Annotated in this window: 111 protein-coding genes and 2 pseudogenes (1 of these 113 cut by a window edge); 63 read left to right on the top strand and 50 right to left on the bottom strand. The window is 68.7% G+C overall.

Annotation, left to right across the window (positions count from 1 at the left end):
- Both recD and A5767_RS19155 read left to right on the top strand, forming a co-directional pair.
- On the top strand, nt 1-1,099 hold the 3' portion of the coding sequence (gene recD, locus A5767_RS19160) for an exodeoxyribonuclease V subunit alpha (RefSeq protein ID WP_064852948.1). Its footprint begins 779 nt before the window's first position; the window shows 1,099 of its 1,878 coding nt (coding positions 780-1,878); the start codon falls outside the window, past its left edge; its stop codon occupies nt 1,097-1,099.
- A gap of 139 nt (nt 1,100-1,238) precedes the next feature.
- Nucleotides 1,239-2,666, top strand: coding sequence for a lipase maturation factor family protein (locus A5767_RS19155; protein ID WP_064852927.1), 1,428 nt, complete (start codon nt 1,239-1,241; stop codon nt 2,664-2,666).
- Nucleotides 2,667-2,691: 25 nt separating this feature from the next.
- On the opposite strand, the gene A5767_RS19150 is transcribed toward A5767_RS19155, so the two are convergent.
- The 7 genes from A5767_RS19150 to A5767_RS19120 all read right to left on the bottom strand — a co-directional run bounded on the left by A5767_RS19150 (nt 2,692) and on the right by A5767_RS19120 (nt 9,321).
- Complete coding sequence (locus A5767_RS19150) at nt 2,692-3,276, bottom strand: hypothetical protein (protein ID WP_231913231.1); 585 nt, start codon at nt 3,274-3,276, stop codon at nt 2,692-2,694.
- A 76-nt stretch (nt 3,277-3,352) separates the two neighbouring features.
- Nucleotides 3,353-3,907: a sugar O-acetyltransferase gene (locus A5767_RS19145; protein ID WP_033097265.1), complete on the bottom strand. Its 555-nt coding sequence runs from the start codon at nt 3,905-3,907 to the stop codon at nt 3,353-3,355.
- Nucleotides 3,908-3,929: 22 nt separating this feature from the next.
- Nucleotides 3,930-5,009: an ABC transporter ATP-binding protein gene (locus A5767_RS19140; RefSeq protein WP_064852925.1), complete on the bottom strand. Its 1,080-nt coding sequence runs from the start codon at nt 5,007-5,009 to the stop codon at nt 3,930-3,932.
- Between the two features lie 33 nt (nt 5,010-5,042).
- Nucleotides 5,043-5,933, bottom strand: a complete 891-nt coding sequence (locus A5767_RS19135; RefSeq protein WP_006550641.1) for a carbohydrate ABC transporter permease — start codon at nt 5,931-5,933, stop codon at nt 5,043-5,045.
- Nucleotides 5,930-6,895 (bottom strand): carbohydrate ABC transporter permease, encoded by a 966-nt coding sequence (locus A5767_RS19130; protein ID WP_006550640.1) that lies wholly within the window; start codon nt 6,893-6,895, stop codon nt 5,930-5,932. Before A5767_RS19130 ends, A5767_RS19135 begins: the two co-directional genes overlap by 4 nt.
- Nucleotides 6,892-8,247 (bottom strand): ABC transporter substrate-binding protein, encoded by a 1,356-nt coding sequence (locus A5767_RS19125; protein ID WP_231913230.1) that lies wholly within the window; start codon nt 8,245-8,247, stop codon nt 6,892-6,894. Before A5767_RS19125 ends, A5767_RS19130 begins: the two co-directional genes overlap by 4 nt.
- 6 nt (nt 8,248-8,253) lie before the next feature.
- Nucleotides 8,254-9,321 (bottom strand): sugar-binding transcriptional regulator, encoded by a 1,068-nt coding sequence (locus A5767_RS19120; RefSeq protein WP_064852924.1) that lies wholly within the window; start codon nt 9,319-9,321, stop codon nt 8,254-8,256.
- A 128-nt stretch (nt 9,322-9,449) separates the two neighbouring features.
- Here A5767_RS19120 and A5767_RS19115 point away from each other — a divergent pair, with 128 nt between their 5' ends.
- From A5767_RS19115 to A5767_RS19100, 4 genes are read left to right on the top strand one after another with little or no spacing between them, the layout of a single operon-like run.
- On the top strand, nt 9,450-10,469 hold the full coding sequence (locus A5767_RS19115) for an NAD(P)-dependent alcohol dehydrogenase (protein WP_064852923.1): 1,020 nt from the start codon (nt 9,450-9,452) through the stop codon (nt 10,467-10,469).
- 6 nt (nt 10,470-10,475) lie between these two features.
- Nucleotides 10,476-11,948 carry a mannitol dehydrogenase family protein gene (locus A5767_RS19110; protein ID WP_064852922.1) on the top strand — a complete coding sequence of 491 codons (1,473 nt, stop codon included), beginning with the start codon at nt 10,476-10,478 and terminating at the stop codon, nt 11,946-11,948.
- Nucleotides 11,945-12,877, top strand: a complete 933-nt coding sequence (locus A5767_RS19105) for a carbohydrate kinase family protein (RefSeq protein WP_064852921.1) — start codon at nt 11,945-11,947, stop codon at nt 12,875-12,877. Before A5767_RS19110 ends, A5767_RS19105 begins: the two co-directional genes overlap by 4 nt.
- Nucleotides 12,874-14,268, top strand: coding sequence for a xylulokinase (locus A5767_RS19100; RefSeq protein ID WP_064852920.1), 1,395 nt, complete (start codon nt 12,874-12,876; stop codon nt 14,266-14,268). Before A5767_RS19105 ends, A5767_RS19100 begins: the two co-directional genes overlap by 4 nt.
- 10 nt (nt 14,269-14,278) lie before the next feature.
- Here the strand turns inward: A5767_RS19100 and A5767_RS19095 are convergent, their stop codons facing one another.
- The 6 genes from A5767_RS19095 to A5767_RS19070 all read right to left on the bottom strand — a co-directional run bounded on the left by A5767_RS19095 (nt 14,279) and on the right by A5767_RS19070 (nt 20,914).
- Nucleotides 14,279-14,947 (bottom strand): pentapeptide repeat-containing protein, encoded by a 669-nt coding sequence (locus A5767_RS19095; protein ID WP_064852919.1) that lies wholly within the window; start codon nt 14,945-14,947, stop codon nt 14,279-14,281.
- A gap of 111 nt (nt 14,948-15,058) precedes the next feature.
- The gene (locus tag A5767_RS19090; protein ID WP_064852918.1) at nt 15,059-15,610 is read right to left on the bottom strand and encodes a CGNR zinc finger domain-containing protein; all 552 of its coding nucleotides are present in this window, start codon (nt 15,608-15,610) and stop codon (nt 15,059-15,061) included.
- A gap of 275 nt (nt 15,611-15,885) precedes the next feature.
- The gene (locus A5767_RS19085) at nt 15,886-16,404 is read right to left on the bottom strand and encodes a phosphatase domain-containing protein (protein ID WP_039586356.1); all 519 of its coding nucleotides are present in this window, start codon (nt 16,402-16,404) and stop codon (nt 15,886-15,888) included.
- A gap of 25 nt (nt 16,405-16,429) precedes the next feature.
- A complete protein-coding gene (locus A5767_RS19080) occupies nt 16,430-17,872 on the bottom strand; it encodes an FAD-dependent oxidoreductase (RefSeq protein WP_231913229.1) in 1,443 nt (480 codons plus the stop codon).
- 67 nt (nt 17,873-17,939) lie between these two features.
- Entirely contained in the window at nt 17,940-20,009 is a 2,070-nt protein-coding gene (locus tag A5767_RS19075; protein WP_064852916.1) for an ATP-binding protein, read from the bottom strand.
- Between the two features lie 32 nt (nt 20,010-20,041).
- Nucleotides 20,042-20,914, bottom strand: coding sequence for an SDR family NAD(P)-dependent oxidoreductase (locus A5767_RS19070; RefSeq protein ID WP_064852915.1), 873 nt, complete (start codon nt 20,912-20,914; stop codon nt 20,042-20,044).
- A gap of 140 nt (nt 20,915-21,054) precedes the next feature.
- Here A5767_RS19070 and A5767_RS19065 point away from each other — a divergent pair, with 140 nt between their 5' ends.
- Nucleotides 21,055-21,543, top strand: coding sequence for a VOC family protein (locus A5767_RS19065; protein WP_019288011.1), 489 nt, complete (start codon nt 21,055-21,057; stop codon nt 21,541-21,543).
- 33 nt (nt 21,544-21,576) lie between these two features.
- Nucleotides 21,577-22,902: an MFS transporter gene (locus A5767_RS19060; protein ID WP_064852914.1), complete on the top strand. Its 1,326-nt coding sequence runs from the start codon at nt 21,577-21,579 to the stop codon at nt 22,900-22,902.
- A gap of 25 nt (nt 22,903-22,927) precedes the next feature.
- Here A5767_RS19060 and A5767_RS19055 read toward each other — a convergent pair whose 3' ends face one another.
- Nucleotides 22,928-24,454 (bottom strand): acyl--CoA ligase family protein, encoded by a 1,527-nt coding sequence (locus tag A5767_RS19055; protein WP_006550623.1) that lies wholly within the window; start codon nt 24,452-24,454, stop codon nt 22,928-22,930.
- 684 nt (nt 24,455-25,138) lie between these two features.
- Between A5767_RS19055 and A5767_RS19050 the strand changes: the two genes are divergently transcribed.
- From A5767_RS19050 to A5767_RS19040, 3 genes are all read left to right on the top strand, one after another.
- Nucleotides 25,139-25,492, top strand: a complete 354-nt coding sequence (locus A5767_RS19050) for a hypothetical protein (RefSeq protein WP_006550622.1) — start codon at nt 25,139-25,141, stop codon at nt 25,490-25,492.
- Nucleotides 25,493-25,569: 77 nt separating this feature from the next.
- Nucleotides 25,570-26,178, top strand: a complete 609-nt coding sequence (locus A5767_RS19045; RefSeq protein ID WP_006550621.1) for a ClpP family protease — start codon at nt 25,570-25,572, stop codon at nt 26,176-26,178.
- On the top strand, nt 26,175-26,768 hold the full coding sequence (locus tag A5767_RS19040; protein ID WP_006550620.1) for an ATP-dependent Clp protease proteolytic subunit: 594 nt from the start codon (nt 26,175-26,177) through the stop codon (nt 26,766-26,768). The genes A5767_RS19045 and A5767_RS19040 overlap by 4 nt, the downstream gene beginning before the upstream one ends.
- 44 nt (nt 26,769-26,812) lie before the next feature.
- Here the strand turns inward: A5767_RS19040 and A5767_RS19035 are convergent, their stop codons facing one another.
- Complete coding sequence (locus tag A5767_RS19035) at nt 26,813-27,253, bottom strand: helix-turn-helix domain-containing protein (RefSeq protein ID WP_231913228.1); 441 nt, start codon at nt 27,251-27,253, stop codon at nt 26,813-26,815.
- Nucleotides 27,254-27,428: 175 nt separating this feature from the next.
- Here A5767_RS19035 and A5767_RS19030 point away from each other — a divergent pair, with 175 nt between their 5' ends.
- From A5767_RS19030 to A5767_RS19005, 6 genes are all read left to right on the top strand, one after another.
- On the top strand, nt 27,429-28,703 hold the full coding sequence (locus tag A5767_RS19030) for a DUF6986 family protein (RefSeq protein ID WP_064852912.1): 1,275 nt from the start codon (nt 27,429-27,431) through the stop codon (nt 28,701-28,703).
- Nucleotides 28,700-30,052 (top strand): allantoinase AllB, encoded by a 1,353-nt coding sequence (gene allB / locus A5767_RS19025; protein ID WP_064852911.1) that lies wholly within the window; start codon nt 28,700-28,702, stop codon nt 30,050-30,052. Before A5767_RS19030 ends, allB begins: the two co-directional genes overlap by 4 nt.
- Nucleotides 30,049-31,017 carry an allantoicase gene (gene alc / locus A5767_RS19020; protein WP_039586345.1) on the top strand — a complete coding sequence of 323 codons (969 nt, stop codon included), beginning with the start codon at nt 30,049-30,051 and terminating at the stop codon, nt 31,015-31,017. The genes allB and alc overlap by 4 nt, the downstream gene beginning before the upstream one ends.
- Before the next feature lie 127 nt (nt 31,018-31,144).
- The gene (locus tag A5767_RS19015) at nt 31,145-32,539 is read left to right on the top strand and encodes a uracil-xanthine permease family protein (RefSeq protein WP_006550615.1); all 1,395 of its coding nucleotides are present in this window, start codon (nt 31,145-31,147) and stop codon (nt 32,537-32,539) included.
- Nucleotides 32,520-33,575 (top strand): isopenicillin N synthase family dioxygenase, encoded by a 1,056-nt coding sequence (locus tag A5767_RS19010; RefSeq protein ID WP_006550614.1) that lies wholly within the window; start codon nt 32,520-32,522, stop codon nt 33,573-33,575. Before A5767_RS19015 ends, A5767_RS19010 begins: the two co-directional genes overlap by 20 nt.
- On the top strand, nt 33,572-34,309 hold the full coding sequence (locus A5767_RS19005) for an alpha/beta fold hydrolase (protein ID WP_064852910.1): 738 nt from the start codon (nt 33,572-33,574) through the stop codon (nt 34,307-34,309). The genes A5767_RS19010 and A5767_RS19005 overlap by 4 nt, the downstream gene beginning before the upstream one ends.
- 113 nt (nt 34,310-34,422) lie before the next feature.
- On the opposite strand, the gene A5767_RS19000 is transcribed toward A5767_RS19005, so the two are convergent.
- The 5 genes and pseudogenes from A5767_RS19000 to A5767_RS24215 all read right to left on the bottom strand — a co-directional run.
- On the bottom strand, nt 34,423-35,445 hold the full coding sequence (locus tag A5767_RS19000; protein WP_231913227.1) for a BMP family protein: 1,023 nt from the start codon (nt 35,443-35,445) through the stop codon (nt 34,423-34,425).
- 70 nt (nt 35,446-35,515) lie between these two features.
- A complete protein-coding gene (locus A5767_RS18995; protein ID WP_039586341.1) occupies nt 35,516-36,478 on the bottom strand; it encodes an ABC transporter permease in 963 nt (320 codons plus the stop codon).
- Entirely contained in the window at nt 36,475-37,548 is a 1,074-nt protein-coding gene (locus A5767_RS18990) for an ABC transporter permease (protein ID WP_064852908.1), read from the bottom strand. Before A5767_RS18990 ends, A5767_RS18995 begins: the two co-directional genes overlap by 4 nt.
- Nucleotides 37,545-38,588: an ATP-binding cassette domain-containing protein gene (locus tag A5767_RS18985; protein ID WP_415649082.1), complete on the bottom strand. Its 1,044-nt coding sequence runs from the start codon at nt 38,586-38,588 to the stop codon at nt 37,545-37,547. The genes A5767_RS18990 and A5767_RS18985 overlap by 4 nt, the downstream gene beginning before the upstream one ends.
- Nucleotides 38,577-38,987: pseudogene (locus tag A5767_RS24215) on the bottom strand (ATP-binding cassette domain-containing protein); the annotation flags it as partial. The pseudogene A5767_RS24215 and the gene A5767_RS18985, both read right to left, overlap by 12 nt.
- A 457-nt stretch (nt 38,988-39,444) precedes the next feature.
- On the opposite strand from A5767_RS24215, the gene A5767_RS18980 reads away from it, so the two are divergent.
- Entirely contained in the window at nt 39,445-40,437 is a 993-nt protein-coding gene (locus tag A5767_RS18980) for an isopenicillin N synthase family dioxygenase (RefSeq protein ID WP_006550608.1), read from the top strand.
- A gap of 55 nt (nt 40,438-40,492) precedes the next feature.
- Here the strand turns inward: A5767_RS18980 and A5767_RS22815 are convergent.
- The 4 genes and pseudogenes from A5767_RS22815 to A5767_RS18965 all read right to left on the bottom strand — a co-directional run.
- Nucleotides 40,493-40,672, bottom strand: a pseudogene (locus tag A5767_RS22815) (GMC oxidoreductase); the annotation flags it as partial.
- A gap of 134 nt (nt 40,673-40,806) precedes the next feature.
- Complete coding sequence (locus A5767_RS18975; RefSeq protein WP_064852907.1) at nt 40,807-43,503, bottom strand: molybdopterin-dependent oxidoreductase; 2,697 nt, start codon at nt 43,501-43,503, stop codon at nt 40,807-40,809.
- Entirely contained in the window at nt 43,500-44,342 is an 843-nt protein-coding gene (locus A5767_RS18970) for an FAD binding domain-containing protein (RefSeq protein WP_024103403.1), read from the bottom strand. Before A5767_RS18970 ends, A5767_RS18975 begins: the two co-directional genes overlap by 4 nt.
- 5 nt (nt 44,343-44,347) lie before the next feature.
- Nucleotides 44,348-45,721, bottom strand: coding sequence for an 8-oxoguanine deaminase (locus A5767_RS18965; RefSeq protein ID WP_033097281.1), 1,374 nt, complete (start codon nt 45,719-45,721; stop codon nt 44,348-44,350).
- A 141-nt stretch (nt 45,722-45,862) separates the two neighbouring features.
- Between A5767_RS18965 and A5767_RS18960 the strand changes: the two genes are divergently transcribed.
- Nucleotides 45,863-47,326, top strand: coding sequence for a PucR family transcriptional regulator (locus tag A5767_RS18960; RefSeq protein WP_231913226.1), 1,464 nt, complete (start codon nt 45,863-45,865; stop codon nt 47,324-47,326).
- A 30-nt stretch (nt 47,327-47,356) separates the two neighbouring features.
- Here the strand turns inward: A5767_RS18960 and pucL are convergent, their stop codons facing one another.
- Genes pucL through uraD form a run of 3 tightly spaced genes read right to left on the bottom strand, consistent with a single transcriptional unit; the run spans nt 47,357 to nt 49,109 of the window.
- A complete protein-coding gene (gene pucL, locus A5767_RS18955) occupies nt 47,357-48,277 on the bottom strand; it encodes a factor-independent urate hydroxylase (protein ID WP_006550604.1) in 921 nt (306 codons plus the stop codon).
- Between the two features lie 5 nt (nt 48,278-48,282).
- Nucleotides 48,283-48,606 (bottom strand): hydroxyisourate hydrolase, encoded by a 324-nt coding sequence (uraH, locus tag A5767_RS18950; RefSeq protein ID WP_019288025.1) that lies wholly within the window; start codon nt 48,604-48,606, stop codon nt 48,283-48,285.
- Nucleotides 48,603-49,109: a 2-oxo-4-hydroxy-4-carboxy-5-ureidoimidazoline decarboxylase gene (uraD, locus tag A5767_RS18945; protein ID WP_082937744.1), complete on the bottom strand. Its 507-nt coding sequence runs from the start codon at nt 49,107-49,109 to the stop codon at nt 48,603-48,605. Before uraD ends, uraH begins: the two co-directional genes overlap by 4 nt.
- Nucleotides 49,110-49,330: 221 nt before the next feature.
- Between uraD and A5767_RS18940 the strand changes: the two genes are divergently transcribed.
- Complete coding sequence (locus A5767_RS18940; RefSeq protein WP_006550601.1) at nt 49,331-49,723, top strand: hypothetical protein; 393 nt, start codon at nt 49,331-49,333, stop codon at nt 49,721-49,723.
- A 147-nt stretch (nt 49,724-49,870) separates the two neighbouring features.
- Here A5767_RS18940 and A5767_RS18935 read toward each other — a convergent pair whose 3' ends face one another.
- Nucleotides 49,871-51,568: a fumarate hydratase gene (locus A5767_RS18935; protein WP_019288028.1), complete on the bottom strand. Its 1,698-nt coding sequence runs from the start codon at nt 51,566-51,568 to the stop codon at nt 49,871-49,873.
- Between the two features lie 281 nt (nt 51,569-51,849).
- Between A5767_RS18935 and A5767_RS18930 the strand changes: the two genes are divergently transcribed.
- Complete coding sequence (locus A5767_RS18930; RefSeq protein ID WP_228045102.1) at nt 51,850-52,599, top strand: CPBP family intramembrane glutamic endopeptidase; 750 nt, start codon at nt 51,850-51,852, stop codon at nt 52,597-52,599.
- A complete protein-coding gene (locus tag A5767_RS18925; protein ID WP_039586329.1) occupies nt 52,599-53,123 on the top strand; it encodes a 2'-5' RNA ligase family protein in 525 nt (174 codons plus the stop codon). Before A5767_RS18930 ends, A5767_RS18925 begins: the two co-directional genes overlap by 1 nt.
- Nucleotides 53,124-53,130: 7 nt before the next feature.
- Here the strand turns inward: A5767_RS18925 and A5767_RS18920 are convergent, their stop codons facing one another.
- The gene (locus A5767_RS18920) at nt 53,131-53,346 is read right to left on the bottom strand and encodes a hypothetical protein (RefSeq protein ID WP_026061451.1); all 216 of its coding nucleotides are present in this window, start codon (nt 53,344-53,346) and stop codon (nt 53,131-53,133) included.
- A gap of 85 nt (nt 53,347-53,431) precedes the next feature.
- Nucleotides 53,432-54,211 carry a helix-turn-helix domain-containing protein gene (locus A5767_RS18915; RefSeq protein ID WP_006550596.1) on the bottom strand — a complete coding sequence of 260 codons (780 nt, stop codon included), beginning with the start codon at nt 54,209-54,211 and terminating at the stop codon, nt 53,432-53,434.
- 87 nt (nt 54,212-54,298) lie between these two features.
- Here A5767_RS18915 and A5767_RS18910 point away from each other — a divergent pair, with 87 nt between their 5' ends.
- Nucleotides 54,299-54,640, top strand: coding sequence for a DUF1330 domain-containing protein (locus A5767_RS18910; RefSeq protein WP_064852906.1), 342 nt, complete (start codon nt 54,299-54,301; stop codon nt 54,638-54,640).
- A gap of 1 nt (nt 54,641) precedes the next feature.
- On the opposite strand, the gene mug is transcribed toward A5767_RS18910, so the two are convergent.
- Both mug and A5767_RS18900 read right to left on the bottom strand, forming a co-directional pair.
- The gene (gene mug, locus A5767_RS18905) at nt 54,642-55,208 is read right to left on the bottom strand and encodes a G/U mismatch-specific DNA glycosylase (protein ID WP_006550594.1); all 567 of its coding nucleotides are present in this window, start codon (nt 55,206-55,208) and stop codon (nt 54,642-54,644) included.
- 25 nt (nt 55,209-55,233) lie between these two features.
- Nucleotides 55,234-56,619 (bottom strand): carotenoid oxygenase family protein, encoded by a 1,386-nt coding sequence (locus A5767_RS18900; RefSeq protein ID WP_037215772.1) that lies wholly within the window; start codon nt 56,617-56,619, stop codon nt 55,234-55,236.
- A 183-nt stretch (nt 56,620-56,802) separates the two neighbouring features.
- Between A5767_RS18900 and A5767_RS18895 the strand changes: the two genes are divergently transcribed.
- Complete coding sequence (locus A5767_RS18895; RefSeq protein WP_019288036.1) at nt 56,803-57,741, top strand: winged helix-turn-helix domain-containing protein; 939 nt, start codon at nt 56,803-56,805, stop codon at nt 57,739-57,741.
- A 126-nt stretch (nt 57,742-57,867) separates the two neighbouring features.
- Nucleotides 57,868-58,626 carry a DUF1906 domain-containing protein gene (locus A5767_RS18890; RefSeq protein ID WP_006550591.1) on the top strand — a complete coding sequence of 253 codons (759 nt, stop codon included), beginning with the start codon at nt 57,868-57,870 and terminating at the stop codon, nt 58,624-58,626.
- Here A5767_RS18890 and A5767_RS18885 read toward each other — a convergent pair.
- The 3 genes from A5767_RS18885 to A5767_RS18875 form a co-directional block, all read right to left on the bottom strand.
- Nucleotides 58,623-60,065: an MFS transporter gene (locus tag A5767_RS18885; RefSeq protein WP_064852905.1), complete on the bottom strand. Its 1,443-nt coding sequence runs from the start codon at nt 60,063-60,065 to the stop codon at nt 58,623-58,625. The genes A5767_RS18890 and A5767_RS18885 overlap by 4 nt on opposite strands.
- Nucleotides 60,066-60,222: 157 nt before the next feature.
- A complete protein-coding gene (locus tag A5767_RS18880) occupies nt 60,223-60,606 on the bottom strand; it encodes a hypothetical protein (protein WP_006550589.1) in 384 nt (127 codons plus the stop codon).
- A gap of 87 nt (nt 60,607-60,693) precedes the next feature.
- Nucleotides 60,694-61,536, bottom strand: coding sequence for an Rv1157c family protein (locus tag A5767_RS18875; RefSeq protein ID WP_006550588.1), 843 nt, complete (start codon nt 61,534-61,536; stop codon nt 60,694-60,696).
- Nucleotides 61,537-61,914: 378 nt separating this feature from the next.
- Between A5767_RS18875 and A5767_RS18870 the strand changes: the two genes are divergently transcribed.
- Nucleotides 61,915-63,168, top strand: a complete 1,254-nt coding sequence (locus tag A5767_RS18870) for a mannosyltransferase (RefSeq protein WP_033097288.1) — start codon at nt 61,915-61,917, stop codon at nt 63,166-63,168.
- On the opposite strand, the gene A5767_RS18865 is transcribed toward A5767_RS18870, so the two are convergent.
- Entirely contained in the window at nt 63,104-63,400 is a 297-nt protein-coding gene (locus A5767_RS18865; RefSeq protein WP_006550586.1) for a 4a-hydroxytetrahydrobiopterin dehydratase, read from the bottom strand. The two genes, A5767_RS18870 and A5767_RS18865, sit on opposite strands and share 65 nt — an antisense overlap.
- Nucleotides 63,401-63,425: 25 nt before the next feature.
- Between A5767_RS18865 and A5767_RS18860 the strand changes: the two genes are divergently transcribed.
- The gene (locus A5767_RS18860) at nt 63,426-63,848 is read left to right on the top strand and encodes a (deoxy)nucleoside triphosphate pyrophosphohydrolase (protein WP_024103420.1); all 423 of its coding nucleotides are present in this window, start codon (nt 63,426-63,428) and stop codon (nt 63,846-63,848) included.
- A gap of 24 nt (nt 63,849-63,872) precedes the next feature.
- Here A5767_RS18860 and A5767_RS23455 read toward each other — a convergent pair whose 3' ends face one another.
- The gene (locus tag A5767_RS23455) at nt 63,873-64,049 is read right to left on the bottom strand and encodes a hypothetical protein (RefSeq protein WP_006550584.1); all 177 of its coding nucleotides are present in this window, start codon (nt 64,047-64,049) and stop codon (nt 63,873-63,875) included.
- Between the two features lie 360 nt (nt 64,050-64,409).
- Here A5767_RS23455 and typA point away from each other — a divergent pair, with 360 nt between their 5' ends.
- The 5 genes from typA (at nt 64,410) to A5767_RS18840 (ending at nt 70,059) form a co-directional block, all read left to right on the top strand.
- On the top strand, nt 64,410-66,296 hold the full coding sequence (typA, locus tag A5767_RS18855; protein ID WP_064852945.1) for a translational GTPase TypA: 1,887 nt from the start codon (nt 64,410-64,412) through the stop codon (nt 66,294-66,296).
- A 79-nt stretch (nt 66,297-66,375) separates the two neighbouring features.
- Nucleotides 66,376-68,394, top strand: coding sequence for an ABC transporter family substrate-binding protein (locus tag A5767_RS18850; protein ID WP_064852904.1), 2,019 nt, complete (start codon nt 66,376-66,378; stop codon nt 68,392-68,394).
- Complete coding sequence (mshB, locus tag A5767_RS18845) at nt 68,373-69,296, top strand: N-acetyl-1-D-myo-inositol-2-amino-2-deoxy-alpha-D-glucopyranoside deacetylase (protein ID WP_050993397.1); 924 nt, start codon at nt 68,373-68,375, stop codon at nt 69,294-69,296. The genes A5767_RS18850 and mshB overlap by 22 nt, the downstream gene beginning before the upstream one ends.
- A gap of 86 nt (nt 69,297-69,382) precedes the next feature.
- A complete protein-coding gene (locus tag A5767_RS23450; protein ID WP_006550580.1) occupies nt 69,383-69,541 on the top strand; it encodes a hypothetical protein in 159 nt (52 codons plus the stop codon).
- 77 nt (nt 69,542-69,618) lie between these two features.
- Entirely contained in the window at nt 69,619-70,059 is a 441-nt protein-coding gene (locus tag A5767_RS18840) for a hypothetical protein (RefSeq protein ID WP_006550579.1), read from the top strand.
- Here the strand turns inward: A5767_RS18840 and A5767_RS18835 are convergent.
- Genes A5767_RS18835 through A5767_RS18825 form a run of 3 tightly spaced genes read right to left on the bottom strand, consistent with a single transcriptional unit; the run spans nt 70,016 to nt 72,830 of the window.
- Nucleotides 70,016-70,774 (bottom strand): uracil-DNA glycosylase, encoded by a 759-nt coding sequence (locus A5767_RS18835; protein ID WP_019288045.1) that lies wholly within the window; start codon nt 70,772-70,774, stop codon nt 70,016-70,018. The genes A5767_RS18840 and A5767_RS18835 overlap by 44 nt on opposite strands.
- A complete protein-coding gene (locus tag A5767_RS18830; protein WP_006550577.1) occupies nt 70,771-72,276 on the bottom strand; it encodes a PH domain-containing protein in 1,506 nt (501 codons plus the stop codon). The genes A5767_RS18835 and A5767_RS18830 overlap by 4 nt, the downstream gene beginning before the upstream one ends.
- Nucleotides 72,273-72,830, bottom strand: a complete 558-nt coding sequence (locus A5767_RS18825) for a PH domain-containing protein (RefSeq protein WP_006550576.1) — start codon at nt 72,828-72,830, stop codon at nt 72,273-72,275. Before A5767_RS18825 ends, A5767_RS18830 begins: the two co-directional genes overlap by 4 nt.
- Before the next feature lie 101 nt (nt 72,831-72,931).
- Between A5767_RS18825 and A5767_RS18820 the strand changes: the two genes are divergently transcribed.
- The 8 genes from A5767_RS18820 to A5767_RS18785 all read left to right on the top strand — a co-directional run bounded on the left by A5767_RS18820 (nt 72,932) and on the right by A5767_RS18785 (nt 82,822).
- Nucleotides 72,932-73,129 carry a hypothetical protein gene (locus A5767_RS18820; protein ID WP_006550575.1) on the top strand — a complete coding sequence of 66 codons (198 nt, stop codon included), beginning with the start codon at nt 72,932-72,934 and terminating at the stop codon, nt 73,127-73,129.
- A gap of 45 nt (nt 73,130-73,174) precedes the next feature.
- Nucleotides 73,175-75,772 (top strand): bifunctional FO biosynthesis protein CofGH, encoded by a 2,598-nt coding sequence (locus A5767_RS18815; protein WP_064852944.1) that lies wholly within the window; start codon nt 73,175-73,177, stop codon nt 75,770-75,772.
- Nucleotides 75,773-75,926: 154 nt separating this feature from the next.
- The gene (fdxA, locus tag A5767_RS18810) at nt 75,927-76,250 is read left to right on the top strand and encodes a ferredoxin (RefSeq protein WP_006550573.1); all 324 of its coding nucleotides are present in this window, start codon (nt 75,927-75,929) and stop codon (nt 76,248-76,250) included.
- A 22-nt stretch (nt 76,251-76,272) separates the two neighbouring features.
- On the top strand, nt 76,273-77,385 hold the full coding sequence (dapC, locus tag A5767_RS18805) for a succinyldiaminopimelate transaminase (RefSeq protein WP_217636625.1): 1,113 nt from the start codon (nt 76,273-76,275) through the stop codon (nt 77,383-77,385).
- Between the two features lie 49 nt (nt 77,386-77,434).
- Nucleotides 77,435-78,139 (top strand): hypothetical protein, encoded by a 705-nt coding sequence (locus A5767_RS18800; protein ID WP_006550571.1) that lies wholly within the window; start codon nt 77,435-77,437, stop codon nt 78,137-78,139.
- A gap of 57 nt (nt 78,140-78,196) precedes the next feature.
- Nucleotides 78,197-79,627: an acyl-CoA synthetase gene (locus A5767_RS18795; RefSeq protein ID WP_064852943.1), complete on the top strand. Its 1,431-nt coding sequence runs from the start codon at nt 78,197-78,199 to the stop codon at nt 79,625-79,627.
- 171 nt (nt 79,628-79,798) lie between these two features.
- The gene (locus tag A5767_RS18790) at nt 79,799-81,052 is read left to right on the top strand and encodes a PucR family transcriptional regulator (RefSeq protein WP_006550569.1); all 1,254 of its coding nucleotides are present in this window, start codon (nt 79,799-79,801) and stop codon (nt 81,050-81,052) included.
- Between the two features lie 153 nt (nt 81,053-81,205).
- A complete protein-coding gene (locus A5767_RS18785; RefSeq protein WP_231913225.1) occupies nt 81,206-82,822 on the top strand; it encodes a substrate-binding domain-containing protein in 1,617 nt (538 codons plus the stop codon).
- On the opposite strand, the gene A5767_RS18780 is transcribed toward A5767_RS18785, so the two are convergent.
- Complete coding sequence (locus A5767_RS18780) at nt 82,791-84,128, bottom strand: amino acid permease (protein ID WP_220577881.1); 1,338 nt, start codon at nt 84,126-84,128, stop codon at nt 82,791-82,793. The genes A5767_RS18785 and A5767_RS18780 overlap by 32 nt on opposite strands.
- Nucleotides 84,129-84,235: 107 nt before the next feature.
- Complete coding sequence (gene dapD, locus A5767_RS18775) at nt 84,236-85,189, bottom strand: 2,3,4,5-tetrahydropyridine-2,6-dicarboxylate N-succinyltransferase (protein WP_006550566.1); 954 nt, start codon at nt 85,187-85,189, stop codon at nt 84,236-84,238.
- A gap of 98 nt (nt 85,190-85,287) precedes the next feature.
- On the opposite strand from dapD, the gene dapE reads away from it, so the two are divergent.
- The 10 genes from dapE (at nt 85,288) to A5767_RS18725 (ending at nt 93,921) form a co-directional block, all read left to right on the top strand.
- On the top strand, nt 85,288-86,364 hold the full coding sequence (gene dapE, locus A5767_RS18770) for a succinyl-diaminopimelate desuccinylase (protein ID WP_006550565.1): 1,077 nt from the start codon (nt 85,288-85,290) through the stop codon (nt 86,362-86,364).
- Nucleotides 86,365-86,374: 10 nt separating this feature from the next.
- Entirely contained in the window at nt 86,375-87,178 is an 804-nt protein-coding gene (locus A5767_RS18765; protein WP_006550564.1) for a TIGR00730 family Rossman fold protein, read from the top strand.
- Nucleotides 87,172-87,732, top strand: coding sequence for a TIGR00730 family Rossman fold protein (locus A5767_RS18760; RefSeq protein ID WP_019288053.1), 561 nt, complete (start codon nt 87,172-87,174; stop codon nt 87,730-87,732). The genes A5767_RS18765 and A5767_RS18760 overlap by 7 nt, the downstream gene beginning before the upstream one ends.
- Nucleotides 87,733-87,880: 148 nt before the next feature.
- Entirely contained in the window at nt 87,881-89,632 is a 1,752-nt protein-coding gene (locus tag A5767_RS18755) for a long-chain-acyl-CoA synthetase (RefSeq protein WP_064852902.1), read from the top strand.
- Between the two features lie 18 nt (nt 89,633-89,650).
- Nucleotides 89,651-90,571 carry a dihydropteroate synthase gene (gene folP / locus A5767_RS18750; RefSeq protein ID WP_019288055.1) on the top strand — a complete coding sequence of 307 codons (921 nt, stop codon included), beginning with the start codon at nt 89,651-89,653 and terminating at the stop codon, nt 90,569-90,571.
- The gene (locus tag A5767_RS18745; protein ID WP_006550560.1) at nt 90,568-91,485 is read left to right on the top strand and encodes a glucosyl-3-phosphoglycerate synthase; all 918 of its coding nucleotides are present in this window, start codon (nt 90,568-90,570) and stop codon (nt 91,483-91,485) included. The genes folP and A5767_RS18745 overlap by 4 nt, the downstream gene beginning before the upstream one ends.
- Nucleotides 91,486-91,542: 57 nt before the next feature.
- Complete coding sequence (locus A5767_RS18740) at nt 91,543-92,004, top strand: DivIVA domain-containing protein (protein WP_064852901.1); 462 nt, start codon at nt 91,543-91,545, stop codon at nt 92,002-92,004.
- A complete protein-coding gene (locus A5767_RS18735; RefSeq protein ID WP_197483279.1) occupies nt 92,001-92,624 on the top strand; it encodes a DNA-3-methyladenine glycosylase I in 624 nt (207 codons plus the stop codon). The genes A5767_RS18740 and A5767_RS18735 overlap by 4 nt, the downstream gene beginning before the upstream one ends.
- Before the next feature lie 151 nt (nt 92,625-92,775).
- On the top strand, nt 92,776-92,943 hold the full coding sequence (locus A5767_RS18730; RefSeq protein ID WP_006554284.1) for a DUF3117 domain-containing protein: 168 nt from the start codon (nt 92,776-92,778) through the stop codon (nt 92,941-92,943).
- Between the two features lie 84 nt (nt 92,944-93,027).
- On the top strand, nt 93,028-93,921 hold the full coding sequence (locus A5767_RS18725) for a putative RNA methyltransferase (protein ID WP_064852900.1): 894 nt from the start codon (nt 93,028-93,030) through the stop codon (nt 93,919-93,921).
- On the opposite strand, the gene glgA is transcribed toward A5767_RS18725, so the two are convergent.
- Nucleotides 93,908-95,080 (bottom strand): glycogen synthase, encoded by a 1,173-nt coding sequence (gene glgA, locus A5767_RS18720; RefSeq protein ID WP_039586422.1) that lies wholly within the window; start codon nt 95,078-95,080, stop codon nt 93,908-93,910. The two genes, A5767_RS18725 and glgA, sit on opposite strands and share 14 nt — an antisense overlap.
- A 113-nt stretch (nt 95,081-95,193) precedes the next feature.
- Between glgA and glgC the strand changes: the two genes are divergently transcribed.
- Nucleotides 95,194-96,408: a glucose-1-phosphate adenylyltransferase gene (gene glgC / locus A5767_RS18715; RefSeq protein WP_006554287.1), complete on the top strand. Its 1,215-nt coding sequence runs from the start codon at nt 95,194-95,196 to the stop codon at nt 96,406-96,408.
- Between the two features lie 34 nt (nt 96,409-96,442).
- On the opposite strand, the gene A5767_RS18710 is transcribed toward glgC, so the two are convergent.
- Nucleotides 96,443-97,078: an O-methyltransferase gene (locus tag A5767_RS18710; RefSeq protein WP_006554288.1), complete on the bottom strand. Its 636-nt coding sequence runs from the start codon at nt 97,076-97,078 to the stop codon at nt 96,443-96,445.
- Between the two features lie 317 nt (nt 97,079-97,395).
- On the opposite strand from A5767_RS18710, the gene sigE reads away from it, so the two are divergent.
- The 4 genes from sigE (at nt 97,396) to tatB (ending at nt 100,594) form a co-directional block, all read left to right on the top strand.
- Nucleotides 97,396-98,049 (top strand): RNA polymerase sigma factor SigE, encoded by a 654-nt coding sequence (sigE, locus tag A5767_RS18705; RefSeq protein ID WP_006554289.1) that lies wholly within the window; start codon nt 97,396-97,398, stop codon nt 98,047-98,049.
- Between the two features lie 16 nt (nt 98,050-98,065).
- Nucleotides 98,066-98,398: an anti-sigma factor family protein gene (locus A5767_RS18700; protein ID WP_019288062.1), complete on the top strand. Its 333-nt coding sequence runs from the start codon at nt 98,066-98,068 to the stop codon at nt 98,396-98,398.
- A gap of 82 nt (nt 98,399-98,480) precedes the next feature.
- Nucleotides 98,481-100,097, top strand: coding sequence for a trypsin-like peptidase domain-containing protein (locus A5767_RS18695; RefSeq protein WP_156665174.1), 1,617 nt, complete (start codon nt 98,481-98,483; stop codon nt 100,095-100,097).
- Between the two features lie 92 nt (nt 100,098-100,189).
- On the top strand, nt 100,190-100,594 hold the full coding sequence (gene tatB, locus A5767_RS18690; protein WP_006554292.1) for a Sec-independent protein translocase protein TatB: 405 nt from the start codon (nt 100,190-100,192) through the stop codon (nt 100,592-100,594).
- A 63-nt stretch (nt 100,595-100,657) separates the two neighbouring features.
- Here the strand turns inward: tatB and A5767_RS18685 are convergent, their stop codons facing one another.
- The 5 genes from A5767_RS18685 to A5767_RS18665 form a co-directional block, all read right to left on the bottom strand.
- Nucleotides 100,658-101,791: an Mrp/NBP35 family ATP-binding protein gene (locus A5767_RS18685; protein ID WP_024103442.1), complete on the bottom strand. Its 1,134-nt coding sequence runs from the start codon at nt 101,789-101,791 to the stop codon at nt 100,658-100,660.
- Nucleotides 101,792-101,949: 158 nt separating this feature from the next.
- Nucleotides 101,950-102,816 (bottom strand): lytic transglycosylase domain-containing protein, encoded by an 867-nt coding sequence (locus A5767_RS18680; RefSeq protein ID WP_006554294.1) that lies wholly within the window; start codon nt 102,814-102,816, stop codon nt 101,950-101,952.
- Between the two features lie 222 nt (nt 102,817-103,038).
- Complete coding sequence (locus A5767_RS18675) at nt 103,039-103,968, bottom strand: hypothetical protein (RefSeq protein WP_064852899.1); 930 nt, start codon at nt 103,966-103,968, stop codon at nt 103,039-103,041.
- A gap of 104 nt (nt 103,969-104,072) precedes the next feature.
- Nucleotides 104,073-104,594 (bottom strand): DUF1003 domain-containing protein, encoded by a 522-nt coding sequence (locus tag A5767_RS18670; protein WP_024103444.1) that lies wholly within the window; start codon nt 104,592-104,594, stop codon nt 104,073-104,075.
- A complete protein-coding gene (locus A5767_RS18665) occupies nt 104,587-105,861 on the bottom strand; it encodes a magnesium transporter MgtE N-terminal domain-containing protein (protein WP_006554297.1) in 1,275 nt (424 codons plus the stop codon). Before A5767_RS18665 ends, A5767_RS18670 begins: the two co-directional genes overlap by 8 nt.
- A 58-nt stretch (nt 105,862-105,919) precedes the next feature.
- Here A5767_RS18665 and A5767_RS18660 point away from each other — a divergent pair, with 58 nt between their 5' ends.
- The 3 genes from A5767_RS18660 to A5767_RS18650 all read left to right on the top strand — a co-directional run bounded on the left by A5767_RS18660 (nt 105,920) and on the right by A5767_RS18650 (nt 108,437).
- Complete coding sequence (locus A5767_RS18660) at nt 105,920-106,879, top strand: HpcH/HpaI aldolase/citrate lyase family protein (RefSeq protein WP_064852898.1); 960 nt, start codon at nt 105,920-105,922, stop codon at nt 106,877-106,879.
- Between the two features lie 121 nt (nt 106,880-107,000).
- Nucleotides 107,001-107,486 (top strand): general stress protein, encoded by a 486-nt coding sequence (locus A5767_RS18655; protein ID WP_006554299.1) that lies wholly within the window; start codon nt 107,001-107,003, stop codon nt 107,484-107,486.
- A gap of 72 nt (nt 107,487-107,558) precedes the next feature.
- Nucleotides 107,559-108,437 carry a hypothetical protein gene (locus A5767_RS18650; protein ID WP_064852897.1) on the top strand — a complete coding sequence of 293 codons (879 nt, stop codon included), beginning with the start codon at nt 107,559-107,561 and terminating at the stop codon, nt 108,435-108,437.
- Nucleotides 108,438-108,441: 4 nt separating this feature from the next.
- Here the strand turns inward: A5767_RS18650 and A5767_RS18645 are convergent, their stop codons facing one another.
- A complete protein-coding gene (locus A5767_RS18645; protein ID WP_019288067.1) occupies nt 108,442-108,882 on the bottom strand; it encodes a protein-tyrosine phosphatase family protein in 441 nt (146 codons plus the stop codon).
- Nucleotides 108,883-108,969: 87 nt separating this feature from the next.
- Here A5767_RS18645 and A5767_RS18640 point away from each other — a divergent pair, with 87 nt between their 5' ends.
- The 5 genes from A5767_RS18640 to A5767_RS18620 all read left to right on the top strand — a co-directional run bounded on the left by A5767_RS18640 (nt 108,970) and on the right by A5767_RS18620 (nt 114,621).
- On the top strand, nt 108,970-110,199 hold the full coding sequence (locus A5767_RS18640) for a GNAT family N-acetyltransferase (protein ID WP_019288068.1): 1,230 nt from the start codon (nt 108,970-108,972) through the stop codon (nt 110,197-110,199).
- A gap of 114 nt (nt 110,200-110,313) precedes the next feature.
- Entirely contained in the window at nt 110,314-111,672 is a 1,359-nt protein-coding gene (locus A5767_RS18635; protein WP_052040065.1) for an ABC transporter substrate-binding protein, read from the top strand.
- Nucleotides 111,673-111,737: 65 nt separating this feature from the next.
- Nucleotides 111,738-112,619: a carbohydrate ABC transporter permease gene (locus A5767_RS18630; RefSeq protein ID WP_156665176.1), complete on the top strand. Its 882-nt coding sequence runs from the start codon at nt 111,738-111,740 to the stop codon at nt 112,617-112,619.
- Nucleotides 112,619-113,449, top strand: a complete 831-nt coding sequence (locus A5767_RS18625) for a carbohydrate ABC transporter permease (protein ID WP_006554305.1) — start codon at nt 112,619-112,621, stop codon at nt 113,447-113,449. Before A5767_RS18630 ends, A5767_RS18625 begins: the two co-directional genes overlap by 1 nt.
- A 5-nt stretch (nt 113,450-113,454) precedes the next feature.
- On the top strand, nt 113,455-114,621 hold the full coding sequence (locus A5767_RS18620; protein WP_024103451.1) for an ABC transporter ATP-binding protein: 1,167 nt from the start codon (nt 113,455-113,457) through the stop codon (nt 114,619-114,621).
- Nucleotides 114,622-114,742 lie beyond the last annotated feature (121 nt).

Raw genomic sequence — 114,742 nt, 5'->3', positions numbered from 1 at the left:
GACCGTGCACCGGATGCTCGGCTGGCAGCGCGGCCGCACCCGCTTCCGCTACCACGCGGGCAACCACCTGCCGTACGACGTGATCGTCGTCGACGAGACGTCGATGGTGTCGCTGACGATGATGTGCCGCCTGCTCGAGGCGGTGCGGCCCGACACCCGGCTCGTCCTCGTGGGCGACCCCGACCAGCTCGCCTCGGTCGACGCCGGTGCGGTGCTTGCCGACCTCGTGGGGCGCCCGGTCAGCGGCACCCTCGATCCGGTCTTCGAACGGGTCGTCGCCCGCGATGTGGCGGCCGCCGACGACCCCGCCGAGGCGGCCTTCACTCCGGCCCAACGCGCCCGGCTCGGTGGCGGTGTCGTGCGGCTGAGCCGCGGCCGCCGCTTCGGTGGTGCGATCGCCGAGCTGGCGGTGGCCGTCCGCAAGGGCGCCGACGACGAGGTGCTCGACATCCTGCGCAGGGGCGACCCGGAGGTCTCGTTCGTGGCCCCCTCCGACCTCGACGCCCTGCGCGACGACATCGTCCGCTCCGCCGCCGAGGTCACCAAGTCCGCCGAGACGGGGGACGTCGAGACGGCGCTGAAGCGGTTCGAGGAACATCGGTTGCTGTGCGCGCACCGTGACGGCCCGGCCGGTGTGCAGTGGTGGGCGCGGCAGGCCGCCGAGTGGATCGGGGAGGCCGCGGGGCAGCGACTCGATCCCGAGAGCTGGTATCCGGGCCGACCGTTGCTCGTCACCGCGAACGACCACGACATGCAGATCTACAACGGCGACACCGGCGTGGTCGTGCGGCGCGGCGACGAACTCGTCGCGGCGTTCGCACGCGGCGAGACGCCGTTCGAACTGCGCCCGAGTCAGCTCCCGGCGGTGAGCACCGTCTACGCGATGACGATCCACCGCAGCCAGGGCAGTCAGTACGGCACCGTCTCGGTGGTGCTGCCCGATTCCGGATCGGCGCTGCTCACCCGCGAACTGCTGTACACCGCGATCACGCGTGCGCGGTCGCACGTGCGGATCATCGGGACCGAGGATGCGGTACGCGCGGGCGTGGCACGGCAGGTGCTCCGAGCGAGTGGGCTGCGGCGGGAGATCCGCGTGTAGCCGGTCGGTCTCCGCACCCGTATCGAGTGAGGACGAGGCCCGATCCCGTCGACCCATCGTCGCAACACTGTCTCCGTCGGCGAACCGGACGTGGCATGCTCGAGATGGCGCGCACGACAGACGACGAACGAGCCGAGCGATGGACTGGTTGGACGCGGACGGGTACACGATCGGGCGGCTGCTGGTCACCCGTGGACTCGCGGTGCTGTACGCCGTGGCTTTCCTCGCGGCCCTGCTGCAGTTCCGGGCGCTGATCGGCGAACGCGGCATCCTTCCCGCCCCGGGCTTCCTGGCGCTCACATCGTTCCGGCAGTCGCCGAGCCTGTTCCACTGGAGATACTCCGACGCTCTGTTCACCGCGGTTGCCGCGGTGGGTCTCGTGTTGTCGGTGGTGACGGTGCTCGGTGTCACCGAGCAGTTGCCGCTCGTGGTCTGCATGCTCGTGTGGTTCGTGATGTGGCTGCTGTACCTGTCGATCGTCAACGTCGGCCAGGTCTGGTACTCGTTCGGCTGGGAGTCGCTGCTGCTCGAGGGCGGTGTGCTCGCGATCTTCCTGGGCAACGCCGATACCGCGCCCCCGCTGCTCGTGCTGATCCTGCTGCGCTGGTTGCTGTTTCGCCTGGAGTTCGGTGCCGGACTGATCAAGATGCGTGGCGACCGGTGCTGGCGCGATCTGACGTGCCTGTACTACCACCACGAAACCCAGCCGATGCCCGGCCCGCTCAGCCGCTACTTCCACCTGATCCCGCGGCCGCTGCACAAGGTGGAGGTGGCGGGTAACCACTTCACCCAGCTCGTCGTGCCGTTCGGATTGTTCCTGCCGCAACCGGTCGCCGGGATCGCCGCACTGATCATGATCGTCACGCAGTTGTGGCTGGTGACGAGCGGCAATTTCGCGTGGCTCAACTGGATCACCATCGTCATCGCGCTGTCGGTGGTGCCCGACAGCTTCTACGGGTTGCTGATCGACTCCACCACGACCTACGGTCCGACACCGATCGCGTTCACCGTCGCCGTGGTGGCGCTGACCGTGCTGGTCGCGGTGCTCAGCTACTGGCCGGTGTCGAATCTGATGTCGCATCGGCAGGCGATGAACGCCTCGTTCAACAAGTGGCACTTCGTGAACACCTACGGCGCGTTCGGCACCGTCACACGCACCCGGCGGGAAGTGATCGTCGAAGGCACCACCGATGCGGTGGTGACACCGGCGACGGAGTGGCGCGAGTACGAGTTCAAGGGCAAACCGGGCGACGTGTATCGCAGGCCTCGTCAGTACGCGCCGTACCACCTGCGTCTGGACTGGTTGATGTGGTTCGCGGGGATCTCGCGCGACTACGCCGCGGGGTGGTTCCCGCGGTTCGCGGGAAAACTGCTGGAGAACGATCCGGCCACCGTGAAGTTGCTCCGGCACAACCCGTTCCCGGACGAACCGCCCCGTCTGGTGCGGGCCCGCCTGTTCCGCTACCGCTTCGCCACGCGCGCCGAACGACGCGCGACGCGCCAGTGGTGGATGCGGGACGAGATCGGCGATTTCATGATGCCGATGGCGCGGGACGACCTGCCCTGACCGCGCTCCTTGATCGCCGATGCGGTCACCACACCTCGCCACCGGTCTCCGACACGGTGAAGCCATGGGTGTCCGTCTCGCACGTGACAGCGGTCTTCTCGTCGACGGTGCACGTGAACGGATCAACGGTGAGAGTGCTGCCGTGGGGCAGCGTATTCGGGGCACCTCCGAGATCCGTGAACGCGATGTCGCCGATGCTGACCCACTCTCCGGGGCCGTCCCCTTCGAGCATCAGGGCGTTCGCGGGCACCAGCACGTCGGGCGCGCCGCTGCCGGGGACCCGGGGTGCACTCGCCGGCATCGTGCCCTGGCAGCCCGTCAGGGGGGCGGTGTGGACGAGGATCGCGCATCCGAACTGCCCGCCCGGCGAGGCGAAGTAGTACACGCCCTCGCTGGTCGCCGCGTAGTCGTCGGGGTCGACCGGCTTCGCTGCGGCCGTGGTGGTCGCGGTCGTGGTCGGCGCCGGCGAGGTCGCCGTGGTGCTCGACGGCTCGGGGGGTGCTTCGGATGCGGTGGCCTCACCCTCCACGCTGCGCGAACACCCTGCCGCGACGAGTGCCGCACCCGCGACGACGACGAAGCTGACGAGGCGTGCGCGGCGACTGATCATGCGGGGCAGCATAGCGAGCGTCGGGATCGACGCAAGTTCCGCTCCGATCGACTCGGAGGCGGTGGCTTCGATCGGCTCAGAGCCGGCGCGTCACCCGAGCAGGTACGCCCGTCGCCACGACGTTCGGCGGCAGGTCGCGGGTGACCACCGCGCCGGCTCCCACGACCGTGTTCTCGCCGATCGTGACGCCCGGTCCGACGATTGCGCCACCGCCGAGCCACACGTTGTCGCCGATCGTGATGGGTTGCGCCGATTCCCACTTCGCGCGGCGGAGATCGGGATCGAGGGGATGAGTGGGGGTGAGGAGTTGCACGTTCGGGCCGATCTGCACGTCCGAGCCGATCGTGATCGGCGCGACGTCGAGCATGATCGCGCCGAAGTTGACGAATGTCCCGTCCCCCACGGTGATCCGATACCCGTAGTCCACCTGCAGTGGCGGCCGGATCTCCACGTCGTCACCGATCGAGTCGAACAACTCCTCGAGGAGTGCGCGACGCGCATCCGTATCCGCTGCACTCGACGCGTTGTACTTCTCGGTCAGCAGCGCTGCCCGCAGCGCGTCGGCGGCGAGTTCGGGGTCGTCGGCGATGTAGAGTTCGCCGGCCAGCATCCGTTCCTTCTGCTCGCCCACTGAGGATCCTTCCGTCGCCGGGTCAGTCGCCCACTCGCTCTCCGGTGTCGACGTGGAACAGGTGCACCGTACCTTCGCGCTTGCGCAGGTGCACGGTGTCGGCGAGGCGTGCGGGGGTGCGGACGAGGGCCCGCGCGACCACCTGATTGCCGGTGCCGGGCACCCGCGTGTACAGGTACGACTCGCTGCCGAGTTCCTCGACGAGTTCGACGACGGCTTCGACGCCCTCGTCGGCGATCTCGAAGTCCTCCGGCCGGATCCCGGCGGTGACCTCCTCGATGCCTGCGGAGTGCAGTCGCGCCATGCGGTCGCGTTCGACGGGGATGACGGTGCTGCCCACGACGACTCCGTCGTCGACGACCTTCGCGCGGAGCAGGTTCATCGACGGTGAGCCGATGAAACCGGCGACGAACGCGTTGGCGGGACGGTCGTAGAGTTCGGTGGGGCTGGAGAACTGCTGCAGCACTCCGTTCTTCAGGACGGCGACGCGATCGCCCATCGTCATCGCCTCGACCTGGTCGTGGGTGACGTAGACGGTGGTGGTGCCGAGACGGCGTTGCAGCGCCGCGATCTCGGTGCGAGTCTGCACGCGCAGCTTCGCATCGAGGTTCGACAACGGCTCGTCCATGCAGAACACCTGTGGCTCGCGCACGATCGCGCGTCCCATCGCGACGCGCTGGCGCTGACCACCGGACAGCTTGGCGGGCTTGCGGTCGAGGAACTGGGTCAGGTCCAGGATCTTCGCCGCTTCCTCGACCTTGCGGCGCCGCTCGTCAGCGCTCACACCGCGCATCTTCAGAGCGAAGCCCATGTTCTCGGCGACCGTCTTGTTCGGGTACAGCGCGTAGTTCTGGAAGACCATCGCGATGTCGCGGTCCTTCGACGGCACACCGGTCATGTCCTTGCCGCCGATGGAGATCGACCCCTCGTCGATGTCCTCGAGCCCGGCGAGCATGCGCAGCGCGGTGCTCTTGCCGGATCCGGACGGTCCGACGAGGACCACGAACTCACCGTTCTCGATGTCGAGGTTCAACGAATCGACCGCGAAGGTGTCGGAGTTCTCGTAGATGCACGAGGCGTTGCGGTAGGTGATGTCGGCCATGATGGAAGTCCTTGCTGGTAAAAGGAATCGGGTCTACTTGATGGCGCCGAACGACAGGCCGCGCACGAGCTTGTTCTGGGCGAGCCAGCCCGCGAGCACGACGGGCAGCGCCGCCATCGTCGCGGCGGCGGACAGCCGGGCCCAGTACAGGCCCTCACCGGTGATGAAGCCGACGAGGAAGACGGGAATTGTCTGCGCCTGAACAGCGGTCAGGTTGACGGCGAAGAAGAACTCGTTCCACGAGAAGATCACGCAGATCAGGGCGGTCGCAGCGATGCCGGGGGAGACGAGCGGCAGGATCAGCTCGCGCACCGCCGTCCACAGGCTCGCGCCGTCCATGCTCGCCGCCTCGAGCAGCTCGCCCGGGACCTCGAGGAAGAACGACCGCATCATCCACACCGCGATGGGCAGGTTCATCGCCGTGTACAGGATGATCAGGGCCCAGATGTTGTCGAGCAGGCCGACGTTCGCGACGATCACGTACAGCGGGATGATCGCCGCGACGATGGGCAGCATCTTCGTGCTGATGAAGAAGAACAGCACGTCCTTGGTCTTCTTCACCGGCCGCAGCGACAGCGCGAAGGCCGCCGGCACGCCGAGCAGCAGGACCAGCACCGTCGAGACGATCGTGGCGAAGGCCGAGTTGAGCAGGGCCGTGCCCACTCCGGTCTCGAACACCGCCCGGAACTGGTCGAGGGTGGGCGTGAAGAAGAACTTCGGTGGGTCGGAGTAGGCGTCGGCCTCCTGCTTGAAGGCGGTGAGCACCATCCAGAAGACCGGGAAGAAGAATCCGATGGCGGCGATCCACGCGACCACACCCCAGGGATTGAACTTGCGGTTCTTGCGCTTCCGGGCCGTGCGCATGACACGGCCGGTGGGTGCCGTGGTGTCCGAAGCCTGCGGCTGCGTGGCCGTGGTGCTCATGCCGCTTCCTCCTTGCCGGTGAACGATGTGAAGATCAGGCGCAGCGCGAAGGTGGCGATGACGATCGTGCCGATGACGACCACGACACCCATTGCCGCGGCCTGGCCGATGTCGAAGCCGAGGAACGCGCGCTGGTAGATGTAGAACGGCAGGTTGGAGCTGGCCGTGCCGGGTCCGCCCTGGGTCATCATGTAGATCGCGTCGAACGTGTTCACCAGGTAGATCGCGCCGAGAACGGTGCCGAGTTCGATGAACCGGCGCAGATGCGGCAGCGTCAGTTCGCGGAACAGTGCGAAGGCTCCGGCGCCGTCGACGCGGCCGGCCTCGAGGATGTCGCGGGGCATCGACTGCAGGCCGGCGAGGATGAGCAGCATCATGAACGGCGTCCACTGCCACACCAGCGCGACCATCACGGCCGGGAGCGGGAACCGGCTGATCCAGTCCACCTCTCCCAATCCGAAGGGGGAGAGAACGAAGTTGACGATGCCGAAAACGGGATCGAACATCGACGTCTTCCAGATCAGTGCACTGGCGACCGGGGTGACGAGGAACGGCGTGATGAGCAGGGTCCGTGCGATACCGCGGCCGAGGAACGCCCGGTCGAGCAGGAGCGCAAGAAGCAGCCCGAGTATCACGGAGATCAGGACCGTGCCGACGATGAGGATCACCGTGTTCAGGGTGACCTGCCAGAACTGGCTGTCCTGGAAGACGTCGACGTAGTTCTGGAGTCCGACGAACCGGCGGGAGCCGGGGCTGACGAGGTTCCAGGACTGGGTCGAGTAATACAGCGTGAACAGGAACGGGATCTGTGTGACAACGATCGTGAAGATCAGGGCCGGGAGCAGGGGGCCGCGCCGGCGCCATCCCTCGGCGCGGGAGATCTGCTCCTCCTTCGCTTCCCGTACGGCGCGGATGCGCTCGTCGGCGTCCGGTGCGGGACGCTGCGCTGCAGGTGCGGTCATGACGTCTTCTCCCGGTAGGTCGCGCCGACGGCCTCGGCGTACTTCTGTGCCTGGTCGAGGGCGTCCTCGACGCTCTGCCGTCCGGCGATGGCGGCGCTGATCTGCTGGCTGACCCGGGTGCCGAGATCCTGGAACTCGGGGATGGCCACGAACTGGATGCCCGTGTACGGGACGGGGTCGACCGTGGGGTTCTGCTGGTCGGCTCCCTCGATGGATTCGAGGGTGATCGGGCCGTAGGCCGCGGCGGCCTCGGCGTATTCGGGGATCTCGTAGGTCGACAGTCGGCTGCCCGGCGGCACCCGCTCCCAGCCGAGTTGCTCGCCGACGGTGCGCAGGTACTGCTGGTCGGTCATCCACGAGATGAACTTCCAAGCGTCCTCGGTGTGTTCGCTGCTCGCGGGGATGCCGAGCGACCAGGTGTAGAGCCAGCCCGAGGGGTCCTTCTCCTGGACGGGCGCGGCCGCGTAGCCGATCTTCCCGACGACGTTGCTCGACGCGGGATCCTCGAGGGTCGAGACGGCGGAGGTGGAGTCGTACCACATGGCGACCCGGCCCTGCGCGAGTTGCGTGGCGCACTCGCTGAATCCGCTCGTCGCGGCACCGGGCTGACCGTACTCGCGGACGAGGTCGACATAGAACTGCACCGCTTCGCGTACCTCGGGACTGTTCAGCTGTGCGTTCCAGTTCTCGTCGAACCACCGTCCGCCGAAGGTGTTGATGACGGTGTCGAGCGGTGCGAGCAGCTCACCCCAGCCGGGCTTGCCGCGCAGGCAGATACCGTTGATGTCGGGGCTGTCGAGTTGCGCTGCGGCCTCGGCGACCTCGGTCCAGGTCGGCGGGTCGGACAGCGTGATGCCGGCCTGTTCGAACAGGTCCTTGCGATACATGAGGAACGACGATTCGCCGTAGAAGGGCACCGAGTACAGATCGCTCTCGTACGAGAGTGCTTCGCGCAGCGAGGGAATGATGTCGTCGGCGTCGTAGCTGTCGGTCCGCTCGATGTACGGTGACAGATTCGTGAGCCAGCCGTACTCCGCCCACTGGGGAGTCTCGTAGTTGCTGATCATCACGACGTCGAACTCGCCACCGCCCATCGCCGTGGACGCGGTGATCTTGGCGCGGGCCTGGTTCTCGGAGAGGGTGACGAACTTCAGGTCGATCTCCGGGTTCTCGGCCTCGAACTGCGACGCGAGTTGCTGTGCGTCCTGCATCTGGGAGTTCGACACCATCGCGATGGTGACGGTGCGGCCGGACGTACCGATTGATCCTGCACCGGCACAACCGGTCAGTGCGACGCTCAGGGCCACGGCTCCTGCCGCGGCCGCGCGGATGGATCTTCTTGCTGTAGGCACGATGGTCTACCTCATTTCGGTGGTGCCTCGTCCTTCGGGGTGCCGTTCTCGAGGGCGTTGGTCGGGATGGTCGAGCAGGTACTGGGCGCACGCGATGTCGCAGACGAGCATGTTCGCGAGACCGCCTCGGAGAGCACCGAGTACAGCGCGGTGCTTGGACTGTCCGCCGGTGACGAGAATCGTGGCGGGGCAGTCGCGGACGTCGTCGAGAGGTACCGACATGGTGCGGCTTTCGAGTTCGCCGTGCACGGCGGTGCCGTCGGCACGGAAGAACCGGCCGCCGATCTCACCGACCGCACCGAGGCCGTCGAGTTCGTGGAGCATCGTGGTGTCGAGGAAGCTGCCCTCGAACAGGGTGGTCGAGGTCGACACGGCGCCCACACCGAAGATCATCGCCTCCGCGCGGCGCCCGACCTCGAGCGTGCGGGAGATCAACGAGTCGGCGCGCATCGACGCGACCGTGGACGGATCGGCGTACAGCGGTGTGGGAAGCCGGAGCGGTTGCGCCCGAAGCTGTTCGGCGCAGCGGCCGAGGACGAACTCGGTGCCGGTCTGGTAGGCGCTCGTGGAGAGGGAGCCGTCGAGCTGGACGATCGTGGCGCAACTGGCGACACCCGACGGGATGGCCTGTGCCACGGCGACGGTCTCCGGACCCCACGTGAATCCGAGGGTGTCGGAGGGGCGGAGACGGCGGGTGAGCAGGCCGGCGGCGGCGCGCCCGAGGGCGGTGAAGCTTGCGGAGTCCTCGATCGGACCCGCGTCGTCGACCCGGCGCCCGACCACCACGGCCTCGACGAGCCCGTAGCGCTCCTCGAGTGCCCGTTCGGTCTCGGCGTGCAGGTCGTCGCGCCAGGCGGGTGGCACGGTGACCTCGATGCGCACCAGGCCCTGGGCGCGAGCGCGCGCGACGAGCCGGCCGGCGGTGGGACGGGAGACGCCGAGACGCTGCGCCACCTCGGCCTGCGTGAGTCCGTCGAGGTAGTAGAGCGTCGCGGCCCGCACGGCGAGACGGAGATCGTCGGTGGATACCGGGCTCTCCGTGTCCGGGATGTTGGTGGGGCCGGGGCCGGTCACGAGCTCTCCTTGGTGTGAGCAGTATTCGGACGCACCGTGAGCATCTGCTCAGGGGTGCGTGCATCTGCTCAGTACGTTAACATCACAGTGTGACCCACACAACAGTTCGCCCGCCGCTCCCGGACACGATGCGTGCCGCCGTACTTCTCGAACCGGGCCGCATCGAGATGCAGGAAAGGCCACTACCTGCGCCGGAGCCCGGCGACGTCCTCGTCCGGGTGACCACCGTAGGGGTGTGCGGTTCGGACGCGCACTACTACCGCGAAGGACGTATCGGCGAGTTCGTCGTGACCGATCCGATCGTGCTCGGCCACGAGGCGTCCGGGGTCGTGGTCGCGGTCGGGGACGGTGTTCCGCAGAGCCGGATCGGCGAGCGGGTCTCGATCGAACCGCAACGCCCTGACCCGCTCACCGAGGAGACGCGCCGCGGCGACTACAACCTGTGCCCGCACATGCGCTTCTTCGCCACACCGCCCGTCGACGGCGCGCTGTGCGAGTACGTCACCATCGGGGCGGCCTTCGCGCATCCCGTTCCGGACACCGTGTCCGACGATGCCGCCGCCCTGTGCGAGCCGCTGTCGGTCGGTATCGCGGCCGTCCGGAAGGCCCGTGTCACCGCCGGCTCACGAGTCCTCGTCACCGGTGCCGGGCCCGTCGGCATCGTCGTCGCACAGGTCGCGCGCGCCTTCGGTGCGGTCGAGGTCGTCGTCACCGACCTCGACGAGCGACGACGCGAGACCGCACTGTCGTTCGGGGCGAGCGCTGCGCTCGATCCCCGCGTCGACGACCCGTCGGCCCTGCGTGTGGACGCCTACGTCGACGCGTCCGGCGCCCCCTCCGCCGTCGATTCGGGCATCCGCGCGGTCCGTCCCGGCGGCACCGTCGTCCTCGTCGGATCCGGCGCCGAGACGATGACCCTGCCGGTGCAGTGGGTCCAGAACCGCGAACTGATCCTGACCGGCGTGTTCCGTTACGCGAACACGTGGCCGACCGCGCTCGCGCTCCTCGGAGCGGGACGGGTCGATCTCGACTCGATGGTCACCGCCCGGTTCCCCCTCGACAAGACCGCCGACGCACTCGAATCCGATCGGACACCCGGAAACATCAAGGCCGTCGTGGACGTGACCGATCCGGCGGGAAAGGACTGAAGATCCATGCACGTGAACGAGCAGACGCTTCCCGAGTTGGGTGTGCCCGTCCCGACCTACCGTCGGGACGACGTCTCCGTCGGCATCGTGCACTTCGGTGTGGGCGGATTCCACCGCGCGCACCAGGCGATGTACGTAGACCGGCTCCTCGAACAGGGGAAGGCGAAGGAATGGGGTATCTGCGGCGTCGGGGTGCTCCCCGGTGATCGCCGTATGCAGGAGGCGCTCGCCGTCCAGGACCACCTGTACACGCTGGTGCTCACCCACCCCGACGGCACCTGGGAGCCGCGGGTGATCGGCTCCATCGTCGACTATCGTTACGCCCCAGACGATCCCGAGGCGGTCATCGAGCTCCTCGCGGCCCCGACCACCCGGATCATCTCGCTGACCGTCACCGAGGGCGGTTACAACATCCGTCACGACACCGGTGAGTTCGACGTCGACGATCCGGCCGTGCAACACGATCTGCGGTCCGGCGAACCCCCGGCCACCGTCTTCGGTCTCGTCACCGAGGCTCTCGCCCGGCGCCGGGAGCGGGGGCTGCGCGCTCCGACGGTGATGTCGTGCGACAACATCGAGGGCAACGGAACCGTCGCGCGTCGCGTCTTCACCGAATACGCGCGCCTTCTGAATCCCGATCTCGCAGAATGGATCACCGAGCACGTCCGTTTCCCCAACTCGATGGTCGACCGGATCACCCCGGTGACCACCGACGAGGTGATCTCGGCGCTCTCCGAACGCTTCGACGTGCAGGACCGCTGGCCGGTCGCCGCCGAACCCTTCACCTCCTGGGTGCTCGAGGAGGACTTCGCCGACGGACGACCGCCCTTCGAGGATGCGGGAGTCCAGATCGTCGACGACGTCGCTCCCTACGAGCTGATGAAGTTGCGTCTGCTCAACGCCGGTCACCAGGGACTCTGCTATTTCGCGTATCTCATGGGATACCGCCTCGTCCACGAGGCCGCGCAGGATCCGCTCCTCGCCGGATTCGTCCGTGCGTACATGGACACCGAAGCGACACCGACCCTGAAACCGGTGCCGGGCATCGATCTCGACGAGTACAAGACCACCCTGATCGAGAGGTTCGCGAACCCCGAGATCCGGGACACGATCGCACGCCTGTGCGCCGAGTCGTCCGATCGCATTCCGAAGTGGCTGGTGCCCGTGATCCGGGAGAACCTTGCCGCCAATGGGCACGTGCGGTTGTCCGCGGCGATCGTCGCTTCGTGGGCGCGCTACGCCGAAGGTATCGACGAACAGGGACAACCGATCGAGGTGGTCGACCGGCTCGCCGACACGCTCGTCCCGATCGCGCGAGGACAACTCACGCATCCCACCGCCTTCATCGAGAACGCCGAGGTCTTCGGTGATCTCGCGCAGAACCACCGTTTCGTCGACGCCTACACCTGGGCGCTCAACGCCCTGCACAGCGACGGCGCACGCGCCACCCTGAAGGAACTTCCGGGGGAGCCGGAATGAACGGCCACGCCCTCATCGTCGGAGAAGCCCTCGTCGACATCGTCCACCGCGGCGGCGCCGAACCCGTCGAGCACGTGGGCGGGAGTCCGCTCAACGTCGCGCTCGGTCTGGGCCGGCTCGGCCGGCCCGTGCAGTTCACGACACGCGTCGGCACCGACGCCCGCGGACGGCGGATCGTCGATCACCTCGCGGCCTCCGGGGTGTCGCTGACGCCGGGGAGCGCAGCAGCCGAGCGCACGGCGACCGCGCAGGCGGAGATCGACGAGAAGGGTTCCGCGACGTACGAATTCGACATTCTCTGGGATCCTGTCGAGCCGCCGCCGTCGGTGGATGCCGTGCTCGTGCACACCGGGTCCATCGCGACGGTGCTCGAACCCGGCTGCGATCTCGTCGCCGAACTCGTTGCGCAGCAGGCGGGAACATCCACGGTGAGCTTCGATCCGAACGTCCGACCGGCGCTGATCGACGACCCGGCGCGCGGACGGGAACGGATCGAACGTCTGGTCTCGCTCGCCGACGTGGTCAAGGCCAGCGACGAGGACCTGACGTGGTTCGCGCCCGATCGTGATCCCCTCGACACCGCGCGGGATTGGCTCTCGCGAGGGCCGGCGATCGTTGCGGTGACCCGTGGAGAACAGGGTGCGGTGGCGCTGTGCGCGGCCGGGACCGTCGAGGTACCCGCCGTGCGGGTCGAGGTGGTCGACACGGTCGGCGCCGGCGACGCCTTCACCACCGGTCTGCTCGACGGATTGTGGACCTGCGGTCTCCTCGGGGCCGACCGTCGGGAACGGCTGCGTGGCATTGGGATCGACGATGTGCGCGATGTGTTCGACATCGCCGCGTGGACGTCCGGTCTGACGGTGGCCCGCGCCGGTGCCGACCTGCCCACGCTGGCCGACCGCACCGCGGCCCGGGAGGCGGCGCGATGACGCTCGTCGCCGGGATCGATTCGTCCACCCAGTCCTGCAAGGTCGTCGTGTGCGACGCCGACACCGGGGCCGTCGTGCGCGAGGGTCGCGCTCCCCATCCGTCCGGCACCGCGGTCGACCCGCTGGAGTGGCGTGCTGCCTTCGAGCGGGCGTGTTCGGAAGCGGGCGGACTCGACGACGTCTCGGCGATCTCGGTGGGAGCGCAGCAGCACGGCATGGTGTGCCTCGACGAGCGCGGCGACGTGGTCCGCGACGCGTTGTTGTGGAACGACACGAGATCCGCAGCGGCAGCGACCGATCTCGTCGACGAGGCCGGTGGCGCGGGCGCGTGGGCCGAGGCCGTGGGGGTGGTCCCGCTCGCCGCGATCACCGTCGCGAAGGCGCGCTGGCTCGCCGACCACGAACCCGGCAATGCCGACCGCACGGCGGCGTTGTGCCTGCCGCACGACTGGCTGACGTGGACGATGCGCACCGACCGCGACCTCGACCGGCTCGCCACCGATCGCAGTGACGCGAGCGGCACCGGCTACTTCGACGCATCCACCGACACCTACCGACACGATCTGCTCGAACAGGCCCTGCGCCGGCCGAGCCCATTCCTCCCTCGGGTCGCCGGGCCGGCCGAGAGTGTCGGGGAGACGGTCGCCGGTGCCCTGCTCGGTCCGGGAGCCGGCGACAATGCGGCGAGTGCGCTGGCCCTCGACGTCCGTGAGGGCGATGTGGTCGTCTCGATCGGCACGTCGGGCGTGGTGTGCGCGGTGTCCACGACACCGGCCCGCGACGCAGACGGTTACGTCGCGGGATTCGCCGACGCGACCGGCAGGCACCTGCCGCTGGTGTGCACGCTCAACGGTGCTCGCGTGCTGGACGCCACGGCGACGATGCTCGGCGTCGACCATGCCGAACTCACCAGCCTCGCGCTCTCGGCACCGCCCGGGAGTGAGGGGCTGGTGCTGATCCCGTATCTCGAAGGGGAGCGCACCCCGAACCGTCCCGGAGCGACGGGTGCCCTGCACGGGCTGCGGCTCGGAACGGCGACGCCCGCGCATGTCGCCCGCGCGGCGTTCGAGGGCCTGCTGTGTTCGCTGGCCGACGGCATCGACCACATCCGGGCGCAGGGCACCGAGGTCCGGCGGGTGCTGCTCGTCGGCGGTGGGGCGCGCTCGCAGGCGGTGTGCGAGATGGCGCCGGCGGTGCTGGGCATGCCTGTCGACGTTCCCGAACCGGGGGAGTATGTGGCGCGGGGCGCCGCCAGGCAGGCGGCGTGGGTGCTGCGCGGAGGCGACGAGCCCCCCGCGTGGGAATCCGGCGCGACACGCCGCTACGAGGCCGACCCGACCCCGCACGTGCGGGAGCGCTACGCGGAGGTGCGGGATCTGACGGACCGCTGAGACGCAGTGCTCAGGGGAGGTCCTCGATGCGCAGACACAGGTGGGAGGCGAACTGCCCTGCCAGGGCTACGGCCTGGTGGGCGTCGATCGTCGCGCCCTTCATCCCGCCCATGTTGCGGATCGTGTCGATGCGCAGGCCACGCAGATCGACCTGGTCGAGGGTCGCGCGGTCGACGTCGAGAACGCCGACGGAGCAGTCCTCGAAGGCGACGCGGGTGAAGGTGCCCCCGCCCAGGTCCAGTTCGTCGACGATGCAGCCGCGGAAGAGCACGTCGCGTCCCGCGGCGGCCCGCAGATTGACCAGGCCGAGTTTCGAATCCGCGATCGTGACACTGCGCAGATCCGCGTCGAAGAGGTCCAGCGCACCGATCCGGCTGTCCCGGATGTGCACGCGGTGCAGGCTGCTGCGCGGCGCGAACAGATTCGGTGCCTGCATGCGCTCGACCAGGGTGTCGCGCAGGCGTGCGCTCGTGAGGTCGCTGTCGGCGACGATCGGTGTGACGAGCGAACATTCGGACAGGACGATCCCCGTCAGATCACGGCCCGTCAGGTCCGTGTCGGTGTAGCGCACGCTCTCGAAGATCCCGTGCGCGAGCAGCTCGTCGCCGTCCGCGTCGGTGAGGACACCGAGGTCCGGAGCGTCGATCCTCGGCGGGTGGGTGGTGGAACGAGCAGCCATGGTTCTCGGGGCCTCCGGATCGGTCGGGTGTCTGCCGTTCAGCTTCCCAACCCGTCGGGTTCGGGGGAACGTGGGGGACAAGCCCGTCCCCGAGTGCGATGTGCTACTCGGTTATGCGGGTCGACGCTGCTGGGCTGCCCGCGCTCGGTGCCTGCGCACAGCGGCGCGGTTCGCGCAGCGCACGGAGCAGTACTGCTGGCGACCGTTGCGGGTGATGTCGACGACCACGGCCGAGCACGGGTTGGTGGGAATGTCCGCTGCGGCGCACCGGTGGAGGCGGTGCATTCCGCGCGTGGTGAGGTGCAGTGCCGTGCCGACGCTGATCACCGCGCGCAGTACGTCGGGAAGCGGTTGGACCTCGTCGCGGTAGTGCAGGTGCCATCCCTCGCCGTCGTGATCGGTCAGCCGGGGATAGGCCGCTGCGGTAGCCATCTGCGCGTTGAGCAGGCGCGCACGTTCCCTGGGGTCGGACGCGTCGACGATGGCGAGCCAGTCGTCGATGACCTCGCGGGTGCGTGGATGGTCGTCGGGCGCGGTCGGGAAGTCCATGGTCATCCCCACCTCGCGCGTACGGGCCACGATGCCGTCCCGATCGTCGGGCCAGTCGCCGGCCAGTGACGCCGCGAGAAGGACCGCATACTCGCCGTAAGGGTTGAGATGCATAAGGCCATTACATCATGGTGGTGGACATGACCGCTATCGAAGCTCGGAACCCACAGGAATGCCCCCTCCGGACTCCCGCTCACGAACACGCGTGGAGCGTGGAGTCGAGTCACGCCACGTCGATCGGACAGGTGCTGTACGTGCGGTGCGTCGGGTGCGGGGCCCGACGCGTCGATCTCGGCGGGGCGCCGTTCGTTCCGCCGACTGCGCTGAGTACCGAAGTGTCCCAGAATGATTGAGTCACCGGTCGAGTATCGGACGTGTGCAGATCCCCCTCAGAAATCGCCCTCTGCGACCTGGAAACACACGAGTCCCATCCGACGCCACATGCGCACCACCTGATCGCGATCGTCGAGCACCGCGATGATGCGATAGCGGTGCCGGATGTGACGGTCGAACAACTCGGCCTTGACAATCGAATCCTTCCGATTGTCGCCTGCCGGACGCATGTACAGCTCGTCGTAGGGGATGTCGTGCCTGACGAGCCACTCCTCGGTTTCCGGCCGGCACACGCCGTCGCGTCCCGAGAGCAGCACGATCGCCGCCCTGTCGGGTGCGGCGGCGAACGCTCGCACCGCGGCCTCGACCGCCGGGGAGACGGTGTCCTCGCCCACCCTGTGCCAGTGGAAGGGACTCCGGTCGCTCATGTGCGCGAGCGTCCCGTCGATGTCGACCAGCCAGGCCGCCGGTAGCGTCGGATCCTCGACATATCGCGCCGGTGGTGCGGGCGCGGTGCTCGGCGGCCGGTGCCGTTGCCGCCCCGGTTTCCCGCGATCGCGCGTCTTCTTCGTCACGGACGATGTATACCCACTCCGGCGACTACGTGTGCATAGGCCTGGTCTGCGAGAGGGACGAAGGTCGTGCCGCCGGACCCGCGGGTCCCGGAGACGACCGGCGAGGCGGCATCCCGGATCCGTCGGCTCGGCGCCACGGCCACACGGCAGAATGTGAAATATTCTGCCGGACAACACGTGCCATGATTCCCGGGTGCATCAATGCCGACGGGGGATCCAGCAGTCCGGACACCCGGGCGAACGCTGTGCCCACCCTGGTGTCGTATGCGGCTGCCGCGTGCACCATCGGTACGTATGCATTGCCGATCCTCGTCTTCGGATCCCGCCGGCCCTCGACACCGGGGAACGCGAGATCGCCACCGGTGGACATCGCCCAGGCATCGTCGACGACACGCGCGAGCTTCCGCTGCACGGCAGCGGACGGCCCGTGGTCGTCGAGGAGGCGGCCCATTGCGGTGGCTTCGAGGGCGGCGACCGTCATCCCCTGGGCATAGATCGGATCGAAACTGCAGAACGCGTCGCCGAGGACGAGGAATCCGTCGGGAAATCGGTCGAGAAGGTCGTAGCGATGCCATGTGCTCGCCCGGAAGCGATACCGGACGACGTCCTCGACCCATTCGGCATCCGCGATCGCGTCGTACACGTCCGGGTGCCTCAGGGACCGTGCGAATTCGAGATAGTCCCTCCGGGTCGCCGGCACGGTTTCGCCGCGGACCCCGATCAGGGCCACCATGCACCGATCTGATTCGAGGGTGAGCAGGGCAGCGCCGCGTGGGTGTTCGGGTGTGGGCGCCATGACGATGCCCCGGTCGCCGCCGAGCGCAACCGACGAAGCGCGGAACACCGCGGTGGCGTAGCCCACATCGAGTTCGACGGTGTCGACCCGGGGCCGCGGGCAGCCCTGTCTCCCGAGCCATTCGGAGGCGCGAGATCCGCGCCCGGTCGCATCGACGACGAGGTCGGCATCGAGCACCTGCTCGGCACTTCCGTCGGCATGGCGGATGATCCGCGCACCGACCACCCGGCTGCGGTCCGCGGTCGTGACGAGACCTGCGGCATCACACCGTTCGACGATCTCGACGTTCGCCAACGCCGCCACACGGTCACGAATGCGGCGCTCCAGCAGCGGCCGACCGGCCGCCAGCACTCGAAGTCCGCTCGGCGCCCGACGAATCCGGTGACCACTGAGAATCCACCGTACGTCGCCCAGGTGGTCGAGGGTGGGAACACCTGCAGCGGTCAGCTCCTGTGACAACCCGGGGAACATCTCGTCGACGAGCTGCTGTCCCCGTGAGATCAGCACGTGGATGTGCCGTCCCTGGGGCACCCCACGGCGTGGTTCGTCCGTGGACGGCAACCGGTCACGATCGATCACCGTCACCTCGGCGAACCTGTCCGACAGGACACGGGCCGCCGACAATCCGCTCATGCTCGCGCCGAGAACCACGGCGCGCTCTCCGATCGACATGATCACACCTCCTCCGCGGAATCGATCGTCGCTGCGGAAGGTGCTCGGGCGACAGGCCGGAATCTGCTCACATGTGCTCACTGGCGGACGGTGCCTCGCCGTACACCTCCAGATCCCACAGCCATCCGACGACGCGGGTGACGCCGCGGGTCAGATGTCGGCGGTAGGTACTGAACGGCAGCCCGAGTCTGGCTGCCGCTGCTTCCTGTGTTGCAGCACCGCGCACGTACGTGCGGTCCACCGCACGGAAGAGCTTGTCGTCCCGAGGGTCGCTCGCCAAGGAGTCGATCGCCTCACGAAGGAGCGCGCGCAGCACCGCCGGATCGGGATCGTCGGGAGAGGACCGTTTGTGGAGGACCCTCGTATGCAACAAGGGATTACGAGAGAGGAGATCGGGCCGATGGAGGTCATGTAACGCACTTCGGACCGCCTCCGCGAATTCTCTCTCCGACAGGGTGAGAGGTGGGGACATCGTGGGTTCGGGACCGCTGTGCCCCTGAGCCAGAGCACGATCGGTGACGACGGTGAGCCACTCGTCGACATCCCGTCGGCGGAAGTCGTGGGCGAACAGTCCGTAGTGACGATCGCCGACCGTGAAATCCGCTCCTTCGGCACGGGGGAGATCTGCGACCGCGAAGTACTCGTTCCACCGGTCGGGCTCCGCCAGCGTCAGGAAGTCCCACGACAGACGGGGCAGGGTGAGATAGCGCTGGAAGGTGAGCACCGGAACCGAGTTCATTGTCGGAGAAGGATTCTGGTACTCAGCGCGGTCGATGACGACGCGTGTGATCGTGACACACTCGCCGGGACGGGGAGGCGCTGTCCGCCGGGCGAAATCCCACGCGGCGCGCGTCGCGGGATCGGCACCGACATCCTCGGGTGACGCTCGCGAGAGTTCCAGGAGACCGATCACACCACGTATCGATCCGTCGGTGTCGCGCAGCACGAAGAACCCCTCGGGTTGTCGCTCGAGCCAGCGTCGCGCGTGCACCGCGGATTCGTTTCCCTCCGATGTCCGCACGAGTTCGACGATCGCGGAGTGATCGGCCTGCTCCGCACGTTCGGGTTGCGCGCTTCCCCACGACTGCCAATCCACCGGCGACAGCACACCGGGGAGATTGCGGAACACGAACTTCAAGTCCACGATGGCCTGCTGCTGTTCGCGTTCTCCTGCAGAATCGAGACCGCGGCGAATGCCCTTCCACACGCGGTGGAAGGTGTACCGGTAGGCATCGGGATCGCGCCAGCGCAGATCAGCGTCGAGGACATCGCGTGCCAGATCGTGGGGAAACAATCCGTCCGGCCCTGCTTCGACGAACGCCAGCTCACGGAGCCATTCGAACTCGGCGTGTGCATCGGTGAGCTCGAGGGCGTCACGCAGCAGGGCTTCGGTGGTCACCCGGGCGAGCGCACACACTTCCAGGGCGCGGCGATGTGCGATCCCCGGCTCGGTATCGAGAAACCGTCGGAGCAACATCCCGACGAGATCCGGAGGCCACGGCACACGTACATCGCCTCCTCGGGCGAAGACATCCGTGAGCAGACCGAGCCCGAGCGGATGTCCGTGCGTTGCCCCGATGATCTCGTCGTGCAGTTCCTCGGGAACCCGCGCAGCGGTGAGGTAGGCAGCGCTCGTAGCGGGGTCGAAATTCCTGAGAGACACGATCCGGAGCAGATCACCCCAACCCGGATCGGTGCGCCATCCCGCGGAGGGCGGTGACCTGTCGGCGATCACCGTCAGCGTCGTCGCAGGAAGGCCGGGAAGAAAATCGGTTCGGATCCAGTCGTCGAGCACGCGTAGCCGCTCGTACGAGTCCAGGAGGAGCACCCTCGGCCGGTCGCCGATGTGGCGATCCACCGACGCGAGGACCGAGCCGGGCGACGCATCCGTGTTGCGCCCGTCGATCACAGTCACCGCGCGATGGCTCCGTTCCGCAAGATCGGAGATCGCGCCGAGCAAGCAGGTCTTGCCGATGCCTCCCGGACCGTACAGGTACAGCACGGCGATCGAGGGTTCGGGGGAGTCCAGTGCGGAGCGAACGATCTCGAGTTCGGCATCGCGACCGACGAACACACGTCGCGCCCGTGCGGCGAGACGATCGCTGAGAGGCCGTGAGGACCGCGAGGCGCTCCCCATGCCACCCGATACTACGCCCGGGGGACCTACACCTAACGGTCGGGCAGTCCGACGAGCCGTGCGCTCTCGCGCCACGACCGTTCGGCCTGCTCGTCGCTGCGAGCGAGCACCGACGGTTCGCCGCGGCGCAGTGCGAGATAACCCCGGCTGTCCGGAACGTCGATGTCACCGAGAACGAGGTCTGCGAGCGTGTTCCCGGCTTCGGTCTGCGTGTTGAAGGTGTCCTGCACGATGCGGAGGAACATGCCGGCCCGCGTCCCGAGGCCGCGCCACGCCAGTCGCATCGGAGTGGGAAGTGCTCGTGCCAGACCGGTTCCGAAGACCTGGCCGGGATCGAAGGCGACCGCGGTGATCCGTCCGGCTCGAACCGTGTCGTTCTTCGACAACCTCCGCATCGTGAGGACGGTGCACAGTTTCGAGGCGGTGTAGGCGTGCTGTCCGGCCTTGCGGGGATGCGTATCGAGGTCGGGATCCCGTTCAGGGTGGGCGAGCAACCCGGCGTCGCCATGTCGTGGCGGTACCAGTCCCGCACCGGTCGCGGGGTCGCGTGTGCCGCTGCTGGTCGCAACGACGACGGCCCGGTCCGCCAGAGCCGGAAGCAACTGGCGCAGCAGCAGGTAGTGGGCGAGATGGTTGACGACGAAGGTCGTCTCGAAACCGTCGACGGTCCGCGCGGCGACGTCGCTCCGGATCATCCCGGCGTTCAGCACGAGCCCGTCGATCCGGTCGCTCCGCTCGCGAACCGTCGCCGCGAAGGTACGAACGGAATCGAGGGAGGACAGATCGAGCGGTAGTGCCTCTCCGGTGGATGCGGCGTGCCGGGCACTGTGGACGAGGCGAATCCCGTCTGCGCCCGGGATCCGTTCGGCGGCGATCGCCCCGAAACCCGACGTGCCTCCGGTCATAACCGTTGGGGCATGCGTTCCCCCTACGAGCACGGGAGCCCTGCGGCTCGGCCTGCGAGTGCGCACGGCGATGAGAATCCGGGCCGGACAGGGTCTGCCTTCGTGACAGTGGAACACATTCGACGACACGAGGAGTCACGATGCCCAGGATCACTCCGTGGTTGTGGTTCGACATGAACGCCGAGGAGGCCGCGAACTTCTACATCGGCATCTTCCCCAACTCCGAGATCGGTGAGATCACCCGCTACACCGAAGAGTCCACCGGAGGCGACATCCCGGTCCCGCCCGGGACCCCGATGACGGTCGAGTTCTTCCTCGACGGTCAGGTCTTCTACGGACTCAACGGGGGACCGCAGTTCCGGTTCTCCGAAGCGGTGTCCCTCCAGATCGACTGCGCCGATCAGGAGGAGGCCGACCACTACTGGTACGCGCTGACCGCCGACGGCGGCGAGGAATCCGCCTGCGGATGGTTGAAGGACAAGTACGGCCTGTCGTGGCAGGTGGTACCGAAACGGCTGAACGAACTGCTCGCCGACCCCGATCCGGAGGTCGCGAAGCGCGTGACCGCCGCGATGATGAAGATGCGCCGGATCGACGTGTCGGCGCTGGAGGCCGCCGCGCGCGGCTGATCGGCGCCCGAGCGCTGCGGTACGTTTCGGTGCATGACCACTCGCACCCAGCGGCTCGACGACCTGCCGTTCACCGGCAGACATCGCCGCCTGCTGACCGGCTCCGGCGTGGGCTGGGCCCTCGACGCCATGGACGTCGGGTTGATCTCGTTCGTCATGGCAGCCCTCGCCGTGCAGTGGGATCTGTCGTCGACGCAGCTCTCGTGGATCGGATCCATCGGCTTCGTCGGCATGGCGATCGGTGCGTCCCTCGGTGGTCTGCTCGCCGACCGCATCGGACGCCGGCAGGTCTTCGCCGCGACGCTGCTCGTCTACGGTCTCGCGACCGGCGCGGCGGCGCTGTCGACCTCGGTGGCGATGCTCATCGTCCTGCGGTTCGTCGTCGGACTCGGTCTCGGCGCCGAACTGCCGGTCGCGTCGACGCTGGTCAGTGAGTTCGCGCCCCGCAAGGTGCGAGGACGCGTGGTCGTGGCCCTCGAGGCGTTCTGGGCGGTCGGCTGGCTCCTGGCCGCTCTCATCGGTTATTTCGTCGTTCCCACCGGCGACGACGGGTGGCGGTGGGCGCTCGCCGTCGGGCTCGTCCCGGCTGCCTACGCCCTCGTCGTCCGGTTCGGCCTACCCGAATCGGTGCGCTATCTCGAGAGTCGCGGACGGCACGCGGAAGCCGAGGCGATCGTGCGCGACTACGAGCGCTCGGCCGGGGTCACCTCCGTGCCGGACGATGACGAACAACCCGGCCGACCTGTCGCCCAAGTCGAGCGTGTACCCCGGGGATCGGTATGGGCGCCGAACCTACGCCGCCGCACCGCGGCGCTGTGGATCGTGTGGTTCGGCATCAACTTCTCGTACTACGGCGCGTTCATCTGGCTGCCGAGCCTGCTCGTCGCGCAGGGCTTCGACCTGGTCACCTCGTTCGGCTACACGCTGCTCATCACGCTCGCCCAGCTACCGGGCTACGGGGTCGCGGCGTGGCTGATCGAGGTGTGGGGACGTCGCCTGACGCTGGGGGTATTCCTCGTAGGGTCGGCAGTCTCGGCGGGATTGTTCGGGCTCGCCGAGACTCCGGGAACGATCGTCGCGGCGGGTATGGCGCTGTCGTTCTTCAACCTGGGCGCATGGGGTGCCCTGTACGCGATCGGACCCGAGTTGTATCCCACGCCGGTGCGGGGCGCCGGCACCGGTTCGGCAGCGGCCTTCGGGCGGCTCGCGTCGATCATCGCACCGCTGCTGGTGCCGGTGCTGCTGGGCGCCGGTGGCAACGGTCTCGTCTTCGGTGCGTTCGCGGTGTCGTTCGTCGTTGCCGCGCTCGCGGCATTCACGCTGCCCGAGCGGGCCGGGACGGTTCTCGACGAGAGGTGACGTCGGGAACCGCCCAGGCCGGTGCTCAGAGACGCTCGCGCAGTTCGACCTTGCGGATCTTGCCCGAGGCGGTCTTCGGCAGGGCACCGAAGACGATGCTGTCGGGAACCTTGAAACCGGCGAGCTGCGAACGCACATGCGCGCGCAGTTCCGCTTCGTCGGCACTCGCGCCGCTGCGCAGTGCCACGTAGGCGACGGGACGTTCGCCCCACTTCTCGCTCGGCGCCGCGACGACGGCGGCCTCGAGAACGGCCGGATGGCTGATGAGCGCCGCTTCGACCTCGACGGACGAGATGTTCTCGCCACCGGAGATGATGACGTCCTTCGCGCGGTCGCGGATCTCGATGTAGCCGTCCGGATGCATGACGCCGATGTCGCCGGTGCGGAACCAGCCGTCCGGCACGGCGCGGGCGGTCGCGTCCGGGTTGTTGTAGTAACCGAGCATCACGTTGTTGCCGCGCAGCGCGATCTCACCGGTCGTCTCACCGTCGGCGGGAACGTCGGATCCCATCGGGTCGACGATGCGGAGTTCGCCGGCCACGACGTTGCCCACGCCCTGCCGCGAGCGCAGCCGTGCCTTCTCGTCCTCGGGGAGGACGTCCCATTCCGAACGCCACTCGCAGATCGCCGCCGGGCCGTACGTCTCGGTGAGCCCGTACAGGTGCGTGATGTCGAGTCCGAGCGCGGTGCACCGCTCGATGAGGGCGGGCGCCGGCGGTGCGCCACCGATCGCCGCGACGACACGATGGTCGATTCCGCCCGCATTCGGGGCGTCGACCAGCGACGCGAGAACGGTCGGCGCGCCGCACAGGTGCGTGACGTTCTCGGTGCGCACGAGATCCCAGATCCGCTCGGGGTCGACCTTGGGCAGGCACACGTGCGTGCCACCGGCTGCTGTGACGGCCCAGGTGAACGTCCAGCCGTTGCAGTGGAACATAGGCAGCGTCCACAGATAGGTGGATCCGCTGTCGAGCCCGAAGTGCGCGACCATCGCCAGGGCCTGCAGGTAGGCGCCGCGCGCGTGGTACATCACGCCCTTCGGATCACCCGTCGTGCCGGACGTGTAGTTCAGGGCGATCATGGTGCGCTCGTCGGCGAGCGGCACGCACCGATGACGGGCGGCGGCGAGCTTGTCCTCGTAGTCGTCGCCGACGACCGTGATCGACGGCAGATCGGCCGTGGCCTCGCGGGCCAGGTCGGCCAGCGACTCCTCGACGAGCAGGACCCGGCTGCCCGAGTGCTCGAGAATGAACCGCAGTTCCGGCGCGGTGAGGCGCGTGTTGAGCGAGACGAGCACGGCGCCCGCGTAGAGCACACCGTAGTGCGCCTCGAGCATCAGCGAGGTGTTCGGCGCGAGTACTGCGACACGGTCGCCGGGCTCGACACCGAGAGCGTGCAGCATGCCCGACTGTCGCAGGCACCGATCGCGCAATTCGGCATAGGTGCGACGGATGTCGCCGTCCACCACTGCGAGGTCGTCACGGAAGACCCGGGCGGAGCGGTCGAGAAATGCCGTGGGCGTGAGTGTTTCGAAACTGAATTGCTCGGTCACGTCTGTCGGTGCTCCTTCGGATTACGTCGCGCGCGCACTGCCCATCGCGAACGATGATGCGCACACCTCCCCGTGTGCTGTGAGGGCGATGACCATTCTTCCAAGAGCCGTTACCGATCTTGAACAGGGTCCACCCCTTTTCCGTACCGGCTGAACGCTCCGTCTGCCGTTGACCGGACCCGGAATCCGGCGTTCACTGAGAGGCACCGTGCTCGTCCACGAGAGAAGGCGAGTGGTATGAGTGCTCGGCAGAACGAAGCCCGCCGAACCTCCCGTCCGGCGCGGCGGCCGACCGCGACGCGCGCGAGGGCCACGGAGACGGAGACTCCCGTCGAGCCTGTGCGGCCGCGCAGCCGTCGACCTCGCGAGCCCGAGCCCACCGCGCGGCGTCGCACCCGCGAACCCGAACCCGCTGCACGGCGTCGGGACCGCGACCCCGGAACCGGCTCGCGGCGCACCTCGACCCGAACCTCATCCCGATCGACCACTCGGACATCGACCCGTTCGGACGCCACGCCCCGCTCTCGTGTGAAGCCGGCGCCTCCGAAGGAGAGACGACGACCGCGTCCGCCGGCGAACGACGCCCGGGCAGGGAAACCCACCCGCCCCGGACGTGAGCGGACACGATCCGAGCAGACCCGACCCGAGCAGGCACAGCCGGAACCCACATCGCTCCTCGAGAGGTTGAAGGATGCGCTGCGGGCCGGTGTCCGCAGCGCACTGGCCGAACTCCGGGGACTCGGGGCGAGACTGATCCGGAAGATCCGCGGATGGGTGGACTCGCTCCTCGGCGAGGTCACCAGCGGCGGCGTGGGATTGCAGGCGGTCCTCGCCGGCATCCGAGCCGCGCTGGAGGGTCGCAATCCGGCCCTCGCCGCGCTGGGCGGGCTGATTTCCGGACTCAGCACCAAGGCGAAGATCGGCCTGGCCGTCGTGATCACGCTGGTGCTGCTGCTCGGACCGGTCCTGCTCGTGCTCCTTCTGCTGGCCGTCCTCGTCGCGGTGGTGATCAGCGCCGTCCGGTCCGCGGGGGACTGATCTGCCGGAACGACCGGTCCGTCTGCCGTGAGCAGACGAACCGCCGGTTCGCACCCATCGGGGGTCAGGCTGGCTGCATGACGACCACCGAACCATTCTCGTACCGGGACCAACTGGCCGACAGGCTCTTCCGTCAGCGCATCCTGCGACTGACCGGAGAGGTGGACGACGAGATGGCCGAGCGCGTCTGCTCGGAACTCGTCCTGCTCGCCTCCGCCGACGACCGGCGCGACATCGTCCTGCACATCAACTCACCCGGCGGATCCGTCTTCGCCGGCCTCGCCATCTACGACACGATGCAACTCGTTCCCAACGACATCGTCACGGTGGCAGCGGGATTCGCCGCCAGTATGGGGCAGGTCCTGCTCGCGGCGGGCACCAAGGGCAAACGCGCGAGCCTTGCCCACAGCCGGATCATGATGCACCAACCGTCGGCCGGATTCTCGGGGACGGCCGTCGACATCGCGATCCAGGCCGAGAATCTCGAATACATGAAACTGCAGTCGCAGCAGATCCTCTCGGACGCCACCGGGCATTCACTCGAGGAGATCGAACGCGACAGTGACCGCGACCGGTGGTTCACCGCCGAACAGGCGCGCGAGTACGGCATCGTCGACACCGTCGTCGGGTCGCTCGCCGAACTGGCGCCGTTCGCCGCAGGACGGCAGATGGGACTGGGACGATGAGCACCTACACGATCCCCAACGTCATCGAACGCACACCGGCGGGGGAGCGGTCGTTCGACGTCTTCAGCCGGTTGCTCAACGAACGCATCGTCTTCCTCGGCACCGAGATCGACGACGGGGTCGCCAACGTCGTCATGGCTCAGATGTTGCACCTCGAGGCCGAATCCCCCGATCGGGAGATCGGGCTCTACATCAACTCGCCCGGCGGATCGTCCACCGCGATGCTCGCGATCTACGACACCATGCAGTTCCTGCGCCCGAAGGTCGCGACCTACTGCATGGGACAGGCCGCCTCGGCGGCCGCCGTGCTGCTCGCGGCCGGAGCGCCCGGCCGTCGGCACGTGCTCGCCCATTCGCGGGTGCTGCTGCACCAGCCGTCGGCGCAGGGGCAGGGCACCATCTCGGATCTGGCCCTGCAGGCAGCGGAGGTGATGAGGGTACGGGCCCAGACCGAGGAGATCCTCGCCGCGCACACCGGACGTGACATCGACCGACTGCGCCGCGACACCGACCGGGACCGGATCTTCTCACCGACGGAGGCGGTGGCCTACGGCCTGGCCGATCACGTCGTCGTCGATCGGGACGGATGACCCGTCACGCAGTCACGTGGTCACACTGTGACGCAGTCATACCGTCATGCCGCGCACAACTCGACGCCGGCGTGACCCGTGGTCCGAAGTGTGCGATGCGCGGTCATCCGGCGGATCCCGCGCGCGAGCAGTTGCTCCATCGGAAGTTCCAGCGCATCGCACACGGACCGCAGCATCTCGGAGGAGGCCTCCTTGCGCCCACGTTCGACCTCCGACAGATATTGCTTCGACATCCCGACCGTGCGGGCGACGTCCTCGAGGCTGCGGTCCTGATCGCGACGCTCGTCGCGCAGGATCTCGCCGTAGATCTGGCGGAGCAGCCGGGGCTCGGTGCTGTCGGCTCCCCGCACGGGAGTCCGTGCCGACTTCGCGGCGGTCACACGTGCCGCCTTCGCGGCAGTCACACGTGCCGCCTTCGCGGCAGTCACACGTGCCGCCTTCGCGGCAGTGGCGAAATCGATCACGCGACCCTGCTCCGGCTCCATGCCGACCATTGTGCCGTCGATCCGGCGGCATCGGGCCGGGTTCTGCCGAGGACGAACACCGCCCCGGCAGATGTGTAACGGGCCCGTAACCGCAGTTAACCGAACACATGACCTGGCGCCGATAACGTCGGCGCACCACGACGTATACAGCCGTGGATACAGGACAGGAGTTCGGGTGCCGACAGGATTGCACAGGCTTGCGGCTGCGCTCGACGCGCAGCTCGCGGACACCGACGCGGCCTACGCCGCGACCTATCCCGGGACCGACGGTGCCCGCCAACCGGTACACACCGTCTACGTCCCGGCCGACTGCTACGATGCCGGGATCGTGGCGGGGTGGGGAGCCGACGCGCTCGACGTCCTCGACACCCACATCGACGGACCCGCGGACCTCGCCGCGGTCACCGGCATCGAACCCGAACTGGCCGAGACGGTCCTCCCGCTCGTGGAGGCCAAACTGCACACCGAACCGATCGAGGATCTGCGCATCGACTTCGAGGACGGGTTCACCCGCCCCGGCATTCCCGAGCACGAACGCGACGCCGACGAGGACGCCCACGTCGTCCGCGCCGCCGCCGCGCTCGCGACCGATCCCACCGCGGCACCCTTCGTCGGCATCCGGTTCAAGTCCTTCGAAGCCGCCACCCGGCGCCGCGGCCTCCGTACGCTCGACACCTTCGTCGCAGAACTCACCGGAAAGTGTGCTCTCCCCGACGGATTCGTCGTGACGCTGCCCAAGGTCACCGCGCCCGAACAGGTGGCCGCCATGGTGACGGTCTGCGAACACCTCGAGGCCACCTACCCCCTCGCCGCACCCCTGCGGTTCGAGATCCAGATCGAGACGCCACAGGCGATCTGCGGACCCGACGGCACCGCGGCCGTCGCCACGATGATCCGAGCGGCCCGCGGACGCTGTTCGGGGTTGCACTACGGCACCTACGACTACTCGGCCGCGTGCGACATCGCCGCGGAGTACCAGGCGATGGACCACCCCGTCGCCGACCACGCCAAGGCCACGATGCAGGTCGCGGCAGCGGGCACCGGGGTGCGGTTGTCCGACGGGTCCACCAACCGCCTTCCCGTCGGCACCCGCGACGAGATCCGTGCGGCATGGGGACTGCACGCCCGCCTGATCGACCGGTCGCTGCGCCGCGGCTTCTACCAGGGCTGGGATCTGCACCCGGCGCAGTTGCCCACCCGCTACGCCGCGACCTTCGCGTTCTACCGCCGGTCGCTGTCCACCGCCGCGGGACGCGTCGCGGCCTACCTCGACCCGGCCCTGTCGTCGGGATATCTCGACGAACCCGCCACCGCCCGTGCTCTCGCCGACTTCCTCCTGCGGGGAACGAGCTGCGGAGCCCTCACCGAGAAGGAAGTATGCGATCGCACCGGCACGAATCTCGACCACCTGGCCCGGCTCGCGAGTCGACCGACGGCGGTGACGCGATGACCACCGTGATCCGCGCGCGACGCGCTGTGGTGGGGGACGAGGAACGCAGCTGCGCCGTCCATGTGCGCGACGGCCGCATCGTCGCGATCGAGGAATACGACGGTGCCGCTCCGGCCGGTGCGCGGGAGATCGTCCTCACCGACGGCGAGGTGCTGCTCCCCGGCCTGGTGGACACGCACGTCCACGTCAACGAACCCGGCCGCACCGAATGGGAGGGCTTCGCGACGGCGACACGTGCCGCCGCGGCCGGGGGAGTGACGACGATCGTCGACATGCCCCTCAACTCCATCCCGTCCACCGTCGACGTGGCGGCCCTCGAGGTGAAGCAGAAGGTCGCGGCCGAGCAGGTCACCGTCGACGTCGGATTCTGGGGCGGTGCGATCCCCGGCAACCTCGCCGATCTCGAACCGCTCTGGGACGCAGGAGTGTACGGCTTCAAGTGCTTCCTCGCGTATTCGGGTCTCGACGAGTACCCACCGCTGGACCGGGAGCAGATGATCGAGGCGATGCGCGTGATCGCCGGCTTCGGCGGCCTGCTCATCGTGCACGCCGAGGACGAGCCGACCCTCGACGCTCAGGACCCGCCGGCCGGACGCCGGTACGACGACTTCCTGTACTCGCGACCACCGGTCGCCGAGTCCCGCGCTGTCGCCCAGGTGATCGACGGCGCGCGGCAGACCGGATGCCGCGTGCACATCCTGCACCTGTCGGATGCGGGAAGCCTTCCGCTCGTCGCCGCGGCGAAGGCCGAGGGGCTACACGTCACCGCGGAGACCTGCCCACACTATCTGTCGTTGTTCAGCGAGGAGATACTCGACGGCTCCACACATTTCAAGTGCTGCCCGCCGATCCGCGAGGCCCGTAACCGGGAAGCGCTGTGGCGCGGCCTGGCCGACGGCACACTCGACTGCATCGTCTCCGATCACTCGCCGTGCCTGCCGGAGTTGAAGAAGTTCGTCACCGGCGACTTCGGCGAGGCGTGGGGCGGAATCTCGTCGCTGCAACTCGGACTGCCCATCGTGTGGTCGGAGGCGCGCAAGCGCGGGCACACACTCGTCGACGTGGTGCGCTGGATGGCCGGTCGCACCGCCGACCTCGTGGGCCTGGCCGACCGCGGTGCCATCGCCGTGGGCAACAGTGCCGACCTGTGCGTCTTCGCGCCCGACGACGCCTTCGTGGTCTTCCCGGAGCGACTGCACCACCGCAACGCGGTGACGCCCTACGCCGAACGTGCACTGGCCGGGGTCGTGCGGCAGACCTGGCTCGCCGGTGAACCACTCACCGTCACCCTCGGCGCCACCGACCCCGCACCGCGTGGTGCGCTGCTCTCCCGAAAGGAAAACCGTTGACCGAAGCAGATTTCCTGCAACTGCCCGATCTCGCCGCGCGATCGCTGGGCGGAGCCGTCGTGTACGCGAACGACGAGTTCTTCGCGAGTCGCGAGAACCTGATCTCGCCGGGCGCACCCGATTTCGATCCTTCCGAGTTCGGGCACAAGGGAAAGGTCTACGACGGGTGGGAGACCCGGCGTCGCCGCGAACCCGGGCACGACTTCGCGGTGGTCCGGCTAGGCGTTCCCGGTGTCGTCGAGGGTGTCGTGATCGACACCGCCTGGTTCACGGGCAACTACCCGCCCTTCGCGTCCGTCGACGGGGTGAACCTCGACGGCTACCCGACCGATCAGGAGTTGCTGGACGCGCCGTGGGAACCGGTCCTCGAGCGCGTGGCCCTGAAGGGCGACACCGCGAACGCCTTCGCGGTGGAAGACGACCGGCGCTGGACGCACCTGCGCCTGAACATCTTTCCTGACGGCGGTGTGGCCCGCTTCCGGGTGCACGGATATGCACGCCCGGACCCGGCCTTCCTCACGGGCACGATCGATCTCGCGGCCCTCGAGAACGGTGGCGACGTCGTCGCGTGCTCGAACCGCTTCTATTCGTCGCCGCGCAACATCATCGGCCTCGGTCGCTCGCGGCACATGGGGGAGGGCTGGGAGAACGCCCGGCGCCGCGACGACGGCAACGACTACGTGGTGATCCGTCTCGCCGGGCAGGGATGCGTCGACCACGTCGAGGTCGACACCTCCTATTTCGTCGGCAACGCACCGGGAGCGGCGCGCCTGAGCGGAATCCCCAGCGGGGACGCGATGTCCGACGAATCGTCCTGGGTCGAACTCGTCCCGCGGACCGCACTGCTGCCGGACTGCCGGCACCGTTTCCGCGTCGATTCGCCGACGCCGGTGGAGTTCGTGCGGCTCGACGTCTATCCCGACGGTGGCATCGCCCGTCTGCGCGTGAACGGACGACTGACCTAGCTCCGATGCGGGTGCGGTGAGCGGTTTCTTACCCGCGCGAAACACGATGACTCGAGCCCGAAAACTTCGGCCCCCAAGCTGTATCCGGCACCGTATACAGCACTGCATCCGAAATGGGAGCGATCACATGACCTCACCGCACCCCGTCGACGCGCGACTACCGTTCCTCCGGCAGTTCGCGTTCGGCCTCCAGCATGTCCTGATCATGTACACCGGATGCATCACCGTCCCGTTGGTCTTCGGCGCGGCCGTCGGACTCGACCGCGACACCATCGCGATGCTCATCAGCGCCGACCTGCTGATCGCCGGCCTGATCACCATCGTCCAGAGCCTCGGCGTCGGCAAACTCGTCGGCGTCCGCCTGCCCATCGTCTGCGGTGCGACCTTCGCCGGCCTGACGCCGATGATCCTCATCGCGAAGGAATACGGCCTGCAGGCCGTCTACGGCTCCATGCTGATCGGCGGCATCGTCGGTCTCGCCCTGGCCTGGCCCTTCGCCAGGATCATCCGGTTCTTCCCGCCGCTCGTCACCGGTGCCGTCCTCACCGTCGTCGGGATCTCGCTCATCGGCGTGGCAGGCGGGCTGATCGTCGGCACCGACCCGTCGTCGCCCACCTTCGCCTCGCCCACCAACATCGCCCTGGCCGTGCTCGTGATCGTCGTCGCCGTCGCCTTCCTGTGCCTCGGTCGCGGCATCTGGGCGCAGCTCGGAGTGTTGATCGCCCTTGCCATCGGCACGGTCGTCGCGGTTCCGCTCGGCCTGATCGACCTCGGCGGCGTGGCCGGCTCGTCGTGGGTGGGTCTGCCCGCCCCCTTCCACTTCGGTGCACCGGAATTCCCCATCACCGCGGTCGTCGCCATGAGCATCGTCATGGCAGTGGTCTTCGCCGAATCCACCGCGAGCATGCTCGCCGTCGCCGAGATCACCGGCAAGCGCGTCAGCAAGGGCGACATCGCCCGCGGACTCGCCGGCGACGGAGCGTCCGCCGTGCTCGCGGGTGTCTTCAACGCCTTCGTCGACACCGTCTTCACCCAGAACGTCGGTGCGGTCGCCACCACCCGCGTCTACAGCCGCTACGTCACCGCCACATCGGGTGCGATCCTCGTGGTCCTCGGCGCGTTGCCCAAGGTGAGCTCGGTGGTCGCGGCGCTGCCGAAGCCGGTGGTCGGCGGTGTCGGCCTGATCCTGTTCGCCACCGTCGCCCTCGTGGGCATCAACACGCTGCGCTCGGTGGACCTGTCCGACCGCATCAACTCGACGATCGCCGCCGTCGCGGTGGGTGTGGGTCTGCTGCCCGAACTCGCCGAGGGCATGTTCGAGCGCTTCCCGTCCGCTGCGCAGATCCTGCTCGGCAGCGGCATCACGCTCGCCGCGATCGCGGCGTTCTCGTTGAACCTGCTGTTGAACCACACTCGTCTCGGGACACTGGCTCGCGCGTCCCGGTCCGGCACGCCGGCCCCCGTCACCTCGGCCGGTACCATCTCTCCCAACGGAGTTGCCCATGAACCAGTCGCCGTCTGACGCCTTCGTCGTTCCCGCCGTCGACATCGGCCCGTACGTTCGGGCCGGCGACGAGGCCGAACGAGCTCGTGTCGCCCGTGAGATCGACGAAGCCTGCAGCCGTGTGGGATTCGTTCAGATTCTCGGACACGGCATTTCCGATCCGGTGGTCGACGGCCTCGCCGATGCCCTCGACGACTTCTTCGGTCTGCCGATGGACGACAAGCAGCAGTATCGGGTGGTGGGTGCGAACCGCGGGTACAGCCCGCCGAAGAGCGAGTCGCTGAGCCTGAGCCTCGGCGTCGAATCCGCCAGCCGCATGAACGATTTCTTCGAGGCGTACAACGTCGGCGTGGAGGCCCGGTCGTTCGCCCACCTGGACCTGTCGGAGGACGACTACGGAATCAACGTCTGGCCCGACGTCCCCGGCTTCGAGGACCGTGTGCAGACCTATTTCACCGAGGCTTCGCGGGTCGCGCGGACCCTCACCCGGATCTTCGCCGACGCCCTCGGGCAGGCCCCCGACTACTTCGAACGGCTCACCGACCACTCGATCGACGTGTTGCGGATGAACAACTACGCGCTGCCCGAGGGCACCGTCGACCTCGACGGCGATCTCACCGGCATGGGTGAGCACACCGACTTCGGGATCGTCACCGTGCTGTGGGCCGATCGGGTCGCGGGGCTGCAGGTGCTCGGCTCCGACGGTGTCTGGCACGACGTCGAACCGCTGCCCGGCGCCCTGCTGGTCAATCTCGGCGATCTCACCGCCCGCATCACCGACGACCGGTGGATGTCGACGCTGCACCGCGTCAAGCCGCCGATCGTCGACGGGAGGATCCGGCGCCGTCGTTCGGTGGCGTTCTTCCACGACGGCAACGTCGACGCGGTGGTCTCCACGTTGCCCGAATATGCGGGCCTGGAACCCTATGAACCCATCCTGATCCGCGATCACATCAAAGCGAAGCTCGCCGGGTCGCGGCACGGCAAGGCCAACACCGCTGCTGTGCGGGAAGCCGCCCGGGTGCTGGCGGCGACGGGGGAGAACCGCGAGTGAGTCATGTCGTGCTCGTGCACGGCGCGTGGGCCGGAAGTTGGGTGTGGGACACACTGCTCGAACCGCTCCGTCGGGCCGGGCACGTCCCACATCCGCTCGAGCTTCCCGGTGTCGGATCGTGGGGTGCCGACGACGTGACGCTCGACGACGTCGCCGCGGTCGTGGCCGACCACGTTGCCGGACTCGACGGTCCGGTGATCCTCGTCGGCCATTCCGGTGGCGGCATCGTCGTCACGCAGGTCGCGGAGATGCTACCCGAGCGTGTCGCCGGGGTCGCCTATGTGGCGGGGATGATGCTTCCGTCCGGGGTCGACTTCGGGATGTTCTGCGACGGAATCGGTCTCGAATCGCCGGTGGGCATCTCGCGATGGCTCGAACCCACCGAGGACGGTCGCGGGACGATCGTGCCCCCGGAGGCCGGTGCGGCGGTGTTCTTCCACGAGGCGGATTCGGCCGACGCGATCGGTGCCGCGCGCCGACTCGTGCCGCAACTCGAGACCACCCGGCTCATGGCGCCCAGCTGGACACCGGAACGATTCGGGCGCCTGCCACGCCTGTACGTCGAAGCGACACTGGATCGTTCGGTTCCCCTCGTCACCCAACGGGGGATGCAACGCCTCACCCCGGGTGCGCAGGTCGTGTCGCTCGAGTCCGACCATGCGCCACAGCTGTCCGCCCGCGACGACCTCGCGGCGGCGCTGGTGGAGTGGTGCGCGGAGCGCGTCCGAACATAGGTCGGATCTTCACAAAGGTCGAAGCTACGGAACGAGACCGACGTTGTGTGCGAAATCCGGTGGGAGATCGCGCACAAGGTCGGTCTCGTTCGTTCTACAGGAGGTGCTCCGGGTCAGTCGCCGCCCTTGTACTCGACCTCGAACTCGCCGGCCATGATCCTCTCGCGGTACTCCTCGAACAGCGCCATCGCCTCGGGCGAGATCTTGTCGGCGAAGGCCGGATTGATGACGACGTCCAGGCCGCCTTCGGTGATGTCCACCTCGTAGTACTTCGCCGGGTCGACGTTGCCGGCCTCGACGTCGGCGATCATCGCGCGGAGGACCTCGTCGAGATTCCACACGACGGAGGAGACGACGTTCTGGGGTGCCAGCGGGGTCTGATCCATCGTGTAGCCGGCGACGCCGACACCGCGCTGCTTGGCGCCCTCGATGGTGGCCGCGTCGACACCGCACGTGGAGAACTGGTCGGCGCCCTGGTCGACGAGGGCGTTGACGGCCTCGATGGTCTGGGCCGCCGCGTCGGACCATCCGCCGATGTAGGACGGACGCAACTGGATCTCACCGGGGCCCTTGTAGGTCAGGCGCGCGCCGTCGGCGAACGCCTCGATCTGGGCCTTGCACACCGGGATCTCGAAACCGGCGGTGCCGGCGAGGATGCCGGTCTCCGTCAGGTCGCCGGCGAGGATGCCGGTGAGGAACGAACCCTGATAGAACGGCTGGCTGTAGTCGGCGAGGTTGGCGGTGATGTCGCCGAAGCCGCCGGGATAGGCGAACAGCACGTCGGGGTAGTCGGCGATGATGCCCTTGATGGGTTCGCCGTAATTGAACGAGTGGCCGACGATGAGCTGGTTGCCGTCCTCCGCGAGGTCGGTGACGATCTGGGCGATCTGCTCCGAGGTCGCGCCCGAATCCTGCTGCACCACGGTCAGGTCGATAAGACCTTCCGCTTCGAGTTTCTCGGCGCCGTCGACCATGCCCTGGTTCCAGCCGACGTCGTTGACCGGACCCGAGGTGATGATCGCGGCCTTGACGACCCCGTCGGCCGAGCCGCTCCCACCGGGGTCGGAACTCGAACACCCGGTCACGGCGGCTCCGACGACGGCGGCGGCCGCCACAGCGGTACCCAATTTCTTCACGTGGTTCTCCTCGGGGAAGGGAGGGCTCGCGACTGCGAACCCCAGGACTGACGGGAAAGCTGACGGAAAGCTATTTCGCGGGCACGAACGGGATGCCGAGCGCCTTCGGGGAATTGCTGCGCGAGAACCACACGGTTGTGGCGATGACCGCGAGCAACGTCACCGCGTACGGCATGGCCTGGAACAGCTCGTACGGTACCGACGTGGCCTGTCCACCGGACGCGGCCTGTACGCGCAGCTGGAAGGCGTCGACGAGACCGAACATGAAGCCACCGACGATGGCGCCGAGCGGATTCCACCGGGCGAGGATGACGACACCGAGCGCGATCCAGCCGCGACCACCGGTGATGCCGTCCTGGAAGAAGCCCAGGCTGTCGATGACGAGCGCGCCGGCCATACCTGCTGCGGCGCCGGAGATCAGCAGCGTGCTCCATCGGGTGCGGGGGACGGAGACGCCCACCGAATCGGCGGCCTCGGGGCTTTCCCCGGCCGCGCGGATCGACAGGCCGAAGGCCGTGCGGGTGAGCACCCACCACAGGGAGACGACGAGTGCGAGCGCGAGGTAGACGAGCGGGGACTGCGAGAACACGATCGGGCCGAGCACCGGCAGGTCGGACAGCACCGGAAGGTCGAGGGGAATGGTGCCCTGGATGCGCGGCGGTGTACCGGTCATGCCGAACACCTGCAGGTACAGGAAGGACGCGAGTCCGGTCCCGAGGATCACCACCGAGATCCCCGTGATGATCTGGTCGACGGCCATCGTGATCGTCAGGTAGCCGACGATCGCGGCGAGCACGAGGCCCGCGGCGGCGCCGGTGGCGGCGCCGAGCATCGGTTGCCCGGTGTAGTACACCGTCACGAACGCGATGATCGCGCCGACCATCATCTGTCCCTCGATACCGAGGTTCATCAGCCCCGAGCGCTCGGCGAGGCACGCGCCGGCGGCGGCGAGGATGATCGGCACCGCCAGCCGCAGCGCAGCGGTGAACAGCGGGACGAGCGCACCGGCGCCCAGGACATCGGACCAGTTCATCGAGCACGCTCCACGATTCGGTTGGCGAGCAGCACCGTCAGGATCATCACTGCCTGGACGACGGTGCCGATGGACGCGGGGATCTCCTGGGTACGCTGCACCGCCTGACTGCCGAGGGTCAGCCCGGAGACCAATGCTGCTGCGAGCACGATGCCGAACGGATTGCGACGCCCGAGCAGTGCTACCACGATCGCGGTGAACCCGATCCCGGAGGAGATCGCCAGCGACAGTCGGAACTCGCTGCCCAGCAACATGATCGCGCCGGCGATACCGCCGAGTGCGCCGCTGATCAGAGCGGAGGTGACCACGGTGCGGGCGACGGAGATGCCATTGGCCTCGGCGACGCTCGGGCTCCCACCGACGATCTGCGACGCGAAACCGAACCGGGTCGAACGCATGAGCCACCACACCAGCGGCACCGCCGCGATCGCGACGAACACACCGATGTGGATGCGGGTGCCGGGAATCGTCGCGAGTGCGGCCCAGTCGGGAATGCGCTCGGACTCGGGGGTGAAACCGTTGGGATTGGCGAGGGGTTTGCGCACCGCCCACGCCAATGTGTAGAAGACGAGGTAGTTGAGCATGAGCGACGAGATGATCTCGTTGACCCCGAGCCGCGCCTTCAGCACGCCTGCGATGCCGCCGATGCACGCACCTGCGGCCGCGGCGGTGACGGCGACGATCGGGATCGCGATCCAGCTCGTCCCCAACGGCATGCTCAGCACCACGGCCGTCGCGGTGATCGCGCCGACGTCGTAATGGCCCTGCGCGCCGATGGTGATGAAGCCGGTGCGGTACACGATCGCGTAGCCGAGACCCATGAGGACGAGCGGCGTCATACCCGTGAGCAGGCGGCCGAGCTGCGTATCGCCGCCGAGAGCGGCGTCGAGCATCGTCGCGTAGGCCTGCCCCGGATCACCGCCCGCGAGGACGATGAGGATCCCGCCCGCCGCGAGACCGACGGCGACGGCGAGTAGCGGCACCCCGATAGTGGTCGTGAGACTCCGGATCCGCGACGCGGTGGGCGGCTCGGGTGGCGTCGTCACCGGTGGGCTGAGCGTGGCGGTCATGCTGCAGCCTCCTGGAATCCGCCCATGGCCGAGCCGAGGGCTTCGCGGTCGAACGGGCCTTCGTCGAACTCGGCGACGATCCGTCCGCGGTAGAGCACGACGATCCTGTCGGCGAGGCTGCAGATCTCGTCGAGATCGGACGAGATGAGCAGGATCGCGGCGCCCCGGGAGCGATGGTCGACGAGCGTGTCCCAGACGAACTCGGTGGCGCCGATGTCGAGACCGCGGGTGGGCTGGGCGACGACGAGGACGTCCGGCTCACCGTCGAGGACCCGGCCGAGCACCACGCGCTGGGCGTGCCCACCGGACAGGGTGCCGGCGAGCGTGCGCGGGCTCTGGGCCTTGACCGACAGGGCGGCGATGATGCGCTCGGCGCGTTCGCGGACGGCTGCCCGCGACAGGCGGCCCCAGCGACGGGCGAGCGGGGGATCGGTGTAGCTGTCGATCGCGAGATTGGTGTCGATTCCCAACGACTTGATCAGTCCCCGGGTGTAGCGGTCGGCGGGGACGATGCCGACACCGGCCTCGCGCATCGCGCGGGGGGACGAGGAGTCGATCTCCCGTTCGGCGACGACCACCGCACCGGTGGAGTCGGGGGAGAGCCCGGACAGGACGTCCTCGAGGGCGGACTGGCCGTTGCCCTCGACTCCGGCGACGGCGACGAGCTGCCCGGATGCGACCCGCAGGGTCACGTCGTGCAACTGACCGGGGACGGACACACCGACCAGTTCGAGCATCCGGTTCCCGGCCGGTTCGGTGGCCGCACGGCGGATACCGAGCCCGACCTCACGGCCGACCATGTCGCGGGCGAGTTCGGCGGTGGTGACCCTCTCGGCGCCGTTCCCGCGGATGGGGCGTTCGGCGACGAGCCGTCCTCCCCGCAGCACACCGACCCGATCGGCGGCCTCGAGGACCTCTTCCAGATGGTGAGTGATGAGCACGATCCCGACGCCGCGTTCGGCGGCGAGTCGGCGGACCTGTGCGAGCAGTGAGTGCACCTCGGCCGGAGCCAGATTCGCGGTCGGTTCGTCGAGCAGCAGGTAACGGGCGCCCAGGTGCAGGGCTCGGAGGATCTCGACGCGCTGCTGCTCGCCGACCGACAGGTTCTCCACGCGTGCGGTGGGGTCGCAGGCGAGACCGGTGTTCTTCGCGAGGGCGGCGATCTCGGCTTCGTTGCGCCGCAGGCGCTTCCGGCCGATCACTCCGCGGGACCGGCCGAGCAGGAAGTTCTCCGCAACCGTCATGCTCGGCACGAGCATGAAGTGCTGGTGGACCATCGCGATCCGTTCCCGGCCTCCGTCGATGAGCGACTCTCCGTCCACCGCAATGGAACCGGAGTCGGGCGGGAGAAGCCCGGTGAGGATGCGCATCAGGGTCGACTTGCCGGCGCCGTTCTCGCCGAGCAGTGCGTAGACCTCGCCGGGGCGCACATGCAACGACACGTCGCGCAGGACGGTGTTCTCACCGAAGGACCGGTGGATACCGCGCATCACGACGCCCTCGGCGGGAACCGATTCTGTCACTCCCGCAGTGGTGGTGATGCTCGCGGTCGAAGTTGCTGTCACCATACGGTGGGGCCTTCCGAGTAATCGCTATGTGTCGAGTCGAGACGATCCAGGTTGGTAGTTGAGCGGTCGTGTCCGATTCATGACGATTGTGTTTCGGGCGGCGGAAGGGAATGAAGTTCGTGATGCCGACGGAGAATGCAGTGCCGGAACAGGATCGCGTCGCTCGGACGGTCGCCGTCGGACTTCCTCGATCCGGCTCGCCCGGTGCTCTGCGTCGGGGCGCGGTCCGGGAACCCGTAACACGGTCCTCACCTCAGCGAGACGGATCCGCAGTATCGCAGGAATTGACTCGGAGCGATCACCCGTCCGCTCTGTCCAGGAGTCACCTATGGAAGCCCTGCCTCTCATCGATCTGCGTCCGCTGCGCGACGGGAGCGACCCGCACGCCGTCGTCGGCGCGCTCGACGCCGCGTGTACCGACCTCGGGTTCTTCGTCGTCACCGGTCACGGACTCGACCCCGACCTCCGCGCGGCGACGATGGAGCAGGCGCGGCGCTTCTTCGCGCTGCCTTTCGAGGAGAAGATGGAGATCGCCATCGCGAGATCCACCTGTCACAGCGGATATGTGCCGCCGAAGACCGAGGCACTCGACCCCACCGTCGGAGCCGACGGCAAGGAGGCCCTCGACATCACCACCGACCGTGCGGCCGATCATCCGGAGGTGATGGCGGGTACGCCGCTGCACGGTCCGGCACAATGGCCCGCCTCGCTGATGCCCGACTTCAAGAGTGTCGCCGACGAGTACGCGAAGGCGTGTCTGGACATCAACGCCCACCTCATGCGCGGTCTCGCACTCGCTCTCGGCCTCGACGCCGACGCCTTCGTGCCGATGTTCACCGACCCGCTCGGGTCGCTCCGTATGCTGCACTACGCACCCGTTCCTGTCGGCGATACCACACTCGGCGTCGCGCCCCACACCGACTACGGCTCGTTGACACTGCTCGCCCAGAACGACATCGGTGGGCTGCAGGTCGCCGCGCGAGGCGGCGGATGGATCGACGTCGTGACCCCGCCCGACGCGCTGATCGTCAACCTCGGCGACATGATCGCCCGGTGGACCAACCACCGCTACGTCTCCACCCGCCATCGTGTGCTGAATCCCACACACGGACACCGTTATTCGCTGCCCTATTTCGTCACCCCGGACTACCACGCCGTGATCGAGGCGATCCCGACCTGTGTCGAACCGGGCGCGGAGCCGATCCATCCACCGATCGGGGCAGGCGAGTACCTTCAATCGCGGTTCGAAGCGACGCACGCATACCTCGGGGCCCCGACCGACGGTCAGATCGACAAGCACACCGTCTTCGTCTCCAAGTAGTTCTCCGGCCCGGCGGCGCCGTTCTCGTAATCCCAGACGACAGTCTCCTCTCGGTTCCGGTGATCAGCGAGGCCGCGCGCTCGGCGAGGGCGATCACGGGGGCGTTGGTGTTGCACGACGGGAGCACCGGGATGACGGAGGCGTCGACGACGCGCAGTCCGTCCACGCCGTGGACCCGCAGGTCCGGGTCGACGACGGCGTCGGATCCCACGCCCATCGCGCACACAGCGTGATGAGTCGAATCGACCCCGCTGCATCAACTTCGTGTTACGGCTGCGTTGCGTGTCCGGCCGTACAACGAACGAGACCGATGTCGTGTGCGAAATCCGGCCGGAAATCGCACACAACATCGGTCTTGATGGGTGGGTCTCACTGCATGAGGCGCCAGATGCGGTCGCGGGACAGCGGCAGCTCGTGCGGCCGCACCCCGATGGCGTTGCGCACGGCGTTCGCCAACGCCGGGGCCACCGGGTTGAACGGGGCCTCGCTCATCGACTTCGCGCCCATCGGCCCGAGTTCGTCGTAGGTGTCGGCGAAGTAGACCTCGGTGCGCGGGACGTCCGCGAATTGCGGAATATGGTAGTTGCGTAACACATCTGTCGTCACGCGGCCGGCGTCGTCTGTGATGATCTCCTCGTACATCGACGCACCGAGCGCCTGCGCAGTGCCGCCTTCGATCTGCCCGCGGCACTGCTCGGGGTTGAGGACGGTGCCGGCATCGGCGGCCTGGACCGAGCGGAGGATCTGCACCTCACCGGTACGGGTGTCGACGGCGACGCGGAAGGCCTGCACGTTGAACGACAGCGAGCGCGGCAGACCGCCGTGCCGGCCCTCGGCGCGCAACCGGCCACCCGCGACCTCCAGCAGCTCACCAGGCGTGACGAGACGATCGCCGCACCGCACGCCGTCGGCCTGCAGCTCGGCCTGCTCCGGGTCGAGGCCGGTCAGCTCCGCGGAGGCCTTGGCCATCCGCCGTCGCAACTCGTGGGAGGCCGCCAGCAGGGCCTTCGACGCGACGACCGTGCCCGACGACCCGAAGGCGCCGGTGTCGTGGGTGGTGACGTCGGTGTCGGACTGCTGGACCACGATGCGGTCGGGAGTGGTGCCGAGCGCGGTGGCCGCGATCTGGGTGTGGACGGTGGTGGTGCCGTTGCCGAACTCCGCGGTGCCCACCCGGGCAAGATACCGGCCGTCGGGCAGAAGTTCGATCGACGCTTCGGAGATGTGCCCGTTGGGCGGGTTGGTCGCGATCATCGCGAGCGCCATCCCCTCGCCGATCCGCCAGTGATCACCGGTCGGCGTGGGCCGGCCGCCGGTGCGCGCCATCGCCCGTTCGGCAAGATCGAGACACTGGTCGAGTCCGTAGCTGCCGTACGTCAGGTCGACGCCCTCGGGATGCGCCGCGACCAGTGGCTCTCCCGGCGCGATGATGTTGCGGCGCCGGAACTCGTACGGGTCGATGCCGAGCTTGATGGCGAGTTCGTCCATGGCCGACTCCACGGCGAAGATCACCTGGCCGAGGCCGTAGCCGCGGAAGGCGCCCGACGGCCGGTTGTTCGTGTACACGGATTCGGCGTCGACCCGCTTGTTCGGGCATCGGTACACCGCGATCGACTCCGTGCAGCCGTGGAACATCACCCCGGGGCTGTGGTTGCCGTAGGCGCCCGCGTCGGCCAGCACGTCGATCGCGAGGGCGGTGAGGACACCGTCGGCGTCGGCGGCGAGGGTGACGTCGACCCGCATGGGATGCCGGCACGGAGCGACGGTGAGCTGATCGGAACGGGTGAACTCCCACTGCACCGGGCACCCCGTCTTCAGGACCGCCGCCGCGACGACATCTTCGACCAGCATCTCCTGCTTGGCGCCGAAACCCCCGCCCACCCGGGCCGTGTGCACGCGCACCCGGTCCCGGTCGAGTCCGAAGATATGGCACAGCTCGTCGCGCACCAGGAACGGAACCTGTGTGGAACTGCGGATGACGAGCCGTCCGGCCTCGTCGAGATGACCGATGGCTCCGTGTGTTTCGAGATGGGTGTGTTGGACGCGGTGGGTCTGCCAGCGTCCCTGCACCACCGCCGCAGCGGACGCGACCGCCGCGTCGACGTCCCCGCTGCTGCCGTGGATCGCGGCGACGACGTTGCGTCCGGGATCGGCGATGCGCGCGTCGGCGGACTTGTCGGCGTGCAGGAGGGGAGCCCCAGGCTTCCGGGCCTCGTCGGGATCGAGGACGAAGGGCAGTTCCTCGTACTCGACGTGGATCGACGCGAGCGCCCGGTGTGCGATTGCCGGACTCTCGGCGACCACCGCGGCGACCCGCTGTCCGCGGAAGCGCACGACCCGGTCGAACAGGTATGTGTCGTCGGGATCGTCGTTGCGGTTCTCGTGGCGAGCGGTCGAATAGGCGGTGGCCGGGGCGTCGCGGTGGTACAACACAGCGTGGACACCGGGGAACGCCTCGGCGGCCGAGACGTCGACGGAGAGGATCCGCGCATGGGTGTGCGGGCTGCCGAGGACGGCGATGTGCAGCAGGCCCTCGACGGTGGTGTCGAGGGTGTACGGCTCGGTGCCGGTGATGACCCGCGTCGCGGCCGGTGCGCGCTGCGAGCGGCCGCACGACGGGCCATCGACCTGCTCGACGTTGGTGCGCGACCGCAGGGCATCCTCGATCGATCGGTAGCCGGTGCACCGGCACAGGTTGCCCTTCAAGCGTTTCGGCAGGTCGTCGAGATCTTCGTCGGTGAAGGTGGACGCGGTGACGATCATGCCTGCGGTACAGAAGCCGCACTGGAAACCGGCGGCGTCGGCGAACTGTTGTTGGACGGGATGCAGGTCGTCGGGGGTTCCCAGTCCCGCGACCGTGGTGACCTCGCGACCCTCGACCCGCACGGCCGGGACCACGCAGGAGTGGACGGGTTCGCCGTCGAGCAGGACCGAGCACGCGCCGCAGTCGCCGGCGTCGCAGCCCTTCTTGACCTCGAAGTGCTCGGTCTCGCGCAGCAGGGTACGCAGGCACTGGCCGGGCCGGGGGTCGACGTCGCGTTCGCGGCCGTTGACGGTGAGTTTCACGGCTGAACCTCCGTTTTCGGCAGTGCAGTGTTCGACAGTTCGGTGCGGATCTCTTCGGCGAGCACCGCGGTAACGGCACGTCGCCAGTCGGCGGCGCCATGCGCATCGGTGTAGTAGCTCGTCGTCGGGACGAGACGGGCCAGTGCGTCGGACAACGCCTGTGCCGACGGGACTTCCGTGAACCGCAGGAGACAGGGACGCACCGTCGACGCGGTGATCGACAGCGTGACACTGCCGTCGTCGTCGCGGCGTCCGATCACGACGGCCCCCGAACGTCCCAGCGGAGAGAGGGCGATCTTGCGGAAGACCGTGCGGGAACTCAGGACCCGCAGAGGAATCCGGATGCTCCGCAGGATCTCTCCGGGTGCGAGGGCGTTGGAGGCGACTCCGAGGACGAAGTCGGCCACCGGGATCCGCCGTTCGCCGCCGTCGATCGTCCAGATCACCGCGTCCGCGTCGAGTGCGGTCGCCAGCGAGATCATGGCACCGGCGGGGAAGGACAGGCAGATGTTGCCGCCGACCGTGGCGCGCTTCCAGATCTTCCACGACGCCAACAGTGCCTCGGCGCACTGCCGGAACAGCGGTGCCGCAGTATGTTCCGCCTCGTCCGAGAGTGCGGCCATCTGTTCGACCGTGCAGGTCGCGGCGATCTCGAGAGCGTCGGGGTGCCGGGTCACGGCAGGCCAGCCGAGACCGGACAGATCCACGAGTCGGTGGAGGTGCGGTTGCGGTTCGGAGAACAACCAGGTGCCACCGCCGAGCGGGGCCGCGCCCTCCTCGAAGGTCAGATCGGTGCGGTCGCGGGCGATGTCGTAGGCGGTGATGTTGTGCAGATCCATCGCCTTCACCCCGCCTTGGCGACCAGCGCGGCGTGTTCCGCCGCGACCTGCCGTGCCACGACGTCCTCGTCGACGGTCCGGACCTCGTCGCGGACGACCACCTCACGGCCGTTGATCAACAGCAGTTCGAGAGGCGGTGTGCTGCCGAGGACGAGGGCCGCGACCGGGTCGGCGATGCCGGAGTGGGCGAGGCCGTCGATCCGCCACAACGCCAGATCGGCGAGCTTGCCGGGCTCGATCGATCCGATCTCGTCCTCGCGTCCGAGGACCCGGGCGCCGCCGATGGTGGCGAGTTCGAGGCTCTGCCGCACCGTCATGGCGCGGGGGCCGCTGCGGGCACGGGCGAACAGTGCGGCGTGGTGGGCCTCTTCGAGCATGCAGCACGACTCGTTGCTCGCGGCACCGTCGACGCCGAGGCCGAGCGGCACGCCCGCGGCGTAGAGGTCGGCGGCGCGGGCGATGCCGGCACCGAGCCGGGCGTTCGAGGTGGGGCAGTGGGCCGCACCTGTACCCGACGCGGCGAGCACACCGATGTCACGGTCGTCGAGGTGCACGGCGTGCGCGTACCAGACGTCGGGTCCGGTCCAGCCCAGCGACTCCATGTACTGGACGGGCTTGCATCCGAACTTCTCGAGGCAGAAGTCCTCCTCGTCGAGGGTCTCGGCGAGATGGGTGTGCAGCCGCACCCCGAGATCGCGGGCGAGCAACGCGGACTGCTTCAGCAGCTCACCGGTCACCGAGAAGGGCGAGCACGGCGCGAGCGCGACCCGCAACATCGAATCGAACGACGGATCGTGCCAGCGGTCGACGGCCTCGCGGCTGCCCTCGAGGATCGCGTCGATGTCCTCGACGATGTGATCGGGCGGCAGACCCCCGGCGCTCGCACCGAGGTCCATCGACCCGCGGCAGGGATGGAAGCGGATACCGACCTCGGCCGCTGCGGCGATCTCCGCGCCGAAGACGTCACCGCCCTCGCGGGGCACGACGTAGTGGTGGTCGGTGCTGGTCGTGCATCCGGTGCGCACCAGATGCGCGAGTGCGCCCTTGGCCGCGACGTGCACGGCGTCGGCGTCGATGCCACCCCAGACTGGATAGAGGGTGGTGAGCCATTCGAACAGGGTGTGGTCGGCGGCGAGCCCACGCGTGATCCATTGGTACAGGTGGTGGTGGGTATTGATCAGGCCGGGCGTGAGCACGCACCCGGTGCCGTCGACGATCTGCGCATCGTCGTAGCCGGTCGGTTCGCCCGACCCGACCGCGACGATCCGGTTGCCGGAGACGACGACATAACCGTCGCGGTGTTCGGCGCGGGCGGCGTCCATGCTCACCACGTGTGCGCCGCGGATGACGAGCGGCCGGGTGGTGGGATGCGCGTGCATAGTCGACTCCTCGGATCGTCGGGAGTCTTCAGTCAACTGCGCCGAACAGATGTACCTCTGCGGCAGCACGCACGAAACACCTCGGAAATCCGCGGCTCGTACTGTGCGATCGTCCAAGACAGTCACCAGGAGGTGAACATCGTGCTTCTTCGAGATGTGGTGGAGGCGCCGGGGCTGGGAATCGGTGTACTGCACGGCGACGCGGAGGCCCTGAGCCGTCCCGTGCTGCGCGCGTGCACCACCGACATGCCCGACCCCACGCGCTACGTCAGCGCAGGCTCGCTCGTGTTCACCGGCCTGGTGTGGCGACGCTCCGTCGAGGACTCCGACCTGTTCGTCAAACGGCTCGTCCGAGCGGGGGTGACGGCGATGGCCGCCGGCGAGGCCCTGCACGGCCGGGTACCCGACGACGTGATCGAGGCGTGTGCACGACATCGCATGCCGCTCCTGGTCGTGCCCGACGAGGTGCCGTTCAGCCGGGTCATCGAATACATGACCGGGCATATGGCCGGAGCCCGGATGGATCGTCTGCAGACGGGACTGGCACGGCAGCGGCAATGGCTCGCCGCCGTCGCCGACGGTCGGAGTGTGGGGGAGCTGCTCGACGGACTCGCGCAGCAGCTCGGGGTGGAATCGGCGCTGATCACCTCCACAGGCGTGACGGTCGCAGGAGGTGCTGAGCTCGACGACGCCGAACTCGACCGGATCACCGCAGCAGCGTTGACCGCCGACCGCTTTCCACTGCGGCTCGACGGTGACTTCACCGTCCTGCCGGTGGGACGCGGACTGACGGACCGGATCGACGCGTGGTTCCTGGTGATCCGGCACGACGAGAGCGGACCGGAGTGCGTCGAGGCGTTCTCCGAACTCGCCGCGGTGGTCGCTCTCGATCGGATCCGGCGCGACGAACGGCGCCGGGTGGCATGGGAGATCACCGACCGGACCCCGACCGTGCGCGCTGCGGACTCGCGGGTCGCGGTGGTGGCCGAAGCCGAGGGCCGGATCTCGCCGGACGTCCTACGCGGTCTCGTCGAGGACGTCCTGGACGGAGCGGTCACGTCGATCGACGCGGCGAACAGGGTGGTCGCCCCGGCGATCGGCAGCGACGTCGACGTGGCACGGCTGTTGAGCCGACGCCTCGGGCGTCTCGCGCCGGCGTTGCGCGGCGACCGGATGTTCGTCGGTGTCGGCGGGCAGAGTTCTGACGACGACCCGGCCGGCGCGGTCCGCGCGGCGGCATCGGCATGCGCTGCAGCACACAACGATCCGGGTCCGGTGGCGGTGCGACGTGCCGAACTCGATTCGGCGCTCGACCTGTTGTCGACCCTGCCCGACGAACTGCGTCGCGCGTACGCCGACCGGCTGCTCGGGGGCGTCGTCGAACACGACCGACGCACCGACGCGGGTCTGCTCGCGACCCTCGAGGCATTCCTCGATTGCGACGGATCGTGGCGGCGCACGGCCGATCGACTGCACGTGCACCTGAACACGGTCCGCTACCGCATCGGGCGAGTCGAAGCGCTCACCGGGCGTTCCCTCGCGCGCACCGGTGACCGCTTCGATCTGTATCTCGCGCTGCGTTCGTTGGAACCCGCTCTCGCGTGAGCGGTATCCGTTGTCGTGCCGCGTGAGTGGTCACATGGCGCCGGTGTAGGGCTCCCAGGAGATGCCGGCATCGGGGGCGTCCTCGCGCAGCACGCTCGCCTGGATCAGTCCGTAGGGCCGGTCGTCGGCGTGGAAGACCTCACCGGCGTTCTCGACTCCGAAACGTGCCAGGTCGTAGAGGAAGTGGTGCTTGTTCGGTGCGGACAGGCGGATCTCGGCGATCGATGGGTACCGCTCGAGCACGGCGCGGCCCATCTCGTACAGGCTCTGTTGCAGGGCCTTCGAATGCAGGTTCGCGAACACCTCGAGGAGGGTGGCGCGCACGCCCGCGTAGACGGTGTCCCAGTCGACGTCGGTCGATGCGAACCGCCAGCGCGCCTGGAGGCTCGTCGCCATGATGCGATCCTCCGCCGGTTCGAGAACCGTGTACGGGTCGGTGAGGAAGCCCTGGAACTCCGAGCCGGTGGACTTGAGGACGACGAGATCCTTCAGGCCGCCGACCACCCATTCGCGTCGGTCGGTCCCGGTGCCCTCGACGGTGATCGCGGCGGTGCGGACCTCGGATCCCTTGCGCGTCCAGGTGTGGTCGTGCTCGGCGCCGTCGACGACGACCCGCTCCCAGGCGTACTCCTCGATCTCGATGCGCGCCGAGCGGACGGGTTCGACGTCGTCGACGAAATGCCGGGCGAGCGCGAGGCCGTACTCCTCGACGAACTCGACGCCCTTCTCCTTGGCGTAGGAGTAGATGGTCTGCTTCTGGCTGTCGGTGGGCAGCACCGTGCCCTGATCTCCCTCGAGATGTGCGGCGTCGAAATCGCCGTGCAGGCAGGACGAGACGTTCAGGTCGCGGATCTCGTGCCGGTCGGTGTCGCGCACGATGCGCACCACCCGATTCTCGGCCTTGCCGTAGCGGTGCGGTCCGAGGACGATCTTGCCGGTCAGTTCGGTCATGGTGGTCAGCTCCCGCGGTAGGTGGAATACGAATAGGGCGACAGGAGGAGCGGCACGTGGAAGTGGCTGCTGCCCTCCGGGATACGGAAGGTGACGGTCACCTCCGGATAGAAGGACGCGACTCCGCGGCGCGAGAACCAGTCACCGGTGGCGAAGGTCAGGTGGTAGGTGCCCTCGGGCAATGGATCGGTGAAACCGGTGAGACGACCGTCGTCGTCGGTGACACCGGCGCCCAACGAGGTTCCGTGCGTGTCGGTGAGGATGACGTGCAACCCCACCGCGGGGGCTCCGGCCGTCGCGTCGAGCACGTGGGTACTCAGGGTGTTCATGCGCGGCTCCCTGCGGTCTCGGTGACGATCCGCTCGAGGCGGAGTCGGGTGATCTCGGCGAGCGCTGCACGCATCTCGGCCTTCTCGCTCTCCGGGTCGTTGCGGAGGCGACGCTCGAGGATCTCCAGCAGTTCCGGTGCCGTGCGGCCGGCGGCGCGGACGAGGTAGACGTGCCCGAACCGTTCCTCGTACTCGCGGTTGCCGGCGGCGAGCCGGTCGAGGATGTCGGCGTCGGCCGTGGTGACGGCGGACTGCTCGCGGCGGGAAGCAGCGTGTTCGCTGCGTTCGCCGATGCGCGGGTGGCCGGCGAGGGCGTCGGCGAGGTCGTCACCGTCGAGGTTCTCGGCCGCGGCAGCGGCGGTGGTGAGCAGCACGGTGCGCGAACCGAACGGGCGCGCTGCGACGACGGAGTGTGCCCATGTCCGGCTCGAGCAGCAGCCGAGCAACAGTGCGATGGCCTCGTCCTCGGGCATCGCATCGAACCGGGCCGTTGTGAGCTGCACGGACCCTCCTTTCGTCGGTGCATTCGATACTGTCCGGTGGGCGTGCGGCGGGGGAGGTGCAAGCGCTACAGAGTTCGGTCCGCCGCGGGTGCGCCGGTTGGATGATCGGCCAACGAGGTAGTTGCGCCTTGAACGTTTTTCTGGAATAGTTCCAGTTATTGGATTTATTCCAGAAGAAGTGGGCGACCCGGGTGGGGTCGCAGGGTTGAAGGAGTGATCACATGTTCACCGCCGACCGTCCTCGAGCAGTGACGCTTCCGCCGGTCGTGCTCGGCGGACTGCGACCTCTCTACCGGCAGATGGTCCGCAACAACGTTCCGGCCGCATCGTTCGAGCACACCGCCGGACGGGCCGTCTTCGACGTCTGCCTGATCGCGGGGGAGCACGGTCCGCAGCTGCAGGTCCGCGCCCGCGACTTCGGGATCGACTTCACGCTCGCGATGACCACGCATTTCCGTATCGCGCCCGTGATGAGCGACGACCAGTACCGCGCACTGTGCGCGGTGCTCACACCCGGCGCCGAACCGGCACCAGGCATCGTCCTCGACTTCCTGCAGCAGGTGGTCGTGCAGTCGCCCGCGGTGCTCGCGCGGACGCACACTTGCGCTGCTTGAGTCCGAATTTGCTCGTCCTGTGGACATGAGCACACGCTCCGGCAGCGTGTTTCTGTCCGCACGGTGCGCACATCCACCCGAACGCGAACGGCCCGGCAGAAAATCCTGCCGGGCCGTTCGGGATAGTGCGTCTACAGCGAGTCGGGTCTACAGACCGGGTCGCTTGCCGACCGTGAGCGTGACCTCGCCGGTGTGCGCGAAGAAGTCGTTGCCCTTGTCGTCGACGACGATGAATGCGGGGAAGTCCTCGACCTCGATCTTCCAGACCGCTTCCATGCCGAGCTCTTCGTACTCGACGACCTCGACGTTCTTGATGCAGTCGAGCGCCAGACGCGCGGCCGGACCGCCGATCGAACCGAGGTAGAAGCCGCCGTACGTGTGGCATGCGTCGGTGACCTGCTTGGAGCGGTTGCCCTTCGCGAGCATCACCATCGAGCCACCGGCGGCCTGGAACTGGTCGACGTAGGAGTCCATACGACCGGCCGTCGTCGGGCCGAACGAACCCGACGCCAGACCCTCGGGGGTCTTCGCCGGACCGGCGTAGTAGACCGGGTGATCCTTCAGGTACTGCGGCATCTCCTCACCACGGTCGAGGCGCTCCTTGATCTTCGCGTGCGCGATGTCGCGCGCGACGACCAGCGGACCGGTGAGCGACAGGCGCGTCTTGACCGGGTGCTTGGACAGCTCCGCGAGGATCTCCGGCATCGGCCGGGTGAGGTCGATCTTGACCGCGGCACCCTTGCCGGTGCCCGAGACGCCCGACGTCTCGGAGTCGAGCTGGCTGTCGGTGACCTCGGGCAGGAACTGACCGGGGTTGAACTCGAGCTGCTCGAGGAAGACACCCTCGGGCGTGATCTTGGCCTTGGCCTGGCGGTCGGCCGAGCAGGAGACGGCGATCGCGACGGGCAGCGACGCGCCGTGGCGCGGCAAGCGGACGACGCGGACGTCGTGGCAGAAGTACTTGCCACCGAACTGCGCGCCGATGCCGATCTTCTGGGTGAGCTCGAAGACCTTCTTCTCGAGTTCGAGATCGCGGAAGCCGCGGCCGGTGATGGCACCCTCGGTGGGCAGCTCGTCGAGGTAGTGCGCCGAGGCGTACTTGGCCGTCTTGAGCGCGAACTCGGCGGAGGTGCCGCCGACAACGATCGCGAGGTGGTAGGGCGGGCACGCCGCGGTGCCGAGCGACCGGATCTTGGCCTCGAGGAACTGCATCATCGAGTCCGGGTTCAGGATGGCCTTCGTCTCCTGGTACAGGTACGACTTGTTGGCCGATCCGCCGCCCTTGGCCATGAACAGGAACTTGTAGGCGTTCTCGTGGCCCTTCGCGGTGTCCGCGTACAGCTCGATCTGCGCCGGCAGGTTGTTGCCCGTGTTCTTCTCGTCCCACATCGTCAGCGGGGCGTTCTGCGAGTACCGCAGGTTCAACTTCGTGTACGCGTCGTACACACCGCGCGCGATGGACTCCTCGTCGTCACCCGGGGTGAGCACCTGCTGGCCGCGCTTGCCCATGACGATGGCGGTGCCGGTGTCCTGGCACATGGGCAGCACGCCGCCGGCGGCAATGTTTGCGTTCTTCAGGAGGTCGAGCGCAACGAACTTGTCGTTGTTCGACGCCTCGGGGTCCTCGAGGATGCTCGCCAGCTGCTTCAGGTGATCCGTGCGCAGGTAATGGGAGATGTCGTGCAGCGCGGTCTCGGTGAGCAGGCGCAGGGCCTCGGGTTCCACCTTCAGGAAGGTGCGGCCGTCGGGTCCTTCGACGGTGGACACCCCCTCGGTGGTCAGCAACCGATACTCGGTGGGGTCTTCCCCGATCGGCAGCAGGTCCTCGTAGAGGAAGTCGGCCATTGTTTCTCCTGGAAGAGGGCTGGTGATCGCCGTACACGTTAGCGGCGCCGGCGCAAGGCCTTGACAACGGGGCATGTGACGGACTCGACCTGCAAACTCGATGTGACCTGCGTCTCGCGACTTTCGGCGGTGTGTTTATGTCGCCGACGACCGGAAATCCCGGAAGGAAGTCGAGGCCGGAGTGTTCGCCGTCACGGCGGCCGGCAGGCCCCGATCCGTACACTTGACCGGATGTTCGAGAGTTTCCGGAGGGATCGCACGTGACCGTAGAAATCGAACGGTTGCCCTCGCCCGAGACCGGACGCCTGCCGTCGCTGGCCTGGCTTTCCCGTTTCCACGCCTGGATCGATCTCGCCGTCGTGATCGCGGTGCTCGTCACCACCAACCTGATCGCCCACTTCACCACGGCGTGGGCGTCGATCGCGACCGTGCCGATCGCAGCATGCGTGCTGGTCGCGATGATGCGTCGACGCGGCATGCGCTGGTCGGAACTCGGCCTCTCACCCCGGCACTGGAAGAAGGGGACGCTCTACTCGGTAGCAGCCGTGGCCCTCGTCCTGGCGGTGGTGGCGATCGGCATCGCCCTGCCGTTCACCAGGCAGTTCTTCCTCTCCGAGCGCTACGCCACGATCTCCGGTGCCCTCGTCGCCTCGATGATCATCATCCCGCTCCAGACCGTCATCCCCGAGGAACTCGCCTTCCGCGGGGTGCTCCACGGAACCCTCGAGCGAGTGTGGGGCGCACGCGGGGTCTTCGCCGCGGGATCCCTGCTGTTCGGGCTGTGGCACGTCGCCTCGTCGTTCGGTCTCACGGCGGGTAACGCCGGCCTCAGCGCCTTCCTCGGTGCCGGGCTGCTCGCGCAGATCGCCGGCATCGTCGGCGCGGTGATCGCGACCGCCGCCGCGGGCTTCGTCTTCACGTGGCTGCGTCGTCGCAGCGGCAGCATCCTCGCGCCCATCGCCCTGCACTGGTCGCTCAACGGCGCCGGTGCCCTCGCCGCCGCGCTCGTCTGGCACGCCACACTCAACTGATGGCGCTGGCGGTCTGTCTCCTGTTCGACACCGAGACCGACCGCGCGATCCGGCGCCTGTGGGGCCGGCTCGAGGAGAGCGGCATCCCGACCCTGCTCACCCACACGCACCGCAAGCACGTGCCGCACCTGTCGTACGCGGTACTGCGGACCTACGACCGGGCCGCCGTCGTCTCGGCCCTCGAGGGCGTGCCCGACGGGGGACCGGTCCCGGTCTACATCGACACGCTCGGACTGTTCCGGCGCGGCCGGGCGTCGCTCGTGCCCGCCCCCTCGTCCGAACTCGTGCAGCGACAGGACCGCGTCGTGCGGGTCGTGGAGACGACGGGAGCGGACCTGCACCGCTACTACGTCCCGGGACGCTGGACCCCGCACTGTTCGCTGAGTCCCCGAACCCGGCGTGAGGAACTCGATCGTCTGGGCGCGGTCGTCTACGACGTGCTGCCCATCGAAGCGACACTCGATCGCGCGGTGCTGATCGACACCGCCACCGGCGAGCACACGCCGCTACGGATGATCCCGTGAGGGAAACTCACTCCTCGGGGTTCTCCACCCACGGTCCGTACGGGGGTGGGCCCTCGCTCTGGATCTGCAGGCCGAAGTGCGGACAGTGCTTCCACACGTAGCCGTGCAGGACGTGTTCTTCCGACGTCGCGGTGTTCATCAGTACGAGGTCGCCGCTGGGGCGGTGTTCGAGGGCGAAGCCGGACTCCCGCTGATCGAGAACCCACCATTTCGCAGTGCTCATGTCGGTGTCCTCCGCATGATCCGCTCGGCAGACGCGCACCTCCCACGTTAGCGCGGAAACCGTTCGTGATCGGCCGATTCGGCGATCACGATCCGTTCAGGACCCGGGCCGTCGCCTCGTCGGCGGGATAGAACGCCTCGATCGCCAGTTCCGACACCGTCACGTCGAGCGGGGTCCCGAAGAGGGTGGTCGTGCTGAAGAACGACAACTCGCCGGCCTCGGTCCGCAACCGCATCGGCACGACCAGCGAATGCGGTTCGATCTCCTCCACCGGATCGTCGCAGGGATAACCGGCGAGTTCGTCGTACAGGCGCAGCAGGACAGGGTCGGCGGTCGCACCGATCTGGTGTTGCAGCCGGGCGAGCAGATGACCGCGCCACTGCCCGAGATCGACGATGCGCGGCGCCAGTCCCCGCGGGTGCAGAGTCAGTCGCAGCACGTTGATCGGCGGTTCCAGCAGTTCCGGAGCGCACCCCTCGACGAACACCCCGACGGCGTCGTTGGAATCGACCATCGTCCAGTGCCGGTCGACGACGAGTGCGGGAAAGGGGTGGTGCGACGACAGGATTCGCGTGATCGCGTCGGAGATCGCCGCCATCGGCATATCGCCGAGGTGATGCTCGGGGTAGACAGGCGCATGTCCCGCCGCGACCAGAATGGTGTTGCGTTCGCGCAGCGGGATGTCCAGCCGGTCGCTCAGCTTCAGCACGGTCGCGCGTGACGGGCGGGACCGGCCGGTCTCGACGAAGCTGAGATGCCGCGACGAGATGCCGGCGGTATGGGCCAGGGTGAGCTGGCTCAGGCCGCGGCGCTCGCGCCATGCCCGCAGCAGGGCGCCGGCGTGGGGAGTGTCGACCGTGGTCATGCACCCGACAGTAGAGCCGGCGGGGAACGGTCACCATTACTTCCGGGGTAATCGATTCCGTGCACGACGCGGCGCAGGGTGGTCCCCATGAACGCATACGCAGTGGCTCATCTCCGCAACGTCGACCTCAACGACGACATCGTCCGGTACATCGAGACCATCGACGACACCCTCGCCCCGTACGACGGACGCTTCCTCGTCCACGGCGTCGACCCCGAAGGGATGGAAGGACCCTTCGAGGGGAACCTCGTGATCATCGAATTCCCCGACGTCGACCGTGCCCGGTCCTGGTACGAATCCCCGGAGTACCAGGCGATCCTCCCGCTGCGCACCGAGAACTCCGAGGGATGGACGGTCGTCGTGCAGGGCACACCGCCCGGCTACCGCGCCACCCACTTCCTCGACAAGGTGTTCGGCGCTCAGCGGTAGTTCAGGACAGGATGCCGGCCGCCCGGGCCGATTCGGCGTAGGCCCGCGCCAGCGACTCCACCGTCTCGTGGGCGTTCAACCCGCTCGGATTGGGCACCACCCACAACGGGACGTCACCGATCGTGTCGTCCTGCCGCCCGGCCTTCGCCTTGCGCCGGCCGAAGGCCGCGCGGTAGGCGGTGATGCCCGCGACCGCCACGGCGCGAGGGCGGAACTCCGCCACCACGTGCGCCAGATGGCGTCCGCCCTCACGCAGTTCCTCGTCGGTGAGCTCGTCGGCGCGGGCCGTCGCACGCGGCGCCAGGTTCGTGATGCCGACACCCCGCTCGAGCAGGTGATCGCGGTCGGCGTCGCTCATACCGGACGACGCGTCGATCGGCCGGTCGACGATGCCGGCACGGAACAGGGCGGGGTAGAAGCGATTTCCGGGCCGCGCGAAGTGGGCTCCCGTCGCGGCGGTCCACAATCCCGGATTGATGCCGACGAACAACAGGCGGCAACCGGGCGCGACGAGATCGGGGATCACCGCATCGCGGAAGGACTCGAGTTCGGCTCGCGTGAAACCCATCCACCCAAACTAGCCGGAGCGACGCTCAGTCCGGCGGGAGCCAGGCTCCGTGCAAGCCGGCCGGGACACGGATCGGCAGACGGACCCGCGCGATCGGGCCCGATGCCGGGTCGGATGCGGGGAAGATCAGGAACCAGCTCGACATGTCCTCGCGGTCGGTGGCGATGGTGCCCCAGTGGTCCGCCGCGTCTCCCGGCATCAGGATCGGCTCGCCGGGAGCGAGACTGTCGTGCGTCCACACCGACTCCGTACCCGCCTGTACGTCGAACCAGCACAACGAATCGGCCGATCCAGGAGGTAGGTTCGAGGATCCGCTCTTGCCGATCGTCGCTACGACGCGGTGACCGAGGGTTGTGGACCGGTCGTCTATGCGCGGGAACTCCATGTCGCGCTCGCACAGGACGGTCCGCGTGATCCCGTTCCGTCCGATCACCGCACGGCTCAGGGTGGACCGGTTCGGTTCGCTCTGCCGAGTCAATCCGCCGGGATAACACCATTCGACGTAGTCGAGCGCGACGTCGCCGTCGGGCAGGTCGAAGGCGTTGGCGGTGTGCCACATCCAGAACGTGTCGGTCGAGAACCACCGCACCGCGCCGCTGTCGCGGGGGACGAGCGCGACACGCGTTCCGAGATCCGGCTTCCAGTCGAGCGGCGACCCGCCGGAGAAGATCTGCGAGAGATCGAACACGAGCGGGGCCAGGACCAGAACGACATAGGTCGGCGTCAGTGCCATGTCGTGGATCATCAACGGCCGGTCCATGCCGTCGATCGGGGTGGGCGCGCGCGTCACCGTCCCGTCCGGCGCGACCACCGACCAGGTCAGATACGGCGGGTCGAGCATGTAGCAGAAGGCGACCATCTCGCCGGTGTGCGGATCGATCTTCGGGTGCGCCGTCAGCCCGACCGGCAGGGTTCCGTCGAAGGTCTCGCGTCCGAGCGTCTCGAGGTCGGAACCCAAGGTGTACGGTGGCGCCGCTTCGGCCATCGCCATGAGCCGCCCGCCGTGCCGGACGATGTTGATGTCCGGCAGCTCGCGCATGGTGTTCGCCAGGTCGGGCCCGACCTCCTCCTCGGGAGGGAAGTACGGATCGGTGATGCCGGCCCACAGCGCGCGACCGGCCTTCTCCTCCGCGACGACCTGCGGGGTCCGCACGAACCTGTTCGTGTAGCGCGCGGTGCCCCCGGCGATCTGCACGCGGTGGACCATGCCGTCGCCGTCGATCGGGTAGACGTAGTGACCGATCGGGTCGAAGCGCGGATTGGGTCCGTTGCGGAGATAGCTTCCGTGCAGATCTGCGGGCAGTTCCCCGTGGACCTCCAGCTCGCGGACGTCCACTTCCTCGCGTTGAGGCGCGAACAGGCCACTGAGATGCGGATGGTGTGCCAGGTCGACAGGCGCCGGACGTTGCATGACGACTCGCTTCGGTGGAGGCGATTCTTCTGTGGGGCAATCGTAGGACCAGGAAGGGCGATCGGTTCGTGATTCGGCGCGCCCGATCCCACACCCACGGACGGGGACCGTGCATCGGATAGGGTTGTTGCCTACGTGCAGGACTGATAGTGCGGCCGCACGGCCGCGACGTTAGGGGAAGGTGTGCAGCGCCGGAACGCGATCGGAAACTCCGTCCGGAACACCGGAGGTGACGAGGCCACGTTGCCGCCGTACACGGATCTTCTCTGGCCGACCGTGCAGGCGGTGATCGAACTCGGCGGATCCGGTGTCATCGAGGAGATCGATTCCGCCGTGATCTCCCGGACGGGACTGTCCGAGGCCGCACAGGCGGTACTCCACGGTGACGGCCCCGGAACGGAGATCGAATACCGGCTGGCCTGGGCCCGGACTTACCTCAAGGGCATGGGTCTGCTGTCGAATACCCGCCGCGGTGTGTGGAGCGTGACCGACCGTGGCCGCGCCGTGCGCGAGTCGGAGATCAAGCCCATGCAGGTCGCGTACACGGCCGAGAAGCGTCGCAAGCGCATGGTGCGGAACGTCTCGCAGGGTGCCCAGGTCGTGCCGCTCGCAGCCGCCCCCGAGGATCCCGAACTGTGGCGCGAACCCGTCCTCGGTGCCGTCGCCGACCTGTCGGAGGACGGTTTCGAACGGCTCGCCACCGCGGTACTGCGCGCGGCCGGATTCACCACCCTGACGATTCCGGCCCCGGGCGGATCCCACGCTCCCGAGGGCACCGGTCACGTCGAGGGCGCCGGTGTCCTGCGCGTATCGCTGCTGAGCTTCTCGGTGTTCTTCCGTTTCCTGCGGGCACCGGAGAAGGCGGGTGCCGACGTGGTCCGCGAGTTCCGCGCCGCGATGGTCGGGCGGGGCGAGAAGGGTCTGCTCGTCGCCACCGGATCGTTCACCGAGGACGCGCGCGCCGAAGCCCACCGGCACGGCGCCCCGCCGATCGATCTCGTCGACGGCGACGGGTTGTGCGATCTGCTCAAGGAGCACGGTCTCGGTGTCCGTTCCACGGTGCGGACGGTCGAGGACGTCTCCCTGGTGCCGGCCTTCTTCGCCGAACTGTCCGGCCGCTGACCTCGTAGCGCCGTTGCGGATATCGCCTGCCGCGACCTGTCGAATTCTCGGTGTGGCCGGTGGGACGCCTGTGATTGTGATGCAATACGGCGGACGTACAGACGGCAATACGAAGGACAGGTTGCGATGAGCCTTTCGCGGCGGGACATGTTGCGGTACGCGACGCTCGGATCGGGCGTCGCGTTGATCTCTGCGCTCGGCGCACCGGGTCTGGCCCAGGGACGCCCGGTGCTCGGGACCATCATCGACTACTCGGCCGCCGTACCGTCGCCGTCGTCGATCCGCGCCGCCGGCCATATCGGCGCCATCCGGTACGTGTCCGATGCGCGACCCGATGCCGCCTGGATGCGCGCCAAGCCGCTCACCGGACGGGAAGCGGACGCGCTGCTCGACAGCGGACTCGAAGTGGTCTCGTGCTACCAGTACGGCAAGGCCGCGACCGCCGACTGGCTCGGTGGTTACGAGGCGGGGCTGAAGCACGCCCGGCGCGGCCTCGACCTCCACTACGCGGCCGGTGGCCCGGAGAACCGGCCGATCTACGCCTCGATCGACGACAACCCGACCTTCGAGCAGTTCACGCTCCAGGTCGTGCCGTACCTGCTGGGCTGGCAGGAAGTGGTCGGCGCTGGAAATCTCGGTGTGTATGCCAACTCGCCGACCATCGACTGGGCGTCGGCGATCTCCCTCGGGTCCTTCTACTGGCAGCACGACTGGGGCACGCCCAACGGGTACGTGCATCCGCGGGCGAACCTGCACCAGATCCCGGGCGAGGTCCGGATCGAGGGCATCGGCGTCGACATCAACCACGTCCTCACGCCCGACTACGGCCAGTGGTCGCTCGCCGGCAGCGCACCGAGTTCGGACCCGGGACTCCTGGGAAGTTAGCGCTCGGGTCGGGTCTCGTCGACGGGTCGCACGGAGCGGCCCGGCGGCGGGATGAGGACCGTGAAGACCAGTCCCACCACCGCCGCCCACATCGCCACCAGGAAGGTGGCGCGGAACCCTTCGAGTGCGGGGACCACGGAGTCGCCGATGCGCTGGGTCATCACTGCCAGCATCACGCCCACCACCGCTGCGGCACTCGTCGTGCCGATGGACCGCATCAGGGTGTTGAGGCTGTTGGCCGCGGCGGACTCGCGTAGCGGCACGGCACCCATGATGAGTGCGGGCATCGCGGCGTAGGCGAGGCCTATGCCGGCGCCGATGAGCATCGACGCGCCGACGATGTGCCAGACCTCCTGGTACAGCACGTACGCCATCAGGTATCCGAGGCCTACGAGCACCGTGCCGCAACCGAGGGTCACGCGCGCGCCGAACCGCGTCGTGATGCGCGCCGAGACGGGGGACAGCGCCATCATGACGAGCCCCGCGGGGGCGAGCGCGATACCGGCGGTGACCATCGTCTGCCCGAAGCCGTAGCCGGTCTCCGTCGGTGCCATCAGCAGCTGCGGGAACGCCAGGATGTTCGAGTACATCGAGAAGCCGATCGCGACCGACGCGAGATTCGTCATGAGGATCGGTCGGCGGGCCGACAATCGAAGGTCCACGAGAGGTCGCGGTACCCGCAGCTCGTACACGCCCCAACCGACGAACACCACGACTGCCCCGGCGAGCATCCCGAGCGTGGCCGGGGCGGTCCATCCCCAGTCGTTGCCCTTGGTGACGGGCAGGAGCAACAACACGAGGGCGACGGAGAGCAGCAGCGCCCCGGCGACGTCGAAGCGTCCCGGATTGCGGTGCGACGATTCGGGCACGACGAACAGGATCGCGGTGATACCGATGAGCCCGAGGACCAGCGACGCGACGAACAGCATGTGCCAGTCGGTCGCCTGGGCGACGAAGGCCGCGGCGGGAAGGCCGATCGCGCCGCCGACACCCATCGTGGCGCTGATGGTGGCCATGGCGCCCGGGAGTCGCCGGGAAGGCAGCTCGTCGCGCAGGATCGCGATACCGAGCGGGATCGCGCCCATCGCGGCGCCCTGGAGAGCCCGGCCGACCACGAGCGGGACGAGGGTCGTCGCGAGCGCGCAGACCGCCGAACCGAGCACCATGAGCGAGAGCGAGGTCAGCAGCATCCGGCGTTTGCCGAACATGTCGCCGAGGCGACCGCTGATGGGGGTGACCACCGCGCCGGCGAGCAGAGTCACCGTCACAGCCCAGGACGTGTTCTCGGGTGACGCGCCGACGAGCACCGGCAGCCGCGGGAGGATCGGGACGATGAGGGTCTGCATGAGCGCGACGCTGATCCCGACGGTCGCGAGGACCGGCACGATGCCGCGCGGGGCAGGAACCTCCCGGGTGGAGAGCGGTGTCTCAACGGCCATGCGGCTCCTCGGTCCGGGGCCGGGGTGACGCGGCCTACAACGACAATTTGTGCGCAATACGAACGACGCTGCCATCGTGTCTAACACGGCAGGGCCGTCGATCCCTAGTACCCTCCCGCCGTCCGGTCCTGCGTGGCCGTTCGACCGGCGTCCGGTGTCAGGACTGACAGTGCTTGTCGGGCTCGGATTCGTCGACGGTGATCGAGAGCGGCGGATGCTCGTCGGGCGCGGAATGATCGCCGCGCCACGCCAGCAGCGACCAGCGCGACAGGCCGGACAGTGCCGAGCCGAGACTCGCGAACGACAGTGAGGACAACGCCGAACCGAACGACCCGACGGAGCCGATGGACAGAACCGACCCGCAGCCACCGATCGACAGGATCGAGTACGAGGAACCGATCGACAGGATCGACCGCTCCGAGGCGATCGACAGGATCGAGCGGTGAGAGAGGAGTGAGCGGCGGGAATTCACGGACGCGGCGCCGGCCGGGTGCCGCAGACGACGCTGCTTCGACGGGATGCGCGACGCGGTGAAGGCCATGCTCCGGTCTATCACGCCCGGCGTCGACGGGGGAAGACACGAAGGCCGCCGGGAGTTTCTCCCGGCGGCCTTCGGTGAGTACGTGAATCAGGGAACGGCGACGAGACCCACGGTGGGCAGGAAGGTGCACGAACGCGGATCGGCGCCCTCGTCCTGCGTGGTGATTCCACCGGAGATCACGGCAAGGACCTGACCCGAACCGGTGTCGGCGATCGCGCTCAGCGTGGTCGGGCCGTCGGGGTTGATCTTCGCGTCGTTGGTGAGCGGTTGCGTGCCCGTGCGTCCGTTGGAGACGTTGACCCAGCTCAGGGTAAGCGGCTGTTGCTGTTCGCCGGCAGCGGGTGCGGTGCCCAGCGCGGTGAAGACGAAGCCGGTCTGGCCTGCGCCCGGTCCGGGAGGGGGAAGGTGCGACGGACCCGCGACCGCGAGGGCGGTGCCCACGGAGTCCTGGCTGTCGCCGATGCAGCCCTTGCCGATAGTCGGGTAGAGGAACTGCGAGATCACCACGGCGCCGGGCTCGGGGATCTCGGGTCCGCCGCCGCCGCTGCCATCGAGGAAGGTGATGACGCGCTGGAGCGTGCTCTTCACCGATTCGGGGAGCTCGGAGTTCGCGAGCAGTTCCTTGGCCTGCGCCAGCAGGTCGTTCTTGCCGTCGGCCGCGTCGGCGACATCGGCGGGGCCCGCGGCCGCACCGATGATCGCGGGCGCGAGGGAAGCCAGGGCCTCGGCCTCTTCGGGGTTCGCCCGGACCCCGGCGAGCAGGTCGGTCAACGACTCTACGGAAAGATCAGCGGGAATCTCGAACTGGGGCAGTTCGACGAGCCCTGCCAGGTCCGGCAGTACGGGTGGCGCCGGTTGCGCGACGGCCTGCGTAGGCACGGCCAATCCCGCGGTGGCGGCGAGTGCGCACAGCGTGAGCGCCCGTCGCATTCCTCGAGTACGAAGCACTGTTCCCCATCCTTGTCGTTGAAGCATCCGGTTGTTCGGGACGAACGACCGGATGCTGACGGCTCGAGGAGACACTCTATGGACCCCTCGCACACGGGACAAGCCTGCCGTTTCGGAACGGCGCGCCCATCGCTGGTTCGGGATTCTAACCACGGGGTGTTCCGTCCCTCGGATCCTGTCGAACATAACGCGTTCGACCTGAGAAGATTGTGACTGTAGATGAAATCGTTACGGGAGTGAACTCCGGTTCGTTTGCATGCCTATCGGAACGGTAATCTCCTTCGCCGGGTCCGGTTCACCGGACGGACGTTCGACGGGAGAGGCCGCACCGCAGTGCCACGAGGGTTTCCTTCGCACCGGATGTGGTGGTGCGCGGCGTTACTGGCGCTGTCCGTCGTCGTCCGGATCGCCTGGGGATTCATCACTCCCAACGGCATGAACCTCGTCGACCTGCACGTCTACGTCGACGGATCGGCCGCTCTGCTGCAGGGCGACCTCTACGGGTTCACCTATTCGGAGGACACCCCCGACTTCCCCCTGCCGTTCACCTATCCGCCCTTCGCCGCGCTCGTCTTCCTGCCCCTGCACCTGATCCCGTTCGGAATCCTGGGCGTGGCCTGGCAGCTGCTGACGGTCGCGGCGCTGTTCGCCGTCGTGTGGATCTCGCTCGAACTCGTCGTGGACGCGCGGGCACGGAGCCGGTCGTGGGTCGGTGTCGCGATGCTGTGGACGGCTGCGGGCATATGGACCGAGCCGGTACGCACGACCCTCGACTACGGCCAGATCAACGTCTTTCTCGTCCTCGGCGTGATGCTCGCGGCCCGCAGTTCCCGGTGGTGGCTGTCGGGTGGGCTCGTCGGCGTGCTCGCCGGGATCAAGCTCACGCCTGCCATCACCGGCCTGTACTTCCTCGCGCAGCGACGCTGGCGCGAGGCGGTGTTCTCCGCGGTCGTCTTCGTGGGGACCGTCCTGGTGAGCCTGCTCGTGCTCGGCTCCCAAGCCGCCACCTATTTCGGGTCCCTCTTCGGCGACGCGGATCGGATCGGGCCGGTCGTGTCGGTGTGGAACCAGTCGCTGCGCGGAGCGCTGGGTCGTCTCGCGGGTGAGGACGTCGGACTCGGGCCGGTGTGGCTGGTCGGCGTCGTGGTCTGCGCGGTCCTCGCGTTCGCGGCGTGGCGGTCGCTGGAACCGCTGCCCGACGGAACGCGCGACCGTCTCGGCACGCTGCTGATCGTGCAGTTGTTCGGTCTGCTCGTCTCGCCCATCTCGTGGGTCCACCACTGGGTGTGGGTGGTCCCTTTGCTGCTGTGGCTTCTCTACGGACCCTTGGCGCGGTCGCTCGGAGCCCGCATCGTCGCCGCGTGCTGGGCCGCGGTCACGCTGATCGGCGTTCCGTGGGTACTGAGTACGGCGCAGAACTCGATCTGGGATGTCGAACGTCCCGCTCCGCTCGCCTGGCTCGGCGCCGTCAACGTGGTCGGTGTCCTCGCCGTCTACGTCGTCGTGATCCTCGCAGCCCGGGGACGTGAGGGGCAGGACGAACGGGTGACTACAGACCCGAGCGCCGTGCCTCCTCGTCGATCCGACGCGCAAGAGCCGGATCCGACTCCGTGATGCCACCGGCGGAATGCGTGCTCAACGCGAAGGTCACCTTCCGCCACCTGATGTCGATGTCCGGATGGTGATTCGCCTCCTCGGCGACGACGGCCACCCGGTCGACGAGTGCGATCGCGTCGGGGAAGGTGGGCGCCTCGATGGTGCGGACCAGCGACTGTCCCGCGCGGTGCCAGTGCGGCAACTCGGCCAGCGCGGCGTCGATCTCTCCGTCCGTCAGCAGCTGGGACATGACTCATTCTGGGACGATGCACGTCATGTCTGCAAGCACATCGTCCGCGAGTACACCGGCGCCCGACGGGCACGTCGTGGCCGGCGCCGTCATCCGGGACGGACGCGTGCTGCTCGCCCAGCGCACGCGGCCCGTCGACCTCGCGGGCCTGTGGGAGTTGCCCGGAGGCAAGGCGGAACCGGGGGAGAGCGTGGAGGCGGCGCTCGTGCGGGAGCTGAGGGAAGAGCTCGGTGTCGAGGTGCGCGGTGCGGAGCGACTGGGGGTCGCGGTGCCGTTGGCCGGAGGTCGCGAGTTGTGTGCCTACAGGGTCGAACTCGTCTCGGGTGATCCCGAGCCGCTGGACCACGCGGCGTTGCGGTGGGTCGACGCGGACGAACTCGGGGAGGTCGATCTCGTCCCGGCCGATCGTGCGTGGATTCCCGATCTACGCGAACATCTGCGGCGCTGAGGTCATACGGCGCATGCCTGGTGGTCAGGCGGCGCGGGCCTTGTCGAGATACTTGCGCAGTTCCTTCTTGCTGAGCCCGTCGTTCTCGACCTTCTTCATGCGCATGACGACGACGGGGCATTTGAGGCACCGCGTCTTCTTGCGGCAGCACTTCTTCTTCGGCTTCAGGCCTGCGACCTTGCTCGCCTTCACCTTCCCCATACGTCCCGCCTGCCTTCCACGGTCCAGCGCGCGGCGAATCACCGGCGGGCGAAGGTTAGCATCCCCTTACTCACGGACCCAGGGGTGCATGTGGTGCCGGATTCGGCGGTTACGTCTCCTGGGGGAGTGTCGAGCGTCACCCCGATCGTCGCCGACCTGCGGGTATCTGATGAGGTAGAAGCGGCGACCGACGAACGGCCTGTAAAGTGTATTGACGGCCGCAGTGCCTGCACGCCGAGAATCGGACGGGGCAGGTAGCTCGCAATCTCGCGTCGCGGCCATCGAGACGAACGCCGTACGGGCGAGGTGCCGACCGGGTCCAGTGCCGTGTGGCCGGACTACAGCCAGGAGAGCTATCGCGTGAGCACCGCTGATTTTCGGAACGTCGCCATCGTGGCGCACGTCGACCATGGAAAGACCACTCTCGTCGACGCCATGTTGCGCCAGTCGGGCGCGTTCGCCGAACGTGCGGAACTCGTCGACCGGGTCATGGACTCGGGCGACCTCGAGCGCGAGAAGGGCATCACCATTCTCGCGAAGAACACCGCGGTGCACCGTCACCACCCGGACGGCACCGTCACTGTCATCAACGTCATCGACACCCCCGGCCACGCCGACTTCGGCGGTGAGGTCGAGCGCGGCCTGTCCATGGTCGACGGCGTCGTCCTGCTGGTCGACTCCTCCGAGGGCCCGCTGCCGCAGACCCGCTTCGTGCTCCGCAAGGCGCTCGCCGCGTCGCTGCCGGTGATCCTCGTGGTCAACAAGACCGACCGCCCGGACGCCCGCATCGCCGAGGTCGTCGAGGAGAGCCAGACCCTGCTGCTCGACCTCGCGTCCGACCTCGACGACGAGGCCGCCGAAGCCGCCGAGCTCGCCCTCGAGCTGCCCGTCCTCTACGCCTCCGGTCGTGAGGGCAAGGCCTCGAAGAAGCAGCCCGAGAACGGCCAGGTCCCCGACGCCGAGAACCTCGACGAGCTCTTCGAGGTCCTCATGGAGTGCATCCCCGCACCCAAGGGTGATCCGTCGGCGCTGCTGCAGGCCCACGTCACCAACCTCGACGCCTCCGAGTTCCTCGGTCGTCTCGCGCTGCTGCGCATCCACCAGGGTGAGCTGCGCAAGGGCCAGACCGTCGCGTGGATGCACGCCGACGGCGTCAAGAACGTCAAGATCACCGAGCTGCTCAAGACCGTCGGTGTCGAGCGGCAGCCGGGCGAGGTCGCGGTCGCCGGCGATATCGTCGCCGTGGCCGGCATCCCGGAGATCATGATCGGCGACACGCTCGCCGATCCGGAGAACCCGGTGGCGCTGCCGCGCATCACCGTCGACGAGCCGGCCATCTCGATGGTCATCGGCACCAACACCTCGCCGCTCGTCGGCCGGGTCAAGGGCCACAAGCTCACCGCTCGCATGGTGAAGACGCGGCTCGACTCCGAGCTCGTCGGCAACGTCTCGCTGCGCGTCCTCGACATCGGACGCCCCGACGCGTGGGAGGTGCAGGGCCGAGGCGAACTCGCCCTCGCCATTCTCGTCGAGCAGATGCGCCGTGAAGGCTTCGAGCTGACCGTCGGCAAGCCGCAGGTGGTCACCCGCACCATCGACGGCAAGCTCCACGAGCCCTACGAGGAGCTGACCATCGACAGCCCCGAGGAGCACCTCGGCGCCATCACCCAGCTGCTCGCGAACCGCAAGGGCAAGATGGTCCAGATGACCAACCAGGGCACCGGCTGGGTTCGTATGGAGTTCATCATCCCGTCGCGCGGTCTGATCGGTTTCCGTACCGACTTCCTCACGGAGACCCGCGGCACCGGCATTTCCAACGCCATCTTCCACGGTTACGCGCCGTGGGCCGGCGAGATCCGCGCCCGCCACACGGGTTCGCTCGTCTCCGACCGTGCAGGCTCGGTCACCCCGTTCGCGATGATCCAGCTCGCCGACCGCGGCACCTTCTTCGTCGAACCGGGCAGCGACACCTACGAGGGCCACGTCGTGGGCATCAACCCGCGCGCCGAGGACCTCGACATCAACGTCACCCGCGAGAAGAAGCTCACCAACATGCGCTCTTCGACCGCCGACGTGATGGAGACCCTCGCCAAGCCGATCGAGCTGACCCTCGAGGCAGCGCTCGAGTTCTGTGCTGCGGACGAGTGCGTCGAGGTCACGCCGGAGGACGTGCGCGTGCGCAAGCTGCACCTCTCGCAGACCGACCGTGCGCGTGCGCGGTCGCGGGAGAAGGCCCGTAACAAGTAGTCCAGGTGTGGGGTGGCCCCGGCGAGCGCATGCTGGCGGGGGCCACCCACGTACCACCTGCCTCACGGAAGGAGCCCGAGTGTCGCGTACGCGCGCTCGTCGCCGACTGATCGGGGCGACGGCCGGCCTGGCCGTGGCTGCGCTGGTCCTCACCGGTTGCACCGCCGACCCGCCGCCGCCCATCGAGCAGACGGAGCCGACCACGACCCCGGCTCCCGCTCCGAAGCGCAGCACGGTGGTGGTCGCGATCGACGAGGTCGGTTCGGGCTTCAACCCCCACCTGCTCGCAGACCAGTCGCCCGTCGCGAACGCCGTTGCCGAACTCGTGCTCCCGAGTGCCTTCCGGGCCGTGCCCGATCCGGAGAATCCCGCTGCAGCACTGTGGGTTCCGGACGACTCGCTGCTGCTGTCCGCGGAGGTCACCGACGAGGCGCCGTTCACCATCACCTACCGCCTGCGCGACGAGGCCCAGTGGTCGGACGGAGCGCCGATCGTTGCCGAGGACTTCCGGTATCTGTGGCGGCAGATGATCACCCAGCCCGGCGTCGTCGATCCTGCCGGCTACCGCCTCATCGACGACATCCGATCGTCGGGCGGAGGCAAGATTGTCACCGTCACCCTGCGCGAGCCGTATCCGGCCTGGCGCGAACTGTTCACGAATCTCTTGCCCGCCCACCTGGTCAAGGACACTCCGGGTGGCTTTTCCACCGGCCTGTCCGAGACGATTCCCGTGTCCGGCGCGCGATTCCACGTCGACAACGTCGATCGGGGGCGCGCCGAGGTGCTGCTCGAACGCAACGACCGGTTCTGGGGCACCCCGGCCGGACCCGACGAACTGATCATGCGCCGCGCCGGCACCGACGCCCAGGTGACCGAATCGGTGCGCAGCGACGACGCCCAAGTGGTCCAGAGCGCGGGCGGTGTCGCTCTCGAGGCGCAGCTCGCCGCCGTGCCGGGTGTGCGGACCGGCGTCCAGCTCCAGCCGCGCACCCTCGATCTGACCCTCAACACGCGCACCGCCGAACTCGCCGACCCGGTCGTCCGGCGAGGCATGCTCGACCTGCTCGACCCCGAGCTGCTCGGACTTGTCGCCACGGCCAACAGCACCGGGGTCGTGCGGGCGCGGGCCCAGGTGCTCGCGCCGTCCGATCCGGGATACACCGACACGATGCCGGCGCGTCTGTCCCGGGAGCAGGCCCTCGGACGTCTCGCCGAGGCCGGATATCTACCCGTCCCGCCTGCCGTGCCCCCGGTGCCGACGGACCCCGACGCACCCGGCCCCGAAGCGCCGGAGGCCGCTGCACCGGAGACGGGGGCATCCGAGACGGCGGCATCCGAGACGGCGGCGCCGACGAGCGCGACTCCCGGACCGAGAACCCCCGACGGGCCGGCCCTGCCCGAGGGCACCCTGGCCCGGGCCGGCGTGCCGTTGACGCTGGTCGTGGGCGTGCCGGAGGGCGACGAGACCGCCCGCGCCGTCGCACGCACCGCCGTCGACCTGTGGCGTGGCGCCGGGATCGACGCATCGGTCGACGAACTTCCCCCCGACGAGCTGTACGGCGAAGCCCTCGTCGAGGGCACCGTGCACGCGGTCGTCGGCTGGATGCGTGCCGGTGGAGACCCTGCCACCGCCGCGCTGTCCCGATTCGGATGCGTCCCGGTGGCCGCAGCACCCACCGTGGCGGGGGAGGACCTGCCGACCGTGCCCGAGTCCGACCTCCCGGCGCAGCCCGACGCCCCCGGGACGGCGGAGGCGGCACAGTCGTCGGACCCCGCGACCACCACGCTCGACGAGGACGACGTCGAGGAACGTGAGGATGCGCTCGCAGCGCAGCTCGAGGCTCCGAGCAACCTCTCGGGTGCGTGCGATCCCGGTCTCGAACCCGATCTGCTCGCTGCACTGAACGGCACCACCGACCCGGCGAAGGTCGTCGCCGACGCGCAGGCCAGGCTGTGGGATCTCGCGGTGAATCTGCCGATCCTGCAGGACCGGGCCGTTGTCGCCGCCGGTCCGGGCGTCGAGAACGTCTCGCTGACAGCCGCCGTCGCCACCGGTATTCTCGGCGACGCCCATCTGTGGGGAAGGACCACACCGTGACCGATGCTCCGGGAGCTCTCCCCGACGTTGCGGATCGACGACTTCTGCTCGTCCACGCCCATCCCGACGACGAAACCCTCACCACCGGCGGCACCATCGCTCGGTACGTCGCCGAGGGCGCCGAGGTCACCGTCGTGACCTGCACGCTCGGTGAGGAGGGCGAAGTGATCGGCGACGAGTGGGCCCAGCTCACCGCCGACCGCGCCGATCAGCTCGGCGGATACCGCATCCTCGAACTCACCCGGGCGCTCGACGCGCTCGGCGTCGAGCGACCGCGCTTTCTCGGCGGTGCCGGGCACTGGCGCGACTCCGGGATGGCGGGCACCCCGTCCGCCGACAATCCTCGCGCCTGGGTCAACGCCGACCGCGACGAGGCGATCGAGGCGCTCGTCGCCGTGATCCGCGAGACGCGTCCGCACGTGGTCGTCACCTACGACCCGTTCGGTGGCTACGGGCATCCCGACCACATCGCGGTGCACGAACGGGTGACCGCGGCCGTCGAAGCGGCCGGCACCGAGGACTATCCGTCCGCCGGGGCGGCGTGGACCCCCGCGAAGGTGTACTGGACCGTCGCCGAACGGTCCGCGCTCGAACGCGGCATCGCCGCCATGGGCACGCTGCCCGACGGCTGGCGCCGACCGGAGGCCGGCGAACTGCCGAGCGTGCCCGACGACGAGGTCACCACCGTCGTCGACGTCCGCTCGGTTCTCGACGCGAAGCGGACCGCGATGGCCGCGCACACGACCCAGGTGCTGGTCGCGGAGGACGGCGAGCAGTTCGTGCTCTCCAACCTCGTCGCCCAGCCCGTCTTCGACCAGGAGCACTTCGTGCTCGTGCGCGGGCAGCTCGGCCTGACCGACTCCACGGGACGAGAGGACGACCTCTTCTCCGGCATCGGCTAGTGTGACCCGAGTCATCAACGAGGCCGTGGGTGGTTCGCGTCACCCGGTCTCGCGTACCACGCAGGCACACCGTCAGGGGGTTGTCGATGTACAACTGGTCCGTCCAGAACCAGATCGTCGCGTTCGTGGAGTCGTTGAGGCCGTACGCCGACGAGATCCGGGCCGACTACTGGCACGCTCTGTACTCCTTCGCCGACCAGCAGAGCGCGCTGCTCACCATGCTCGGATACCCGCCGGTTCCCTGACGTCCCGTGCGTGGGTCGCGGATGGTTCCGCGGACCCCGGTTGCGCTCGGGCGCGTCCGGTAGCGCACCATCGAAGCATGACGGTCGATCCAGCAACCGCTGCACCCCTCGCGTCACCGGTGGACGTCCAACCCCGCCGGGGGCTCGTCGCGCTGCTCGTGCTCGACGGTGCGCTGTGCGCCCTGTTGTCGGTCTTCTATCTCGGCGTGTACATCGCCGGAGTGCCCTTCCCGATCACCATCCTGCTGGCCGGCCTCGTCAACCTGCTGCTGGTGATGGCCCTCCGCGCCGAGACCGGATCCCTGCGCAGCGCGACCCTGCCGCTGCTGGCCTGGGCCGTCGTCTTCCTCGTCTGCCTCGTGGGCGGTCCGGGCGGCGACCAGCTCGCGCTCGGCGACTGGCGGACCCTGCTGCTGCCCGTGGCCGCGCTCGCCCCCGCCGGCGGCTACCTGTTCTCGGCCCGCATCAGGGAGATCACCCAGGCAGTGGGAGGGACGCAGCCCGCGCCGCGTCCCTGAGCACCTCGGTCACCATCTCCTTCGTCAACCGGCCGGTGAAGGTGTTCTGCTGGCTGACGTGATAGCAACCGAACAGGTGCAACGGGTGCTCCCGCGCCTCGGTGGCAGCGAGCAGCACATGTGCGCCGTGCCCGAACTTGGGGCGGGGAACCGGAATCGTCCACCCCGCCGCCGACAGGACCGGCAGTAATGCCTGCCACCCGAACCCGCCGAGCACGACGACCGACCTCAGCGTGGGGGAGAGCAGGTCGAGTTCCTGTTCGAGCCAGTGCCGGCAGGTGTCGCGTTCGACGACGGTGGGGCGATTGGCCGGTGGCGCGCAGTGCACCGGCGACGTGATGCGCGTGCCGAACAGTTCGAGGCCGTCGCCGATGTGCGTCGCGGTCGGTTGCGACGCCAGTCCCGCGTCGTACAGGGCCGCGTACAGCACGTCGCCCGACCGGTCGCCCGTGAACATCCGTCCTGTGCGGTTCCCGCCGTGCGCGGCGGGCGCCAGCCCGACGATCAGCAGGGACGCATCGGCCGGGCCGAAGCCCGGGACGGGCCGGCCCCAGTACTCCTCGTCGCGGAAGGCCGCCCGTTTCTCCCGCGCGACCTGCTCACGCCATGCGACCAGCCGCGGACACGCGTGGCAGTCGACGAGCGCGTCGTCGAGCTCGGCCAGCGTCGCCGGGGGAGTGCCGTGCAGGGGGCCTTTGCCGGATGTCGGCTTCATCGGTCGATCCATGCTTCTCCCATACCCGGTGTGACCTCCTGGACAAGCGCCCACGCCTCGTCCACGGGGATGTCGATCACCTCGTAGCGTCCCGCACCCGCCGGCGTCGCCGCGACGACGGTCGCGAGACCGGCACGGCGCTGGAAGAAGGTCTGCCGCACCGTCCAGCCGATCACACCGTCCGCATCGAGACAGATGCGCTGCCGGTCGATCGAACCGCTGCGGGCGACGAGATGTCCGTCGACGACGGCGTGGCCGAGACCCCGGTAGCGGTCCTGCGCCAGCGCGCACGCCCCCGCGACCAGCACCACGACCACCGTGGCGATCACGGCGAACGGCACGTGCCGGTCGGTGACGGTCAGGGCGACGAGCCCGGCGGCGACCACGACGGCCACCGGCCACAGCGTCCGCGTGTAGCGGCGACGACGGGCACGGGGACCGTGACTGCGCAGCGGAACGTCGAGCGGCAGCCCCCCGGTGAGCACCTCGGCCGCGACCCGCCGGACCTCCCCGTCGGGCGCCGACGGCAGGACCAGTGACGAACCGCCCTGTTGCGCGGTTCTGCCCGTCATGACGGCGTCGAGCCGTGCGGCGCCGACGAGCCGCAGCGCCAGCGGTTCGTGCAGCGCGATCCCGCGCAGCCGCGCCCGGTCGAGGGTGGTGTGACGGGTCGTGAGCAGGCCGTGCGCGATGCGCAGGACCCGTTGGTCGTCGGTCACCCGCAGATCGCCGTAGAGCAGCAGGTACCGCACGCACGCGGCCGGGCTGGCGACGAGCACGACGACCAGCACGAGGATCACGAGCGCGACCACCAGGCCGAGGTCTTCCGCGGTCTCCACCGCGCGGCGGACGACCTGCGATTCGGCGATCGACCGGCCGAGCCCGAACTGGAAGGCGGCACCGGCGACGGCCGCGACGGCGAGCAGTCCCGTCGTGGAGAACGGCGCGTAGCGCACCCAGGCCGGGTCGAATCGCGCCAGCTGACGCTCGGTGACGGCAGCGGTCGAGGTCGTCTCGACCGGCACGTCGTCCTGCTGCCCACCCCTCAGGAGAACGGCACGGAGCTCGGGGACTGCTGCGATCGGAAGGCCGTTGAGTTCGAACCGGTTGCGATCGGCGCCCCCGCTCTGACCCGTGCCGATCTTCACGACCGCGAGGCCCAGCACGCGATGCAGGAGGCGTTGCTCGACGTCCACCGACCGGATGCGGCTGCGGGGGATCGACAACTCGCGTCGTTGCAGCAGGCCGCGGCGGAGTTCGACGTGCTCTGGTCCTACGCGGTAGGTGGTGGTGAACCAGCGCAGCAGACCGACCAGCACGAGCACGCCCGTCGCCGCGAGGCCCCACACGGGATTGCCGCTGGTGGACCCGATGACGAACGAGCCTGCGAGGACGGGCAGCAGGCGCAGGATCTCCTCGATCGGGTGGATCAGCAGCATCCGGCGATCGAGACGCGACCACGGCACCTCCTCGTCCGTCCCGGCCACGAGGGCGTCGTTCATGTCGCGTCCGTCTCCGAGCTCGCCGCGAGTGCGGTCAGGCGAGCGACGGTCTCGTCGGCGACCCGGCTGTCGAGCCCGACGATCTCCACCGCACCCGCTGCCGAGGCGGTGGTGACGGTGACGGTGGTCAGGCCGAGCCACCGGTCGAGCGGTCCACGCTCGGTGTCGACGGTCTGGATCCGGGAGATCGGTGCGATGCGGTGCTCCTGCGTCCACCAACCCGAACGCGTGTAGACCGCGGTCTCGTCCATCTCCCAGCGATGGACGCGGTATCGCCAGACCGGCACCACCGCGACGTGCAGTCCACCGAGGACGACGGTCGCGGCCGCGGCGGCGACGTGCCACCCGGCGCCTACCGGCGTGACGAGCACCCACACGACCTGCGCGACGACCAGTGGCAACCACATCAGCGCTGCACTCACGGCCCACAGCACACGCGCCTTCGGGCTCGGCCGCCACGACGGTTCCCTCATCACCACGCTCGTCGCTGCCGTGTTGTCGGCCGACCCCGCCGGCGAACTCTCGTCGTCCTCCACCCGCACCTCCTGCTCCATCGGGCCCCGTGTCCGGTTCCACGCTAGGCTGGGATCCGTAGAACCCGGCCGGACTCGCCCGATCCGATCTCACGATCGGGCCCTATCAGGAGGAGATCGCAATGACGGAGTCGAATGCGCTCGGCATCGAGATCCAGTCCGACAACGATTCCGAGGCCGACCGGCTCGAGCAGGCCATTCCCGTCTACGACGATCCTGCCGACGACCTGCCTTCGGACGTGCCCCTCGAAGCCGACCCGGCAGACACCTACGAGCAGTCCCGCGAAGTCCCGGCGGACGACGACTACCCGCGCGGATAGACCCCGAAGTGGCATGGGGGTGCTCGTAGGCGCATGATCGGGCCCATGACCGATTCCGCAGACGACACCCCGCAGTCCGCGATGCTCCCGACCCCCACCGTGCGTCCCGGCGTTGCGCACCGATCCACGGCGACTCCCTCGGGAATGCGTCGAGCGTTGCGCCGGGCTCGCGACGGGGTCGCACTGAACGTCGACGAAGCGGCGGTCCTGCTGCAGGCCCGGGGTGCCGATCTCGAGGATCTCTGTGCGTCGGCGGCGCGGGTGCGCGATGCCGGCCTTCTCGCGGAGTGTCGACCCGGCACGGTCACCTATTCGCGCAAGGTCTTCGTCCCCATCACCCGGCTGTGCCGGGACCGATGCCACTACTGCACCTTCGTCACCGTCCCCGGCAAGCTCCGCGCCGAGGGTCACGGCATGTATCTCGAACCCGACGAGATCCTCGAGATCGCTCGTCAGGGAGCCGAACTGGGTTGCAAGGAAGCCTTGTTCACACTCGGCGACCGGCCCGAGGACCGGTGGCCCGAAGCGAAGCAGTGGCTCGACGAGCGCGGCTACGATTCCACCCTCGACTACGTGCGAGCGATGGCGATCCGCGTCCTCGAGGAGACCGGTCTGCTGCCGCACCTCAATCCCGGGGTGATGAGCTGGGCCGAGATCTCGCGGCTGAAGCCGGTCGCCCCGTCGATGGGCATGATGCTCGAGACCACCTCCGAACGGTTGTTCACCGAGAAGGGGCAGTGCCACTACGGCAGCCCCGACAAGGATCCGGCGGTGCGGCTGCGGGTGCTCACCGATGCGGGCCGACTCGCGGTGCCGTTCACCACCGGCATCCTCGTCGGCATCGGTGAGGACTTCACCGAGCGTGCCGAATCGATCCACGCGATCCGTAAGTCGCACAAGGCATTCGGTCATATCCAGGAAGTAATCGTCCAGAACTTCCGCGCCAAGGACGACACCGCGATGCGCGAGCACGACGACGCCGATCTCGACGAGTTCCTCGCCGCGATCGCCGTCGCGCGGCTCGTCCTCGGGCCGGGAATGCGCATCCAGGCCCCGCCGAATCTCGTCTCGCTCGACGAGTGCCGCGCGCTGCTCGGGGCGGGTGTCGACGACTGGGGTGGTGTCTCGCCGTTGACGCCCGATCACGTCAACCCCGAACGGCCCTGGCCGAATCTCGACACCCTGGCGCGCCTGAGCTCCGAGGCCGGCTTCGAGCTCACCGAGCGGATCGCCGCGCAGCCGAAGTACGTGCTCGCCGGGCAGCCGTGGATCGATCCGCGCATCACCGCGCACGTGCACGCCCTCGCCGATCCGGCCACGGGCCTCGCGCGCGAGGTGATCCCGTCCGGACTGCCCTGGCAGGAACCCGACATCGACTGGGAGTCGTCGGGTCGCGTCGATCTGAACTCCGAGATCGATGTGACCGGACGCAACACCGAGCACCGGTCCGATCTCGGGAGCGCTTTCGGCGACTGGGAGACCGTCCGCGAACAGGTGCTCCAGCTGGGCGCCTCAGCACCGGTGCGGCTCGACAGCGACGTGCTCTCGGCGCTGCGCTCCGCCGAACGGGATCCGGGCGGTTGCACCGAAGCGGAGTACATCGCCCTCGCCAACGCCGACGGCGCCGGTCTCGAAGCACTCGTGGCGCTCGCCGACCAGCTGCGCCGCGACACCGTCGGCGACGACGTCACCTATGTCGTCAACCGGAACATCAACTTCACCAACATCTGCTACACCGGCTGCCGGTTCTGCGCCTTCGCGCAGCGCAAGGGCGACGCCGACGCGTTCACCCTCTCGGCGAGCGAGGTCGCCGACCGGGCGTGGGAGGCGCACGTCGCCGGCGCCACCGAGGTGTGCATGCAGGGCGGTATCGATCCGGAACTGCCGGTGACCGGCTACGCCGATCTCGTCCGCGCCGTCAAGGCGCGGGTGCCGTCGATGCACGTCCACGCGTTCTCGCCGATGGAGATCGTCAACGGTGTCGCGCGCAGCGGCACGTCGATCCGGGACTGGCTCACCGAACTGCGTGAGGCCGGGCTCGACACCATCCCGGGCACCGCCGCGGAGATCCTCGACGACGAGGTGCGGTGGGTGCTCACGAAGGGCAAGCTCCCGACCGCCGAGTGGATCGAGGTGGTGACCACCGCGCACGAGGTGGGCCTGCGATCGAGCTCGACGATGATGTACGGGCACGTCGACCAGCCGCACCACTGGGTCGGCCACCTCGAGGTGATCCGCGGGATCCAGGACCGCACGGGCGGATTCACCGAGTTCGTGCTGTTGCCATTCGTGCACCAGTCGTCGCCGCTGTATCTGGCCGGCGCGTCGCGTCCCGGCCCGACCATGCGCGACAACCGTGCCGCGCACGCCCTCGCCCGGGTCATGCTGCACCGCCGGATCGACAACATCCAGACCAGCTGGGTCAAGCTGGGTGTCGCCGGGACGCAGGCCATGCTCGAGGGCGGGGCGAACGATCTCGGCGGCACGCTCATGGAGGAGACGATCTCGCGCATGGCGGGCTCGCAGCACGGTTCGGAGAAGACCGTCGCCGAACTGGTCGCGATCGCCGAGGGCATCGGGCGGCCGGCGCGCCAACGGACCACCGCGTACACGCCGATCGAGCTCCCGGTCACCGCGGGCTGACCCGCCTCGACGGTCTGCACTCTGAAGTAGGGGACCCTTACTCCGGTGTGTGGCACGGGCACGGGGGATACTGGAGGACCGTGGGCGCCGAGGGTGCCCGCTCGGGCGAGACCGCGCAGGTCGGCGGGCTTACAGAGAGGCAGGGAGAACAGCAGTGACGTACACGATTGCGGAACCGTGCGTGGACGTGTTGGACAAGGCATGCATCGAGGAGTGCCCCGTCGACTGCATCTACGAGGGCGGTCGCATGCTGTACATCCACCCCGACGAGTGCGTCGACTGCGGTGCGTGCGAGCCCGTGTGCCCCGTCGAAGCGATCTTCTACGAGGACGACGTCCCGGACGAGTGGTCCGAGTACGTCAAGGCCAACGTCGACTTCTTCAACGATCTCGGCTCGCCCGGTGGCGCCGCGAAGCTCGGCAAGGTCGACTACGACCCGCCGTTCGTCAAGAATCTCCCTCCCATGGGCGAAGAGTGACGAACGGACCGGTGGAACTTTCGTGAGCACGCGTGTCCGCCGTTCGGTGGCGAAGAGCCTGCCGGACTTCCCCTGGGATTCCCTGACCGACGCGAAGGCGAAGGCAGCGGCGCATCCCGACGGCATCGTCAACCTGTCGGTGGGCACACCGGTCGACCCGGTCGCCCCCGTGATCCGGGAGGCGCTCGTCTCCGTCGCGGAGGAGCCGGGCTACCCGACCACGCACGGCACCGCCGAACTGCGGCGGGCGGCCGTGGGTGCGCTCGAACGTCGCTACGGCATCACCGGTCTCGACGACTCGGCGATCCTGCCGGCGATCGGCACCAAGGAGATGATCGCCTGGCTGCCGTCGCTGCTCGGCCTCGGTGCCGACGATCTCGTCGTGATCCCCGAACTGGCGTACCCGACCTACGAGGTGGGCGGGCTGCTCGCCGGTGCCCGCATCATCCGCGCCGACGGGCTGACCCGCCTCGGCCCCGAGGTCGCGTCGCTGGTCTTCGTGAACTCGCCGTCGAACCCCACCGGCAAGGTGCTCGGACCCGACCACCTGCGCAAGGTCGTCGACTGGGCGCGCAGCCGCAACGCGATCGTCGTCTCCGACGAGTGTTATCTCGGGCTCACCTGGGAGTGTGAGGCCCTGTCGATCCTGCACCCGAACGTGTGCGGGGGCGACCACACCAACCTCCTCGCGGTGCACTCGCTGTCGAAGACCTCCAATCTCGCGAGCTACCGGGCCGGTTTCGTCACCGGCGACGCCGACCTCGTCGCCGACCTGCTCGAGGTCCGTAAGCACTCCGGCATGATGCTGCCGCTGCCGATCCAGGCCGCGATGACCGCGGCACTGAACGACGACGAACACGAGAACGCGCAGCGCGAGAAGTACCGCAAGCGTCGCGAGGTGCTCCTCGAGGCCGTGCGCGGCGCCGGCTTCACCGTCGACCATTCGGAGGCGGGCCTGTACCTGTGGGCGACGCGCGGTGAGGGATGCCGCGCGACGGTCGACTGGTTCGCCGACCGCGGCATCCTCGTCGCACCCGGCGAGTTCTACGGTCCCGGAGGCGTCCTGCACGTCCGGATCGCGCTCACCGCGACCGACGACGCCATCGACGCCGCCGCTGCCCGACTGCGCCGATAGAGCGCGCCGACGCACCGCTCAGCGAGCAGCTCGCCGGTAGATTGGCCCCGTGAGTTCGTCCGGTGAGGATCCGCTGCTGTGGGTGCTCTACGTCGCCGTGGTGGCCATCGCTGCGGTGAGCGCGTCACGCTCCCATGCGGGAAGTTCCGCGCACGCGACGACGCGATCGTTCTGGTGGCCTCCGCCGGTCGCGGCGACGATCCTGTGGTCGGTGGTCGCGGTGGCCTCGCTCGCGCCACTGGTCTTCCCGGGACTGCTCGACGCCTTCCGGCGGCAGCCGGTCCGCACCCGGGACTCGGGGGAGTGGTGGCGCGTCCTCACCGCAGGTCTGATCGAGGACGGCGGCGTGCTCCTCACCGTCGTGAACCTGCTGTTGCTCGCGGTGGTCGCCATCGCGATCGTGCGGGTGTGGGGGTGGTACCGCGCACTCGGGTTGTTCCTGGTCGGCCAGGTGCTGTGGGGGTTGTTCACCACCTTCGTCTTCCCGTCCGACGGCGCGGGAACAACCGGCGCGACGCTCGCGGCGGCCGCGACTCTCGCGGGACTGTGGCCGGTCGTCGGAGCGACACGCTCGCTGCTCGTCGCCTCCGCGGCGACCTTCCTTCTCGGTGTGGTCCTCGTGATCGCGGGCGATGCGCACGGCGTGGCCGTCCTCATCGGAATGCTGCTGGGCGCGGTCCTGGCCACCGTGCTTCCCCCGGCACATCTGGCGCGGACATCGATGTCCGCGGCGCGCGGCGACATCCACACCTGACCGCCACACCCGACCGCCCCCGCGAGGCTGCGGCATCGATATGGAATCGTGGCTGTCGTGTCTGCACTGCTTCGTTCGCTGAATCCGCTGGCCGTCGCGCGCGGCGACGATCTCCCGGACGTCGTCCGTATCGACGGCCACACCTTCTCCCGCAGCGATCTGCTCGGCGCGGCCACCGCCGTCGCGGCGCGGGTGGCGCGCGCCGATCGGGTGGCCGTGCTCGCGACTCCGAGCGCGACCACCGTCGTCGCCGTGACCGGTGCCCTGCTCGCCGGGACGACCGTGGTGCCGGTGCCACCGGACTCGGGGCCCGCCGAACTCGCCCACATCCTGACGGACTCGGACGCGCAGGCCTGGCTCGGTCCGGCGCCGGAGGTGCAGCATCCCGACGTTCCGCAGTTGCCGAGCCTGCCGGTCCGCCTGCACGCTCGCGACTGGCACCACCTGCCCGAGCCGAACCCGGCGCGAATCGCGTTCGTGCTCTACACCTCCGGGACCACCGGCGCTCCGAAGGGTGTGCTGCTGAGCCGCCGGGCGATCGCCGCGGGCATCGACGCGCTCGCCGAGGCGTGGGCCTGGACCGAGCGCGACACGCTCGTCCACGGGCTGCCGCTGTTCCACGTGCACGGACTCGTGCTCGGTGTGGTCGGAGCCCTGCGGGTGGGCAGCCGGCTGATCCACACCGGGAAGCCCACTCCGCAGGCCTACGCCGAAGCGCAGGGATCCCTCTACTTCGGGGTGCCGACGGTGTGGACACGCGTCGTCGAGGACGAGGACTCCGCCCGCGCGCTCAGCGGCGCGCGACTGCTCGTCTCCGGCAGCGCGCCGCTGCCGGTGCCGGTCTTCGAACGACTGCGTGAGCTCACGGGACTGGTTCCGATCGAGCGCTACGGCATGAGCGAGACGATGCTGACGCTCAGCACGCGCGTCGACGGCGAGCGCCGTCCCGGCTGGGTCGGCACGCCGGTGGCCCGGGTCGAGACGCGCCTGCGCGACGAGCAGGGCCGCGACGTGCCCCACGACGGGGAGAGCATCGGCGTCTTGCAGGTGCGTGGACCGATGCTCTTCGACGGCTACCTGAACAGGCCGGAGGCCACCGCGGCCGCGTGGACCGAGGACGGATGGTTCGTCACCTGCGATGTGGCGGCCGTCGACGAGGGCGGATTCCACCGCATCGTGGGTCGCGAGTCGACCGATCTGATCAAGAGCGGTGGGTTCCGGGTGGGTGCGGGGGAGATCGAGACCGTTCTGCTCGGTCATCCCGCGGTGCGGGAGGTGGCCGTGGTGGGCCTGCCCGACGACGACCTCGGTCAGCGGATCGTCGCGTTCGTGGTGCCCGCCGCCGACGGCCCCCAAGTCGACGGGTCGGAACTGATCGACCTTGTCGCACAACAGCTTTCCGTGCACAAGCGGCCCCGGGAGGTGCGTGTGGTGGGTGACCTTCCACGCAATGCGATGGGCAAGGTGCAGAAGAAGAAACTGGGCTGACAGGGTCGGTGGGGGGCGCCCGCGGGCAGGTTCCTGTCACCGGAACTTCGTGGAAAATCGGTCACAGGGGTTGCATGTGTCACACTGCGAGGCGGATTCTCTACTGCACCGTATGTAGATCTACTCACTTCGATGGGGGTTCGAGGGATGTCTGTAACGGATCAGGTCCGGGTGACCGGGCACGATCGTCGGGGGGACGGTGACAACGCTCCGCTCTTCCTGGTGGACGGGAAGCCCGCGTCCGTTCCGCTGCGCGATCTGCCTGCCGTGGCTCGCAAACTCGTGGCGCACTTCGCCGACAACGTGGCGCCGTGTTCGCTGCGACCGGGCGAATCGCTGCGCGGTGACGTCACCGAGGTCACCGTGCGCTGCCTGCGCATCGCGATCCATCTCCTCGACTCCGGAGAACTACCCTCCGACGCGGAACTCGCCGACCTGCGCAGCAGCGCAGCCCAGTGGGCCCGCGCCGGCTTCCGGCTCGAATACATGCTCCGGATCTATCACGAAGGCATCCGTCTCGGGTGGGAGCTGGTCACCGATCGGGCCCGGGAGGGCGATGTCTCCTCCGTCGCCGACGCGTCCCGCCTGTGGATGGCGCTGCTCGAGAAGGTCACCGTCGCCGCGACCACCGGTTTCGTCGCCGAACTCGACGCCATCCGCCGTGAACGCGACGTCGCCGCGCAGGAACTGGTCGCCGCGCTGCTGAGCGGGCAGGACGCCGCGGCCGTGGCGCAACGCTCCGGGCTGGTGCTCGCCGACACCTACACCGTGCTCGCGGTCTCGCTCACCCGACATCCCGACGAACGCAATCCGCACGTGCGGCCGGAGGTCGTCGCGCGGCGCACCCTGCGCCGGGTCGAGACCGAACTCGAGGCGATCTGCGAGGGCCGCCACCTCGCGATGCTCGGCCCCGAGGGCGGCACCGTCCTGCTCCCCGAATCGCCCTCGACCGAGGCGATCGAGGAATTCCGGCAGCGCATCGAGACCGTCGCGGGCGTGTCCGTCACGATCGCTCTCGTCCACGCCCCCGTCCGGGAGGTGCCCACCGCGGCGAAGCAGGCCCACGAACTGCTCGATCTGGTGCGACGGCTCGGCCGTGCGGTCGGGGCCTACGGTATGCAGGATCTGGCCCTCGAATACCAGCTCACGCGGCCCGGACCGGCGCGCCGTCACCTCGCACGCGTCCTCGACCCGCTCGACGAATCACCCGAACTCGTCGAGACGCTGGAAACGCACATCGCCCACGACCTGAGCCGCCAGCTCACGGCCAAGACCCTGCACGTCCACGCGAACACTGTCGACTACCGCCTCAAGCGGGTCGCGCAACTCACCGGATTCGATCCCACCCGGCCCTCCGGACTGCGCCAGCTGCAGGCGGCGCTGATCGCTCGACGACTCGAACTGGAGAGCTCCGAACAGGGCTGATATCGCGTCGGATTCGGCTTCCCGAGGCGTGCCGGTCTATATCATCGGTCTCGGGCGACCGAGGGTCGTCACCCGGAGTGAGCACGAGGGGGCCGACGCATGGCGGGGGAGTCCGGACCGTCCGAGTCGGATCCGCCGAGCCGTCGTGGCGGCGTGAGTGGGGATGCACGGCCGGGCGGGGGTCGGGCGCGCTGGTTCGTCGTCGCCGTGATCCTCGTCCTCGCGGCCGGATCCGTCGCCTTCCTGTTCGTGGAGCGGCGGAGTGGGTGCGACGACTCCGAGCGCTACACCGTGGCGGTCACCGCCGACCTCGCACCGGTGATCGAGGGGACCTCGGTATCCGGATGTACGGAGTTCGAGGTCGTCGAACAGGAACCGGGGGAGGTGTCGGCGCGACTGGCGACCGACGACGTTCCCGACCTGTGGCTCCCGGCGGGCGGTTGGTGGGCGTCGTGGGCGGGTGAGACCGCCACGGGCCCGGTGCGCACGGTGTCGACACCGCTGGCCACCACGCCGCTCGTGATCGCGGGTGCGCCGGGCACCGTCGAACCGGCGGCCGACTGGCAGGAGGCCCTGTCCGATCCCGGTCTCGTCTTCGGCAATCCATTGCGCTCCGGTCCCGCGGCAGGTGCCATCCGCGCCGTGCTGGCCGAGGCCGCCGACGATCCCGTCGCGATGGGCACGGTCCGTCCCGTCATGGCGCCGCTCGCCGAGCGGGAGGGGGTTCGTGACGAGGAGGTACCTACCGGATCGACCTTGCTCGAGGAGACCGTCGCCGATGGTGGGACGGTGGTGAGCACCGAACAGCAGGTCGAGACCTATCGCAGCGTCCACAAGCGCGAACTGGGCATCGAGGTACCCGCCACCGGGACGCTGCTCGTGGACTATCCGGTGGTCGTGACGGCGCGCGGAGAACGGCACGACGCCGTGGCGGCGGCCGCCACGGCGCTGACCGACGCGCTGCACACGTCCGAAGGACTCGACAGGCTGACCCGTCACGGCTTCCGGGACGGAGGCGGACGACCCCTGCCCGACGGCCGCGGTGCGGGAGCGGTGCCGGTGCTCGAACTCGACGACGAGACCGTCGCCGAGGAGGCGATGAACGTGTGGGCGTTGCAGGCGCTTCCCGTGCGCACCGTGTTCGCGGTGGACGTCTCCGCGTCGATGAACCGTAATCTCGGCGACGAGAGTCGGATCGAACTGGTCCGGCGCGCCGCGACCGCCGCCAACGAGGTCCTGCCCGGGAACGTCTCAGCGGGCCTGTGGTTCTTCGGTGGGGGAGTGAGCGACTACGCCACATTGCCGAACGACCGCGCCGAGGCAACGGGGGACTACATCGTGGCGGCACCGATCCGGCGCTTCGATGCGGTGGTGGACGACGGTACCCAACGCGACCTGCTCACCTCGCTCGTCGCGCAGATGACCGGTACGGCCGACGAGACCACCGCGCTCTACGACACGATCCTCGCGGCCTTCCGGTACGTGCAGGACAGCTACGATCCGCGCGCGGCCAACAGTGTCGTCGTGGCGACCGACGGCGCCGACAACGGTTCCGCGATGTCGAAGGACGAACTGCTCGCGGTCCTCTCGAACGAGAACGATCCGTCCAGGCCGGTACGGATCGTGACGATCGGACTCGGTGAGGACGTGGACACCGCAACCCTCGAGCAGATCGCCGCGGCGACCGGAGGGGTGAGCTACCGGACGAGCGATCCGCTCGACATCACCGAGCTCGTGCTCACTGCGCTGGCCGATCGGACGGGTGGCTGACCGTCTTGTCGTCGTGGGTGCGGTGCCAGAGCAAGCCGAGCGCCGTGATGATCAGGAACAGCACGAAGGTCGACGCGAGCTGGACCCGGGCCGCGCTGTCGGACAGCATCAGCACGATGAAGCCGATGAGCATCGCGAGCGTGAACCAGCTGAGATAGGGGAACAGCCACATGCGCAGGCGGATGGTGCCTTCGCGCTCGAACTTGCGGCGCAGCCGCAGATGCGAGACGACGATGAACAACCAGATCGCGATGAGCGCCGATCCGACCGCGTTGAGCAGGATCCCGAGGATGGTGTCGGGCAGCAGCCAGTTGAGCCACACGCTGACGAAGCCGAAGAACACCGAGACGAGCACCGCGTTGCGGGGCACTCCGTGGTGGGTGAGCTTACTGAGCCAGGCCGGTCCGTCGCCGCCGCGTGCCAGCGAGTAGGCCATGCGGGAGGTGCCGTAGACGTTGGCGTTGAACGCCGACAGCAGCGCGATCACCACGACGAGTTCCATGAAGCCGGACACGTAGGGGATGCCGGCGATGTCGAGCACCGAGACGAACGGGGAGGTCTCACCGCTCGCCGCGGTCCACGGCAGCACGAGCACCATGATCGAGATCGACCCGAGGTAGAAGACCGAGATCCGCCAGACGACACTGCGCACGGCCGTCGCGATGGACCGTTCCGGATCCTTCGATTCGGCCGCGGCGATCGTGACGATCTCGATGCCGCCGAACGCGAAGGCCACCGCGAGCAGACCGGCCGCAACACCGGCGATCCCGTTGGGCGCGAAACCGTCGCCGTCGCCGAGCAGGTGCGTGGTGCCGACGGGTTCGGTGCCCGGAAGCAGACCGAACACGAGCAGGATGCCGATCACCAGGAACCCGAGGATGACCGCGACCTTCAGTGCCGCGAACCAGAACTCGAACTCACCGAAGTTGGCGACCCTCGCCAGATTGACCACCGCGAAGAAGGTGACGAACACCAGCGCGACCACCCATTGGGGTACGCCCGGCAGCCACGACTGCACGATCGCGGAGGCACCGGTGATCTCGACACCGAGCACCATGATCAGCATGAACCAGTACAGCCACCCCATGCTGAATCCGGCCCAGCGGCCGATTCCGATGCGCGCGTAGTGCGAGAACGAACCGCTCACCGGCAGCGCGGCACCCATCTCGCCGAGCATGCGCATCACGAAGATGATCATCACGCCGGCGAGCAGGTACGAGACGATGATGGCCGGACCGGCTGCGGCGATACCCACTCCGGAACCGAGGAACAGGCCCGCGCCGATGGCGGAGCCGAGTCCCATCATGGTCAGATGGCGGACCTTCAGGCCGCTCCCGAGATGTTCGGCCTCGGACGCGGGCCGCTGGGTTTCACTCACAGTTTCTCGGTTCCGAATCTGTTGTGGGTGCAGAGTCAGTCGTTGGCGTGCAGAGCCGCGTTCAGTTCGACTCCGCTGCCCTTGTTCGGCACGACCTCGACCGCGCCGCTCACCGAGTTGCGTCGCAGCAGGAGGTTGGACGCGCCGCTGAGGGTCGCGGCCTTGACGACGGTGCCGTCAGGGCCGGTGACCTTGGTACCGGCGGTGACGTACAGGCCGGCCTCGACGATGCAGTCGTCGCCGAGCGAGATGCCCACGCCCGCGTTCGCACCGAGCAGGCAGCGCTTGCCGACGGAGATGACCTCCTTGCCGCCACCGGAGAGGGTGCCCATGATCGAGGCGCCTCCACCGACGTCGGAACCGTCGTCGACGACGACACCCGCGGAAATGCGGCCCTCGACCATCGAGTTGCCGAGCGTGCCGGCGTTGAAGTTGACGAAGCCCTCGTGCATCACGGTGGTGCCGGACGCGAGGTGCGCACCGAGGCGGACGCGGTCGGCGTCGGCGATGCGGACACCGGCCGGAACGACGTAGTCGACCATGCGGGGGAACTTGTCGACACCGAAGACCGTCACCGGTCCGCGGATGCGCAGACGGGAGCGCACGGTCTCGAAGTTCTCGAGCGAGCACGGGCCGTAGTTGGTCCACACGACGTTCGCGAGCATGCCGAAGATGCCGTCGAGGCTGAGCCCGTGCGGCTGGACGAGACGGTGCGACAGCAGGTGCAGGCGCAGGTAGACATCGTGAGTGTCGACGGGCGGCTTCGACAGGTCCGCGATGTCGGTGCGCACCACGACCTGCTGGACCTCGCGCGCCTCGTCGTGACCGGCGAGCAGGGCGAGATCGGACGGGATGTCCGTGCCCTCGAGTCGCGTCGTTCCGGTTTCGCTCGGCTCGCCGAGGGCGGGTGCCGGGTACCACGTGTCGAGGACGGTCCCGTCCTCCGTGATGTTCGCGATGCCTACTGCTGATGCTCCGTGTGCACTCACGGGTGAGAAGCGTACGCGAGGCGGTCCTGCGCCTGTGTCCCCCCTGAGAAAATCGTGTGCGGGGTCTGAGGAGCAGGCGCGTTTCGTATCGTGCAGGTATGCCCGTACCGCAGCTGGACCTGCACGCCGACCCCGTCGAACTGACCGCCGCGCTCGTCGACATCCCGAGCGTGTCGCAGAACGAGACGCTCATCGCCGACGCCGTGGAGACGGCCCTGCGCGAGCAGACCGACGGCTTCGAGGTCGTGCGCAACGGCAACTGTGTCCTGGCGCGGACGAACCGCGGACTCGGCAGCCGTGTGATGCTCGCCGGCCACCTCGACACCGTCCCGATCGCCGACAACGTGCCGTCGCGGCGCGACGGCGACCTGATGTGGGGCTGCGGCACCTCCGACATGAAGGCCGGCGACGCCGTCTTCCTGCACCTCGCCGCGACCGTCACCGATCTCGCTCACGACCTGACGATCGTGATGTACGACTGCGAGGAGATCGCGGCCGCGTACAACGGGCTCGGACGGATCGAGACCGAACTGCGCGACTGGCTCGACGCGGACGTCGCGATCCTCGGCGAACCCACCTCGGGTGAGATCGAGGCCGGTTGCCAGGGCACCCTGCGGGTGCGCATCACGACCGACGGTGTGCGGGCGCATTCGGCGCGCTCCTGGCTCGGCGACAACGCGATCCACAAGCTCGCTCCCGTGCTCGACCGTCTGGCCCGCTACGAGGCACGGTCGGTCGACATCGACGGTTGTGTGTACCGGGAAGGACTGTCGGCCGTGCACATCGAGGGCGGTGTCGCCGGCAACGTGGTGCCCGACGCCGCTGCGCTCGACGTGAACTTCCGGTTCGCCCCGGATCGCAGCCCCGACGACGCACTCGCGCACGTCCGCGAGGTCTTCGACGGTCTCGCGATCTCGATGGAACTCACCGACATGTCACCCGGCGCGCTGCCCGGACTGTCGAACCCGGCCGCGGCGGCGCTCGTCGAGGCCGCGGGCGGGAAGTTCCGGGCCAAGTACGGCTGGACCGACGTCTCGCGGTTCGCCGCGCTGGGGATCCCGGCTGTCAACTACGGGCCGGGCGACCCGAACCTCGCGCACAAGCGCGACGAGCACGTCGAGGTCGGGCGGATCACCGAGGTGACCTCCGTTCTGCGCTCCTATCTCACCCGATAACGTGGCCGCCATGTCCGGCGACAACTCCTCCTCCGAACGCGGCTCCCGGCGCGAGGTCGTGCACCAGGGCCCGGTGCAACTGCGCGGCTCTCTCGCCCGCGAGGCGACGACGATGGACCAGCGGCTGCTCGATCGCCGCGGCCCGTCCGACTGGGTGCACACCGATCCGTGGCGTGTGCTGCGGATCCAGAGCGAGTTCGTCGAAGGCTTCGGTGCGCTCGCCGAGGTGCCCCGCGCCGTCACCGTCTTCGGATCGGCGCGCACCCCGGCCGGTCACGAGGAGTACGAGATCGGCCGCGAGCTCGGCGCCGCACTCGTCCATGCCGGATACGCCGTCGTCACCGGTGGCGGTCCGGGCGCGATGGAGGCGGCCAACCGCGGTGCCAGCGAGGCCGGGGGACTGTCGATCGGACTGGGGATCGAGCTGCCCTTCGAACAGGGCCTCAACGAGTGGGTCGATCTCGGCCTGAACTTCCGGTACTTCTTCGCGCGCAAGACGATGTTCGTGAAGTACTCGCAGGCGTTCGTGTGCCTGCCCGGGGGTTTCGGGACGCTCGACGAGCTGTTCGAGGCACTGACCCTCGTGCAGACCCGCAAGATCACGCAGTTCCCGATCGTGCTGTTCGGTTCGGAGTACTGGAACGGTCTGGTGGGCTGGCTGCGCGAGACCCTGGTCCGCGGCGGCAAGATCTCGCCCGCCGACCTCGACCTGCTCTTCGTCACCGACAGCGTCGAGGAGACGGTGGACATCATCCTCGAGGCGCATCGCGGCGAGGACGAGAACGAACTGTACGGAAACGGGAGTGGATGGTAACCGAAGCTCTGTCGGTCTGTGTGTACTGCGCGTCGGGCCCTGTCGACCAGAAGTTCCTCGAACTCGCCGCCGCTGTCGGTACCGAGATAGGCCGACGGGGCTGGCAGCTGGTCTCCGGCGGCGGCAACGTATCGATGATGGGCGCGGTCGCCGACGCGGCCCGCGCGGCCGGCGCGCACACGATCGGGGTCATTCCGAAGGCACTCGTGCACCGCGAGGTCGCGGACGTCGACGCCGACGAGTTGATCGTCACCGAGACGATGCGCGAGCGCAAACGCATCATGGAGGACCGCGCCAACGCCTTCCTGACCCTGCCCGGCGGCATCGGAACCCTCGAGGAACTGTTCGAGACGTGGACCGCGGGGTATCTCGGTATGCATGACAAGCCGGTCGTCCTGCTCGATCCCACGGGCCACTTCGACGGCCTGCTCGGCTGGCTCGGGTCGATGGTCGACACCGGCTTCGTCGCACAACGCGCACTCGACGGTCTCGCGGTCACCACCGACCTCGCCGACGCGCTCGACCGTTGCGCTGCGCCGTACGCGACGGTCTGAGGTGTTCCACTTCGCCGCGCGCTTATCTACTCTTCGGTAAGTTCGGGGGAACGCCGTGGGTGTCGCCCGAGCGAGCCCGCCCGTCCCCAACGTCGCCGTGAGGAAATCTGTCGTGACCACTCGATCCGATGGAGGCAATGTCCCCGTCGTGTCCCTGCCCGGACTCGTCTCGAAACTGCCCCGGATGGCTACCGATCTCCCCATCGTGCTGCGCGGAGCAGCCGGGATGACCCGGAAGCCGACCGCCCGCGAGACGATCGGGTCGGTCTTCCAGAAGCTCGCCGAGCGTCACCCGGAGCGGCCCTTCATCCGGTTCGAGGGAGCCTCCATCGGGTACGGCGAGGCCAACGCGCAGGTCAACCGGTACGCAGCGGTGCTCGCCGATCGCGGTGTCGGCATGGGCGACGTCGTGGGCATCCTCATGGGCAACCGGCCCGAGACCCTGCTGGTCGCGCTGGCCGCGGTCAAGCTCGGTGCGGCCGCCGGCATGCTCAACATCAACCAGCGTGGTGAGGTGCTCGAGCACAGCCTGTCGCTGCTCGACAGCGCCGCCCTCGTGATCGGGGAGGAGTGCGAGGAGGCCGTCGACTCTCTCGGTGGCGAGCCGCAGGCCCGCACCGTGCTGCGCTTCGACGATCTCGACACCGCCGCCCGCGACGCCGACGCGTCGAATCCCGCAGTCACCGAGGAGCTGCAAGCGTCCGAGACGGCCTACTACATCTTCACCTCCGGCACGACAGGACTGCCGAAGGCCAGCCGCATGACGCACTTCCGGTGGCTGAAGTCGATGTCGGGCCTGGGCAGCCTCGGCGTGCGCCTGCGCCGGACCGACGTCCTGTACTCCTGCCTGCCGCTCTATCACAACAACGCCCTCACGGTCGCGTTGTCCTCGGTGCTCGCCGCCGGCGCCACGCTCGGGCTCGGCCGGAAGTTCTCGGCGTCCAACTTCTGGAACGACGCGGAGCGCAACGGCGCCACGACCTTCATCTACATCGGCGAGATCTGCCGCTACCTGCTCAACCAGCCGCCGCGGGAGGACGACGCCGACCACGGGATCCGCCTCGCCGTCGGCAACGGTCTGCGCGCAGAACTGTGGGACGAGTTCACCGAACGCTTCGGTATCGACCGCGTCGCGGAGTTCTACGGTGCGAGCGAATGCAACATCGCCTTCATCAACGCGCTCGACCAGAAGCGCACCGCCGGCATCTGCCCGCTGCCCTACGCCGTCGTCGAGTACGACCCCGATTCGGGCCAGGCACGTCGCGGCGACGACGGCCGGTTGAAGAAGGTCGGCAAGGGCGAGGTCGGACTGCTCCTCGCGAAGGTCACCTCCCGCGCACCCTTCGACGGGTACACCGATCCCGAGGCCACCGAGAAGAAGCTGCTCCGCGACGCGATCTCCGACGGCGACGTCTGGTTCGACACCGGCGACCTCGTCCGCAACCAGGGCTGGATGCACGTCGCGTTCGTCGACCGGCTCGGCGACACCTTCCGGTGGAAGGGCGAGAACGTCGCGACCACGCAGGTCGAAGCCGCGGTGTCGTCGCACGAGACGATCGCCGAGGCCGTCGTCTACGGCGTCGAGGTCGACGGGGCCGACGGCCGCACCGGGATGGCCGCGATCACCTTGAAGGAGGGCGCCGAGCTCGACGGAGCGGCGCTCGCGAAGTCGCTGCACGACGCGTTGCCGGACTACGCGGTTCCGCTGTTCGTCCGCATCGTCGACGAGCTCGAGTACACGACGACCTTCAAGAGCAGGAAGGTCGATCTGCGCAAGCAGGGCTACAGCGAGACCGGTGAGGACGAGGTGTACGTCCTCGCGAGTCGCAGCGAGGGTTACCGGCCGATCTTCGACGGCTTCGTCGACGGCGTCGCGCGAGGAGAATTGCCCGGTCGCTGAGCATGTCAGGATGGGATCATGAGCGGCCCCGCGACCGATGTCGACGAGCAGACCCCCGTGACCCGTCCCGGTCCGGCACCGTCCACCCTGTGCGGGCGCCCCGTCGCCACCGACAGGGCGCTCGTCATGGCGATCGTCAACCGCACCCCGGACTCGTTCTACGACCGGGGAGCGACCTTCGAGGACGACATGGCGCTCGCGGCCGTCGACCGCGCAGTGGCCGAGGGTGCCGACCTCGTCGACATCGGCGGGGTGAAGGCCGGGCCGGGTGAGGTCGTCGACAGCGACGAGGAGATCCGGCGCGTCGTGCCGTTCGTCGCCGCGATCCGCGAGCGCTATCCGGATGTGCTCATCAGCGTCGACACCTGGCGCAGCGAGGTCGCGCGTCGCGCTGTGGGCGAAGGCGCCGATCTGATCAACGACACGTGGGCCGGTGCCGATCCCGAGCTCGTCGCGGTCGCCGCGGAACTCGGGGCCGGCATCGTCTGCTCCCACACGGGCGGCGCCGTCCCGCGCACCCGCCCGCACCGTGTGCGGTACACCGACGTCGTCGGGGAGGTGGTGCGGGAGGTCGTCGCGGCCGCGGATGCCGCCGCCCGCGCCGGCGTCGCGAGCGACTCGATCCTCATCGACCCGACCCACGATTTCGGAAAGAACACCCATCACGGACTCGCTCTGTTGCGGCACGTGGACGTTCTTGTAAAAACCGGGTGGCCTGTGCTTATGGCGCTGAGCAACAAGGACTTCGTGGGGGAGACTCTGGGAGTCGAACTCGCCGACCGGTTGGAGGGCACATTGGCAGCGACAGCTCTGGCGGCAGCGGCCGGCGCACGAATGTTCCGGGTACACGAGGTGGCAGCCACACGTCGGGTGGTCGACATGGTCGCGGCGATCGCGGGCACACGCCCGCCGGCGCGCACGGTGAGGGGGTTGGCATGAGTGCACCTGCACGCACGTGGAACGAAGCCAACAGCTGGGATCGGCCCGCCTGGGCGATCGACGAGCTGATCGCGGCCAAGGCCGGCCGCACAGTGACCGTGGTGCTGCCCGCCCTCAACGAGGAGGAGACCGTCGCGAGTGTGATCGACACGATCCATCCGCTGCTCGGGGGTCTCGTGGACGAACTGGTGGTCCTCGATTCGGGTTCCACCGACGAGACCGCCACCCGGGCGCGGGCGGCGGGTGCCCGTGTCATGTCCAGGGAGGAAGCGGTGCCGGGCATCGAACCGGTCCCCGGCAAGGGGGAGGTGCTGTGGCGGTCGCTCGCGGCGACCTCCGGCGACATCATCGCCTTCGTCGACTCCGATCTGATCGATCCCGATCCGGCCTTCGTGCCGAAACTGCTCGGACCCCTGCTGCTCGGCGACGGTGTGCACCTCGTCAAGGGGTACTACCGGCGCCCGCTGCGCACCGGTGGGGGCGAGGACGCCCACGGAGGTGGCCGCGTCACCGAGCTTGTCGCACGGCCGCTGCTCGCGGCACTGCGACCGGAGCTGACCTGCGTGCTGCAACCGCTCGGCGGTGAGTACGCGGGGACGCGGGAACTGCTCGAGTCGGTCCCGTTCGCACCGGGTTACGGGGTGGAGATCGGGTTGCTGCTCGACACCTACGACCGGTTCGGTCTCCACGCGATCGCGCAGGTCAACCTCGGGGTCCGCAAGCACCGCAACCGGCCGCTGTCCGAACTCGGGGCGATGAGCCGGCAGATCGTGGGCACGATGCTCGCGCGCTGCGGGATCCCCGATTCGGGTGCGCCGCTCACCCAGTTCCTGGTGGAGGGCGATGCGTTCGTGCCGTTCGACACCTCCGTCGATCTCACCGACCGCCCCCCGATGGCGACGGTCACCGGCTGACCCGACCGTCCGGCACCGGTCCCGGCCGGTGTCGGCCGCTCGTGCCAAGATCGGAGCATGCTCACGGTTCTGCTGTACGTGCTCGTGATGGCGGGCGTCGCCGCGGTGCTGTTCTTCGTCGCGAGCGCCGTCTTCGGCCGGGGCGAGACGTTGGCGCCGCTGCCTCCGGGCACCACCGTCACGGTGTTGCCGGCCACCGACGTCACCGGCACCGACATCCGCGACCTGCGGTTCCAACAGACCGTTCGGGGTTACAAGATGAGCGAGGTCGACTGGGCACTCGATCGTCTCGCCCGCGAGGTCGACGATCTGCGGGTCCGCCTCGCCGACGCCGAGGCCCGCGCAGAGGAGCCGCCGGTCGACGGCACCGGAAAGGGCGACGGCACCGGAAAGGGCGACGGCACCGGAAAGTGCGGCGGAGCAGAGGACGTCGGAGCAGAGGACGTCGGAGCAGCCGACGTCGATGGGGAGAACGTCGCCGAGCGGGCTTCGTCGGAGTCGACGGGGGAGTCACGATGACGGCAGACGGGCAGGGTCCCGTAACCGATACCGACGGGCAGGGGCCCGTAACCGATACCGACGACCGCGTGCGGTGCCCGTGGGCCGTCGACGGTCCCGGTTCGTCGCTCTACCGCGACTATCACGACTACGAGTGGGGTCGGCCGCTCCACGGCCGCGACGAGATGTTCGAGCGGCTCTCCCTCGAGGCATTCCAGTCGGGACTGTCGTGGCTGACGATCCTGCGCAAGCGGGAGGCCTTCCGCGCGGCTTTCCACGGCTTCGACGTCGAGGCGGTCGCCCACTTCACGGAGGCCGACGTCGAGAGGTTGCTTGCCGACTCCGGCATCGTGCGCAACCGCCGCAAGATCGAGGCGGTGATCGCCAACGCGCGGGCCGTGCTCGAACTGTCCACCGATCTCGACGAGCTGCTGTGGTCGTTCGCACCGCCGCGACGCGCGCGACGTTCGGTAACGGTCGAGGAGATTCCGGCGGTGACGCCGGAGTCCACGGCGATGGCCCGTGAGCTGAAGCGCCACGGCTTCCGTTTTGTGGGCCCTACCACTGCGTATGCGCTGATGCAAGCTACCGGAATGGTCGACGATCACCTCGAATCGTGCTGGGTGTCACTCGACTCGTAGAACCCGGAGGAGTGTCTTACCCAGGAGTCAGCTACGCGCACGTATTCCGGATAGGGAAGAATGAGAAGGTGCGCGTCGCCGCGACCGGCGATGCAACCACACGGTAACCCACGCGCCCGGCGGTCGGGTGCAGATTTGGAGGGAGCAGAGGATGGCGGCCATGAAGCCCCGGACCGGGGACGGTCCCCTCGAAGCAACCAAAGAGGGACGAGGAATCGTCATGAGGGTTCCACTCGAGGGCGGCGGACGTCTGGTCGTCGAGCTCACGCCGGAAGAGGCTGCGGCACTCGGCGACGAACTCAAGAGTGTCACCAGCTGATCGGCCCCTCTCAGGGCACTCCGGGCCCCGCGCTCCTCGGCGCGCGGGGCCCGGTGTCGTCCTGAGAGCAGGATCGGAGGCGCGATGCTCGCCGACGTGATCGATCTTCTCGCGTGCCCTAACTGCGAGTCCGCGCTCGACCTCGACGACAACGTCGTGGTGTGCGATCGCGGGCACAGCTTCGACGTCGCACGCCAGGGCTACGTGTCGCTGCTCGCCGGCGGTTCGACGCCGTTCACCGGCGACACCGCCGACATGATCGCGGCCCGCGCCGATTTCCTCGGTGCCGGGCACTACGACCCGATCCGGCGCGCGGTGGCCGACGCATGCCTCGACACCGCCGATACGGTGGACACCGATGCGGTAGTCGCAGCCGCCGGCGCTGCGATCCTCGAGGTCGGGGCCGGTACGGGACAGTACCTCGCGTCCGTGCTCGACGCCCTGCCGGCGGCGCGCGGCATCGGGCTCGACGTCTCCAAGCCCGCGGTGCGGCGCATCGCCCGCAGTCATCCCCGGACCGGAGCGATCCTCGCCGATGCGTGGCAACGACTGCCTGTGAAGTCGGCATCGCTCACCCACGTGCTGTCGGTGTTCGCGCCCCGCAACGCCGCCGAGAGTCATCGCGTGCTCGTCCCCGGAGGCACGCTCGTCGTTGCTACACCCACCTCGGAGCATCTGCGCGAACTGGTCGCGTTGCCCGGCATGGTGAGTGTGGACGACCGGAAGACGGAGCGGCTCTCGTCCGCGCTGTCGGGACGTTTCGAGCGAACGGGACGGACGGATGTGCGCTTCACGGCCGCACTCCCGTGCGAGGCGCTCGGTCTCGTCGCGGGGATGGGACCGTCCGCCCATCATGTGACGTCCGACCGGCGTGCGGAGTTGCTGGCCTCCCTGCCCGATCCGTTCGAGGTGACGGTCTCGGTCACCGTCACCTCGTGGCGACGGGTCGAGACGGCCGACGAACCTAGCGCGTCGTGAGCACCTGCTGGTAGACGGCGACGGTCTGGCGGGCGATCTGCGCCCACGAGAACTCGTTGACAGCGCGGTCGCGTCCGGCCCGGCCCCACCGGGCGGCACGGTCGCGGTCGCGCGCGACGTCGTCGATCGCATCGGCGAGCGCACGCTCGTAGGTCTCGATGTCGAAGGCGTCGTAGTGCACCAGTCGCCCGGTGACCCCGTCCTGCACGACCTCCGGGATGCCTCCGACGTCGGACGCCACCACGGCGGTCTCGCAGGCCATCGCCTCGAGGTTGACGATCCCCAGCGGCTCGTACACCGACGGACAGACGAAAACCGTTGCAATCGAGAGTAGTTCGCGGACCGATTCGGTGGGCAGCATCTCGCGTACCCAGTGCACCCCGTCACGGGCGTCCTGCAGGGCGGTCACCGCCCGTTCGGTCTCCGCGGCGATCTCGGGGGTGTCGGGCGCGCCGGCACACAGGACGAGCTGGATGTCGGGGTCGAGATGGTGCGCCGCGGCGATCAGGTGCCCGACGCCCTTCTGCCGGGTGATGCGGCCGACGAACACGACGATCGGACGATCCGGATCGAGACCGATGCGGGTGACGACGGACTCGTGGCCGGGCTCGGCCGGGCCCGGATGCCAGACGGTGGTGTCGATCCCGTTGCGCACCACGTGGACCCGAGCGGGATCGACGAACGGATAGGCGTCGAGCACGTCGAGGCGCATCCCGTCGCTGACCGCGATGATCGCGTCGGCGTACCGGACGGCGTTGCGCTCGGACCAGGAGGAGATGCGATAACCGCCCCCGAGTTGCTCGGCCTTCCACGGCCGTCGGGGCTCGAGGGAGTGCGCGGTGAGGATGTGCGGGACGTCGTGGAGTTCGGCGGCCAGATGACCGGCCAGTCCGGTGTACCAGGTGTGCGAGTGCACCACGTCGACTCCGGCCGCGGCGTGCGCCATGCGCAACCCGGCCGACAGGGTCGTCAGGGCAGGATTGGCATCGCGCAGTGCCGGGTCGGGGGAGTGCACGAACGCGGTATCGCGCGGTGCGCCCGTGCAGTGCACGTCGACCTCGACCAGTCGACGCAGTTGTTCGACGAGTTCGGTGACGTGGACCCCGGCCCCGCCGTACACCTCAGGCGGATACTCCCGCGTCATCATTGCCACCCTCACCGCCTCAAAGTAGCGGGCCGCGCAGGTTCCGGCCACCCGGCCCCGACACTCCGAAGGGCGTCGAGATCGCGCTTCGCTGGCGGCGGCCTGGGTCGGGGGATAGGTTGAAGCGTGTGAGGAGCCAGCCCCATGTGCTTGGAATCGTTCTCGCCGGCGGCGAGGGCAAACGTCTGTATCCGCTGACCGCGGACAGAGCCAAGCCGGCAGTGCCGTTCGGGGGCGCATACCGCCTCATCGATTTCGTGCTCAGCAATCTCGTGAATGCCGGTTACCTGCGCATCTGCGTTCTCACGCAGTACAAGTCGCACTCCCTCGACCGGCACATCTCGCAGACCTGGCGCCTCTCCGGCTTCACCGGTGAGTACATCACCCCGGTGCCGGCCCAGCAGCGGCTCGGTCCACGCTGGTACACCGGCAGCGCCGACGCGATCCTGCAGTCGCTCAACCTGGTCTACGACGAGGATCCCGAGTACATCGTGGTCTTCGGCGCCGACCACGTGTACCGGATGGACCCCGAGCAGATGGTGCGCCAGCACATCGAGTCGGGCGCCGGTGTCACCGTCGCCGGTATCCGCGTCCCGCGCAGCGAGGCATTCGCGTTCGGCTGCATCGACAGCGACGAGAGCGGCAGGATCACCCAGTTCCTCGAGAAGCCCGCTCATCCGCCCGGGACACCCGACGACCCCAACGTCACGTTCGCGTCCATGGGTAACTACGTCTTCACCACGAAGGTCCTCGTCGAGGCGCTGCGGGCCGACTCGGAGAATCCCGACTCCGACCACGACATGGGGGGCGACATCATCCCCGCGCTCGTCGAGCGGGGCGAGGCTCACGTCTACGATTTCAACGACAACGTCGTCCCGGGCGCGACCGAACGCGATCGTGCCTACTGGCGCGACGTCGGTACGCTCGACGCCTTCTACGACGCTCACATGGACCTCGTGTCGGTCCACCCGATCTTCAATCTCTACAACCGGCGCTGGCCCATCCGCGGTGCCGCCGAGAACCTGCCGCCCGCGAAGTTCGTGCAGGGCGGTCTGGCGCAGGAGTCGATCGTCGGCGCCGGCAGCATCCTGTCGGCCGCCACGGTCCGCAACTCGGTGCTCAGCTCGAACGTCATGGTCGACGACGGCGCGACCGTCGAGGGCAGCGTGCTCATGCCCGGTGTGCGCATCGGCAAGGGTGCGGTCGTGCGACGAGCGATCCTCGACAAGAACGTCGTCGTCGGCGACGGCGAGATCATCGGCGTCGACCTCGAGCGCGACCGTCAGCGGTTCGCGGTGAGCAACGGCGGTGTCGTCGCCATCGGCAAGGGCATCTGGATCTGAGAGCGTGCTGCCCGCCCGGAGGCGGCTGCGCGGATCAGCTGAGGCGCACCGCGCAGAGCAGGCCGTCGCCGAGCGGCAGGACCACCGGAGCGAGACGCTCGTCGTCGGACACCGCGCGGGTCGCCTCGCGAACCGCGAGCACCGTTGCGTCGCGGGCAGCGGGGTCGGCGACGCGTCCGTCGAGCAGGGCGTTGTGCAGCACGATCACCCCACCCGGCCGGAGCAGACGCACCCCTTCGCGCACGAAGTGCGGATGGTCGGCCGGGGTCGCATCGACGAAGACCATGTCGTAGCCGGAGTCGGCGAGTCGCGGCAGCACGTCCAGCGCGCGGCCGTTGATGAGCCGGGTGCGCGACGCCACGACACCCGCCTCGCGGAAGGCGATCTTCGCGGCCCGCTGATGCTCCGGCTCGCTGTCGATGGTGGTGAGCACGCCGTCCTCGCGGAGGCCGTGCAGCAACCACAGTCCGCTCACACCCGCACCGGTCCCGATCTCCACTACCGTCCTGGCGTCGAGCATGCGGGCGAACATCGCGAGGGCGGCTCCGACGGAGGGGGACACCGGGTCGGCGCCCAGATCTTCGGCACGGTCACGCGCCGCGGCGAGCTCGTCGTCCTCGACGACGATGTTCTCGGCGTGGGTCAGGATGCGATCGGCGTTGGTCTGCACCTCACTGAGGCTATCCTCGGCGATTCGTTCGCGCAGGCAGGCGCGCACGGAGTGGTGCCGCCAGTTGTGTGATTCAGGCGGATGACCACGCCCGAACCGATTTTCTCAGGGACGTTTCAGGTTACTCATACGGCGGCCACATCGCCTCGAGGAAAACTGACAATCGGCGAACCGGACGATCGCACCGGTTCACGACTTCGAGGACGCACCGCTCTCGGGGAACGCTCCTGTGAAGGAATATTCCCTGCAGATCGAGTGTTGATAGGCCCTGAAGCCAGTACCACTGCGGTCCCGACGAGGAGGATCCACCGATCCACATGACCCGAGCCCACACTGTTCCCGAGAACGACGCCTCGGCGCTCGAGGCGGACCTGAGCGGCACCGCGGCGCTCGAGGCGGACCTGAGCGGCACCGCGGCGTTCGACGCCACCGGGGACCACGCGGCCATGCCGTCGTGGGACGAACTCGTTCGTGAGCACGGCGACCGCGTCTACCGCCTCGCCTACCGTCTTTCCGGCAACGCCCAGGACGCCGAGGATCTCACGCAGGAGACCTTCATCCGCGTCTTCCGGTCGTTGCAGAACTACCAGCCCGGCACTTTCGAGGGTTGGTTGCATCGCATCACCACGAACCTCTTCCTGGACATGGTGCGCCGCCGGAACCGCATCCGGATGGAAGCGCTCCCGGAGGACTACGATCGTGTACCGGCCGCAGGGCCGAACCCCGAGGAGATCTACCACGACGCGCGTCTCGGCGCCGACCTGCAGTCCGCTCTGGACTCGCTCGGACCCGAGTACCGTGCCGCGGTGGTGCTCTGTGACATCGAAGGTCTGTCCTACGAGGAGATCGGTGCCACACTGGGGGTGAAACTCGGTACGGTGCGTAGTCGTATCCACCGAGGCCGCCAGGCACTCCGCGAGTACCTGCGCGAGCATGGAAAGGTCGAAAACGGTCGCGTCGATGCGGGGTAGCCGCCGGGAGGTAGTGATGACGATGGTGCAACCACCTCGCAGGTTCGGCTCCACGGAACACCTCGCCAGCGAGGCAATTGCCGCATTCGTCGACGGCGAACTGCGCATGGCGGCCTACATGCGGGCCGCCCAGCATCTGTCGATGTGTCCGGAGTGTGCCGCCGAGGTCGAAGCCCAGCAGCAGGCCCGCCACGCACTGCGGTCCGCTGCCGATCACATACCGCGTATGCCGAGTTCACTGCGCGGTACGCTCAGCAACATCCCGTCCCACCTGTGCGACCCGACCCCCCGCCCTCAGGCGGAGGAAGGCTTCGCCGCGCGCCGCTGGTCGATTCTCCGGCGCCGGTGACCGGACGGGCGGTAACAGGTGATCCGATGCCATCGGTGATACTGGGCTGCGTGACGGACCTAGACGGGGGAGACGGGCACGCGTGACGGCCGAATCTGCGCAGCACACCGGACGGCGGGGCGGCGACGATCGTCGTCGCGACGACGAGCTGCCCCATGCCTCGTCGGGTAAGGACTCCTCGGGCGGAGACTCGTCCGGCAGAGGCTCGTCCGGCAACGCCTCGTCGGGTCTCCCCGACGGAGCGATCGCGCGCCCCGACGACGCTCCCCGTCTCGAACCGCGGCCCGTCTACCGGCCCACCGTCGACCCGGCATCGGCCCGTGTCTTCGGGCGCCCGGCCGGCGCCGCGGGTTCGTTCGACTCCTCGGCCCATCCCCGCGTCGTCGACCCGCGCGTCCAGCAGGCACCTCCGACCGATGCGATCCTGGCCGAGGCCTACGGACGGCCGTCCGACGTCGACGAGACGCTCCAGCGTCCCCCTTCGCAGCCCGCGGCCGAGACCGAGGACGACACCGAACCCGATCCCTGGCGCGACCCCGACTCAGCGGTGCGGCTCGGTCCGCCCCTGGCCGGGCAGACCGAGGAGAAGGAACTTCCTCCGGCTCCCGGACTGACCCTGCGTGAGGTGTTGTTCGACCGCCGCGTCCAACCCCGCGCACTCGCGACCCTGGCCGCTGTGGCTGTCGTGATCGGCATGGTCGGCGGACTCGTCGTCGCGCTCGCGACCGCCGACAACGGTTCGCTGACCAGTCGCGGAGTGACGCTGAGCCAGTCGGGTCCCGACGAGGAACTGCCCACCGGCGCGGTCGCGCGTGTCGCCGACACCGTGCTGCCCGCGGTCGTCTCCATCCAGACCACCGTCGGCGGCGACGCCGGCACCGGCTCGGGCGTGGTGATCGACGGTGCCGGTTACATCGTCACCAACAACCACGTCGTTTCGATGGCCGCCGGCAATCCCGATGCGAAGGTACAGGTCACCTTCGATGACGGCACGAAGGTGCCCGCCTCGATCGTCGGACGCGACATCAAGACCGACTTGGCCGTGCTCGCCGTCGAGAACGTCGACAACCTGGTCGTCGCCGAGCTGGGCCGCTCCGAGGACGTCCAGGTGGGCGAGGACGTCGTCGCGGTCGGTTCGCCGCTCGGCCTGAGCAAGACCGTCACCCGCGGCATCGTCAGCGCGCTGCACCGGCCCATGCGGCTCAGCGGGCAGGGCACCGACACCGACGCGGTGATCGACGCCGTCCAGACCGACGCTTCGATCAACCCCGGCAACTCCGGCGGCCCCCTCATCGACATGGAGGGTCGCGTGATCGGTATCAATTCCGCGATCAAGTCGGAGACCGGCGGTTCGGTGGGCCTGGGCTTCGCGATCCCCATCGACGACGTCACCGAGGTGGCGCAGGAGCTGATCCGCACCGGCGAGATGCGGCACCCGGACATCGGCGTGAACGCACGCTCGGTGGTCAACGACGTCGCGAGCGGCGCGGAGGTCGCCAACGTTCGTCAGGACAGCCCGGCCCAGCGCGCCGGCATCGTCGAGGGCGACGTCATCGTCAAGGTCGGCGCCCGCGAAGTCACCAGCGCCGACGAGCTCGTCGTGGCGGTCCAGCAGCAGGAGATCGACGAACCGATCACCGTCCAGCTCGTGCGCAACGGCCGCCTCGTCGACGTCGAGGTCACCCCCGTCTCTGACTGAGCGGCCCCTGTCTCGGACAGAACGTCCCAGCCGTGTGATGTGACCTTCCACGTAGGTGCTGCGATCCGGACGAGACCACGTACCCTGGATGCGTGTTCGGCAACATCGGTTGGGGCGAGTTCCTGGTACTCATCGTGGCGGCCCTCGTGGTCCTCGGCCCGGAGCGCCTCCCCGGCGCCGTCTCGTGGGTGGCCAAGTCGCTGCGTCAGGTACGCGACTACGCCACGGGTGCGCGCGACCAGCTCGAGCAGGAATTCGGACCGGAGTTCGACGACCTGCGGCAACCGCTGTCCGAGCTGAACCAGCTGCGCGGCATGACACCGCGGGCCGTGATCACGAAGCATCTGCTCGACGGCGACGACTCGATCCTCACCGGCAATTTCGACAAGCCGTCCTCGGCGGCTCCGGGAACGCCCACCAACGGCGCGGCCCGGCCGAACCTGTCGAAGCCGCTCGCTCCGGACGAGAAGCCGCCGATCGATCCCGACGCCACCTGACAGCTTTCCTACGATCGAGCCCCCGCCGTGAAGCACGGCGGGGGCTCGATCGATATCGGGTTCTTACAGGTGACGCGTGGTGTCGATTCCCAGCGACATGCCGGCCAGTCCGCGCCTGCGCACGGCGAGCTTGTCGGAGATCTCCTCGAGCGCCACCGCGGGCGCCGAGTCGGGCGCCGCGAGGACGATCGGGGTACCGGAGTCGCCGGCCTCGCGCACTGCCGGGTCGAGCGGGATCTGGCCGAGCAGCGGCACCGTCGCGCCCACCGCGCGGGTGAGCCGCTCGGCGACGGCCTGACCGCCGCCGCTGCCGAAGACGTCCATTCGGGTGCCGTCGGGCAGCTCGAGCCACGACATGTTCTCCACCACGCCGGCGATGCGCTGACGCGTCTGCAGCGCGATGGAACCGGCGCGCTCGGCGACCTCGGCGGCTGCCTGCTGCGGCGTCGTCACGACGAGGATCTCGGCGTTGGGGATCAGCTGCGCGACGGAGATGGCGACGTCACCCGTGCCGGGCGGCAGGTCGAGGAGCAGGACGTCGAGGTCGCCCCAGAAGACGTCGGCGAGGAACTGCTGCAGCGCGCGGTGCAGCATCGGGCCACGCCACACCACCGGGGTGTTGCCCTCGGTGAACTGGGCGATGGAGATCGTCTTCACGTCGTGCGCGATCGGCGGCATGATCATCCGCTCGACCTGCGTGGGCTTGGCGGACGTGCCGAGCATGCGGGGGATCGAGTGACCGTAGATGTCGGCGTCGAGCACACCCACCGACAGTCCGCGCGCGGCCATCGCCGCGGCGAGATTGACGGTGACCGACGACTTGCCGACACCACCCTTGCCGGAGGCCACCGCGTAGACGCGCGTGAGCGAACCGGGCTGGGCGAACGGGATGACGGGCTCCGTGGAGTCGCCGCGCAGCGACTTGCGGAGCTCGGTGCGCTGCTCGTCGCTCATCACGTCGAGGGTCACCCGGACCTCGCCCACGCCGGCGACGTCGGCGACGGCCTTGGTGACGCGCTCCGAGATCTCGGTGCGCATGGGGCACCCGGCGGTGGTCAGATAGATCGCCACATCGACGCTGCTGTCGGCGCCGATCTCGATGCTCTTGACCATTCCGAGATCGGTGATGGGCTTGCGGATCTCCGGGTCCTGGACCCGTGCGAGCGCACTGCGGACGTCGGACTCACTGACTGCCATGACGCCCATGGTAGGCGGCACGCCGCTCGCGACGGGATACGGGTCGACGGTGACCCGACGACGGCCTCCGGTCCGGGGTGACCCGACGACGGCCTTCGGTTCGGGGTCACCCGACGACGGCCTTCGGTCCGGGGTGACCCGACGACCCTCTCCGGACCTCAGTGGATGCGGGGGAGATCCGCGGGGCTCGGGTCGATGCCGGTGGAGTAGGCCGTCGACCAGGCGAGCACGTTCGCCACGTAGGCCATCGAGTTGTTGTAGCGGTGGATCGCCTTCGTCGAGTGCGCGAGGTTGCGCATGTCGAGGCCACCGTCGCACAGGTACTTCGCGGTGGTGAGCGTCGAATCGTACAGGTTCTGGGGATCGGAGACCCCGTCGCCGTTGCCGTCGCCCGCGTACTGGTTCCACGTGGTGGGGATGAATTGCATCGGCCCGACCGCACGGTCGTAGACGGTGTCGCCGTCGAGGGCGCCGCCGTCGGTGTCGTGGATGACGGCCTGGCCGGGCAGGCTGCCGTTGAGCGGCAGTCCGATGACGGGCTCGAGCAGGTTGCCCTTGGCGTCGGCATGACCACCGTTGGCGTGTCCGGACTCGACGCGGCCGATGCCGGCGAGGAGCGTCCAGTGCATGCCGCAGGCAGGATTCTCCTCGGCGAGGATGCGCTCGGCGTTGCGGTAGGCGGCGTAGTTGATGCCGGGGATGCCGAGGGGGCCCTCGTGGAGGACCTCGGGCTCGGGTTCCGGCTGGGGGGCGGCCTTGAAGGTGCGCACGGGTGCCGGTTCGGGCTCGAGCATGATCGTCTGCACGGCGGCGACCGCTTCGGGAATCGCGTTCGCGAGGTCGGCCGAGTCGGTCGACGACGCCGTCGGCTCGGTCTCGTGGTGAGCTGCACCCATCAGCGCTCGCGGCGACGCACCCGCGGTGGTCGCGGCTGCGGCGACCAGTCCGACCGGAACGAGTCCGGTCATCGCGATGACGGAATTTCGCCGAAGCTTCGAATCCGACGGTTTGGCGTGGCGGCCCAATGGATAACCCTCCCTTGGGTGCCTCGGAACGAGACACCTTCGTTACGTGCCGGGCCGAGGTTACAGCATTCGATGCCTTTCCGTTACTCAAACGTGATGTAACGGGGTCGTATGCGTACTGCTGTGGCCCGTCCGTGCTGGTCCGGTGGGTCGGGTGGGGTGAAAGAAAAAGATGACGACACGCGTGTCGTGCGTGGCGTCACCTCACGTGTGTGCCGGGAGTTATTCGCAGAAGGCGGGCACCAGGCAGGGGAGTTCGGGCAACTCCGGCATCGGCGGCGGAGCCGGGATGTTCTGTTCGGGTGCCTGCTGAGCCGGAGTGTCGGCGGGCGCTTGCTGGGCCGGCCGAGGTGTCGCCTCCGGAGCGGGCGCGGTGACCGCCGGAGCCGGCGCGGCGGCCGCGACATCCGAGGCGTTCGGAACGGGCCGCGCCGGGATCGGAGCGAGATCGGCGGGAGCCACCTCGGCGGCCTTCGAATACGCACCGGACCAGTGCCGGACATTCGCCAGATAGTCCGGTGACGGATCGACCGACGCCACCGCCCGCGCCTCCCCGTCCGGCTCGCGCAGGTTTCCGCCCTCCGCGCACATCCGGGCACCGGCGGCCAGGGTCGCGTCGAAGATGTTCTGTGGATCGGCGGTGCCGTCCGCGTTGCCGTCCGCCGAGTACTGCTCCCACACCGCGGGGGCCAGGCGCATCGGCCCGAGCAGCCCCTCCGGGGTGACGACCGGCGCGGTCAGCGTGCCCAGGATGTCGGTGCGTCCCCCGTCCGCGTGTCCGGAGTTCAGGCGCCCGACGGCGGCGAGCAGATTCCACGGCAGGCCGCACTCGGGAGAGTCGATGGCCAGCTGCATCTCGGCCGCGCGATAGGCGTAGAAGACGAGTTCGGGGATCGCGAGCGGCCCGTCGCCGAGGGCCGCCGCACCCCCTGCCGCGGCCACGGCATCGGGCGGAAGCTGGGTGAGCGGGTCGCTCGGGCTGCGCAGCGGTTGCGCCTCGCGCACCTCGCCGGGGAGCACGCCCACCGCCGGAGCGGCGCTCGGCTCGGTCTCGGCGGACGTCGTCTCCGCCACCACCGTCGCCGACGACGCTGTCGCCGCGAGTCCGGCAGCGACGATCACCGGCATCGCCAGCGCGACCTTCCACCGCACGCGATCACCCTCCTCCGATCGTCCGTCCGACTGATGTGACGAAGGTTACAGAAGGATGTCGGGTTGTGTGCAACCGGGCGTGCCGGACAACAGGACGGGGTCCCTCAGCGACGGGGCCCGCGGGTGCGCGGAGTGCCGGCGTCGTCCTCGTTCTCGTCGTCGATCAGCAGGGCGCGCAGATCGTCGAGTTCGCGACGCAGATAGTCGCGGGTCGCGACCTCACCCACCGCGAGTCGCAGAGCCGCGAGTTCGCGTGCCAGGAACTCGGTGTCGGCCTTGGTCTGCTCGGCGCGGGCGCGATCCTCCTCGAGCGACACGCGGTCGCGGTTCTCCTGCCGGTTCTGCGCCAGCAGGATCAACGGCGCCGCATAGGCGGCCTGCGTCGAGAAGGCCAGGTTGAGAAGGATGAAGGGATAGGGATCCCACTGCAGTCCGACCGCGGCGATGTTGAGGGCGATCCACACGATGACGACGATCGTCTGGATGGCGAGATAACGGCCCGTTCCGAGGAACCGGGCGATCGACTCGCTGACCCGGCCCACCGCCTCGGCGTCGAAGTTGAAGCGGAACCTCGACGCCTGTGGGGTCTCGAGGCGCGAGCGGCCCTGCGTGCTGCGGTCACTCATCCTCGATGTCCTCCTCGCGCCAGTCCTCCGGCAGCAGATGGTCGAGCACGTCGTCGACGCTCACCGCGCCGAGCAGGTGCCCCTCGTCGTCCACCACCGGACCGCAGACCAGGTTGTACGTCGCGAAGTACCGGGTGACGGTGGTCAGGGCGTCGTCGGGGGCCAGGCGCGGCAGGTCGTCGTCGACGACCCCTCCCACCAGGCTCGCAGGCGGTTCCCGGAGCAATCGTTGCAGATGGACACAGCCGAGGTACTTGCCGGTGGGCGTCGCTGTGGGCGGCCGCACGACGAAGACCATCGACGCCAGGGCCGGACTCAGATCCGGATTACGGGCGCGGGCGAGCGCTTCGGCCACCGTGGTCGCCGGCGTCAGCACGACCGGCTCGGGGGTCATCAGACCACCGGCGGTGTCGGGGGAGTGCTCGAGCAGGCGGCGCACCGGCTCGGAGTCCTCGGGGTCCATGCGTTGCAGGAACGACTCGGCATCCGTCGCAGGCAGCTCACCGAGGAGGTCGGCGACGTCGTCGGGATCCATCGCCTCGAGCACCGCGACCGCCCGGTCGAGGCCGAGCTGGGTGAGCAGGTCGGTCTGGTCGTCGGAGGGTAGCTCCTGCACGATGTCGGCGAGGCGTTCGTCGTCGAGCGCTGCGGCGACCTCGGTGCGTCTCTTGATCGGCAGGTCGCGCAGGGCGTTCGCGACGTCCGGCGGGCGCATGTCCTCGAACTGCAGGAGCAACTGCGCGACACCCTGTCCGGGCATCGACAGTGCCTGCTGGGTGAGTCCGTGCACGTGCGGCCATTCCACGATGTGGATGGGGGAGCGGCGCGCGAGCCGGCCGCGATGGCGACGCACCGCCACGCGGGCGACGACCCAGTCGCGGGTGCGCATGAGCTCGAGCCCCAGATCCACCACGACGGCGTCGACACCCATCAGGTCCGGCAGCTCCGGGTCGTCGACGCGCACACGCGAATCGAGGACCTGACCGAGGGCGAGCACCTCCGAGGGTCGCTGCGTGAACCGGCGCAGACTGACGTTGCCGGTGACGAGGGTGACCGCGCCGGGTTCGATCGCGGTCACGCGCAGCATCGGGACGAAGATCCGCTTGCGGGTGGGCAGTTCGACGACGAGCCCCAGCGCACGAGGCGGCTGACGTCCCACTCGTATGGTCAGCACGACATCGCGGACGCGGCCGATGGACTCGCCGTCGGGGCCGAGAACGACCAGTCCGGCCAGCCGCGCGACGAAGACCTTGCTCACTGCTGCCATGATTGCCAGGCTAGAGCGTGCCCGCGCTGTTCCCGGAACTCGGAGGTCTGGTCAGGTCATGTCGTTTTCGTTCAGGCCCCGAAGATCGGTACTCGCGGTTCCCGGCAGCAGCCGGAAGATGATCGACAAGGCCAAGGGCCTTCCCGCCGACGAGATCTTCCTCGATCTCGAGGACGCGGTGTCGCCGCTGGCCAAGGAGCAGGCCCGCAGCACCATCGTCGAAGCTCTGAACGAGGACGGCTGGGGCGACCAGATCAAGGTCGTGCGCGTCAACGACTGGACCACGGACGCGACCTATCTCGACGTCGCGACGGTCGTCGGTGGTGCCGGCGCGAATCTCGACGCGATCCTGCTGCCGAAGGTGCCCGACGCGAGCCACGTGAAGGCGCTCGACCTGCTCCTCACGCAGGTCGAGAAGGCCCACGGTCTCGAGGTGGGACGGATCGGTATCGAACCGCAGATCGAGAACGCCATCGGGTTGACGAACATCAACGAGATCGCGACGGCGAGCCCGCGCGTGCAGACACTCGTGTTCGGTCCGGCAGACTTCATGGCGAGCATCAACATGCGCACCCTCGTCGTCGGTGAGCAGCCCGAGGGTTACGACGTCGGCGACGCCTACCACCACATCCTCATGACGATCCTCATGGCCGCGCGTGCGCACGGGCTGCAGGCCATCGACGGTCCCTACCTCCAGATCCGCGACGTCGACGCCTTCCGCCGGTCGGCGCAGCGCACCGCCGCCCTGGGCTTCGACGGCAAGTGGGTGCTGCACCCGAGCCAGATCGACGCGGCCAACGAGGTCTTCAGCCCCCGGCAGGAGGACTACGACAAGGCCGAGATGATCCTCGACGCCTACGAGTGGCACACCTCGGCCGAGGGCGGCGCCCGCGGTGCCGCGATGCTCGGTGACGAGATGATCGACGAGGCGAGCCGGAAGATGGCCCTCGTGATCTCCGCGAAGGGCCGGGCCGCGGGGTTGCAGCGCACCCAGAAGTTCGAGCCGCCGGCCTCCTGACGGGAACGACCAGGGAAAAGAACATATCGGGCGAACCATCGCGGCGTGCCGGTCCCTGTCGAGGCAGAATGGAGACCGGCGCCGCGACCGTCGGCGTGCATCGCGAAGGAGCCGAAACGACATGACGAATCCCCTCGGACCCGGTCGCCAGGTACCCGGTCTGCCGACACCTCCCACGGGCTGGCCCGTCGGTTCGTACCCGACCTATGCCGAGGCGCAACGGGCGGTCGACCACCTGGCCGATCAGAACTTCTCCGTCGAGGACGTCACCATCGTCGGTGTCGATCTCATGCAGGTCGAACGGGTCACCGGTCGGCTCACGTGGCCGAAGGTGATCGGCGGCGGCATCGTCTCGGGCGCATGGCTCGGCGTGTTCTTCGGTCTCCTGCTCGGCATCTTCTCCACCGACTTCCTCGGCCCGCTGCTCGTCGGCCTCGTCGGCGGCATCATCTTCGGCCTCATCTCGGCGAGCATCCCGTACGCCGCGACCCGCGGTCAGCGCGACTTCTCGTCCACCATGCAGCTCGTCGCCGGCCGCTACGACGTGCTGTGCCAGCCGCCCACCGCCGAGAAGGCGCGCGACATCCTCGCCAAGCTCGCCATCTGATCGTCTCGCGGTCGCGTGTTCGCCGAGAACGGCACTCGTCGTGATCGGCCTCGCGCCACTACTGTCGATCCCATGCCCGACCTCGATTCGGTGGCCGATGCCCTCTACGCCCTCGACCCAGGAGATTTCGTGGCGGCCCGCTCCGAATTCGCGGCGCAGGCACGCGAAGCGGGCGACCGCGAGCTGACGGCGGCCATCGGCAGACTGCGCAAACCGACGGTCGCGGCCTGGATGGTCAACCTGCTCGCCCGCGAACGGGCCGACGAACTCGCGGCGTTGCTCGACATCGGATCCGCCCTGCGCACCGCGCAACGACGACTGTCCGGCAGCGAGATGCGGAAACTGTCGGAGCAGCGTCGCCGGGTGGTCGCCGCGCTCGAGCGCGACGCGGGTCGGCTCGCCGCCGACCGCGGTCGCACCGTCTCGGAGAGCGCACTGCGTGAGGTGGGGCGCACCCTCAACGCCGCGTTGTCGGATCCCGGCATCGGGGAGCAGGTCCGGCAGGGCCGGCTCGACGCGATCGTCGAGTCCGACGGTTTCGGCGACCTGTCGGCGATGCCGCTCACCGTCGTCCGCGGAGGGTCGGAGGAGGACGACGAGGACGACCGGACGGCAGCGGGCAAGTCTGCACGCAAGAGCAAGGGCGAGCGCGAACCTACGGAGCGCGAGAAGGCGGAGCAGGCGGCTCGTGAGGCGGAGATCGACGAGGCCGCTGCCGCTCTCGACTCGGCGCACAACGCGGCCGAGGAAGCGCGCGAAGCCGCGTCGGCGGCAGAGCAGGAGCTGGCCCGTCACGAGGAGGAGGTCGCCGAGCTGCGGGCGAAGCTCGAACACGCAGAGCAGCAACGCACCTTCGCGCGCCGCGCCGCCGCCGAGGCGAAGAAGCGGGTGGTCGCCGCCGAACGTGCCGTCTCGGCCGCCGAGGTCGACCTCGCCCGGACGAAGAACTGAGCTGTCAGGAATGCGCCTTCGCGTGCGCGACGAATTTGCGCTGCCAGGGCGTCTCGACCGCGCGCGGATGGTAGTGCCGCCGAACGAAGTCGACCGCCTCCTCCGGGGAGAGCCCGTCGAGGACGGCGAGGCACGCCAGTGCGGTGCCGGTGCGGCCGCGTCCACGCCCGCACGCGATCTCCACCCGCTGTCTTCCCGCGCGGATCCACGCCTCGTACAGGATGGCGAGAGCGTCCTCCGGGTCGCGTGGCGTGCGGAAGTCGGGCCAGTGGATCCACCGCGACTCCCATTCGAACGGTGCTGCCGGGGGGCGGCCGAGGAGATACACCCCGAAGTCGGGAAACGGCTCGCCGAACACCGGTCTGCGCATCCCGCGTCCCCGCACGAGTCGGCCGGAGGGCAGCTGCAGCACCCCGGTGTCTGCTGGATCCCACTCGCGTCGCACGCTGGAAACCTACCCGCCCGGAGCCGGTGTACCGAACGTCACGGCCGTTCACCCGCGGTGCAAGTTCGCGGTCGATAGTGTCGTTCCATGGGTGAGCGAACGGAACCGGAGATCAGAGTTCTGGAGTCGGAAGCCGAACTGCGGGAGGCGTCCGCGCTGTTCCGCACGGCGATGGTGGGTCTGCCCTCGTGGCCCGAGGTTCCCGACGGGACTGTGAGCCGCTACCTCGAGGCCGGCCGCACGTGGGGTGCTTTCCTCGACGGCATGCTCGTCGGGACAGTCGACGCCACGAGCGGAAATCTCACCCTGCCCGGCGGCGCCCGGGTGCCGCACGCGGCGGTCACCCACATCGGTGTGCTGCCCACCCACACGCGTCGCGGCGTGATCTCCGGACTCGTGCACCGGCAGTTGAGCGACGCGCGCGACCGCGGTGAGATCCTCGCGACGCTGCGTGCCTCCGAAGCGACCATCTACGGCCGGTTCGGCTACGGCGTCGCCTCGACTTCGGTGTCCGTCGACGTCGACGTGCGTGGTGCCGCACTGCGTCCCGACGTGCCCGAGTCCGGAGCGGTGCGTCTGCTGACCTATCCGGAGGCGTGGGACGTGCTGGCGCAGATCCATTCCCGTCATCTGCCGCCGCGCCCCGGCATGATCGATCGGTCGGAGTACTGGTGGAACTCGCGCCGGTGGCGGGCCGACTCGCTCACCGATCCGATGTACGTGGCGGTGCACGGCGAACCGGGACAGGAGGACGGTTTCGTCCGGTACCACCCCGTCGACACGCAGGGGTGGTTCACCAGTCGCAACCGCACCGTCGTGGTCGACGACTTCTTCGCCCCCTCGCCCGCGGCGTACGCCGGCCTGATCCGGTTCCTGCTCGACCTCGACCTGGTCGACACCTTGCGGTTCGCGGCACTTCCGCAGGACGACCAACTCCCGCTCATGCTCGGCGACGCGCGTGCCGTGCAATTCCGCTCGGTCTCGGACGAGACGTGGTTGCGCATCCTCGACCTCGATCGGGCGCTGTCGGCGCGGAGTTACCGAGGCTTCGGCTCGGTGACCGTGGAGGTGACCGATCCGGTGCTGACCGACAACGCCGGTGTCTTCGAGATCTCCGCCGACGGCGTGGCGCGCACCGCGGGACCGGCCGACCTGACGATCGACATCGCCGACCTCGGTGCGCTCCTGCTCGGCCGGCAGGGCTGGCACCGGATGGTCGACGCGGGGCGCGCCCGGGTGCACCGGCCCGAGGCCGTCGACACCGCTGACCTGCTGTTCTCCTGGCCCCAGGCACCCTTCTCGGGGACCTCCTTCTGACCTCGTCGTCGTGCCGATTCCGTTCCGGATGTACGCCCTGCTCGTTTTGCTACGGCTGGCCGGTACGGGCGTTATCGTCGGATCACGAGGTCCCCGATGCGAGCGGAGTCGCGCATGAGACGGTCGGGCAAGAGTCGGCGGACGAGCCGAGCGGTCACAGCTTCCGCGGCTGCTGTGCTCTTGGCGTCGGGGCTGGCCGCGTGCGGCAGCGACGACGAGGGTGTCGTCCTGTCCTTCTACACGGCCGCCGACGGTGCCGAGCAGTACGCGCAGGCCGCGGAGGTGTGCACCGCGGAGGCGGGCGGCCGATATCGCGTGCAGCAGAGGACACTTCCGAAGAACGCCGACGACCAGCGACTGCAGTTGGCGCGGCGGCTGACGGGTAACGACCCGGGGCTCGACCTCATGACCCTCGACGTCGTGTGGACGGCCGAGTTCGCCGAGGCCGGGTGGGCGCTGCCGCTGCCCGACGATGTTGCAGCTGCGGTCTCCGAGGGCACCCTCGAAGGTCCCCTCGAATCGGCGACCTGGCAGGACCGGCTGTACGCCGCACCGCTCAACACCAACACCCAGTTGCTCTGGTACCGAAAGGATCTCATGCCGGACGGGCAACCTCCGGAGACCTGGGACGAGATGATCGAGATTGCGAGCGGCCTCGCCGAGGAGGGCCGGCCGTCGTGGATCGGTGTGCAGGGCCGGCAGTACGAGGGGCTGATGGTGTGGTTCAACACCTTGCTCTCGAGCGCCGGAGGCTCGGTGGTGGGGGAGGACGGTGTCACCGTCACCCTCACCGACAACGACGCGGCGGTGACCGCGCTCGACATCATGAAGCGCGTTGCGACCGCGCCCGGCGCCGATCCCTCCCTGAACCAGGCCGACGAGGCGGCCGTCCGTCTCGGTATGGAGAGCGGGCGCACCGCGTTCCAGGTCAACTGGCCGTTCGTCCTGCCGGGCATCATGGAGAACGAGGGGGCCCTGCCCTTCATCGACGAGAACGGCAATGTCACCTCGGAGAACACCGGCAACACGGTCCTCGCCGTCGACGGTGAGCAGAATTTCCTTCCCGCGCCGTACCCCTCGGTAACCCCCGGCGAGCCCGCCCAGGTCACCATCGGCGGGTTCAACATCGCCGTCGCCCGCACGAGTACCCACCCGGATCTCGCGTTCGAAGCGATGCAGTGCCTGCGCAACGAGGAGAACCAGCGCAACAACGCCATCGGTGGCGGCGTGCCGCCGACGCTCGCGGCGCTGTACGACGACCCCGATTTCCAGGAGGCCTATCCGGCCTGGCGTGAGGTCCGCGCCGGTCTCGAGAACGCCGCGGTGCGTCCCGCTTCACCGGCCTACCAGAGCATTTCGACACTGGTGACGGCCACCCTCAACCCGGTCGACCAGATCGATCCGCCCCGCACCGTCGAGGAACTCGCCGAGCAGGTGCGCAAGGCGGTCAATTCGGAAGGACTGATCCCGTGACCGCCGTCGAATCGACACCGACCGACGAGACCCCGAAGGAACCGTCGACGAAGACGAAAGCAGCGCTGTCCGAGGGGAAGAAGGCCGAACGGCGACTCGGTCTGCTGCTCGTCGCACCCGCCGCGATCGTGATGCTCGCCGTCACGGCCTATCCGGTGGGATACGCCGTCTGGCTCAGTCTGCAGCGTTACGATCTGCGCTTCCCCGACGAACGGCGCTTCGTCGGACTGTCGAACTATGTCGCGGTGCTCAGCGACGGATTCTGGTGGCAGGCCTTCATCGTCACCTCGCTCGTCACCCTGGTCTCCGTCGCGATCGAGTTCGTGCTCGGCCTCGCGATCGCACTCGTCATGCACCGCACCATCGTCGGCAAGGGCATCGTGCGCACGGTGGTGCTGATCCCGTACGGCATCGTCACCGTCGCCGCCGCCTACAGCTGGTACTACGCGTGGACCCCGGGCACGGGCTATCTCGCGAACCTGCTGCCCGACGGCAGCGCCCCGCTCACCGACCAGATCCCGTCCCTGGCGATCATCGTGCTCGCCGAGGTGTGGAAGACCACGCCGTTCATGGCACTGCTGCTCCTCGCCGGCCTCGCACTCGTCCCCGACGATCTGCTCAAGGCGGCGCAGGTCGACGGCGCCGGAGCGTGGACACGTCTGGTGCGGATCATCGTGCCGCTGATGAAACCGACGATCCTCGTCGCCCTGCTCTTCCGCACGCTCGACGCCTTCCGCATCTTCGACAACATCTACGTCCTCACCCGCGGTGCCAACGGCACCGGATCGGTGTCGATCCTCGGTTACGACAATCTGTTCCGGGCCTTCAACCTCGGCATCGGGTCGGCGATCAGCGTCCTGATCTTCCTGTGCGTCGCGATCATCGCGTTCGTGTTCATCAAGTTGTTCGGTGCATCCGCGCCCGGCTCGGACGAAGGGGGCCGATGATGGCCGAGACCAGGAAACGGACCCTGTCGTGGTCGGCGGTGAACCTGATCGTCCTGCTCTACGCACTCGTCCCGGTGCTGTGGATCGCGAGCCTGTCGTTCAAGCCGCCCGGCACCATCCAGGACGGCCGGTTCATCCCGCAGCAGTGGACGCTCGACAACTACCGCGGCATCTTCCGCACCGACGCGTTCACGAGCGCGCTGATCAACTCCATCGGCATCGGCCTGATCGCCACGGTCATCGCGGTGATCCTCGGGACGATGGCCGCCTACGCGATCGCCCGGCTCGACTTCCCCGGTAAGAAGATTCTGGTGGGCGTGGCGCTGCTCATCGCGATGTTCCCCCAGATCTCCCTCGTCAGCCCGCTGTTCGAGATCATGCGCGGCCTCGGACTGTTCGACACGTGGGCGGCGCTGATCCTGCCCTACATCACCTTCTCGCTACCGCTCGCGATCTACACCCTGTCGGCCTTCTTCAAGGAGATCCCGTGGGAACTCGAGAAGGCCGCGAAGATGGACGGCGCGACACCGGGTCAGGCGTTCCGGAAGGTCGTGGCCCCACTCGCCGCTCCCGGCATCATCACGGCGGCGATCCTGGTGTTCATCTTCTGCTGGAACGACCTGCTGTTCGCGATCTCGCTGACCTCCACCGAGCGGTCCATCACCGCACCCGCCGCGATCGCGAACTTCACGGGTGCATCGCAGTTCGAGGAACCGACCGGCTCGATCGCGGCGGCGGCCGTCGTCATCACGATCCCGATCATCGTGTTCGTCCTGATCTTCCAACGTCGAATCGTCGCCGGACTGACCTCCGGCGCAGTGAAGGGATAACTACCGTGGCCGAGATCGTGCTCGACAAGGTGACGAAGGAATATCCGGACGGAGCGAAGGCCGTCAGCGACGTGGATCTCGAGATCGCCGACGGCGAGTTCATCATCCTCGTCGGCCCGTCCGGGTGCGGAAAATCCACGACGCTCAACATGATCGCCGGTCTCGAGGACATCTCCGACGGCGAGCTGCGCATCGCGGGTGAGCGTGTCAACGAGCGGGCACCGAAGGACCGCGACATCGCGATGGTCTTCCAGTCCTACGCGCTGTACCCGCACATGTCGGTGCGCGACAACATCGCGTTCCCGCTCACCCTCGCGAAGGTGTCCAAGGACGAGATCGCCCGCAAGGTCGACGAGGCGGCCCGGATCCTCGATCTCACACAGCATCTCGACCGCAAGCCCGCCAACCTGTCGGGCGGTCAGCGGCAACGCGTGGCCATGGGTCGTGCGATCGTGCGCAGCCCCAAGGCGTTCCTCATGGACGAGCCGCTGTCGAATCTCGACGCGAAGCTGCGCGTGCAGATGCGCACCGAGATCGCGCGCCTGCAGAAGCGTCTCGGGACCACGACGGTGTACGTCACGCACGACCAGACCGAGGCGATGACGCTCGGCGACCGCGTCGTCGTGATGCGCGGTGGGATCGTGCAGCAGGTCGGGGCGCCGCAGGAGTTGTACGACCATCCGCGGAACCTGTTCGTCGCCGGCTTCATCGGATCGCCGTCGATGAACTTCGTTCCGGGGCAGATCGAGAACGGTTCGATCCGCACCTCGTTCGGCGAGTTCCGGTTGCCCGACGAGCGGTGGGAGACCGTGCGTCGCAACAATCCGTCGCGCGAGGTGGTCGTCGGTATCCGTCCGGAGCACTTCGAGGACACCGACCTGCTCGACCCGACCCAACGGGAGACGGGCGTGACCTTCTCCGCCGAGGTCGACGTGCTCGAGTCGATGGGCTCCGACAAGTTCGCGTACTTCACGGCCGAGGGGCCGGGCGTGCACTCGAAGGACCTCGACGAACTCGCCGCCGACGCCGGTGCCGACATGTCGGCCGAATCGCTGGTCGCGCGATTGTCGGTGGAATCGCAGGCCACCAAGGGCGGGACCGTGCAGTTGTGGTTCGACAGGGCGAAGATCGCCTTGTTCGATCAGGAGACCGGCGCGAACGTCACCCTCTGATAAACCGGCTTCGGGGGGGGGGCCCCCCCCCCACACCGGGGGGGCCCCCCCCCCCCCCCGCGGGGGGGGGGGTGCGCGGGGGCGGGCGGGGGGCGCGCGGGCCCCACCGCCCCGCCCCCCC

Source organism: Rhodococcus sp. 852002-51564_SCH6189132-a, assembly GCF_001665495.1.
Lineage (GTDB): Bacteria > Actinomycetota > Actinomycetes > Mycobacteriales > Mycobacteriaceae > Rhodococcus > Rhodococcus pyridinivorans.
Note: the sequence above shows the minus strand (reverse complement) of the source record. Positions and strands in the feature narration are given on the sequence as shown.

Bases quoted from the DNA above. Each gene is read 5' to 3' on its own strand.
- A5767_RS18640 (WP_019288068.1), top strand. From the start codon at position 108,970: ATGGGTGAGCGAACGGAACCGGAGATCAGAGTTCTGGAGTCGGAAGCC.
- A5767_RS19035 (WP_231913228.1), bottom strand. From the start codon at position 27,253: ATGGAGCCGGAGCAGGGTCGCGTGATCGATTTCGCCACTGCCGCGAAG.
- A5767_RS19065 (WP_019288011.1), top strand. From the start codon at position 21,055: ATGCCCAGGATCACTCCGTGGTTGTGGTTCGACATGAACGCCGAGGAG.
- A5767_RS18625 (WP_006554305.1), top strand. From the start codon at position 112,619: ATGGCCGAGACCAGGAAACGGACCCTGTCGTGGTCGGCGGTGAACCTG.
- A5767_RS18910 (WP_064852906.1), top strand. From the start codon at position 54,299: ATGAACGCATACGCAGTGGCTCATCTCCGCAACGTCGACCTCAACGAC.
- A5767_RS18815 (WP_064852944.1), top strand. From the start codon at position 73,175: ATGACCGATTCCGCAGACGACACCCCGCAGTCCGCGATGCTCCCGACC.
- A5767_RS18730 (WP_006554284.1), top strand. From the start codon at position 92,776: ATGGCGGCCATGAAGCCCCGGACCGGGGACGGTCCCCTCGAAGCAACC.
- A5767_RS18840 (WP_006550579.1), top strand. From the start codon at position 69,619: ATGACGGTCGATCCAGCAACCGCTGCACCCCTCGCGTCACCGGTGGAC.
- A5767_RS19150 (WP_231913231.1), bottom strand. From the start codon at position 3,276: ATGATCAGTCGCCGCGCACGCCTCGTCAGCTTCGTCGTCGTCGCGGGT.
- A5767_RS18830 (WP_006550577.1), bottom strand. From the start codon at position 72,276: ATGAACGACGCCCTCGTGGCCGGGACGGACGAGGAGGTGCCGTGGTCG.
- A5767_RS18920 (WP_026061451.1), bottom strand. From the start codon at position 53,346: ATGAGCACTGCGAAATGGTGGGTTCTCGATCAGCGGGAGTCCGGCTTC.
- A5767_RS18875 (WP_006550588.1), bottom strand. From the start codon at position 61,536: ATGCGACGGGCGCTCACGCTGTGCGCACTCGCCGCCACCGCGGGATTG.
- A5767_RS18970 (WP_024103403.1), bottom strand. From the start codon at position 44,342: ATGGATCTGCACAACATCACCGCCTACGACATCGCCCGCGACCGCACC.
- A5767_RS18860 (WP_024103420.1), top strand. From the start codon at position 63,426: ATGTCTGCAAGCACATCGTCCGCGAGTACACCGGCGCCCGACGGGCAC.
- allB (WP_064852911.1), top strand. From the start codon at position 28,700: ATGACCACCGTGATCCGCGCGCGACGCGCTGTGGTGGGGGACGAGGAA.
- A5767_RS18995 (WP_039586341.1), bottom strand. From the start codon at position 36,478: ATGAACTGGTCCGATGTCCTGGGCGCCGGTGCGCTCGTCCCGCTGTTC.
- A5767_RS19045 (WP_006550621.1), top strand. From the start codon at position 25,570: ATGACGACCACCGAACCATTCTCGTACCGGGACCAACTGGCCGACAGG.
- A5767_RS18665 (WP_006554297.1), bottom strand. From the start codon at position 105,861: ATGGCAGCAGTGAGCAAGGTCTTCGTCGCGCGGCTGGCCGGACTGGTC.
- A5767_RS19110 (WP_064852922.1), top strand. From the start codon at position 10,476: ATGCACGTGAACGAGCAGACGCTTCCCGAGTTGGGTGTGCCCGTCCCG.
- A5767_RS18940 (WP_006550601.1), top strand. From the start codon at position 49,331: ATGTTCACCGCCGACCGTCCTCGAGCAGTGACGCTTCCGCCGGTCGTG.
- A5767_RS19130 (WP_006550640.1), bottom strand. From the start codon at position 6,895: ATGACCGCACCTGCAGCGCAGCGTCCCGCACCGGACGCCGACGAGCGC.
- A5767_RS18885 (WP_064852905.1), bottom strand. From the start codon at position 60,065: ATGGCCGTTGAGACACCGCTCTCCACCCGGGAGGTTCCTGCCCCGCGC.
- A5767_RS18635 (WP_052040065.1), top strand. From the start codon at position 110,314: ATGAGACGGTCGGGCAAGAGTCGGCGGACGAGCCGAGCGGTCACAGCT.
- A5767_RS19115 (WP_064852923.1), top strand. From the start codon at position 9,450: ATGCGTGCCGCCGTACTTCTCGAACCGGGCCGCATCGAGATGCAGGAA.
- A5767_RS18685 (WP_024103442.1), bottom strand. From the start codon at position 101,791: ATGGCAGTCAGTGAGTCCGACGTCCGCAGTGCGCTCGCACGGGTCCAG.
- A5767_RS18725 (WP_064852900.1), top strand. From the start codon at position 93,028: ATGCTCGCCGACGTGATCGATCTTCTCGCGTGCCCTAACTGCGAGTCC.
- pucL (WP_006550604.1), bottom strand. From the start codon at position 48,277: ATGACCGAACTGACCGGCAAGATCGTCCTCGGACCGCACCGCTACGGC.
- A5767_RS23455 (WP_006550584.1), bottom strand. From the start codon at position 64,049: ATGGGGAAGGTGAAGGCGAGCAAGGTCGCAGGCCTGAAGCCGAAGAAG.
- dapE (WP_006550565.1), top strand. From the start codon at position 85,288: ATGCCCGTACCGCAGCTGGACCTGCACGCCGACCCCGTCGAACTGACC.
- A5767_RS18880 (WP_006550589.1), bottom strand. From the start codon at position 60,606: ATGGCCTTCACCGCGTCGCGCATCCCGTCGAAGCAGCGTCGTCTGCGG.
- A5767_RS19135 (WP_006550641.1), bottom strand. From the start codon at position 5,933: ATGAGCACCACGGCCACGCAGCCGCAGGCTTCGGACACCACGGCACCC.
- A5767_RS18650 (WP_064852897.1), top strand. From the start codon at position 107,559: ATGCCCGACCTCGATTCGGTGGCCGATGCCCTCTACGCCCTCGACCCA.
- A5767_RS18990 (WP_064852908.1), bottom strand. From the start codon at position 37,548: ATGACCGCCACGCTCAGCCCACCGGTGACGACGCCACCCGAGCCGCCC.
- A5767_RS18820 (WP_006550575.1), top strand. From the start codon at position 72,932: ATGACGGAGTCGAATGCGCTCGGCATCGAGATCCAGTCCGACAACGAT.
- A5767_RS18980 (WP_006550608.1), top strand. From the start codon at position 39,445: ATGGAAGCCCTGCCTCTCATCGATCTGCGTCCGCTGCGCGACGGGAGC.
- A5767_RS19155 (WP_064852927.1), top strand. From the start codon at position 1,239: ATGGACTGGTTGGACGCGGACGGGTACACGATCGGGCGGCTGCTGGTC.
- A5767_RS19040 (WP_006550620.1), top strand. From the start codon at position 26,175: ATGAGCACCTACACGATCCCCAACGTCATCGAACGCACACCGGCGGGG.
- A5767_RS19080 (WP_231913229.1), bottom strand. From the start codon at position 17,872: ATGTCGATCGGAGAGCGCGCCGTGGTTCTCGGCGCGAGCATGAGCGGA.
- A5767_RS18735 (WP_197483279.1), top strand. From the start codon at position 92,001: ATGACGGCAGACGGGCAGGGTCCCGTAACCGATACCGACGGGCAGGGG.
- A5767_RS19140 (WP_064852925.1), bottom strand. From the start codon at position 5,009: ATGGCCGACATCACCTACCGCAACGCCTCGTGCATCTACGAGAACTCC.
- A5767_RS18760 (WP_019288053.1), top strand. From the start codon at position 87,172: ATGGTAACCGAAGCTCTGTCGGTCTGTGTGTACTGCGCGTCGGGCCCT.
- A5767_RS19105 (WP_064852921.1), top strand. From the start codon at position 11,945: ATGAACGGCCACGCCCTCATCGTCGGAGAAGCCCTCGTCGACATCGTC.
- A5767_RS18780 (WP_220577881.1), bottom strand. From the start codon at position 84,128: ATGATGGGACTCGGCTCCGCCATCGGCGCGGGCCTGTTCCTCGGTTCC.
- A5767_RS18745 (WP_006550560.1), top strand. From the start codon at position 90,568: ATGAGTGCACCTGCACGCACGTGGAACGAAGCCAACAGCTGGGATCGG.
- A5767_RS19015 (WP_006550615.1), top strand. From the start codon at position 31,145: ATGACCTCACCGCACCCCGTCGACGCGCGACTACCGTTCCTCCGGCAG.
- A5767_RS18865 (WP_006550586.1), bottom strand. From the start codon at position 63,400: ATGTCCCAGCTGCTGACGGACGGAGAGATCGACGCCGCGCTGGCCGAG.
- A5767_RS19070 (WP_064852915.1), bottom strand. From the start codon at position 20,914: ATGACCGGAGGCACGTCGGGTTTCGGGGCGATCGCCGCCGAACGGATC.
- A5767_RS18890 (WP_006550591.1), top strand. From the start codon at position 57,868: ATGAGCCTTTCGCGGCGGGACATGTTGCGGTACGCGACGCTCGGATCG.
- A5767_RS19075 (WP_064852916.1), bottom strand. From the start codon at position 20,009: ATGGGGAGCGCCTCGCGGTCCTCACGGCCTCTCAGCGATCGTCTCGCC.
- sigE (WP_006554289.1), top strand. From the start codon at position 97,396: ATGACCCGAGCCCACACTGTTCCCGAGAACGACGCCTCGGCGCTCGAG.
- A5767_RS18935 (WP_019288028.1), bottom strand. From the start codon at position 51,568: ATGGCCGACTTCCTCTACGAGGACCTGCTGCCGATCGGGGAAGACCCC.
- A5767_RS19010 (WP_006550614.1), top strand. From the start codon at position 32,520: ATGAACCAGTCGCCGTCTGACGCCTTCGTCGTTCCCGCCGTCGACATC.
- A5767_RS18835 (WP_019288045.1), bottom strand. From the start codon at position 70,774: ATGAAGCCGACATCCGGCAAAGGCCCCCTGCACGGCACTCCCCCGGCG.
- A5767_RS18655 (WP_006554299.1), top strand. From the start codon at position 107,001: ATGACGAATCCCCTCGGACCCGGTCGCCAGGTACCCGGTCTGCCGACA.
- folP (WP_019288055.1), top strand. From the start codon at position 89,651: ATGAGCGGCCCCGCGACCGATGTCGACGAGCAGACCCCCGTGACCCGT.
- A5767_RS19060 (WP_064852914.1), top strand. From the start codon at position 21,577: ATGACCACTCGCACCCAGCGGCTCGACGACCTGCCGTTCACCGGCAGA.
- A5767_RS18700 (WP_019288062.1), top strand. From the start codon at position 98,066: ATGACGATGGTGCAACCACCTCGCAGGTTCGGCTCCACGGAACACCTC.
- A5767_RS19100 (WP_064852920.1), top strand. From the start codon at position 12,874: ATGACGCTCGTCGCCGGGATCGATTCGTCCACCCAGTCCTGCAAGGTC.
- A5767_RS19090 (WP_064852918.1), bottom strand. From the start codon at position 15,610: ATGCATCTCAACCCTTACGGCGAGTATGCGGTCCTTCTCGCGGCGTCA.
- A5767_RS18660 (WP_064852898.1), top strand. From the start codon at position 105,920: ATGTCGTTTTCGTTCAGGCCCCGAAGATCGGTACTCGCGGTTCCCGGC.
- A5767_RS18825 (WP_006550576.1), bottom strand. From the start codon at position 72,830: ATGGAGCAGGAGGTGCGGGTGGAGGACGACGAGAGTTCGCCGGCGGGG.
- A5767_RS18765 (WP_006550564.1), top strand. From the start codon at position 86,375: ATGTCCGGCGACAACTCCTCCTCCGAACGCGGCTCCCGGCGCGAGGTC.
- uraH (WP_019288025.1), bottom strand. From the start codon at position 48,606: ATGAACACCCTGAGTACCCACGTGCTCGACGCGACGGCCGGAGCCCCC.
- A5767_RS18870 (WP_033097288.1), top strand. From the start codon at position 61,915: ATGTGGTGGTGCGCGGCGTTACTGGCGCTGTCCGTCGTCGTCCGGATC.
- mug (WP_006550594.1), bottom strand. From the start codon at position 55,208: ATGGGTTTCACGCGAGCCGAACTCGAGTCCTTCCGCGATGCGGTGATC.
- A5767_RS18915 (WP_006550596.1), bottom strand. From the start codon at position 54,211: ATGACCACGGTCGACACTCCCCACGCCGGCGCCCTGCTGCGGGCATGG.
- A5767_RS18670 (WP_024103444.1), bottom strand. From the start codon at position 104,594: ATGAGTGACCGCAGCACGCAGGGCCGCTCGCGCCTCGAGACCCCACAG.
- A5767_RS23450 (WP_006550580.1), top strand. From the start codon at position 69,383: ATGTACAACTGGTCCGTCCAGAACCAGATCGTCGCGTTCGTGGAGTCG.
- A5767_RS19095 (WP_064852919.1), bottom strand. From the start codon at position 14,947: ATGGCTGCTCGTTCCACCACCCACCCGCCGAGGATCGACGCTCCGGAC.
- A5767_RS18740 (WP_064852901.1), top strand. From the start codon at position 91,543: ATGCTCACGGTTCTGCTGTACGTGCTCGTGATGGCGGGCGTCGCCGCG.
- A5767_RS18925 (WP_039586329.1), top strand. From the start codon at position 52,599: ATGGCGCTGGCGGTCTGTCTCCTGTTCGACACCGAGACCGACCGCGCG.
- A5767_RS18900 (WP_037215772.1), bottom strand. From the start codon at position 56,619: ATGCAACGTCCGGCGCCTGTCGACCTGGCACACCATCCGCATCTCAGT.
- A5767_RS18965 (WP_033097281.1), bottom strand. From the start codon at position 45,721: ATGCACGCGCATCCCACCACCCGGCCGCTCGTCATCCGCGGCGCACAC.